The sequence below is a fragment of the Rhizobium sp. BK060 genome (genome assembly GCF_014193145.1).
Classification (GTDB): Bacteria; Pseudomonadota; Alphaproteobacteria; order Rhizobiales; family Rhizobiaceae; genus Rhizobium.
In genome coordinates this window covers 111082-225327 of sequence record NZ_JACHYW010000002.1, presented here as the reverse complement: position 1 = coordinate 225327, position 114246 = coordinate 111082, and the positions used below count along the sequence as shown (strand labels likewise).

Here is a 114246-nt window from a genome sequence, read left to right as displayed (position 1 = left end):
GAGGATTTGACCGTCTGCGATGAGGTGTTGCAGCGCATCACGGAAAAGCACGTGGCGACGTCAAGGAAACGTTTGGCATCGCCCACTGACAGCAAGCTCGGTTCGCCAAGGAACGACACGCCGGACATCATCGTGGAGATCGATCCTGACCCCGAACCGCCGATGATCTGATCGGAGGCAGGCCAGTGCGCTCTAGTCGCAAACGTTCCTGTATCGCACCACCCGATGGCCATAGCGGTATCTGTAGTATTTCTGTGTCCAGCACCGTTGGCCATAGCGATAGTCGTCATCGTCGTCATCGTATGCATAGCGTGGCGAGTAGCGATAGTACCGTGGCGCTGGTGGATCATCGTAGTAGCGAGGTCCTGCGCCATACTCAAAGTAGATCTGAGAGAATGCCGGCGACGCTGACAACGCAGTCGCGAACGCTAGCGCTGCGATAGCGAGCTTTTTCATTTTTCATTCCCATTCCGGTTTACGCATAGTCATTGGCAAGGCTGTGTCTCAAGCCTAGGATCCTTAATACGTCATTAGCGTTGTTCCTGAACATCGGACCTAAGTCCGAGATTGATCGGACTTCGGCTCGGGCGCCTTCAGGACCTTTGTCCGACTGTTCAAGCCGCCCCTGTCCTGCATAATTTGTGCTGTCCCAAAACCCATCGGACACCGGAATGCTCCGGGCGCGCGCCTCGCGTGCCACACCCGGAGCCTTCCGGATCTGATAATGGTCACCGTTCCCAATTGACAGAATCGGGAATATTCTGACTATCTCCCTCTAAAGTTGCGGGAATCATAAAATTTCAACCGTTTTGCAGTTTTGCGGCAGTCCTTGTCGGACTTCTCGTCGCGCAGTCGGTGTTGGCTGAAGAGTGGATGTTACCTGAGCCAACCTGCGTCGATGTAATTGAAGCATACGTCAATACCCGCAAAGGCAGCGAATACCGCGAGTTGATTTACCAACCCATGAAGAGCGGGAAATTAAGAGAATACGATCCGGCGAGCTCGGTCGTGTCTCCGTATCTGAATGGAGATTAAATGCGTGACCAACGTTGAAAAGCTGAAAGCGCGCCGCCTCGAGCTTCAATTCGAGATCGACCGCGCGGAGAGGCATCGATCCGGGGAGCGAATGAGTACCAGGTTGCGAAGAGATTTTAGCAGGACATTCCGGATGTCCGCCTATCTTCGGCGAAGTCGCACGCCTTGACTATAACGGCGACAGCCACAAGCTTTGATTGGCGAGGAGGCTAGTCATGTGCGGGCGCATCTAAATCAAAGCAACGCTCGAGGAGATGCTGCAGAACTTTGCCTTCGCAGGTCGCGGCGACGTGCGAACATCGTTATCATCATCGATGGGTACAACTTCGACGGTTTTGCCGTATCGGGAGGAGAAGAATTAGCGCTCCCGCTCACCACGCCTAATTCCTTGCGAGAAGAACAACGTTCTCGTTCGACAAGGTGACAGCCACAGGAACGCCATTGATCCGAATGGTAACCTCTCCCTTTTCATCATCCACGGCAGTAATCTCGCCAAATAGACTGACGCGGTCTTTTATACTGAAATTCCTGCCTGCTGTGTCGGAACGCCACATCGAGTCGTCCCAATATAGGTCGAGTTCCGATATGCCGACGCTCGTGAGAAAGCTAGCCTTCAGGTTTTGCTCCAACCACTCTGTCGAACAGCCAAGGGCGGTCGCGGCCGCTTCAACGTCAGAATAGTCGTTCTCACCGCCCTCGCCCCAGGTAACCTTGACGGACTCGCCCCTGTCTGGATTTCGATAGATCCGAACGTTCTTCTGTCTCATGCTTCGATCTCCTATTGGCTCTGGGTGACCGTTGTCGTGCGCGCCTTCTTTCGTACTGATTGCTTGTTAATCCACCGGGCAAAGATTGCGGATAAGCGATCTATTGTAAAGGCACTAATCTTCTTGTGCAGGTTGTCGGAGCCATAGTTCGTGACGCTTAGGGAGAAGATCAGTTGCGGGATTTTGATTTCGGGCATGGCGCCGACGATGCCCCTAGGCTTCATCCGGCGTCGCGACGACGGTTGCGGCCATCGGTTCAGGCTCCGCTTCAGTGTCAGCGGTCCCGTTTTGCTCTTCTATCCCGAGCTGCGCTGCCAGAAGGACTGAAACGATTCCATGGAGCGGTTGGAGATGCCGAATGTCGCATATCTAACTGGCCGAAGCAGCCGGACGTGACATTTTAGCTTTGCACAAGAGCGGACATTCCAACTCCTCCGCCACACCGCCTTAAGCGCTCAACGATATCGCGCGACAGTCAAGCCATCTTTTTCCAGCCGGCCCAAGCTGGGTTCACAGCACAGGGACTTCGAGGCCAGCCTTGATACGGTCCATCGCTACAAATGTGCGGAACCGTTTGACGTTGTTGTTTCCAAAGAAGAGCTGCTTGGTCAGGGCCTCGTACGCAGTCATTGAAGGTACGACAATGACCAGGACGAAATCCGCCTCGCCCGTCACGTAGTAGCATTGCTGGATCTCGGGAGTGGTGGCGAACTCGCGCTTCGCATTTTCGATCTGCTCCGCCGTTTCACTGATGACTTCGACCTCGACGAAGATGGTGATCGGATGGCCGAGCGCAGCGGGATCAACGATCGCGACGTTCGCTTGGATCACGCCAGCCTCCGTCATCCTCTTCATCCGGCGCTGGACCGCGGGAGCGGACAGGTTCACCGCCTCCCCGATCGTCCGTTGCGGCGTCATGTTGTCCTTTTGCAGGATGGCGAGGATCTGCCGGTCGAAATCATCCAATGCCACCCGGCGTGCAGTCGCACCCATTTGGACCTCCAAGCGAAACAAACTTGCAAAATTTGCCCCGAGATACAGCGCACTCTGCGTGTGAGATGCAATATATTTCCCCTCGAACTTAGCGAGGTCCATCATGTTTCTCAAAAATTTGAATGTTGCATACAAGACTCCGCTCGATCCGCGTGACTCGGAAACGCTTGGCGTAGAAGCCGTGACAGAGGTTCAGCGGTTCCTATCCTACCGGGAAAACAACGCGGAGACGCCTCTCGTATCCCTGTCCGCGCTCGCTCACGAGCTCGGCGTGTCCAGCATCCACCTGAAGGACGAAGGATTCCGGCTCGGTCTCGGCAGCTTCAAGGCGCTCGGTGGATCGTACGCCGTGATCCGGCTCGTCCTCGAAGAGGCCAGCAGGCGATTGTCCCGGCAGCTCGACGTGTCGGAACTTCACACGCCTGACGTCGCCGCAATCACGCAAACCATGACGGTCGCCTGCGCCACAGACGGCAACCATGGACGGTCCGTCGCGCAGGGCGCTCAGCTTGTCGGCGCGAAGGCAGCCATCTTTGTGCATTCCGGTGTCAGCGACGAACGGGTCGCGGCGATAGCCCGGTTCAGCGCGGACATGATCCGGGTGGAGGGCACTTACGACGACTCCGTGAGAGAAGCATCCAAAGTCGCTGCCGAACGCGGATGGACGATCGTGTCAGACACGTCATGGCCCGGCTATGAGCGTATTCCCGGCCTTGTGATGCAGGGCTACACCGCGATCATCCAGGAGGCGCTCAGGAAGATGCCGGAGCCTCCGACACATGTGTTCGTTCAGTCTGGCGTCGGCGGCATCGCCGCGGCCGCCGCCGGCCATCTCGCTATCGTCCTGGGTGACGAACGACCGGTGTTCACCGTCGTTGATCCGAGCCGAGCCGCTTGCATCGTCGAAACCGCCAAGGCGGGACATCCTGTGATCATCCCCCATGGCGAACCGACGGTCATGGCGATGCTGGAGTGCTACGAACCCTCATTGGTGGCCTGGCGTATCCTCTCGCGCGTGGCCGACGCCTTCATGACTGTGGACGAGGATGACGCCATCACCGTGATGAGGAAACTGGCGTATCCAACCGCGGGCGATCCGGCGGTGGTGGCAGGTGAAAGCGGAGGCGTAGGCCTGGCAGGGTTGATCAAGGCAATCGGCGATCCGGCGAGCAAGGCCGCCTTGCAGCTTGGCCCGTATTCGCGGGTTCTCGTGATCAACACTGAGGGCGCGACCGACCCTGTCAAATACGAGGAAATTGTCGGGGAAGCTCCCGGCGCCGTTTTGTCGAGGAATGCGGAGGCAGTGGCATGACTGGATCATCGGTGAATGCAAAGCGTCTGCTCGGACGTCTCCTCGAACTGGGGTCAATCGGCAGAGACGATAATGGACGTCTGATCAGGCTTGCCGCATCCGACACCGACAAGCTCGGTCGGGATTGCTTAACCTCTTGGATGCGGGAGGCGGGACTTGAGGTCGCAGTGGACCGCATCGGCAACGTCTTCGGCATCTGGACGCCGTCGGGAGCGGCCGGCTCTACGAAGCCCTTGATGCTGGGGTCGCATATCGACACGGTCATCAATGCCGGCATTTTCGACGGATGCTATGGCGTCCTTTCCGGACTTGAAGTGATCGAGACCTTAAAGACAGACGGGTTCGATCCCGTCCGCCCGATCGTGGTCGGCGCATTCACCAATGAGGAAGGCGTTCGCTACGCACCCGACATGATGGGCTCTCTCGTCTATTCGGGGGGACTTGATGTCGATGAAGCACTTGCCACTGTTGGCACAGACGGTTCAGTCCTTGGGGACGAGCTTGCCAGGATCGGTTATGCGGGAACGCATGAGCCGGGCTTCATGCAGCCTCACGCCTATGTAGAACTGCACATCGAACAAGGCCCGCTGCTCGAGCGTGAAGGGGTTCCGGTTGGAGCCGTCGAGAACCTCCAAGGTATTTCCTGGCAGAAGGTGACGATCGAAGGTGACGCCAACCACGCGGGCACTACTCCGATCTCGATGCGCCGGGATGCAGGCCTGGCTGCGGCGCGTGTCATTACCTTCCTGCGCGAACGGGCGAAGGCGTCGAACACGCCGACGGTGGCGACGGTCGGCCGCATGGAGCTCGAACCAAACGCGATCAACGTGATTCCATCGAAGGCGACGTTCACCGTCGACCTCCGCGATCCGGACGAGGATCGTCTTTTGGCCGAGGAATCCGCCCTTGCCGAGTATCTCTACAAGTTGGCCGCCGAAGAGCAGGTCACGATCTCCACGGAACGTCTGGCGAGGTTCAAACCCGTGGCATTCAACAGCAGCATCGTGGCTGCTGTTGAGGTGGCCGCGGCCGCGCGCGGATTGAAATCCAGGCGGATGACATCCGGAGCAGGACACGACGCCCAGATGATCGCGCGGATCGCGCCGTCGGCGATGATCTTCGTGCCAAGCATCGCAGGCATCAGCCATAATCCGAAAGAACACACGCCCGACGCCGATCTGATTGCGGGTGCCAACATCTTGCTTGACGTGGTCCGCAAGCTCACCGCGTCGGAGGATTAAAGCGATGACCGACATCAAGACACTTCACGCGGAAATGACCCGATGGCGCAGGCACCTGCATGCCAATCCCGAATTCGGCTTCGAGGAGAGGGCGACATCCGCATTCGTCGCCGCCAAACTGAGGGAGTTCGGCCTAAATGACGTCACCGAGGGCGTCGGCGGCACAGGCGTGGTGGGAACTCTCAGGCGCGGTACCGGCAATCGCGCAATCGCCCTGCGCGCCGACATCGACGCACTGCGGATCACCGAAGAGGGCGCGCCGGACTACAAATCCCGGAACGACGGTGTCATGCACGCCTGCGGTCACGACGGTCATGCCGCAATGCTATTGGGCGCCGCGAAGCTGCTCGCCGAGGAAGGTGGTTTCAACGGCATCGTCCGGTTCGTTTTCCAGCCTGCCGAGGAATGGGGCAAAGGCGCGCTGTCGATGATGTCGGACGGCCTGTTCGAAAAGCATCCCTTCGATGAAATTTATGGCATCCACAACATGCCGGGGCTTCCGGTCGGCAACTTTGAGACCAAGGCTGGAGCCTTCATGTCGGCCGAAGACAATTTCGAGATCACTTTGAGGGGCGTGGGTGGCCATGCCGCACGTCCGCATTGGGGCAATGAGGTGCTGGTGGCAGCATGCGCTCTGGTGACGAACCTCCAGACGATCGTCGCAAGGCGCATCGACCCCGCCGACATCGGCGTCGTCTCCGTGACCGAGCTGATCACCGACGGCACCAGAAACGCCCTGCCCGGTACGGCGCAAATTCTGGGCGACTGCCGCAGCTTCAGAAGCGAGGTCAGCGAGCGTATCGAAAAACAAATGCGGGTGATCACGGAAGGGACTGCACTCGCCTTCAATATCGAAGCGGACGTCCACTATACCCGGGAATTCGTTCCCCTGCTGAACGACGCCGCCTTGACCGATGAGGCCATGGCCGTTGCGACAGAGCTTTTCGGGGCATCACAGGTGCGGACCGCCTCGAAGCCCATGACCGCATCGGAAGACTTCGCGCAGTTCCTCAGCCGTGTCCCTGGATGCTTCGTCTTCCTCGGTAATGGGAAGGAGTCGGCTCCACTTCATAACCCGAGCTACGACTTCAACGACGAGGGCCTCGTCCACGGCATGCGCTTCCACGTAGGAATCGTGCGTCGACGACTTCCGGCCAATTGAACTCACACCGCGGGTCCGTCAGGGTGGAGAGTGTTCGCGATATTGCACCGTAGCGGAAATAATTGCCGCTCGTCCCCTGTGTTGACTGAGGCCCAAAGCCGGGGCACAAAGCTGGCATCCACGGTCGCTCGCGGCGGAAAAACAGAGGGAATTTCAAGCTTATTTCGCTAAACCTTTGAAATTGTGTTAGAATCAAGACTCCCCTAGCCAATTCTCTCTAATTTCCCTTGGATGCTTGCTCTCTCCGACGGGACAGATCCCGTTTAGGCGTCGATAGCGGCAAGCAAGGGCAGTGTCCCAGGTGGCATCAAAGGATGCGCGCGATAAAGCGAGCATTATAATGACGTAGGGTGTCACCCTCACCCGACGATCAGCAGCGCGACACCGGTGCCAAGCAGCACCAGCGTCCATACGAGATCCACGTTGATCCAGGCACTGCGCAATATCTCGAGCCCGACCCAGCGATAGACCGCCAGGGCAACGAGACCTGTGACCGCCAACATCGCAAGGGTGTGGACACCGACCGCTGCGATCGTCATCGCCGCGGACCCAACGCCGCCGATTTCGCGCAATGGCGACTCCGTGAGGCAGAGGGGCATCAAGGCCGGCAGAACCATGAGCCCCGCACCATGGGCCGTCGCCATCAGGAACGACCAGAAGGCAAGGCCGGCAAGCCCCGTGCGCAAGCCGATGCGAACGCGGCGGGTGTGGCCGAAGACCTGATGCCAGATAGCCCATACAACAAGGGCCCCACCGGTGGCCGTGCATACAGCATCCTGGTTCACGAGCAGGCCGGCGGCGACAACGGTTCCGGCGACCAATGCGATGGAGACAGCATGCCCGAGGGCGATGGCGGGTACCGCCTGGACCACCGCGGCCGAACTCTGCCGGTGAACGCCAAGTGCGACGGCAAACAGCCATCCCATCGCCGGATTGAGACCATGGAAGGCGCCCAGTCCCGCCAGCAGCATCCAGGGCCAGAGCTCGTTCATGGGCGCCTCATCTGGCTGACGTCATTTTCCCTACGGGTAACAGTAAGAATCTGACGAGCAATCTCCACCCTGCAGACGGACCTGGTGCGGGCGATGTGACTTCGGCCATTCGACGAAGAATTTCTCGTCAAAGGCAATGCCGCCGTCCGGTTCCGCGTCAAGTTTCACCATCCAGCCAGAGACGCCGTCGGGATAGAACTGCTCGTCGATCGCCCCATAGAGTGAGTTCGTGAAATAGACGCGGCGACCGTCTCGGCTGATCTCGACCATTTGCGGGCCACCATTCAGCGCGCCGTTATTCGCCCCTGGATGCGAAGCACGCGAAACGATACCGCCGATCCGGACCTTGCCAGTCAGCTTCGGCTTGAACGGATCGGAGACATCGTACTGACGCAGGTCGCCGGTTCCCCAGCAGGACACGTAGAGAAATCTGTCATCCATCGAAAGATCGATGTCGGTGACGAGCGGCGGCACGGCATTGAAACCCTTCAGCACCGGCGGCAACAGGTCCGGATCGGCGGGCTCGGCCGGAATATCTATCACCTTTGTCACCCCCCACTTCGCGCCGTCGCGGTGCCAGACCCAGATCGAGGAGGAGAGGTCCTCGAGGCTGAGCACGCAGTTGACAAATCCATAGGCCTTGGTCGGGTCGTGCGCGGGCCTGAGTTCGAATACAAGCTGATATTTGTCGCCAAAATCGATGCTCTGCAGGTGCTTGCGCTTGTGCAAATCCCAAAAATGCAGACGGCGGCCGTATTTCGCGCCGAGCAGAATTTCCGGGATCAAGCCGTTTTCGAACGTATCCGGCGTGCCCCACTCGCTGGTGACGAGCGTATCGTGGCCAAGGTGCCACCAGACGTCATAGGAAAGCTGTTGCGGCCCCCGATCCATTTCCCACTGGCCGCGGACCTCGAAGGTCTCGTGATCCATTAGAAAAATGCCGCCTGGGGCCTTGCCTTCGGCATTACCAAGTGCGGCAACATAGATGCCCTCCGGGCCGCAATGAATTGTGTGCGGCCGGGAATAACCAGCCCGTTCGGCCACTTCGCCGGGCTCGATCACCTTGACGATGGACGGGCTCCTGCCATCCGGTTTGGTGTCGATGATATGGATGCGGGAGGATTTTAGTCCCGGCACGACCAGATAGCGGCGCTCCGCATGCGGGTGCGGTGCGTTCGGACATAGACAGGACGAGCAGGCGTTCCAGCCGAAATGATGCAATTCGTCGCCGACATTGGGCATCGCGAGGTTATTTACGATCTGCCCGTAAGAAGCCGATTTCGGATCTACATCGACGACCGCCAGCTCGTCGGGAACCGCTCGCGCCGGATCGAAGGCGACGACGTAGGCAAGCGTCTCCGGCGCGGCTTTCATGGCCATTCGCGGTGACGGATAAAAGCTTGGATCGGGTTTCCACGTTACCATGTGAAGTGCTCCTGGCTCGCGTTTGCTGAACAACAAAAAATGTTCGCTAGATGCTTGCCGACAGCCGACTCACCGCTGCGGACGGGGCAGGATCCAAGGACGTTTCGACGAGATATCGATTCGAAACCGGCTGAGCGAGCCGTAGAGGCAATCCTCCCCACGCAATTGTCTCAAATAATGCCGGGTTTGGGCAGTCCCTTTTTCGCCGCTCTCGCGCGGCTTCCACCTCATCAACGGGACTTTGAGATGTCAGAGCAAAAGAAATCGATAGCAACAGGCATTGGCATAGAGGTGTTGCAGCACGGGCCGCCGCAGACGGCAATGTCTCTTAGCCGTAAAGATAGTTCGGAAGCCACAGTGTCATGCCCGGCCATACATACATGATAATCATGCAGAGGATGACGATCAGCATGTAGGGCATCATGCCGGCGAAGATCTGGTTGAGGGTGACGTGCGGTGGCGAGACGCCCTTGAGATAATAGGCTGACATCGCCACCGGCGGCGACAGGAACGCCGCCTGCAGATTGACGAAGACGAGCACGCCCCAGAGGATCGGATCTATATCGAAGTGCCTCAGCATCGGAAGGAAGATCGGCACGAAAATGATGATGATCTCGGTCCATTCGAGCGGCCAGCCGAGAATGAAGATGATCGCCTGCGACAGAATCATGAACTGCACGGGCGTGAGATCGAGCGCCAGCACCCACTCTTCAACCAGTGCCTGGCCGCCGAGGATAGCGAAGACAGCGGAAAAGAGCGCCGAACCGACGAAGAGCCAGCAAACCATGGCCGTGGTCTTCGCTGTCAGGAAGACCGCCTCCTTCGTGCGTTTCCAGTTGAGCGTCCGGGCCTGGAACGCCAGCAGAAAGGCGCCGGCGGCCCCAACCGCGGCGGACTCGGTCGCCGTCGTGATGCCGAACAGAATGACGGCGAGCACGACAACGGTCAGGATCCCGAGCGGCATGACCGACGAAACCAGCAGTTTCACAACCTGCAGCCGCTCCGCACTCATATTCCTGTAGTAGCGCAGGAGTACCGCCGCTGCGATTGCGGCGATGATCCCGAAGGCCACGTAGAAAGTGGTTGCTGGCCCATTCACCGCCACCGGCTCGGCGTCAGATGCGGGTGCGCCGAGTTGTTCCAACCCTTCCGGTGCTTCCGCCACTGCCGATGCCTGAGGATAGATGACGACATACCACCACACGAGCGCCAGAGTGAATGCCGTCAGCGAGAAGGGCACGAGCGCAGCGCAAGCATTCTTGACCAGCTTCCAGTAGCTGAGCCGCCCCTCGCCCGTCTCGAGCGCCATCGCCTTTGATGGCGAGACCAATGCGCGGAGAAGCCCGACGAGCATGTTGTGGGAATAGAGCGCCTGAAAACGCTCCATCCAGCTGGGCACGGGGACTCTCGTCTGTTGCTCGGGCAGGGCGGGCGCGATCTTCGGACTGATGGTCGCCCAGCCGAGGATGTAGGCGAGATAGAGAAGCGCGAGAAAGAAGCCGGGAAACATCGCGGCGGCATAGAGTTTGACGACAGATTGTCCCGCAACCGCAGCATAGACAATGATCATCACGGATGGCGGAATCAGAATGCCCAGCGTGCCGCCGGCGGTGATCACTCCCGAGGCCAGCCTGACGTCATAGCCGGCGCGCAGCATCGGGTTCATTGCAATGACGCCCATCAGCACCACCACCGCTCCGACAAGGCCGCTGGCAATGCCCCAGAAGGTGCAGACGATGAGGGTCGCAACGGCAAGCGAGGCGGGAATCCGCCGGAAGGAAAGCTGGATGCTGTAGAACATCTTGTCCACCAGCGCACCACGCTCCATCACGTAGCCCATCAGCACGAAGAGCGGGATGGAGATCAGGACATCGTTGGTCATCGCCCCATAGGTGCGCTGAACCATCAGGTCGAAGACGCGGTTGTCGATCCAGTGCTCGGCCGGATTGTAGAATGCGTAGAAGCCGAAAATCATGCCGAGCCCCATCAGCGTGAAGGCTGTCGGGAACCCCATGACGATGACGACCACGATGAGAATTAGCATCGTCAGTCCGAGGAACGGATCAGTCACGTCTCGATGTCTCCTCCCCGGCCCCGTTGCCGCGCCGCCCTGTCGATATCCTGGGCGTGCTGGATCGCCGCCTCGCGCGTTTGCGCGTCTATGTGCTCGCTATGCGCAAGCTGTTCGGCGACAACGTCGATGTCCTCCACATCCTTGAGCCGGCGCGGCCATTCTCCGGTCCTCAGGCAGAGGATGCAGCGCGCGATCTCGGCGAGCCCCTGAATGAGGACAAGTACGCCCGCTACCGGAATGACGGTCTTGAAGTAGTAGATCGGCGGGCCTTCCGCCGTGACGGTCGAATGCTCGCCGATCCGCCAGGATAGCCCCGCATAGTGGTAACCGGCATAGATGAGCGCGGCGACGCCCGGCAGGAAGAATAGGATATAAAGAAGGAGATCGAGCGTCGCCTGTATGCGAGGCCTGAGCGAGCTGTAGAGAAAGTCGCCGCGTACATGGGCATTCTGCGCCAGCGCATAGGCTCCGGCGAGCATGAACAGGGTGCCGTAGAACATATTGCTAACATCGAAAATCCACGCTGTCGGCATGTTCATGATGTAGCGCTTGAAGACTTCGATGCAGACGAGCGTCATCAGGCCGATGATCAGCCACGCCGCAGCCTTGCCGACCCACACGCTGATCGCATCGATCCTGATGAGAAACTGCTGAACGTCCACGGGTGCCCCCCGAGATAGCTTATACCTTCGTTAGAAGCACCGTTGTCCGGTGATAACGTTATAGTTCCTTCGCAACTCCGTTCGGGCCGAAGTAGTGATCGAAGGCTAGCCGGCGGTTGACGACGGTATCCTGTTCCCACCGCGTTGCCCGCGCCGCAAAAGCTATTTGCGACTGGATAACCTCCTTGAACAGCGGGTTTTCCGCTGCCTTCTTCTTCACGACCTCGTCGTAGACGTCCAGTTGCCGTTTGAGGATCGCTTCCGGCGTCTTGTAGAACTTGACCTTGTCGGTTGTTTGCATCTCCGCGTAGTCGGTCGAATAGCGGTCGATCGCCTTCCAGTGCATGTCCTGAGAGGCGGCCTCCGCGGCATTGGAGATGATCGCCTTCATCTGGTCAGGCAATGAATCGTATTTCGCTTTGTTGAACAGCACCTCGAACTGCTCGGCATTCTGGTGATAGCTTTGCAGCATGCAAATCTTAGAGACGTCAGGGAAACCCAAAGCCCGGTCGGACGACGCGTTGTTGAACTCGGCCGCGTCGAGCAGGCCGCGGTCCAATGCCGCCACGATCTCGCCGCCAGGCAGCGCATTGACCGCGGCACCAAGGCCGGTGAACACATCAATGGAAATGCCGACGGTGCGGAATTTCAGTCCCTGAAAATCCTCCACCTTGGCGACCGGCTTCTTGAACCAGCCGAGCGGCTGTGTCGGCATCGGCCCGTAGAGGAACGAAACCACATTGGCCCCGATCGATTCATAGAGCTTTACGAGGAGGTCCCTGCCGCCGCCGTATTTGTGCCAGGCGAGCAACATGTTGGCATCCATGGCAAATCCCGGCCCCGAGCCCCACAGAGCCAGCGCCGCCTGTTTGCCGTAGTGATACGCAACCACGCCGTGCCCTCCGTCGAGCGTCCCCTGGGAGACCGCGTCGAGCAAGCCGAAGGCAGGCACCACCGCACCTGCCGGCAGCACTTCAATTTTGAGATCGCCGCCGGTCATGTCAGTGACCTTTTTTGCGAAATCAAGCGCGAATTCGTGAAAGATGTCCTTGGATGGCCAGGTGCTCTGCCAACGCATGTTGACCGGCCCCTGCGCCTTGACGACGCTTGGTGCTGCGATCATCGCCGCACCGGCCATGGCTGCCCCGCTTAGAAATTTACGGCGCGACGGTCTCCCCCTGATCTGCATGTGTTTCATCTTTTCCTCCCGAAGTACGGGCTTCCTCGTCCTTATGGGCCAACTGCGGAAAAGGGTTCTGCAGTTTTCCGCTCGTTCCCGCTCATAATTTCTATTTTAGATTTAGATAATACTCCTCAATGAGCTCCAACTACAACACCTGTGCGTCCGCACCTTTCCCTGACTACCAGCTCCCGAAGCGCCATCTGGCTGGCCCGTTAGAACTGCCCGGCGTCGACCCCGACAGCGGCGGTTAGGGCGTGCATGCACTAACGATGTAGGCGATTGTTGGAGGCGTCGACTGGCGATAGTTGATAAGCATCCCCGGCTGATTTAAGCCACGCTGCTTCCGCTTTGCGCCAGAGGCGATCATCGCTCACGATCGGAAAAACATAGGGAATTCAGAGGAAATATTGTTAGTCTTTGAAATGCGGAAACCCGGAGTCATCAGCCAAATTCCCTCCTGAGCATCACGCTAAGGTCTTTTTCCTCACATCCTCCGCCAGTTCCTGCATGCGGTCGATCGGAATGCGGCCGATCAGCATGAAGGCATGCGTTGGATTTGACCAGTAGACAACGTTCAAGCCGTGTCGGCCTTCGACGTCAGGCTCCTTCGTACCGACAGCCGAGCGGACAATGCACAGCGCCAGCGGCCCCGTCTCGGGGTCTAGATAGGCAATCTGCGCCAGCGGCTTGTCGTCATACTGCAACAGCTGAGCACGCTTGAACTCGATACCCGGCAGCGACACCGTCTGAGGTGAAAGGGAAAGGCCAAGCTTGTCGTCGAGGAGAGCCAGTTGCGCGGCCTGCGCGTCATCGGACGGCGACGGGCCGGCCAGAGTATCCGCGGTATAGAGGGTAATGTATTCGGCAACCACAGTGCGCCATTCGCTGTTTTCATCAGGCGCATGCAAGCGATTGCGAATGCCGATGAAGGCCCGGTCGGCGACAACACCCGCGACGAGGCAGACGGCAATCGCGCTAAGGAAGCCTCGGCGACTGGGGCGCGAAGGAGCCGGCTTTGCATCGCCCGGCACAATGCCGAGCATAGCATCGAGTTCGGTCTTCGGCGCCGCGGTAAGCAGCGGCTCGAAGGCTTGCTTGAACTGGAGGCTGCTACGCGACAGGAACTTCAGCCTTGCGCCCACACGCTCGTTCGAATGGAGAAGCGCCTCGATGCGCGACACTTCCGCATCCGACAGTTCGCCGTCGATATAGGCCGTTAACTCCTCATCGGAAAGGATCGGGTTCTTGTCGTTCATGTCGCCCCCTCTCCCGAGACATTGGCTGCGATCTTGGCGCGCGCCGCGGCAAGGCGGCTCATCACGGTTCCGATCGGGATATCCAATATGCTTGCTACCTCCCTGTAGGAAAGGCCTTCCACATAGGCGAGGAAGACGGCGGCCCGTTGCGCATCCGGCAGCGCATTGACCAATCGTAGAACCTGGTTCGCCATGACATGCGTTTCCGTGTCATGGGCTCCATCGACGACCAAGGCCTCGTTAGCATCGACAAAGCCCTGACCGAGGCGCACCCGCTGCGATCGGATTTCATTCAACCAGATGGAATGCAGAATAGAGAACAACCAGCGGTCCAGCCGCGTTCCGGCCTCGAACTGTTCAAAGCGCTCAAGGGCACGCAGGCAGGTCTGTTGCACGAGATCGTCGGCAATATCGCGGCGATGCGAGAGCACGAGGCCATAGCGCCACAGCCGCACAAGATTATCCGCCAGGCCGCTCCTGATGTCGGCTTCGCTTGCGATGAGAGCCTCCGCCACGGGTTTTCCTTCCAAAGCCGCCGGTTGCACCGACGGCCTCGGTTTTGCGCGACTATAGGCAGGAAATGTGGTGTATGCGACCGGCATTTGGTAGTTCCCGTTCAACCGAAATTGCACATTCCCGCTTTACGTCAGCGTCATAGCTCCTACGGCTTGAGGATCGCTTCGTTGAGATCGCGATACGCCTCGCATTCGGTGCCGCAGATCGTCTTGATCGTTTCGAGCTGCTCCTTGGCGAGATCAAGACGTCCCTTGATGACGTAGGCTTCGCCGAGATATTCGCGAACCTGCGCATAGTTGGGATCAAGCTCGACGGATTTCAGGTAGTAGGAAATTCCCTCGTCCGTGCGGCCAAGCTTGCGGGTGGCGTAGCCGCGATAGTTCAGGGCCTCGGCGGTATTCGGGTTCTTCAACGTATCGAGCATGGCAAGCGCTTCTTCGTAGCGGCCGGCCTTTGCCAGCGAATAGGCATAGTCCGTGCGGTTTTCTTCCGTCACGTTGGCGCTACTCTGCTTGACGCACCGCTTCGTTTTCTTGTCATACAGCTGGCCCTTCTTGCAGGTCGGCATGGTGCCGCTGCTGCCGCCAGAACTACCGGCGCCACTGGAGCCACTTCCGCTGCCGCTGCCACCGCCGCCTATCGCGAAGGCAGGGGCAGAAAGCGCGAAAGCGGCAATGCAGCCGCCGACCAGGATGGAAGCAATACGAACAGTCGCGATCGTCATGGGATATCTCCTAGGAAAATGACGTTAGCGGCGAGTGAACACTGTTGGCTGGCACTTTATTCGATTGCGTGTTCTTCTTTTTTCTGGCGTCGCAGCTCCGGCGCCAGCGAATAAATGCAGGTCTGAGGTGTTAGCCGCTCACGCGCCGGCCACAAGGAGCATTCCGTGAGTGATACCGCAAAATTACTGAGTCTTGCCGTTGCAACGCCGGAACATGTCATCACACAAAAGGAAGCGGCGGCGACTTCCGCCCGTTTGTTTTCATCACGCTTCAAGGATTTCTCCCACCTTGCCAGCGTCTTCGACAATGCCGGCATTAGGAAACGCTATGCCGCTCGTCCACTGGAATGGTTCATCGAGCCGCACGGCTGGCAGGACCGGATGGAAGCCTACGGCGATGTGGCGCGCAGCCTGTTTTTCGAGACAGCCACCAATGCGCTGATGAAGGCGGGCCTGCGAGGGTCCGACGTCGACTGCATCGTCACGATCTCGTCCACCGGCATTGCCACACCGAGCCTTGATGCACAGCTCGCACAGAAAATGGGCTTTCGCTCGGATATCGAACGTGTTCCGGTTTTCGGACTCGGCTGCGCGGCCGGTGTTTCCGGCTTCGCCATCGCCTCGCGGTTCGCCCGGGATCGGCCAGGCGCAACAGTGCTTTTCGTGGCAATCGAACTTTGCACGCTGGCGTTCCGTCTGGACGAACTGACGCGCGCGAACATCATCGCCACGGCGCTTTTCGGCGATGGCGCGGCAGCCTGCATACTCCGGGCAGGACCGGAGGGAAAGGTGGAGGTCGAGTCGACGGGTGAGCATCTCTTCCCCGATACGCTCGGCATCATGGGGTGGAAGATTGACGACACCGGCTTCGGTGTGGTTCTCGCTCAATCGTTGCCGCCCTTTGCCGAAACGGAACTCGGCCCGGCTGTCGACGGAATACTGGCGCGCAACGGTCTTTCTCGGGCCGACATCGATCGCTTCATCTGCCATCCCGGCGGGACGAGGGTGCTGACTGCCCTTGAAAGCGCGCTGTCACTTGAAGCAGGAACCCTGGACCACGAACGCGCGGTGCTTGCCGAATACGGCAACATGTCTTCGCCCACGGTGCTCTTCGTGCTCGAGCGCGCCTTGAAGGCGGGGCTGCCGGAGCGCAGCGCGATGGTCGCGATGGGGCCGGGCTTTACGGCAAGCTGCGTGACCTTAAAGAGGGTCGCATGATGTGGCCCTCAATTGCACTCCTCGTCTTCGTGACGGCACAGCGCCTCGCGGAACTTGCTCTTGCCCGCCACAATACACAGGTGCTTCTGAGCAGCGGCGCGAAGGAGGTCGCGCCGCTGCACTATCCTTACATGGTGGCCCTGCATAGCTGCTGGATCACCGGATTGTGGCTGCTGGCGATCGGCCGCCCGGTCGACCCGCTATGGTTTGCCGTTTTCATGGTCCTGCAGGCGGGTCGGCTCTGGGTCATAGGCACGCTCAAGGGACGATGGACGACACGCATCATCGTGCTGCCGGGCGCTCCGCTCGTCAGCAGTGGACCCTACCGGTTCCTGGCCCACCCCAACTATGTCGTCGTGGTAGGCGAGATCGCCATCCTTCCTCTGGCCTTCGGCATGCCCGTCTACGCAGCGATATTTTCGGTGCTCAACGCCGCAGTGCTTTATGTCCGCATCAAAGCTGAAAACGAGGCACTGAAAACGACAATGTTTTTGAAATGAAACGAAATTTTTCGTTTGCCTGTAGCTTGTCGGAGCGGCATTTTCATTGCTTGCAGTAAGTGGAATGCATGGCAATGACAAAGAACGCAATCGTACTTGGCGCCGGTATCGTCGGCGTATCGACGGCCATTCACCTGCAGCGCCGGGGGCTGCAGGTGACGTTGATCGACCGCAAGGCGCCAGGCAATGAAACCTCGTTCGGCAATGCCGGTCTCATTCAACGCGAAGGCGTCGTACCATACGGGTTTCCACAGCAGCTCGGCCTTCTAATACGCTATGCCTTCAACAACCGGATCGACGCCCACTATCACCTCAAGGCGTTGCCCGGACAATTGGCGTTCCTTGGCCGCTACTGGTGGAATTCGAACGCCAGGCGTCACGAGATGATTTCTCGTGCCTATGCCCCGCTGATCGAGCACTCGATTTCGGAGCACAATGATCTGATCGAAGCGTCGAATGCGCAGCATCTGATCCGGAAGGATGGCTGGATGGAGATCTTCCGCACAGCCGGTCGGCGCGATGCCGAATTCGCCGAGGCTGAGCGGCTACGGGCCGAGTTCGGCGTCATGCACGAGCAGTTGGATGCCGCCGGCGTGGCGCGGCTCGAACCCAATATCAAGGGAGATTTCATCGGCGGCCTGCGGTGGCGCGATCCGTGGTCGGTGCTCGACCCGCACGGATTGACGATGGCCTACCGCTCCTATTTCGAGAGTCTGGGCGGAAGGTGTGTCACTGGTGACGCCAACTCCCTCGGTCGTTCCGGTGCGAGCTGGAGGGTGGTGACCAGCGAAGGCTCGCTGGACGCGGAGGATGTGGTTCTGGCGCTCGGCCCCTGGGCCGCGGTCGCTACACGTCGGCTCGGCTATGCCTTTCCGCTCGGCGTCAAACGCGGCTATCACATGCATTATGCCACGACAGGCAATGCAACCCTCCACAACTGGACGCTGGATGCTGAACGAGGTTACTTCCTTGCACCGATGAGCCGCGGCATACGGTTGACGACAGGCGCTGAATTTGCGGCGCTGGACGCGCCGAAGACGCCGGTGCAGCTCGACCGCGCCGAGAAAGTAGCGCGCACAGTCTTTCCGCTCGGCGAGAGGCTCGATCCGGAGCCCTGGATGGGCGCCCGCCCCTGCACGCCTGATATGATGCCCATCATTGGAAGGGCGCCGCGACACGACGGTCTATGGTTCGCGTTCGGCCACGCCCATCACGGACTGACCTTGGGGCCGGTCACTGGGCGCGCTCTGGCGGAGGCCATTGCAGGCGAAAGGCCATTCATCGATATTTCCGCCTATTCGCCGCAGCGTTTCACCTGAGCAACGTCATCGCGTTTGCCTGCGGTCATACGTCCTCTTCAAGAAGAAGGTCCTGTTGCGGACCGATGGCTAAGCGACGCCCAACGACTTGAGATCGCGGAGCGCCGCCTCCGCGATCCCTTCGATCGTATCGTCGATATCGACGGTCACAACGCCAGGTTCTCCAGTCGGCACTTCCAGCGTTGCGAGTTGGCTCTCCAGCAGCGACATGGGCATGAAGTGGCCCTTGCGCTCGCCCATTCGTTTCGCCAACAGCTCCTTCGAGCCTGACAGATAGACGAAAAGGAGCTTTCCATTTGCCGCCTTGCGCAGTCGGTCGCGATAGGTGCGCTTCAGCGCCGAGCAGGAAACGATGACGCCTTGCTCGCGATCGAGCGATGCCTTCATCGTTTCACCGATGAGATCGAGCCAAGGCATGCGGTCGTCATCCGTCAGCGGAATGCCTTTCGACATCTTCTCGACATTCGATGCCGGATGAAGCTGGTCGCCCTCGACAAATTGCATGCCGAGGGCGTCCGAAATCTTCAGGCCGATGGAGGATTTGCCACAACCACTGACCCCCATAACGATAATGGCGCAAGGGTCCCGATTAGTCTCTGGCATCGTTTATCGCTCCGGCACCGGTGTCGCTAACGCTGGCGAACCCTTCCTACGAAGCAGCCAGGGTGGCATTCTTGCGCGCAATACGCGCCCTGATGGTTTCGACATCGGCGCGCGGCGTCGCCGCAAACAACGTCTTCGTGTAGCTGTGCTGCGGATCATTGAAAACCTGATCCCGCGTGCCGTACTCCACAGCCTCTCCGAAATACATCACCATGACATCGTCGGCCATATAGCGGACGACCGACAGGTCGTGGCTGATGAAGACATAGGTAAGGTTCAACTCGTCCTGCAGGTCAGCGAGCAGATTGAGCACCTGGGCCTGGACCGAGAGATCAAGCGCGGACACCGGCTCGTCGAGAACCAGGAGTCTTGGCTTCAACATCAGAGCGCGAGCGATTGCGATACGCTGACGCTGGCCGCCGGAGAACATATGCGGGTAGCGGTTGAAATGGACCTCCTGGAGGCCGACCTTCTTGAGCATCGCCATTGCCAATTCGCGTCGCTCGGCAGCGGGCGTATCGGTGTTGATGATCAGGGGCTCCATCAGGATGTCACCGATCTTCTTGCGTGGGTTCAGCGAACCGTAGGGGTTCTGGAAGACGATCTGTACCTTGCGGCGAATTTCCGGCGTCAGGTCGCCTGCGGCGATATCGACCTTCTTGCCGTCGATGAACAGATCGCCGCCGCTCGCCGGATCGATCATCGTGACAATGCGGGCAAGCGTCGACTTGCCGCAACCGCTTTCGCCGACGATCGCCAGCGTCTTGCCCTGCTCCACCGTGAAGCTCACACCCTTGACGGCATGTACGGTCCTCTCCTTCTTGAAGAGGCCGCCCGGCAGGTAATAGTTGCGGACAATGTTCTTTGCTTCGAGGACTGGCGTCATTGGGCCGCTCCCTTGAAAATTTCGCCGATGGTCGGCAGCCGGTCACCGGTGGCATTTTCCGGCAGGGCGGCAAGCAGCGCCCTTGTATAATCGCTCTTCGGGGATTCGAAGAGCGACAGGACGTCGGCCTCTTCCATCTTGCGGCCCTTGTATTGAACGATCACCCGATCGGCCGTCTCGGCGACGACGCCCATGTTGTGCGTAATCATAATGAGGCCCATGCGATGCTCCGTCTGCAGCCGCATCAGGAGATCGAGGATCTGCTTCTGAATGGTCACGTCGAGCGCCGTGGTCGGTTCGTCGGCGATCAAAAGCTTCGGATTGCAGGCGATCGCAATGGCGATCATGACGCGCTGGCACTGGCCACCCGACATCTGATGCGGGAAATGGCTGAGCCGCTCGGCGGGGTTGGGAATGCCGACGGCCTCGAACAGCTCGATCGCGCGCTTGCGCCGCGCAGCCTTATCTAGGCCTAGATGGATTCGCAGAACCTCTTCGATCTGAAAACCGACCGTGAAGCAGGGATTGAGGCTGGCGATCGGTTCCTGGAAGATCATCGACATATCCTTGCCAATGATCTTGCGTCGTTCGCTTGCTGACATGCCAAGCAGATTGCGGCCGTCAAAGACCATCTTGTCGGCCGTCACCTTTGCCGTCCATGGTAGAAGCCCCATCGCCGCGAGCATGGACACCGACTTACCGGATCCCGACTCTCCGACGATTGCGAGGACTTCCCCCGCATCTACCTTGAGCGACACACCATCGACGGCGCGAAACGGACCCGTTGACGTCTGGAATTCGACGACGAGATTTTCAATTTCAAGAAGTGCCATCTCAGGACCTCTTCAGTTTGGGATCAAGCGCATCGCGCAGACCATCGCCCATCAGGTTGATAGCGAGAACCGTGATAAGGATGCAGAGACCCGGGAAAGTCACGAGCCAAGGGTTGCTCTGTAGGAACTCACGCGAGTCCGCGAGCATCGTGCCCCATTCTGGCGTCGGCGGCTGGGCGCCTTGGCCGAGGAAGCCAAGGGCTGCAGCGTCGAGGATCGCGGCCGAGAATGCGAGCGTCGCCTGGACGATCAGGGGTGCCAGACAATTCGGCAAAATCGTCTTGAACATGAGGCGGAACGTGCCGGCGCCGGCCACGCGGGAGGCCACGACATACTCCTTCTCGCGCTCGCTGATCACAGCGGCGCGTGTCAGACGAACGAAGTGCGGCTGATTCACGATCGAGATCGCGATCATGGCGTTCACGAGGCCCGGCCCTAGGACGGCGACCAGCACGAGAGCCAGAAGCAATGAAGGGAAGGCCAGGATGATGTCCATGACGCGCATGATGAAGGTATCGACCCTGCCCCGGAAATAACCCGCGACAACGCCGAGCAGCACGCCGGCGACAGCCGATAGCGATGCGACGACGAGGCCGATGAACAGCGAAAAGCGCGTGCCATAAATCAGACGCGACAGCATATCGCGACCGACGGCATCGGTGCCGAGCAGGAACATCGGATTGCCCTTTTCCGACCACGCCGGCGGCAGGCGCTGCATGCCCTCATAGGGCAAGATCGGATTATGCGGAGCAATCAACGGCGCGAAGATCGCCATCAGCAGGACCAGCAGGAAGACGCCGAAACCGACGACAGCGCCCTTGTTGCGAGAGAAATAGTACCAGAACTCAGAGAGCCCTGACGGCTGGGTCGACTTGGTGGTTATCACACTCATAAGCCGCTCCTAGTGACGAATACGTGGATTGATGAGACCGTACATGAGGTCGACGATCAGATTGACGACCATGATGATGCCGGCGATCAACAGCAGCCCGCCCTGAACGACGGTGTAATCGCGCTTGAAGACGGCATCGACCATCCATTTTCCGATACCCGGCCAGGAGAAGATCGTTTCCGTCAGGATTGCGCCGCCGAGCAGCACGCCGACCTGCAGACCGATCGAGGTTACGACCGGGATCATGGCGTTGCGCAACGCATGCAGGCCGACGACGCGCAACGGCGCGAGGCCCTTCGAACGCGCTGTCCGAACATAATCTTCGCCCAGCACCTCGAGCATGGCCGAGCGCGTCTGGCGGGCGATGACCGCAAGCGGAATGGTGCCCAGAACGATTGTCGGGAGTATCAGCGATGAGGCGGCAGACTTGAAGGCACCGGCCTGACCGGACAGCAGGCTATCGATCAACATAAAACCGGTAACCGGCTTGAAGAAATACATCAGCCCGATGCGGCCGGAGACGGGCGTCCAATGCAGTGTGTTCGAGAAGAGAACGATAAGCAGCAGGCCCCACCAGAAGATCGGCATCGAATAGCCAACAAGAGCCACGCCCATGACGCTCTGGTCGAACCATGTTCCCCGTTTGACGGCCGCGAAGATGCCGGCGGGGATGCCGAGCACTATCGCAAAAAGGATGGCGCAGAGCGAAAGCTCCAGCGTCGCCGGGAAAAGCGTGCCGAACTCCTGCAGAACCGGGCGCTTGGTGACGATCGACGCCCCCAGATCGCCCTGCACCACATTGCTGAGGTAATCGAGGTACTGCACGTAGACCGGACGATCGAGGCCGAGATCATGCATGACCTGGGTATGGCGTTCCGGCGCCATCACGCGTTCGCCCGACATCAGCATGACCGGATCGCCGGGCAGCAGACGGATGAACGAAAAGGCGATGAGCGAAACGCCGATGAAGGTTGGGATCAGGATCGCGAGGCGTCCGATGAGAAATCGCAACATTGGCAAGTGTCCATAGTGTTCCGGCGGTCAGGTATTAAACCTGACCGCCGGCCAAGCCCGGGGTTGCCGGGCATCTTTGCATAATTTTGATTACTCGGCGATATCAACGCCGTCGAAGCGGTGAACGCCGACCGGATCCTGCACGAAACCGGAAACCTTGGCGCTCATCGGTACGAATTCTGTGGAGTGATCGATCGTCGCCCACGGAGCTTCCTTCTTGAAGACGACCTGCGCCTGTTCGTAGAGCTTGGTGCGCTCTGCGACGTCAGCGGTCTTCTTGGCCTTCTTCACGAGATCGTCGAATTCCTTGTTGCACCACTGCGCGCGGTTGTTGCCGCCGACGGCTTCGCAGCCGAGCAGAGTGTCAAGGAAGTTGTCCGGGTCGCCGTTGTCACCCGTCCAGCCGAGGATTGCAGCGCCATCGCGGGCCTTGTCCTTGGAGAGCTTCAGGTATTCAGCCCATTCGTGGGTGACGATGTCGACCTTGACGCCAACCTTGGCAAGGTCAGCCTGCATCAGTTCAGCGGCGCGACGTGCGTTCAGCATGTACGGACGCGAAACCGGCATCGCCCAGATCTTCATGCTGAGATCCTTGACGCCAGCCTTTTCGAGCATGGCCTTGGCTTCGGTCGGGTTGTAGGCATCATCCTTGATGGCATCGTTGTACGACCACATCGTCGGCGGGATCGGGTTCTTGGCAACCTGGCCGGCGCCCTGGAAGACGGCCTCGACGATCGCCTGCTTGTTGATCGCCATGTTCAGCGCCTTGCGGACTTCCGCCTTATCGAACGGAGCCTGGAGGGTGTTGTAGGCGAGGTAGGAAACGTTCAGGCCCGGCTGTTCCAGAACCTTCAGGTTCGAGTCCGTCTGCAGGTCCTTGATGTCCGCCGCGTTCGGGTATGGCATGATGTGGCATTCGCCAGCCTTCAGCTTCTGAGCACGGACGGAAGCGTCCGGAGTGATCGCGAAAACGAGATCGTCGATCTTTTCCTTGCCCTTGAAGTAGGTTTCGTTGGCCTTGTAGCGGATGACGGCATCCGGCTGGTAGGCAACGAAGGTGTACGGACCGGTGCCGAGCGGCATCTGGTTCATCTGTTCCATCTTGCCGTCAGCCTGTAGCTTGTCGGCATATTCCTTCGACAGCACAGAGGCGAAGTCCATTGCCAGGTCGGCAAGGAACGGTGCTTCCGGATGGTTCAGCGTGAACTTGACGGTCAGGTCGTCGACCTTCTCGACCGACTTGATGAGATCCGGGAAGCCCATGCCTGCAGCATATTCGTAGGAAACGCCGGCGACATACTTGGCCCACGGGCTGTCAGCCTTCAGCTGGCGCTCGAACGAGAAGACGACGTCATCAGCGTTCAGATCGCGGCTCGGGGTGAAGAACTCTGTCGCCTGGAACTTGACGCCCGGACGGAGCTTGAAGGTGTAGACCGTACCGTCGTCGGAAACCGTCCAGCTTTCAGCTAGGCCCGGCTCGATTTCGGTCTTGCCGTGCTGGAACTCGACGAGACGGCTGTAGACCGTGCGCGAGGAAGCGTCGAAGGTGGTGCCTGCAGTGTAAATGCCGGGATCGAAGCCTTCCGGCGAGCCCTCGGAGCAGTAAACGAGCGTTTTGGACCAGGCTGCGGATGCCATGGCCGAAGCCAGGACCGTCGCGGCCAACAAGACAGACATCTTTTTCATGATATCGTTTTCCCAGGTTTGTTCTTTTATTTGAAATCCCGGAAACCCTCCGGAATGACGGCAGATGGAACGACATTTATTTGCTGAAATCAACGACCGAAGTGGAAAATTTTTCCAGATGGACAACTTTAGTAATTTTCCGCCAAAAATGGGCCGCATTTAGAAATAAACGGACTGGATAAACTCGATTCCTGTCGCATTTGGTATAATTTCGCGTCGGCTAGAGCATTGCCGCACACGCCATGCGCGAATTTTTCGCCCCAAATTCCCCTAAAACAGAACGACCGCGGCGCGAAACGCGGCCACGGTCGCATCAAAATTTCGTCAGCGAGGTTTAGGCTGCCGGAGCGGCAATCGTCGGCTTGCGACGCGATTCCTGATTGCCCGTCAGGCCCAGCAGGAAGTTGATCTGCGGCCGCGCCTTGACGAGATCGTCGATCGAATACTGCGTCAGCACGTCGAAGAAGGCGTTGAGCGCCTTGCGCAAGGCGGAGTTCAAGCCGCAACTATCGACAAGCGGGCACTCGACCATGCCGTCATCCTCGAAGCACTCTGCCATCGCAAAGCTATCTTCCGTGACGCGAACGACGTCGAAGAGGCTAATGTCCTTCGCCGGCTTGCCGAGCCGCACACCGCCGTTGCGGCCACGAACCGTCTCGACCAGGCCTGCCTTGTTCAGAGGCTGCAGAATCTTGAACAGAAAGAGCTCGGAAACGCCATACGCCTTGGCAATCTCCGGAATCCGGCTCAGCTGCCCTTCATTGGCAGCGCAATACATCAACATGCGAACCGCATAGTTGGTCTGCTTGGTCAAACGCATGCCGATCTCCAGAATCGTCTGTTACGAGTCCCCTATATAGGGGCTTTGCTAGTTTTGAACAATTCCAAAATATGAAATTCATATTCACCTTATGTGAGACGGATTGCCACAACAATTTTTCAATCGGAACTCGCCGCGCCCGAGAAGAAGTCACACGCGATTATCGGCAATCAGCAGGAAAGCGCCCAAAAGCACAGACTTCGACACCTCAACGCAAATTGGGGGCCGAAGCCCCCAATTAAAACGTCACTCGTTCGGTCTAACTCATCGTCGGCATGACGAATTCGGCGCCGTCCTTTATGCCCGAAGGCCAGCGGGCGGTGATCGTCTTGGTCTTGGTCCAGAACTTGATCGAGTCCGTGCCGTGCTGGTTGAGGTCGCCGAAGCTCGATGCCTTCCAACCGCCGAAAGAATGATAGGCAAGCGGAACCGGGATCGGCACGTTGATGCCGATCATGCCGATGTTGATGCGCGAAGCAAAGTCACGCGCGGCATCGCCGTCACGGGTGTAGATCGCGACACCGTTGCCGTATTCGTGCTTCATCGGCAGGTCGAGGGCTTCCTCGTAGTTCTTGGCGCGAACGACGGAGAGGACAGGCCCGAAGATTTCGGTCTTATAGATGTCCATGTCGGGCGTGACATGGTCGAACAGCGTACCACCGACGAAATAGCCGTTCTCATAACCCTGCAGCTTGAACCCGCGGCCATCGACGACGAGCTTGGCACCCTCCTCGACGCCACGATCGATCAGGCCACTGACGCGGGTATAGGCTTCCTTGGTAACAAGCGGGCCCATGTCGGCCTTCTCATCGGTGTAGGGACCGATGCGGAGCGACTCGATCTTCGGCGTCAGCTTCTCGACGAGGCGATTGGCGGTTTCCTCACCGACCGGGACGGCAACGGAGATCGCCATGCAGCGCTCGCCGGCGGAACCGTAACCTGCGCCCATCAGGGCGTTGACGGCCTGGTCCATGTCGGCGTCAGGCATGATGATCATATGGTTCTTCGCGCCGCCGAAGCACTGTGCGCGCTTGCCGTTCATGGCAGCCGTTCCATAGACGTAGCGGGCAATCGGGGTGGAGCCGACGAAGGAGACCGCGCCGATATCCGGATCCGTCAGGATGGCGTCGACCGCAGCCTTGTCGCCATTGACGACGTTCAGGATGCCTGCCGGGAGGCCAGCCTCAATCATGAGTTCTGCAAGACGCAGCGGCACGGACGGGTCGCGCTCCGACGGCTTCAGGATGAACGCGTTGCCGCAGGCAATCGCCGGGGCAAACATCCACATCGGGATCATGGCCGGAAAGTTGAACGGGGTGATGCCCGCGCCGATGCCGACCGCCTGGCGCATCGAGTACATGTCGATTGCCGGGCCGGCGCCTTCAGTGAATTCGCCCTTCTGCAGATGCGGAATACCGCAGACGAATTCGCAGACTTCAAGACCACGGACGATATCGCCCCTGGCATCCTCGACCGTCTTGCCGTGCTCGCTGGAGAGGAGGGTCGCGAGTTCGTCCATGTGCTTGTTCAGCAGCTCGACGAACTTGAAGAAGACGCGGGCCCGGCGTTGCGGGTTCGTCGCTGCCCACTTTGGCTGAGCGGCCTTGGCGTTCTCGACAGCTGCACGCAGGTCCTCGACGCTTGCCAGCGCGACAGTCGCCTGAACTTCGCCGGTTGCCGGATTGTAGACGTTGCTGGTGCGGCCGCTGGTGCCGGCGACGTGCTTGCCGCCGATGAAATGACCAATCTCACGCATGGGGTGCTCCTCCTGTTTTTTGGATGGCAAACAATCGCACTTCAATTTGCACAAATCAATGAGCCGAGATAAGCAACCGTTGTGCATGAATTGAAGCTCAGCAATCGAGCTGATCTTCCTCAAGGTCTACACAGGACATGGTTAGACTACCACGGGCGATCCAAACTGAAGAGGAGATAGTGCTTCGATGAGCGGGAAACTCGTTGTCAGAATTGCGGAGCTCGAGATCGATCCCGACAAGCTCGAAACCTATCGCGTAATGTTAACCGAAGAGATCGAAGCGTCCGTCGCACTGGAGGCCGGCGTCCTGTCGCTGAACGCGGTCTCCATCAAGGACAGTCCCCACAAGATACGCATCCTGGAGGTCTATGCGAACCAGGCGGCCTACGAAGCGCATCTTCAGATGCCGCATTTCCTCAAGTACAAGAACGCGACCGCTGGGATGGTGACGTCGCTGACATTGGTCGATGTCGAACCCGTCATCATGCGAGCAAAGCCATGAACTGGGACGACGTCCGCATCTTCCTCGCAGTTGCCCGTACCGGGCAAATCCTTGCCGCGTCGAAACGGCTGGGGCTCAACCACGCCACGCTCTCGCGGCGGCTCACCTCGCTGGAAGAGTCGTTGAAGAGCCGCCTCTTCGTCCGCCGCACAAACGGCTGCGAGCTAACGGCCGGGGGCGAAGTTTTCCTCGCGTCCGCGGAACGAATGGAAACCGAAATGCTGTCCGTGCAGGCCAATCTCGGCCGCACCGATACGGCGATCGCCGGAACGGTGCGTGTGGGAGCGCCTGACGGTTTCGGTGTGTCCTTTCTCGCGCCTCGCATGGGCCGGCTGATCGAGCGCCATCCGGAACTGAAGATCCAGCTCGTGCCGGTGCCACGGTCTTTCTCGCTTTCGCAGCGTGAGGCCGATATCGCCATCACTCTGGAGCGGCCAGAACAGGGCCGCCTCGTCTCGGCCAAGCTCACGGACTACACGCTCGGTCTCTACGCCTCTCGAAGCTATGCCGAGCTCAACGGCCTGCCCGCTGACGCAGAGGGGCTGAAGCCGCACCGGCGGATCGGCTATGTCGAGGATCTGATCTTCTCCCAATCGCTGAACTTCACTGGCGAGGTGATGCGCAACTGGAACGCCGCCTTCGAGATTTCCTCGGCGACCGGCCAGACAGAGGCGGTACTTTCGGGCGCGGGGATCGGCATCCTGCACGACTATATTGCCCGGCAGCATGACGAACTGGTGCGCATACTGCCCGAGATTTCGATCCGTCGAGCCTACTGGACGACGTTTCACGAAAGCGCGCGTGAACTTGTGCGGGTGCGCACGGTCTCCGACTTCCTTCAGGAACTTGTAGCTGCGGAACGTCACATATTTCTGTGATTTTGGCTCAACGTCAGGTCAGTCGCGCTTCTCGGACTCTTCGTTCGTCTGCTGCTTGTCCGAGGCAATCTCGGCTGCCCGCACAGGCATGCTGTCAATAATCGCAAACAGTTCACCGCTCGAGATCGGTTCGCTGACTTTCAGCTTAACCGTTCCATCCTTGCCTACGAGAAAGGCCGCGAACTCTCCGGTCGGGGGATCCCCCAACTCGCCGGCAATCGCCGCAGCATCGAGATTTTTTCCGGCCCCGAAGAGAACCCTCACACTGCCGCCGGCAATCTTGAGAATGACCATATCGCGGTCCTGCAGGGCATCGCGATTGGCAAGTAACTGGTTTTCTTGACGAGCGCCACGCGCGTTTCCCTTGTCGGGAAAGACGACCAGAACGCGGTTGCGCCACTGGAACTGCTCAAGGCTCGCGATGGCGGAGTAGGCGCTGTTGCCTTCGTCCACCTTGGTCGCACCATATAGAAGCATTTTCGACATGCACATTTCTCCTGTTGACGGAACGTCTAGGGAGCAGCGGCGGTTCCATCCGCGGGCATGTGGCTAGCTGCGCCAGGATTTTCGCAATTGCCAAAAGGCGCCGAACAGCACCAGCAGCAAGGGAATGCCGCCGTAGGACAAGGAGACTTGCGCCAATTGTTCCAGCCCCTGCGAAGGTGCATCAACCGCCGCAGCGTCATGCATAAGGCTTGAGCCGAGACTATAAGCGGCACGCGAGACGGCCGCTAAAGCGACAATCAATCCGGCCATGTCGACGAAGCGGGCGTGGCCGCGCATGCGATCAATGATAACGGTCGCGAGACCACAAAGAAATGCAGCGGGCAAAAGATAGGCGGCCCCGCCCAGCAGCTGGAAATCCCCCAGGACGACGTCGTCCGACTCGCTTACGAAACTGACCCTCAGGATCGGCAGCAAGACCGCGAGAACAGAAAGGACGGCAAGCGCGCCGCGCTTGATAAGTTCGCTCAAATCAATCCGCGTGGCGCCAATGCGACGAGCCCGGCTCATTCTGCCTCCCCGATATAGGAATCCGCCGCAGTGCACAGGCGCTCGGCTCATTCGAGGGGACATTTGCTATGAAGTTGCTAACGCACAGCACAATCAGCCACGGTAAAACTACCCTTTGCGGGCAAAAGCGTTCAGTCGGTTCGGAGGAGAAGGTTAAGAAGAGATGAAGGAGGGCAAGGCCAGGCGGGCAATTTGCCTGCCCGGCCCTGAGATCAACATCACATCGGGACAAACGATGAGACCGGCACCTGCAATGCAGAGGCGATCCGCTTGAGCTTGGCGGGATCAGCATCCTCACCACTCTCGATTTCCTCAATCTCATTGACAACCAGGCCGCAGGTTACTGCGAGGTCATCGACGCTATAGCCGACGGCCTCTCGAGCGGCACGTACAGCAGCGGCTACATTCATGGCCGAAACGGCGGTAGCCTTGGATGCATCCAGATTGCTGAGCGAAATGGACATTTACGTCTCCTTCTGAAATCACTCTGAATTAGCCCCCGGCGAGAAAATGGCACTCTCGATCACGATTTGCAATGCAGTATGGTTAATCCGTGATCGGCGAGAGCCCGACGACGGGAGCTCGAACAAGTTGGCAAAATCTGATTGCCCTTTGTAAGCAAAGCAGTTTTGCCGGCCTACCCGATGACGCCGATAGAGGCGTCCACACGCCAAAAAACGTCACGCGCGCGGCGATTTGTCACCTAATTTTAGGCCTTCGCGTCGATTTCGAAACGAATCACTGTGACCGAAATCGGGCGAATGAGACCATCATGCGAACAACGCGGCCTCGGGTAAAAAAACGTTTCAGCAGGGCTGAAAAGTTTGTTCGGACTTGCTTCGAAAGGGGCATGCCATTCCGAAGCAAGTCCAGTAGCGGATATAGGTAGGATCCAACGACACCGCGAGAACAGAGGATCATTCGACAGGCCCGACGGGCACAGATCGAAATGTCGGCGTCACGCAAACTCGGCGGACAGAGCGACGTCTTCTTCGGCTTCCTCTATGTGCCCAGCCGTCATGACGAACAGCAACGCGTGGGCAACCAGGATCGCTGAGCCCAGCAGCGCGGCATAGGCGAGCAGGATTGTACCCATCGGCACTGCGAAGTTCAGCTGCGGCAGGGCGCCGAGCATCATAGGCACGTACCAGGAGACGGCCGAAATCGCACCCGACACGATGAACACACTGCGATGCGACGAAGGCAAGCCTTCCATGATCGAGCGACCGATCTGCTTCTTCACCCGCGGAAGGATGATGGAGTGGATGAAGCCGCCGTTAACGGTCAGGATGAGCACGATGATCATCTTGGCCCAGACCTTCTGATTGCCGAGCTTCGCCGGATCGAAGACGCCGTAGTAAGTGAGAAAACCAAGCCCGGTGGCCCAGAGCAGGATCAGGCCCCAGTTGACGACTTTCGAGCCGAACTTGAAGACCTTCCAATGATCTTGCGTAATCTTACCTCTGATCAAAAACCGCAACACAAGAAGATCAAGCACGGTTGCGGCACCAAGGCCAAGTGCCAAACCAATGAAATGCACTATTCTCAAGGCCGACTTGATTGATATTGCCGGATCTTGGGCGAGAGTCTGAATAAGGAGAGTAAATCCCATACTTATGCACCTTTCATTTCATTGGATCACAGCGTTGGAACGCAGGTAGGTCTGAGTGTCAGGATACGGGAAATCGCACCAAGCGCCGAATTCAATCGGCCTCGACAAGTGAGCGAATTAAACGTTCCGACAGTCTGTGATCCCTTTTTGGTGCCCCGTTCCCCGAGGATCGATTTATTAGTAAAGAATGAACAAAGGGCGGCGAGAACGTGGCCAAACCGCGTCGATATCGCGATATCGTAATTTATCCATGTCTTATTCTTTGATGACGCACGTATAGAGCGAGCAATTCTTCAAACTCAATGCACAAGGCGCGCGCCCAATGTCACAGGAGGTTCATTCTAAAGGAATAGATCGACTAAGGATTAGCCCCAAGAGGAGCCGGAGATGACAATAGTTCAGGTTGAAGAACATCGTCATGATCGCGCCAGCTCTCCACTTAAGGGAACAAGATCAGGAAAGTGGTTCCTGCCTGTATTCTGATCCACTGCTCGCAAGGCTCGGCTGCAGCGCCCTTGCGCCCGGCCGGGACTTGAAGAGCGCAGTCGCCGTTTTGCATCTACCGGTTTGAGGCTGACCGAAAGCCGCACTTCCAATCGTGCCACGAACATATCGAGGGTGAACGTCCATGAACAATGCATCCGACAACAGCTATTCCGACTGGCTTGAGGCCGAACTGGCCGACACGCTGGACGAGGATTACGAGTTGGAACTCTCCGAGCCGGCGCTTTCCGACGCAATCCGCAAGATCTATCGCAACGCGCACCCGGCATCGATTCCGCGGCTCGACTATTTTCGTGCGCTACTGTCGCTGCAGGCAGAGCTGATCAAGCTTCAGGATTGGGTGGTCTATAACAAGGAGAAGGTCGTCGTGATCTTCGAGGGTCGCGATTCTGCAGGAAAGGGCGGCGTGATCAAACGCATCACGCAGCGCCTCAATCCGCGCGTCGTCCGTGCCGTCGCATTGCCCGCCCCTTCCGACCGCGAAAAAACGCAGTGGTACTTCCAGCGCTACGTGCCGCATCTGCCTGCCGGCGGCGAAATCGTTCTCTTCGACCGCTCCTGGTACAATCGCTCGGGTGTCGAGCGGGTCATGGGATTTGCGACCGAGGACCAGGTCGACCAGTTCTTCAACGACGTGCCGGAATTCGAACGCATGCTCGTTCGCTCGGGCATCCGGCTGGTCAAATACTGGTTCTCGATCACCGACGAAGAGCAGCAGATGCGCTTCCTCGTGCGTATCCACGACCCGTTGAAGCAGTGGAAGCTCTCGCCGATGGATCTGCAGTCGCGCGTCCGCTGGGAAGGCTATACCAAGGCGAAAGAAGAGACTTTGGCGCGCACCAACATTCCCGAAGCGCCCTGGCATATCGTCGAAGGCAACGACAAGAAGCGGGCACGGCTGAACTGCATCGACCACCTGCTGCGTCAGATCCCCTATGGCGACGTTCCGCACGAGGAGATCACGCTGCCCGATCGCGTCTTCAATCCGGATTACGAGCGCAAGGTGCTGCCGCCGGAGCTTTACGTTCCATCGAAGTATTGATTGGGAGACCAGTCCGCGGGCACGGTGGAGGCCGCTGTGCTCGCTTCTACTACGCGAATTGAGCAGAGACCACACCAAAAGCTTGGTACGGACCGTTGACCACAGTGAAAGGGATTCTGCTAAAAGGAGAGAATGGTACGGTTGGGGGGTCTCGAACCTCCGACCTCAGGTGCCACAAACCTGCGCTCTAACCAACTGAGCTACAACCGCACAAATCGCGTCCGACGCGACGGGGGTCACATACGAGGACTTGGAAATTAATTCAAGCCCTATCTCTCCCCAATATACAAAAAGGCCGGACAAATGGTCCGGCCCTTCGTGTGTCCTGTCGAATAATCAGGCTGCCTTGAAGGAGGCCATGACCTTTTCAGCTGCTTCTTTCGAAGGCTTGGCAAGCTTTTCGACAACCTGCTTCGAGGTTTCCTGCATGGTCTTGGCCTGCTCGATCGTCAGCTCGACCTGCTTGCGCAGGAAGGTGGTCTGGAGTTCGACGAGTTCGGCGACCGACTTGACGGCAAGCAGCGCTTCCATGTGCGTCAGCGAGTTTTCAGCGTTCGTGCGCAGGGCGTCGATCGCCTTGTGGCCAATCTCAACGGCGCCGGCCTGGGCCGTCTGAACCGTTGCTTCGAGCGTCTTGCTCGCTTCTTCGCCGGCGCTCTTCATCTTCGCGTAGGCTTCGCGCGACTGCTGCGCGCCCTTTTCAGCGAAGTCGCGGAAGGATTCCGTGAACTTGGAAGGATCAAACGACGACATTGAAAAAACGTCGTCCATCTTTATGTTAGCCATTGGTTTGCGCTCCTTTTGCCTCGGCATGCGTGATGGCCTCGTAGGTTAGATGTTCATTATATAGCGCAGATTTTTGTGCATTGCAACATGTTTGTGCGACGCACAACGCGTTAACCTTTCCAGCCGAAAGCCTGGCCCCGTTCTAGACCCCGTTCCGGCCTATCGTTATTAATAGACTATTAATTTCACGGTGACCGAAGCCAAAGGTTCGATCATGCCCGCAGTGCAGTATCCGTTCATCGACATCGCCGTGCATCCCCGGGTGCGGGACCGCTTTTCGCGTGGCGAAGCGATGGTCCTGCTGTCGGCGGATCTCAGCCGCGCGCTCTGGGCAAATGGCGCCGGCGCCGAACTCTTCGGGCAATCGGCGGTTTACGATCTTCTGGACCAAGGCATAGACGGGGCCGACATCACCTTTCGCCAGTTGGAGGCGACGGCGCGACAGCTCGTAAATGCCGGCGACAGCCGCAACTTCTTGATCCGCATTGCCAGGGGCTTCCAACGTGTTCCCGTTCAGGCAACAGTGGAACTGATCCACCTCGCATCCGGGGAGCGCGCCGTTCTTCTGTCACTTCCGGTTTCGACCAATGCCTTGTCGATAAAGGCGTCCGCGGAACAGATGCTCAGAGGCCTCGACGATCCCGACACGCATATGGCCGTTATCGGGGCCGACGGCGAGATCATTGCCTCCTCTCCCGGCTTTGCCTCGCTAGGTGTCACGCAGCAGACCTCCAAGGCAATGATCACACTTGCCGGCGATCATGCCGACCGCCTTGTGAAGCGCCCTGTTGCCACGGGCAAAGGCTACCTTCCGGCGGCCGTCGGGCGACTGAGTGACGAGCCAGTGCTCAACCTCCTTTTCGCCGTTGAAACCGTGATCGGCCACCTCGACCCAATCGACACGCCGGCGGCGGCAGAACACTTATCCACAGCCGCCGTTAACCATAGCGAGCTTGCGCAAGCCGCGACCTTCGTCGATGCTATCGATGCCATTGCCGGCATCGAAGACATGGAAGAACCGCCCGAAGAGGGCATCCATGAGAGCGATACAGCCGAAGCGGTGACTGCGGAAGCTGCAGCAATCGCCGAAGAGGCGTTGGAGGCAGAGCCGGCCGCTGCAGAGATCAGCCAAGAAGGCGAACCGCTGCCGGCCGCGATGGAAGAGGCCGTTGAGCAGTCCTTGCCTATTGAAGAACCTACGGCAATCGAGATGACGGCGGAAGGCTTGACGGATGCACCCGCCGCCGCCCTCGACGATGAAGCCGTGGCAATCGAAGAGACACCGGCGGAAGAACCGGCGCCTGAAAACGTAGATGCATCCGGTCAGTATGCCGACGTCGTCAATGAGGCCGAGCAGTCGGAGCCGGAGACGGCCGCCAAGGCAGGCGCCTTCGTTTTCAATCCGAATAGTCGCGCGACCCGTTTCGTCTGGAAGATCGACGCGGCAGGACGGTTCAGCGAAGTGTCGAGCGAATTTGCAGAAGCGGTCGGGCCGCATGCGGCTCATATCATCGGCACGCCGTTCAGCGATATTTCGGCACTCTTCAACCTCGATCCGGAAGGCAAGATCAGCGAAGCCCTGGCGCGGCGCGACACCTGGTCGGGCAAGACGATCAACTGGCCGATCGAAGGGACGAGCCTCGCCGTGCCGGTCGATCTCGCGGCCCTGCCCACTTACACCCGAAGCCGGGAGTTCGACGGTTTCCGCGGCTTCGGTGTCGTGCGCCTGTCCGATGCCGCCGAAGATCCTTTGGCGCTCGGCCTGACGCTTGGCCCGAATGGCATCATCAATGACGCGGCTGCACTCGACCAACCGATCGAAGCCTCCGAAGAGGCGTCGTTGTCGGCGCTGGCCGATGAAGTGGCGACTAGCGAGCCGACGGCGGCGGGAACGGTGGCCCCCGCTTCCGAGCGGACTGCTGAAGAGGCCGCAACCACCACCGACGCCGACATTGTGACGACGGCCGAGCCGACAAAGCCGCAGCCAGCTACGGAGCCTCCGGCCTTACGAATCGTCGAAAATCCGAGCCGCCGCCTGACGGACAAGATCGTGCAATTGCACGGCGCCGGCCCGCAGCTGACCTCAGCCGAGCAGGCAAATTTCCGCGAGATCGCCAAGCGTCTCGAAGCCTTCGGTGTCCGCGAGTCGGAACCGCGCGACGACGAGCCTGCGGTCAGTGAAAGCGAAGAACGCTACATCCCGGCAGCAGAGACACCGACGATCGGCATGCACGCTGATGAATCGTCCACATTCGAGGACGATAGTGTCGGCACCTCGCCTGAAGAGAAAAAGGCTGACGACGTACAGGCTGCAGCCGACGGACCCGAGGCGGCCGACGAGATCGACGACGACGTGACCGAAGGGCTGGAGGAAACCGTCAGCCAAATGGACATGCTGGCGAGCTTCATTCCGCCGCGCGCAAAGATGGGCGTCGGGCTATCTGCCGCTGCTATCGACCAGTTGCCTGTCGCTGTCCTCGTGCATGCTGGCGACCAATTAATCCATGCCAACCCGGAATTCATGCGACTGACCGGCTACAAGACGCTGGAAGCGCTGAGCGAGGTCGGTGGCATTGATGCGCTGCTGCAGCGCTCGGAGCTCGAAGAGGGTGCCGGCCGCGCCGGCTCGATGATGCTTGTAACGGTCGATGATAGTCTCGTTCCAGTCACGGCACGGCTGCAGTCCATCCGCTGGGAAGAAGCCAGCGCCTTGATGCTCGCCCTGATGCCGGCAGCAAGTGACGCGGCGGTTCCCGCCCGCCCTGCACCGCCGACGGAGCCCCGCTCCTTCGACAGGATGCTGGAGAAGGTCGCCAAGCTGCAGGTGGAAGTAGAAGAGCTGCGGTCGATCCTGGAAACGGCTACCGACGGCGTCGTCGTAATCGGCGCCGAAGGCGACATCCGCTCGATGAACCGCTCGGCGAGTGCACTGTTCAACTACGACGAAGACGAGACCCGCGCGAAACCCTTCGTCATGCTCTTTGCGCATGAAAGCCAGAAGGCTGTGCTCGACTACCTCGGCGGCTTGTCGGATCACGGTGTCGCAAGCGTGCTCAACGATGGCCGGGAAGTCATCGGCCGCGAGGCCGGCGGCGGCTTCGTGCCGCTCTTCATGACGATGGGGCGTCTCACCTCCTCCAGCGGCTATTGCGCGGTCATTCGCGACATCACCCAGTGGAAACGCACGGAGGATGAACTGCGCAGCGCCAAGAGTGCAGCGGAGACCGCCAACGAACACAAGACCGATTTCCTCGCACGGGTCAGCCACGAGATCCGCACGCCGCTCAACGCGATCATTGGTTTCTCCGACATGATGGCAACCGAGCGTTTCGGGCCAATCGGTCATCCGCGCTATGTCGAATATGCCAACGACATCGGCAGGTCCGGCCGCCATGTCCTTGATATCGTCAATGATCTGCTCGACATCTCGAAGATCGAGGCCGGCGAAATGGACCTGGATTTCAGTGCCATTGATCTCAACGAGGCCGTTTCCGAGGCAGTAGCGCTACTCCAGCCGCAGGCCAACAGCCAACGCGTGATCATCCGCACGGCCCTCTCCCAAGCGGTGCCTGATGTCGTTGCCGACCTTCGTTCGATCAAGCAGATCGCGCTCAACATCCTCTCCAACTCGATACGGTTCACGCCGGCGGGCGGACAGATTGTCGTTTCCACGTCCTACGAGGCAAACGGCAGCGTCGTCTTACGGGTGCGCGATACCGGCGTCGGCATGACCCGGAGCGAGCTCGACCAGGCCATGAAGCCGTTCCGCCAGGTTTCCGCGCAATCGCGCCACCGTGGCGACGGCACGGGGCTCGGCCTGCCGCTGACCAAAGCGATGGTCGACGCGAACCGGGCGATTTTCGCGATCAGCTCGGCACCCAACGAAGGCACGCTGGTCGAGATCGCCTTCCCGTCGCAACGGGTCCTGGCAGGCTGAACGAAAAAAGGCAGCCAAAAGGCTGCCTGAGAGTTCGGGTGCTGATCAATAAGGGCTTAGTCAGTCCAACATCATGTTTGGGAGCCAAAAGCTCCGGCTGCTTCGTTCATGCGCAACCCCAAGTTAAATTCACTTTTGACCAACGTTTCTTAACGAAAGATTACCGCGACCTTCAATCTCTCAAAGGTGAAAGCTTGTAATCTGCCCGTTACCGTCCTTGATCAGACACGCAACTCCTCAAGTCCCGCAAACAGATCCAGTGCCTCCGGGTTGGCAAGCGCTTCCTTGTTCTTGACCGGCCGGCCGTGGACCACCTCGCGAACCGCAAGCTCGACAATCTTCCCGGACTTGGTGCGGGGAATATCTCTAACGGCGATGATCTTTGCGGGTACGTGGCGTGGCGAGGCGCCCGTGCGAATGCGGTTCTTGATTGCCTTCACCAACTCGTCAGTCAGGGATGCGCCGGGCGCCAGACGCACGAAGAGGACCACGCGGACATCGTCATCCCATTCCTGGCCGATGCAGAGCGCCTCCGCGACTTCGTCCATCTGTTCGACTTGGTTGTAGATCTCGGCGGTACCGATGCGGACGCCACCAGGATTGAGCGTCGCATCGGACCGCCCGTGAATGATGATACCTTCATGCTCGGTCCATTCTGCGAAGTCGCCGTGGCACCACACATTGTCGAAACGCTCGAAATAGGCTGCCCTGTACTTGGCGCCACCGGGATCGTTCCAGAACATCACAGGCATCGACGGAAAGGCCTTTGTACAGACGAGCTCACCCTTTTCTTGGCGAACCGGCTGGCCCTCATCATCCCAGACATCCATGGCAAGGCCGAGGCCCGACCCCTGGATTTCGCCGCGCCAGACCGGCTGCAAAGGGTTGCCGAGGACGAAGCAGGAGACAATATCGGTACCACCCGAAATGGATGCGAGCTGCACGTCTTCCTTGATGCCTTCGTAGACGAAGGTGAAGCCCTCGGGTGACAGCGGCGACCCGGTCGACGTCATCAGCCGAAGACTGGAGAGGTCGTGGCTCGCGCGCGGCGTCAACCCGCTCTTGCGAACCGCGTCTATATATTTCGCCGACGTGCCGAAGACGGCAAACTTCTCGGCTGCCGCAAAATCGAAGAGTACGTTACCATCGGGTGCAAAAGGCGAACCGTCGAACAGGCAAAGCGTGGCGCCGACCGCCAGTCCGCTCACGAGCCAATTCCACATCATCCAGCCACAAGTGGTGAAATAGAAAAGCTTCTCCCCCGGCTGAATTCCGCAATGCAGCCGGTGTTCCTTAAGATGCTGTAACAATGTGCCGCCGGCGGAATGAACGATACACTTCGGAACGCCGGTCGTTCCCGACGAGAAGAGAATATAAAGAGGGTGCGAGAATGGCAGGCGCACAAACTCGACAGAACGCGCTTCGAACGGCGCGATGAAGTCGTCCAGCGTCTTGGCGCCGGGCGTCTCGCTGACCACCGCAGACGCGTCCCCGGCATAGTGAATGACCAGACATGGCACGCCGAGCCGCTTTGTGACGGTCGCGACCTTGCCCTTCACGTCCTGCAGCTTGTCGCCATACCAATAAGCGTCGCAGGCGATGAAAAGCTTCGGCTCGATCTGGCCAAAACGATCGAGTACGCCCTGCTCGCCGAAATCGGGCGAACAGGACGACCAGATCGCGCCGATCGAAGCGGCCGCCAGCATGCAGGCCACCGTTTCTGGCATGTTGGGCATCATCGCCGCAATGCGATCCCCAGAACCGATACCCATTGCCTTGAATGCCTGCTGCAGCCTGGAAACCAGGCTACGGAGCCGGTCCCAGCTCCAGCGATCGGCAACCTTGTCCTCCCCCCGAAAGATTAGTGCGTCACCGGCGCCTTCCCCGGAAAGCAGGTTCTCGGCAAAATTCAGGGTCGCATCGGGGAAGAAGCGTGCCTCGAGCATGGCATCGCCATTGACGAGCGCCCGAGGTCCACGCTCTCCCTTGACGCCGCAGAATTCCCAGACCGACGTCCAGAACCGCTCCCTGTCGGCGACCGAAAAGGCGTGCAGATCGTGGTAGTTTGCCAGGGACAGATCGAAGTCGCAGTTGCACTGCTGCATGAAGGCGTACATCGGGCTCGCTTCGACCGATGCTCGCGAAGGCATCCAGAGTGGCTTATCGTCGCGCATTCGACACTTCTCCTATTTGCTCGCCTATATACCATGCAATATCAGCTTATAAAGGCAGTGACGAGCACGGCCAGCGGCGTGCATTTGCAAGCAAGCGGCATTTGATATATCCGGCCTTTCAGAGCATTAAGGGCAGTGGCCGAAGAGACTGGCGGATTGTATGGGGACGTCACGACAACCGCGATGGCGGAGAAGAATCAGGCCCGTGACCCGTTGGCTGCCGGGCTTTGCACGGCTTGCCACGATTACCCTGCTTGTCTTCCTGTCGATCTTCGTGGCACTTCGTGTCGCTGCCCCCTATCTGATTTCCACCGGCCTCGTTCGCTCCGGCATTGAGGATGCGCTCTCCAAGTGGGCTGGCTATCGCGCAGAGATTGCCGGCAAGCCGGTGATCGAATTCTGGCCGACGCCTCGCATCACCCTCAGCAAGATCTCGGTTCACCAGCAGGGCGAGGGCAACAAGCTCCTGGGAACGATCGAAAGCCTATCCGCCGAGTTCAGCCTAATTGATGCGATCAGGGGGCGTGCAAGCTTCCACGAGTTCCACCTGCTTCGTCCCAACTTGCAGCTTACTCGCGAAGGCAGCGGCGTGATCGACTGGACCAATGAGGGGCTTCTGGCAAGGGCGATCGCAGGGGCGCGCGAGGAAGATGGGAGAGAGGTTCTCGACCAAAAGCTGGATGCCAAAGTCGGGGCCATTACCGTCGAAGACGGCACGGTGAATGTCACCGACGTATCAAGCGGCCGAACTTATCGTTTCGACGGCGTCACCGCTGATGTCAGCTGGCGCAAATTGTCGAGCCCGATCACAGCGGTGCTTATCGCGAGGACGGGCGGACAGGACCTCAAGCTCGATTTCTCCTCTCCCAGCCCGTTGCTTATCTTTGGTGGCAGGAAGGCCGAAATGGGCGGATCGCTGACCTCGAGCCTGCTCACGGCGCGGTTCCAGGGACTGGCAAACATTTCGCACCTCTTCGACCTTTCCGGGAACATGGCCGTCAGCATCGGCGATCTTCCCGCTCTTCTGGCATGGGCCGACCGCTCGCTGCCCGGTCTTGCAACCCTTAAGACCTTCTCGATCGAGACCGATGTCGCTTCGGTTCCAAACGGGTTTCGCTTCGACAATGTCAGCATGAGCATGAATGGATCGAATGCGAAGGGCGTGATGGACGTTGCCTTTCCGCCAGGCAAACGCGCCAAGCTCGGCGGCACGCTGGCTTTCGACCAGATGAATTTCAGATCGCTCTTCGATGCGTTCATACTTCGCCTGGCGGCCGGTGAAGCAAATGGGCCACCGGATGGCGGTGCACTGCAGAAGCTGGACCTCGACCTCAGGCTCTCCGCAAAGCAGGCCCTGATCGAGCCTTTCATGCTTTCGGATGTCGGCGCGAGCATCATCGTTTCCAGCAACGAGGCGAAGTTCGACATCGGCGACAGCCAGTTTGAAGGTGGCACGCTGTCTGCTCATCTGGAGGCGATGCGCGGGGATTTTGACGGCGGCGGCAAGCTGCAGCTGTCGATCCGGGGGGCTGACTTTGCCGGCCTGATCGAGCGGCTTCAGCTCCGGGGACCACTTCCCCTTGCCACCGGCTCTCTCGACATGTCGCTCAAGACCTCGATGCCGCTCTGGAAGGCGGGCGCTGGCGACGTGACCGGCAGGATCGCTTTCCGCGCGCGCTCGGGCTCTCTGCCGAGCTTCGATGCCGAAGCCGTGCGCGAAAAGGCCGCACGGGCCGACTTCTTCCCCTTGAATGCGGTCTCCCACCAAGCCTTCGCCTTCGACAATTTCGACATCGCCGCCGATCTCGCGGACGGCGCGGCGACGATCCATGGTGGACGGATCGAAGGGCCGCTCGAGACGCTCGTCCTTTCCGGCGTCATCCCATACCGATCGAACGGATTGGCGTTGTCGGGCACGATCGAAGCAACCGATCCGACGGCGTCAACCAGTTTGCCGCCTCTGCCGTTCTTCGTTGGCGGCGCTTGGCCGGAGCCGGTTATCTCCCCTGCTCCCATTACGCAGCAGGGGTCGACCAAATAATCACGGCGCGTTTGCCGCTGCACGCTCGTCGCGCTCGCGCTGCAGTTCGCGGCGTTTCGTGATCATGGAGGCGCAGATGACGCCGATCGCCACAATCCCGATCAGAATGGTGCAGACCGCGTTGATCTCAGGCGTTACCCCGAGGCGGACTTGGCTGTAGATCTTCATCGGCAACGTCGTGGCCCCGGGACCCGAGGTGAAGCTCGTGATCACGAGATCGTCCAACGACAACGTGAAAGCGAGAATCCAACCGGACAAGACGGCGGGCGCAATGATCGGCAGCGTCACTTCGAAGAAGGTCCTTACCGGTGGTGCGCCGAGATCCTGCGCCGCCTCCTCAATCGAGCTGTCGAAGCTCACGAGGCGTGATTGCACGACGACCGCCACGAAGCACATCGTAAACGTCGTATGAGCGAGCGTGATTGTCCAAAAACCGCGGTCGAGGCCGATCGCCACGAACAGCAATAGAAGCGACAGGCCGGTGATCACTTCAGGCATGACCAGCGGCGCATAGACCATGCCGGAAAACAGCATGCGTCCGCGGAATCGCGTGTAGCGTACCAGAGCGATCGCTGCGAGCGTTCCAAGGATCGTCGCAGCGGTGGCCGAGAGGAGGCCAACACGGATCGTCACCCACGCGGCGTCAAGCAAAGCCTGATTGTCCAAGAGCGAGACATACCACTTGGTTGAAAAGCCGCCCCAGACGGTCACGAGCTTTGACTCGTTGAAGGAAAACACGACCAGCAGAACGATCGGCAGATAAAGAAACGCAAAGCCGAGCGCGACGGAAGCGACGTTGAAACGGGTCCATCTCAGCATGTCTATCTCCCCTGCTCTTCGGCCTTGGCCTGGGCGTTCTGGAAGAACACGATCGGGATCACCAGGATCAGCAGCAGGATCGTCGCCACCGCCGAAGAGACCGGCCAATCACGGTTGGCGTTGAACTCGTTCCACAACGTCTTGCCGATCATCAGCGTCTGCGATCCACCAAGCAGATCGGGGATAACAAACTCGCCGACCGCGGGGATGAAGACCAGCATGCAGCCGGCGAGGACGCCCGGCAGCGACAGCGGGAAGGTCACCCGCCAGAATGCGCTGATCGGAGTGCAGCCAAGATCCTGCGCAGCCTCGATCAGAGTGCCATCCATCTTCTCAAGCGACGAGTAGAGCGGCAGTACCATGAACGGCAGATAGGAATAGACGATGCCAATATAGACTGCGACGTTGGTGTTCAGGATAATCAACGGGCTGTCGATGACATGCAGCGACAGCAGCAGCTGGTTGAACAGTCCCTCCGGCTTCAGGATCGCGATCCAGGAGTAGACGCGGATCAGGAAGCTCGTCCAGAACGGCAGGACGACCAGCATCAGCAGCGTCGGACGGATGCTGCGCGGAGCCTGAGCCATGCCATAGGCGATCGGGTAGGCGATCAAAAGCGTAAGGAACGTCGATATCCCAGCGATCACCAGGCTCGATATGTAGGACTTCATGTAGAGCGGATCATCGATCAGATAGCTGTAGTTGTCGAAGGAGAAGGTGCTCACCTTCTCCCAGAATCCGGCCCAGCCGTCACCGAGGGAAAAGACCGGCTCGTAGGGCGGCATGGCGATTGCCGTCGTCGACAGCGAGATACGGAAAACGATGAAGAACGGCGCCAAGAAGAACAGCAGCAGCCAGACATATGGAATGATTATGACCAGGCGATTGTAGAAGGTGGAACCGAGCTTGCCCATGGTTCAATCCTTGAGGAGGACGCCGGCATCCTCGGCGAAGGTGATCCAGACTTCCTGATCGTAGATGAACGGATCGTCGACCGCGCGCTGGGAATTAAGGAGCGAGGCCTTGACCACTTTGCCGTTCTTCAGCTTCACGTGGAAGACCGTCATGTCGCCGAGATAGGCGATGTCCCATAGTTCCCCGGACGCCGCGTTCACCTTTGGATTGGCTGGAGGCTTGCGCGAGACTTTCAGCTTTTCCGGGCGGATCGCAAAACCGACGGACGAGCCCATGGCCGGCTTTTCGGGGGTGATGACGCTAATTGAGAAATCTTCATCGACCGCGATCTCGACGGTGCTGTCATTCGCGCTGGCGACTTTGCCGTCGAAGATGTTGACGTCGCCGATAAAGTCCGCGACGAAGCGGGAATTCGGCGCCTCATAGATCTCGGCGGGCGTCGCGACCTGGATTACCTTTCCGTGGCTCATGACCGCAATGCGGTCGGCCATAGTCATCGCCTCTTCCTGGTCGTGGGTGACAACGACAAAGGTCAGGCCGAGGTTTTGCTGTAGGTCCATGAGCTCGAATTGCGTTTCCTCGCGCAGCTTCTTGTCGAGCGCACCGAGCGGCTCGTCTAGCAGCAGCACCTTCGGCCGCTTGGCAAGGGAACGCGCCAGAGCCACGCGCTGGCGCTGGCCGCCGGAGAGCTGGTTCGGCTTGCGCGTGGCGAACTTCTCGAGCTTCACCATCTTCAGCATCTGCAGAACGCGTTCGGCGATCTCCTCCTTTGGCATGCCATCCTGGCGCAGGCCGAAGGCGACGTTCTTCTCAACCGTCATATGCGGGAAGAGCGCATAGGACTGGAACATCATGTTGACCGGACGCTTGTATGGCGGCGTTCCGGCGAGGTCGGTACCGTCGAGGACGATTTCGCCCGAGGTCGGCTGTTCGAAGCCTGCGAGCATGCGCAGCAGCGTGGATTTTCCGCAGCCGGAAGCCCCCAGCAGGGCAAAGAATTCGCGATGATAGATGTTCAGCGACAGGTCGTCGACCGCCATGAAATCGCCGAACCGCTTCGTGACGTTGTTAAACGAGATGAAGGGCTTCGACGTAGGGTCTGCCCACGGTGCAAAGGAGCGGCGGATATTGCCGAGTGACTTCATATTGTGCCCCGAGTATTATTTTTGGAAGCCGACGTCCCCTGCGATCGGCGTAAGAAAAGGCCCGGACGTTGCCGACCGGGCCTGATTTCAATTACTGGCCGGTGACGACTTTCGTCCAGATCCGGGTCGCGGTGCGTTGCGTTTTCGGATCCCATGGGGTGACGCTATAGAGCTTCTTCATCACGTCCTCGCTCGGATAGACCGACGGGTCTTCGAGGACTGCCTTGTCGATGAACTGCTGCGACGCCTTGTTACCGTTGGCATAGAACACGTAGTTGCTGGCCTTGGCGATGACTTCCGGCTTCATCAGGTAGTTGAGGAATTCATGCGCCTCAGCAACATGCTTGGCATCCGCCGGGATCGCCATCATGTCGAACCACATCTGCGCGCCCTGTGACGGAATGGAATAGCCGATCTCCACGCCGTTCTTGGCTTCGGTCGCACGGTTGGCAGCTTGGAAAATGTCGCCGGAGTAACCGAAGGCGATGCAGATGTCGCCGTTAGCCAAGGCGTTGATATATTCCGAGGAATGGAACTTGCGAACGAAGGGCCGTACCTTTTCCAGCAGTTCGCCGGCCTTTTGCAGATCGGCCGGCTTGCTCGAATTGGGGTCAAGTCCGATATAGGTCAAGGCTGACGGCATGACATCCTTCGGTGCATCGAGAACATAGATGCCGCAATCCTTGAACTTTTCAGCAACCTTCGGATCGAAGATTGCTTCAAGGCCCGGCTCCTTTGCGTCCGGTCCGAGGATTTCGGCGAGCTTCTTCTTGTTGTAGCCAATCCCGTTGGTGCCCCACATGTAGTCCACCGCGTATTCGTTACCGGGGTCGTACATGGCGGTGCGCTGCTGGATCATATCCCACATATTGGAGAGGTTCGGCAGCTTGGATTTGTCGAGTTTCTGGAAGACACCGGCCTGGATCTGGCGCTGCAGGAAGTCACCGCTCGGCACGACCACGTCGTAGCCCGTACCGCCGGCGAGCAGCTTGGTTTCAACCGTCTCGTTGGAATCGAAGGTGTCGTAGACGACCTTGATGCCGGTTTCCTTGGTGAAGTCTTCGAGGATGGAGCTGTCGATATAGTCCGACCAGTTGTAGACGTTGACCACCCGCTCCTGCGCAAAGGACGGCGCAGCGGCGAACGCGAGCACAACGGCGCTTGCTGCAAGTCTTGCGATAGTTGACCTCATGATATCTCCTGTTTTCTTCTTGTTTTGCGGTGCCGCTTGCGGACGCCCACCCTCTGGTTTTAAAGCAGACTAGAAAGGTTTTTGAGAGCCCACAAGCGCAAAAACCTGCAGCCTCACTCATTTCACAGTCATTGGAAATCGAAGCTGCTGAGGCCTGCAACCATCTCATCGAGGCCCAACGGCCGTGTGACAGGCGGCTCGGCGCGCGCAAGGCATCCGCGCCGTTCGCAGAGGCGGCAGGCAGGTCCGATCGCGACCGGCTGTTGGATGGCTGCAACCTGGCCGTAGACCGACGCTTCACCAGCGGCAGTTTCACAACCAATCAGCAAGGCGGTGCGCCTCACCCGCTCGCCAAACGCGGCGTTCGGCCCCTCAAGCGTCCGGGAGACCGTGAGATAGCTGGCGCCATCTGGCATTTCGACCGTTTCGGCAAGAATCTGGCCCGGCTGCAGGAAGGCGGCATGAATGTTCAGCTTGGGACAGCCGCCGCCAAAACGCGAATGCGGGAAACCCTGCGCTCCCGCACGCCGCAACCGGTGACCGGCGGCATCGATCTCCATCATGAAGAACGGAATGCCGGAGGCACCCGGTCGCTGCAGCATGACCAGCCGGGCTGCCGCCTGCGCACAGGAAACGCCGAAGCGGGAACGAAGGATATCGACATCGTATCGGCTGCCCTGGGCCGCAGCCAGAAAGGGCGCATAAGGCATCGCGAGCGCCAGAGCTCCGTAACGACAGAGTTCGAAGCGCGCTATCCGCTTCGCCTCCGGCGTCGACAGCGCCAGACCATCGAGTTCCGCCAGGATCGCATCACGCAATGCAAGCGTGGCAACCTCCATGGCGACTTCATGTGCCTGATCAGCCGGCGACAGACGTTCGGAAACGAAGAGTCGCATAGAGTGCCGATCGAAACGACGCCGCAGATCCGGCATGACGTGAACCGGAAGGACGCGCACGCTTATGCCGCGCTCCGCCCGCAGCCACTCCTTGAACGCGACCGGGAGATCGCGCACCTCGGCAAAGCGCGCTAAAAAGGCCTCGGCGGCATTCTCCAGCTGGGGAAAATATGCCGAGCGCCGCTCAAGGAGATCGCGGACCTCGTCGGCCGGCAGCCGCGCACCGGCGAGCGGCACCTGCCCCGCACCCGCCGTTAGCGACGTCAGGTCCGACAGGCGGCTGGCCTGCTCGCTATAGGCACGGTAAAGTTTGATGATGCCGCTTGCGGCGTTGGGCGCCGCCTCTGCGACCTCCACGAGTTCCTGATCGCCGGGAAGTTCGCCGGCGAGCAGTGGATCCGCGAAAATCTCGCGCAGCTGATTGAGGCTACCGCCGCTCTCGTCCCTCAACTCCTCCAAATCAACCTTGTAGACCGACGATAGCTTCAGGAGCAGCTGTACCGTCAGCGGCCGCTGGTTGCGCTCGATGAGGTTGAGATAGGAGGGGGAGATGCCAAGCTCCTCGGCCATCGCGGACTGAGTCAGACCGAGGCCGTTGCGAATGCGCCGGACTTTTGGCCCCGCAAAAATCTTGCGCTCCGCCATGTGACAATCCTTTACAAGATTCCGACGCATCAGAATTTACAATACTTTACAGATTTACAGAACGCCCCTGTCAAAGGCTTTGCATCCTAACTCGTTTCTGACCGATATTCTACAGATAACTCTGGCCTTTCTCAGCAAATTGTAAATTCTGTCAATCATCCAACCGACCGCATAATCTGCAAGGAGCATGAAATGACAGAATTTGACAAGCTGCACCGAGACCTTCCAGAAGGACGCTTCAACGGGGTTGAGCGTCCCTACTCGATCGACGACGTCAAGCGCCTGCGCGGCTCCGTGGAGTTGCGCCATACGCTCGCGGAAATGGGCGCCAAGCGGCTGTGGCAGCTCCTGGATCAGGATGATTTCGTCAACGCGCTCGGCGCGCTTTCAGGCAATCAGGCAATGCAGATGGTTCGCGCCGGATTGAAGGCAATCTACCTCTCCGGCTGGCAGGTCGCCGCGGATAGCAATACCGCCTCGGCCATGTATCCGGATCAATCGCTCTATCCGGCGAACGCCGGTCCGGAACTCGCCAAGCGGATCAATCGGACCCTGCAGCGCGCCGATCAGATCGAAACATCAGAGCAAAACGGCCTCTCCGTCGAGACCTGGTTTGCGCCGATCGTCGCCGATGCGGAGGCAGGCTTTGGCGGCCCGTTGAATGCCTTCGAGATCATGAAGGCCTATATCGAAGCGGGTGCGGCCGGTGTTCACTTCGAGGACCAGCTGGCATCGGAGAAGAAGTGCGGCCACCTTGGCGGCAAGGTTCTGATCCCGACTGCGGCACATGTCCGCAACCTCGATGCGGCTCGCCTCGCCGCCGATGTCATGGGCGTTCCGACGCTCGTCATCGCACGGACTGACGCGGAGGCAGCCAAACTGCTGACATCAGATATCGACGAGCGCGACCAGCCCTTCGTCGATTACGATGCCGGACGGACGGTTGAAGGCTTCTATCAGGTTCGCAACGGGCTCGAGCCCTGTATCGCTCGCGCCGTCGCCTACGCGCCGCACTGCGATCTCATCTGGTGCGAAACCTCGAAACCGGATCTGGAGCAAGCACGCCGTTTTGCCGAAGGCGTGCACAAGGTGCATCCCGGCAAACTGCTCGCCTACAACTGCTCGCCGTCGTTCAACTGGAAGAAGAACCTAGACGACACGACGATCGCCAAGTTCCAGCGCGAACTCGGCGCGATGGGCTACAAGTTCCAGTTCATCACGCTGGCCGGATTCCATCAGCTGAACTTCGGAATGTACGAGCTCGCCAGAGGCTACAAGGACCGGCAGATGGCCGCCTATTCCGAACTGCAGGAGGCGGAGTTCGCGGCCGAGATCAACGGCTACACCGCAACCAAACATCAGCGCGAAGTCGGCACCGGCTATTTCGATGCCGTTTCGATGGCCATCACCGGCGGACGTTCGTCGACGACGGCGATGAAGGAATCCACCGAGCACGCGCAGTTCAAACCAGCAGCAGAATGATCGCACCAAGGAGGAGAATGCCATGCCTACGCTTGCACGCGTCAAGGAACGCGCTGAAGAACAATCCACCTGCATGACACCGGATCAGCAGACGATGATCCGCATGCTGGCCAATGACCTGCACCGGCTGAACCAGTCGGTCATGAAGGCGGTCGATGCCGGCGTTTCCGTCGAGATCGTTCGCTCGGCGAGACACCATGGCGGCGACGGGAACTGGGGAGACCTTTTGATCCCCGTCATCGTCGCGGGGCGCAACTGAGTAGGATCAGGCGACGCTCTCAGCTTCGGCTGGAGCGCTTGCCCGCGAAGAGATCGACATGGCTCTTCAGCAATCTCGTCATGCGATCGGCAACGGTCCGGATTTCCGGCCGGTGCCGATCTTCGCTGTTCATGACGATCCATTGCCGGTGGCGCAGTTCCGGCAGCTCGCTGCCGAGGCGCTGCAATTCGGGATCGAGGTCGCCGACGAAGCACGGCAAGACCGCCTTACCGGCCCCTGCCCTCACCAGTTCCGGCAGTGAGCGCGGCCGGTTGACGGTCGCAGCGATCGAGCCGGCTGCGTTGCGATGCGGCCAGCGAAGGTAGTTCGATATCGCATCCTCTTCGGCGACGGCCACCCAGCGCTCATCGGTCCCGTCAGCATTCCGTCTGACATAGACAGCATAGGCCACTTCGCCGAGCAGGCGGGCGGCAAGGTTGCCTTCTTCCGGTTCAAAGGCGCGGATACCGATGTCGCTTTCCCTGTAGTTCAGATTGGCGCGTGCTTCGCCGATGGTCAGCGACACCGCGAAGGCATCGCCGGGCTTGCGGACAGCAGCGAAGTTCTCCGTCAGCAGCCATGCGATCCAGGTGCCGGCGGCGATCCTCACCGTTGCGCCGACGCTGCTTGCCTGCCGCCAGGCATCGACCTTGCGCGCCGCCGCCTCCATGTCCTGCAGATGGTCCAGAAGCACCTGGCCATCGACAGTGAGGCTGTAGCCCGTCTGGCTGCGGACAAAGAGAGCCTTGCCGATCTCATGCTCCAGATCGAGCATGCGACGGCCGATCGTGGCGGGGCTCAGCCCGCTTGATGCGCTGGCACCGGTCAGCCCGCCAAACCGGGCAACCTGAAGAAAGAGCTGAAAAGAATCCCATTGCGTATTTTTCATTGACGAAAAACATAGTGGGATAATTCGTGTTTATAAACCAGATTTTGATGAATAACTAAAGCGATGCCCAGACGGAAGGACATCGTCATGATCACTCTCATCGCCATTGCCCAGATTGCAGACCTGCTCAACGACAGCCGTGGCAAATATTCGCCGCGAGCCGAAAGCGAGTTCTACGAAAGCTTCGGCAGCTCCCGGCTAGTCCGCTTCGCGGCCTTGCTCACATCCTTCAGAATATCGGTCAAAGCGTTTCGCGCCAGAGCACCCGGCCGTTGTCGACCTGAGCGCAGCGATCAGGCCGCCTGCCTCGTCCGGCCGTAATCGGGAGCGGCATCGAAGCGGAACTGCTGAACCAGCGCCATCAACGCATCCGCCTCATTCGCAAGCTGGCGGCTCGCCTCGGTCGTTTCCTCAACCATTGCGGCGTTCTGCTGCGTCATCTGGTCCATCGCATTGACGGCGCCGTTGACCTCCTGCAGAGCGGCCGATTGGTCCTGGCTTGCCGTTGCGATCGTTTCGACGTGACTGCTGATCGCGATGATCTCCTGACTGATCGCGGCGAGCACCGAGCCGGTCTTCTGCACGAGACCGGATCCGGTCGTGACCTCCCGCGTCGACTTCTCGATCAGGCCCTTGATTTCGCGCGCGGCGTCTGCAGAGCGCTGCGCGAGCTCGCGCACTCCCTGCGCAACGACGGCGAAACCCTTGCCTGCCTCACCGGCGCGCGCCACCTCGATACCGGCGTTCAACGCCAGCAGGTTCGTTTGAAATGCGATGTCGTCGATGACTTCAATGATCTGTTCGATCTGCTTCGAGGCCTCCTCGATGCGGTCCATCGCCGCGACCGTGTCGCTGACCACGGTGCCCGAGCTATCGGCGTTCTTCTTCGTCACGGATACGGCGTCGTTCGCCTCCCGCGCACGCACCGCAGACGATTTGACCGTTACCGTGATTTCCTCGACGGCGGCCGCCGTTTTCCTCGAGATTGGCAGCCTGCGCTTCCGTACGCTTCGAAAGCTCGTCGGCGGAAGCCAGCATGGCGCGGGAATTGCTCTGGATCGAAGCGGTGTTGTCACGAATGCGGGCCAGCGTTTCCTGCAGGCGGATGAGCGATGCGTTGAAATCGACACGAAGCTGCTCCAGGCAACCGACGAACGCAATCTCGATCGTCGGGGAGACATCGCCCTGCGCCAGACGCGCCAAACCGGCCGCGAGCTGATTGACGGCGAAGTCGATCTGACCGTCGAGCGTGCGCTTCTCGGCATCGTTGCGAGCGCGCTCGTCGTTGCTGAGTTGGCGCTGTTCGGCCGCCTGCGTTTCCAATGTCTGGCGAGCGCGGGCGTTATCCCGGAAGAGCGCGAGGGCGCGTCCGATGGCGCCGAACTCGTTCTGCTTCTCCACACAGGGGATCGATCCATCGAGATTTCCGGCAGAGTTCGTATGGATGGTAGCGGTCAGCGCTTCCAGCGGCCTGACGGACGTCCGGATGGCGAAGTAGGCGACTACGCCGACCGGCAGCAATACCGCGACGCCAGCGCCGGCCACCAGGATCAGCAACTGCTGCAGACTATTGTAGTAAACCTCCATCGGGATGCCGATGAAGAGGATGCCGACATTTGAGCCGGTCGCGTTCTTGACCGGGAAATAACCAGTCATGAACTTCCGACCGAACAGCTCTGCCGGGCCGTAGTAGGCCTGCCCCCTGGCCAATACCACCTGCGCGGGGTGATCCGCTGCGAGCTTCGTGCCGACGGCGCGATCGCCGTTTTCCTTCTTCACGTTCGTCGAGACGCGGACGTAGTCGCTGCCCTGACGTTCAAATGCGGTTGCAACGCCTGCAATCGACTGCGCGGTAAAAGAAAATCTTCAAAAAATTGGCAATTGTCAAAAATTTGAAATCGAGCCCAAGCGCTGAGCCGTCTCCAGGCCGTGGCAGGAGGCAGAAAGCAAAAAGCCCCGGAAAATCCGGAGCCTTTGTGGCGATTGAGTTCGATCGTCTTATGCGGCGCGATAGATCGTGCCCTGCATGTCGCCGTCGATCTTGAACTGCCGGATCAGTTGCAGGAGCAGATCCGCTTCCGTTGCAAGCTCGCGGCTCGCGGCGGTGGTCTCTTCGACCATTGCCGCGTTCTGCTGCGTCATCTGATCCATTTGATTCACCGTCGCATTGACTTCCTGCAGCGCGCCCGACTGGTCATGGCTCGCACGGGCGATCGTCTCGACATGCTGGCTGATCGTGACGATCTGAGCGCTGATCTTCGCAAGCACCGTGCCGGTCTCTTGCACGAACTGCGAGCCGGAGCTGACCTCTGTCGTCGATTTGTTGATGAGGCCCTTGATCTCCTGCGCAGCAGCAGCGGAGCGCTGCGCCAACTCACGCACCTCCATGGCGACGACAGCAAAGCCCTTGCCGGCTTCACCGGCGCGCGCCGCTTCGATGCCGGCGTTCAATGCCAGCAGATTGGTTTGGAACGCGATCTCGTCGATGACGCCGATGATCTGCTCGATCTGGCGGGAAGCATCTTCGATACGGCCCATCGCGTCGATGGCGTTGCTGACGACGACTGCCGAGTCGTCGGCGCTGCGCTTGGCCTGGCGGACGATCTGATCAGCGTCCTTGGCGCGCTCCGCAGAGGAGCGGACCGTCACCGTGATCTGTTCAACCGCGGCGGCGGTCTCTTCAAGCGAAGCTGCCTGCTGCTCGGTGCGCTTGGCAAGATCTTCGGCGGACTGAGCCATCTGGTTGCCGTTGCCCTGGATCATCTCGACGTTGTCGCGGATCTGGCTCATGGTTGCCTGCAGGCGCATCATCGAACCGTTGAAGTCCTGGCGAAGCTGCTCGAGACGCCCGATGAACGGCGTATCGATCGTGGTCGAAATGTCGCCCTGCGACATGCGCTCGAGACCGGAGGCCAGCGCGTTGACCGCAAACTCGATCTGGCGGTCCATCTCCCGTTTCTCGGCATCGTTGCGTTGGCGCTCGTGCTCGGCAGCAGCACGCTCTTCATCGCTCTGCTCCTCAATACGGATCTTGGAGATCGCATTCTCCTTGAAGATGCCGAGTGCGCGGGCCATGTCGCCAATTTCGTCATGCCGCTGATCGCCCGAGATGTTCGTATCGAGCGCGCCATCGGCAATGCGCCGCATGGCCGCGGTGATCTGACCAATCGGACGCTGCAGAGTTAGAACCAGGGCGATACCGCCGATGATCGAGACCAGAATGCCAAGACCGGTCGTCAGCACCGAAATGCCGTTCGCCTGCGTACGCTCGGCACCGGCGCTCTGCTTTTGCAATTCGGCAAAGGTCGTCAGTTGACCCCAGACGGCATCAAGTTGCTGGCGGGCGGATGCGTAGTCAGTAACACGCTGGTTGATCGTATCAACGAGGCTCTGGGCGTCCTTGTCCATCGAGGCAAGGGCTGGAGACATGGCCGCGACGATGTCTTCCGCGAAGTTCATACCCTTCGCGCTGGCGAGCAGCGTGTTGAGATTGGTGCCGAGCGTCGCGATCTCCTGATGCAGGCGGACGCGGTTTTCCTTGCCCGGCTTGGCGGCGAATTCACCGAGGACGAGCTGAAGCGAGTAGATCGCGCTCTCCAGGCGGCGCGTGTCCTCGAGCACGGAATTCGTCTGGGCGATACGGCTGTCGAGCTCGACGAAGGTGGTCGTCGCCGCGCGCATCATCTGCGTCGCCGTCAGCTGCGTATAGGTCGACATCTGACGGAAGCGCGAGACAAGCCGCCCGAGATTGGCTATCGCCTCATCGGTGCCGGCGTCAGCAGCAGTTGCCTGCGCCTTCACGTCACTGATCGTCTGCGACAGCGACTGCGTCATGCTCTTCTGGTTCGCGGGTACCGAAATCTCGATCAGGCGCTGAGCCTTCGTGATGGCAGGAATGGCGTCGGTAACGACCTTCAGCTTGTCGGCGGGCAACTGGGCCTTGTTGAAATCGCCCATGACTGTGGCAAGCGTGTCCCCGCCCTTCAGCAGGCGATCGGCGGCGCGGAGCGTTGCCGTCGCGTTGCCTTCGTCCTTGCGGATATTTTCCTCAAGCTGCTGCGCATCGTAGTTCACGTTGAAGCGGCTTGTGATCATCACCTTCTGCGCGTCGTCGATCGACTTGCGGAGAGCGAGCTCCTGCTCATGAAGAGTCCAGAGCTTGCCCACGGTGTCGGAAATCCCGGAAGTGCCGTCAATCGCAACCCGCAGGTTGTCGCGTCCGCCGTTTTCGCCGATCTGCTTCAGCGTGGCGTTCAAAGTACCTTGCTGTGTCTTGATGTCCCCATAAAGCTTGTCGCGTGCTTCCTGGCTGGTGATCTGCAGGAAGTCGTCCATGGAACCATAAAGATCCTTGAACCCGCTTAGCGACTGCAGGACGCTGTTGGAGATTTCCATACGCCCCTGCAGCAGACCAGAGGCATAGAGACCGGTCAGGCCGACGGCAGAAATGCTTACAACAAAGGGCAATACAAAGATCAGGACCTTGGTCTTGATCCTGAAACGGGAAAGAATCTTATCAATCAACATGGCGGTTCCGGCCTTCCATACACCACTCCTCCCGCCGGCCGCCTGGCGGGCGCCGACCGAGTGCATCGAGCTGCTCTATTGGAACAATTGGAATCCCGGACACGAGGCCTGGGCGGCAGTCATTGCCAGCTCGCTTCACGTCAAAACGGAAAGCGCCCAAAAAATATCGAGCGAGTTTTGCAGAGGATGTCTTAATTTTCGGATAAGCGAAAACTCGGGATAGCCGTGTTCAAATCAATTTATCCGCTAGACGGCCGGCGCGCAAATGCGCGCCATGCCAGGCGTCTAAAGATCGCGCATGTCAGAACCAACGTGCGAGGAGGAGAGCGGCCACGGCGGCCAGTGCACTGGCAGAGATGACGAAATAGCGTACGGCGACGAGCTTGTTGTCGGGCTTGGCTTGAGCGATTGCAATGGCGCGTGCGCGTCGTGTGTTCTTGTTCATCTGCAGAACCTCACTTCATCTCTGGCATAACAATCCAACAAAACGACTTGCTGGTAAAGCTCTATTTAGGAAGCGCTTTTCCAACTGTCATTGAGGCAGGATGGCGCACCCTCCTTAAGAACTCTTGAATCGAGCGGGTTGTTTCGTGCCTACAAAGATTCACCGGCAACGAAGCCGGAAGCCCACGCCCACTGGAAATTATAGCCACCGAGCCAGCCGGTCACGTCGATGCATTCGCCGATGAAGAAGAGGCCTGGGACGCTTTTCGCCGCCATGGTGCGGGAATCAAGCGCGGCCGTATCGATGCCGCCGAGCGTCACTTCGGCGGTCCGATAGCCCTCCGAGCCCGACGGCTTGATCTTCCAGTTCTGCACGGCGTCGACCAGACGCAGCAAAACCTTGTCGGAGAGATCGGCTATGTGACCCGCGATGCCTTCCCGCTCGGTCAGGTATTGCGCCAGCCGTTTCGGCAGAATCTCGGCCAGCGCCGTCTGCGCCGACTGCCGGCCATTTGCCCTTTTCGCGGTCTTCAGATGCTCGTGCAGATCGACATTCGGTTCGATGTCGACGGTGATGTCGTCGCCCTCGCGCCAATAGGAGGAGATCTGCAGGATCGCCGGACCGCTGAGGCCGCGATGCGTGAAGAGCAGGGCTTCGCGGAAGGCGGTATTGCCGTGGCGGATTTCGACCGAGGCTGATATGCCCGAGAGTTCGGAAAGGCTTTCGAGCGTGGCCTGATCCAGGGTCAGCGGCACAAGGCCGGGCCGCGTCTCGACCAGGGGAAGGCCGAACTGCTCGGCGACGCGATAGGCAAAGCCGGTCGCCCCCATCTTCGGAATCGACTTGCCGCCGGTCGCGAGGACCAGCGAGCGGCATTCGTATGCGCCCTCCGACGTCGAGATGCGGAAGCCTTCGCCGCTCTTTTCGACATCCCCGATCTCGGTACGCAGATGCAACGCCGCGCCGGCTGTCTGCATCTCGTCGAGCAGCATGCGGATAATGTCCTTGGCGCTATCGTCGCAGAACAACTGGCCAAGCGTCTTCTCGTGCCAGGCGATCCGGTGGCGATCGACCATGGCGATGAAGTCGGAAGGCGTGAACCGCGCGAGGGCCGATTTGCAAAAATGCGGATTGGCAGAGAGGAAGCTTTTCGGGCCAGTATTTATATTGGTGAAATTGCAGCGGCCGCCGCCGGAGATGCGGATCTTTTCGCCCGGCGTCTTCGCATGGTCCAGGACGATGACCGAGCGACCGCGCTGGGCGGCGCGAATGGCGCACATCATGCCGGCGGCGCCCGCGCCGATGACGATCACATCGCTTTTTCGCAAAACCACTTCCCTTGTCGAAAGGCGTCTTCTTTTTCCATCAAGAGGCGAAAGTCAACGTGCCTCCCCCTCGCCAATTGCCAAACTCCAGCTATGATGCCGTCACGATCAACGCAAACCGGTGTGTCATGTCCCCAAAAAAGACGACGCTGAAGCCTGCCAGAAACGTACCCGCCTCGAAGAAAACACCCCCGGACCCCGGACACCAGCGCGGCGTTGCAAACTGGAAGGAAGCAGCGCAGTTCTTGCGGGCGCGTGGCATCGAAGACATCGAGTGCATCACGCCGGACCTTGCCGGCGTGCCGCGCGGCAAGATGATGCCGAGCTCCAAATTCACGTCAAACACCTCGCTTGCCCTGCCCTCGGCGATCTACCGTCACACAATCTCCGGCGAGTATCCGGATGAGACCGAAAGCTTCCGCTATGAGCCCAGGGACAGCGACCTGAAGCTGGTTCCCGACCTTTCCACGCTCTCCGTGGTCCCTTGGGAAACCGACCCGACGGCGCAGGTGATCTGCGACATCGTCAGCGTAGACGGCGAAGAGGTTCCCTATACGCCACGCAACGTCCTGAAACGTGTACTGAAGCTTTATGGCGACCGCGGCTGGAAGCCGATCGTGGCGCCCGAGATCGAATTCTACCTGGTTGCCAAGAACGACGACCCCGACTATCCGCTGCATCCGCCGAAGGGCCGCTCCGGTCGCTCGATCCTCGGCGGTCAGGGCTATTCGATCGCCGGTATCAACGAGTTCGACGAACTGATCGACGACATCTATCATTTCTCGGAGAAGCAGGGCCTCGAGATCGACACGCTGATCCACGAGGAGGGCCCGGCGCAGCTGGAGATCAACCTGCGCCACGGCAATCCAATCGAGCTTGCCGACCAGGTGTTCCTGTTCAAGCGCACGATCCGCGAAGCGGCAATGAAACACGGCATCTACGCGACCTTCATGGCCAAGCCGATGCAGGGCCAACCGGGTTCGGCCATGCACATCCACCAGTCCGTGGTCAACGTGGAGACAGGCAAGAATATCTTCTCGAACCCGGACGGTTCCGCCTCACGTGAATTCTTCCATTTCATCGGCGGCCTGCAGAAATACGTGCCGAGTTCCATGGTGATGCTGGCGCCCTATGTGAACTCCTACCGCCGGCTGACGCCCGACATGTCGGCGCCCGTCAACAATGCCTGGGGTTACGACAACCGCACGACGGCGTTCCGTGTGCCGGTGTCCGATCCGCAGGCAAGGCGCGTGGAAAACCGCCTGCCGAGTTCGGACGCCAATCCTTATCTCGCGCTTGCCGCCTCGCTGGCCTCCGGCCTGCTCGGCATCATGAAGGGCATCGAGCCGACCGCGCCGACAGAGGACACGGCAAACGAGGGTTCGATCGATCTGCCGCGCGGTCTTCTGGAGGCCGTCGCACTGATGGAGGACGAGGAAGCCTTCGAGGAAGTATTCGGCAAGGAGTTCCTCGGTATCTACGCCGGTGTGAAGCGCGGAGAATTCGAAACCTTCATGCAGGTGATCAGCCCCTGGGAACGCGAATTCCTTCTGCTGAACGTGTAGGGAGGGCTTGGTCATGACATTGCAGGAGAGATGGCAAAGCCCCATTGCGCCCGGCATTTCGTGGTATCAGGCAACGGTCGGCGAACGGCCGACCTATCCCGCACTCGACGGCTCGACGACTTGCGACGTCGCGATCGTCGGCGGCGGTTACACAGGGCTGCAGGCTGCCTACAATCTCGCCAAGTCAGGCGTCTCGGTGGTTCTCATCGAGGCGTGCCGGTTTGGCGACGGCGCCTCCGGGCGCAATGGCGGCCAGCTCGGCACCGGACAGCGCTGGTGGCCGGAAGAGCTTGAGGAAAAAATCGGTTACGAGCGCTCGCGCGCGCTGTTTAACCTTGCCGAGGCCGCCAAGCGGCATCTCATGGATTTTGCCACGGACCATCAGATCGACATGGACTACATGCCGGGGCAGATGAACGTAGCGCACAAGGAAAGCTACAGGCCGGACTATTACGAAAATGCCGAGATCGCGGCTATGCGCTACAACTACCCTCATGTGCGCTTCATGGACAAAGCCGAGACCCAGGAGCGGCTTGGCTCGACGCGCTATTATTGCGGCGTTCGCGATACCGGCACGGGTCATATCCACCCGCTGAAGCTGCTGATCGGTCTGGCCCGTGTTGCGGCCAATGCCGGGGCGCAAGTTTTCGAGATGACGAAGGCGACGGCGATTCGCCAGGGTAGCCGCAAGGTGACGATAGAGACGCCGAGAGGCACGATCACCGCTGACAAGGCGTTGATTGCCTGCGACGGCTACATCGGCAATCTCGAGCCGGTGACTGCAAGCCACGTGATGCCCATTCGCTCCTTCATCGGCGCCACCGCTCCACTCGACCGCTATCCGGAGGTACTTTCTGGTGGCGAAGCCGTGGCCGACTCACGCTTCGTCGTGCGCTACTTCCGCAAGTCCAAGGACGGACGGCTACTCTTCGGCGGTCGAGAAGCCTATACGGCCGACAATCCGCGCGACATTACGCAGCACATCCGCCGGCAGATCGCGGAAATCTACCCGACGCTTCGGGATATCGAGATCACGCATGCCTGGGGCGGTTCGGTCGGCATCACCATGCCGCGGCAGCCCTTCGTGCGCGAGGTCATGCCTGGCGTGACCTCGATCGGCGGCTATTCCGGACACGGCGTCATGCTCGCAAACTATTGTGGAAGGCTCTACGCGCAAACGGTTCTGGGAAAATCGGCGGATCTCGATCTTTTCAGGTCGCTCGATATTCCGGCCTTTCCAGGGGGCGCCGCCATGCGGGCGCCGCTGCTCTTTCTGGCGCTTTCCTGGTTTGCGTTGCGCGACAAATTTTAGTCAGATTGCGGATTTCATCGCGCGGCAATTCGAACTAAAACCTCTTTCCGAGAGATTCATTGCATCGCACACTGGCTTTTTTAAATCGATTAGATTAAAGAGCCAATAACTCGTCTGATTGAGAGACATCCTCATGAGCAGCCAAATCATCCCCGTTGAACCCTTTGATTATGTCGTTTTCGGCGGCAGTGGCGACCTTGCAGAACGCAAGTTGCTTCCGGCCCTTTACCATCGTCAGATCGAAGGTCAATTCACTGAGCCGACCCGTATCATCGGCGCCTCGCGCAGCCCGCTTACGAACGAGGAATATCGAAAGTTTGCCCAGGACGCCCTGAAGGAGCATCTCAAGAAGGGTGAGTACGACGAGACCGAGGTCGCGAAATTCCTGCGGCGCCTGTACTACGTGCCTGTCGATGCGCGTTCGGACGCCGGCTGGGATCAACTGAAGAAGCTTCTGGATGAGGGCAAGGATCGCGTACGCGCCTTTTACCTCGCCGTTGCGCCTGGTATTTTCGGCGACATCTCGCAGAAGATCCACGACCACAAGCTGATCACCAAGTCGACGCGCATCGTTGTCGAGAAGCCGATCGGCCGCGATCTCGCTTCCGCCCTGCAGCTGAACGACACGATCGGCAAGGTCTTCAAGGAAGAACAGATCTTCCGTATCGATCACTATCTCGGCAAGGAAACGGTGCAGAACCTGATGGCGCTGCGCTTTGCCAACGCGCTCTATGAGCCGCTGTGGAATGCCAATCACATCGACCACGTACAGATTACGGTTGCCGAGTCGGTCGGCCTCGAAGGTCGCGCGGGCTACTACGATACCGCCGGCGCTCTGCGCGACATGGTGCAGAACCACATCATGCAGCTCGTCTGCCTGGTTGCAATGGAAGTTCCTTCTTCGATGGACTCCGAAGCCGTCCGCGACGAGAAGCTAAAGGTGCTGCGGGCATTGAAGCCGATCAACGCATCGAACGTCGAGACCAGCACCGTTCGCGGCCAGTATCGCGCAGGCGCTTCCGGCAGTGGTCCAGTCAAGGGCTACCTGGAAGAGCTCGAAGGCGGCGTTTCGAACACCGAAACCTTCGTTGCCATCAAAGCCGAGATCGGCAATTGGCGCTGGGCCGGCGTTCCCTTCTACATCCGCACCGGCAAGCGTCTTGCCGGTCGCATGTCAGAGATCGTCATCACCTTCAAGCCGATCCCGCACTCGGTCTTCGATCAGTCCGCCGGCCGCATCAACCAGAACCAGCTCATCATTCGCCTGCAGCCTGACGAAGGCGTCAAGCAGTCTCTGATGATTAAGGATCCAGGTCCAGGCGGTATGCGTCTGCGCAACGTCTCGCTCGACATGAGCTTCGCCGAGTCCTTCTCGGTGCGGAACCCGGATGCCTACGAGCGCCTGCTGATGGACGTCATCCGTTCCAACCAGACGCTGTTCATGCGCCGCGACGAAGTGGAGGCGGCATGGCAGTGGGTGGATCCGATCCTCAAGGGTTGGGAAACGACCGGACAGAAGGTTCAAGGCTATACCGCCGGCACCTGGGGTCCTAGCCAATCAATCGCGCTCATCGAGCGTGACGGCCGCACCTGGCACGACAACCTGTAGGATCAAAGACGATGGCAGCGACGATGCATGCTTTCGCCAACGGCGCAGAACTGGCTCGCAACCTGGCAGACAAAGTCGTTGCGTCGCTTTCCGCCGCAATCGACGCACGCGGAGCGGCGACGTTCGCCGTCTCCGGCGGTTCGACGCCGAGGCTCTTCTTCCAGGAGCTTTCGGCGCGTGATCTCGACTGGACCAAAGTGACCATCACGCTGGTCGACGAGCGTTTCGTGCCTGCGGACAATCCGCGCTCGAACCATCTGCTGGTGGCCGACAACCTCCTGAAGAACAAAGCGAAAGCCGCGCGCTTCCTGCCACTCTATCAGGCGGCGGCGTCGGTCGAGGACGCGGCGAAGCTTGCGACGACGGCGACCGCTTCGATCAGCAATCCCTTTGACGTGGCGATCCTCGGAATGGGCGGTGACGGCCACACGGCCTCGTTCTTCCCGGATGGCAGCAATCTGAAGGTCGCGCTCGACGCTAAGACGCCACGTGGTATCATTACCATGGAGGCGGACGGCGCGGGCGAGCCGCGGCTCACCTTCACCTTCTCCAGCCTTCAGGATGCAAAGCTGCTCGTGCTTCACATCGAAGGCGAGAGCAAGAAGGACGTCCTGACGAAGGCCGAGAGAGCCGGCGACGAGGCAGAGATGCCGATCCGCGCCATTCTGCGGCGGGCAACGAGCCCGGTCGAAGTCTACTGGGCTCCATAGGCCTTCGGGCAAGCCGCGAACGAAAATTGAAGAGCAACCAAGGCAGGATACCTCCCATGTCCGCTAATGCACGCATTTCTGCGATCACCGCCCGCATTGTCGAACGATCGAAGCCGACGCGCGGACTCTATCTGGAGCGCCTGCGAAACGCCGCTTCCAAAGGTGTAAGCCGCTCGGTTCTCGGTTGCGCCAACCTCGCGCACGGCTTCGCGGTCTGTTCCCCCGCGGAGAAGGAGGCACTGGCGGGGGACCGCGTGCCCAATCTGGGCATCATCACCTCCTACAATGACATGCTCTCCGCGCATCAGCCCTTCGAGCACTATCCGGCGATCATTCGCGAGGCAGCAGCGGAGGCCGGTGGCATCGCCCAGGTGGCGGGTGGCGTCCCAGCCATGTGCGATGGCGTCACGCAGGGCCAACCGGGCATGGAGCTCTCGCTGTTTTCCCGTGATCTGATCGCCATGGCGGCCGGTGTTGGCCTCTCACACAACATGTTCGATGCCGCGCTCTTCCTCGGTGTCTGCGACAAGATCGTGCCGGGCCTCGTCATTGCCGCCCTCTCCTTCGGTCACCTACCGGCAATCTTCGTGCCGGCCGGGCCGATGACGACGGGTCTTCCGAACGACGAGAAGTCGCGCGTGCGACAGCTCTATGCAGAAGGCAAGGTCGGCCGCGCCGAACTTCTGGAAGCGGAATCGAAGTCGTACCACGGTCCGGGCACCTGCACATTCTACGGCACGGCGAACTCAAACCAGATGCTGATGGAGATCATGGGCTTCCATATGCCCGGCTCCTCCTTCATCAATCCGGGCACGCCGCTGCGCGAAGCCTTCACGCGTGAGGCGGCCAAGCGGGCGCTGGCGATCACCGCACAGGGCAACGAGTTCACGCCCGCCGGCGAGATGATCGACGAACGCTCCGTCGTCAACGGCGTCGTCGGTCTGCATGCGACCGGCGGCTCGACGAACCACACCCTGCACCTTGTCGCCATGGCGCGGGCAGCAGGCATCCAGTTGACCTGGCAGGATATCGCCGAGCTTTCCGAAGTGGTGCCGCTACTGGCGCGCGTCTATCCGAACGGCCTTGCAGACGTGAACCACTTCCACGCGGCGGGCGGCATGGGCTTCCTCATCAAGGAACTGCTTAAGCACGGCATGCTACATGACGACGTGCGCACCGTCTTCGGCCAGGGCCTGCAGGCCTACACCATCGATCCCCGCCTCGGCGACGACGGCACGATCGTGCGCGAACCGGCGCCGGAAAAAAGCGTCGACCCGAAGGTGCTTGCCAATATCGAGACGCCTTTCCAGGCCAATGGCGGCCTGAAGATGCTGCGCGGCAATCTCGGCAAGGCCGTTATCAAGATCTCTGCGGTCAAGCAGGACAGGCACGTCATCGAAGCGCCGGCCGTCGTCTTCCACAGCCAGCAGGAATTGCAGGACGCGTTCAAGGACGGGAAACTCAACAAGGACTTCATCGCCGTTGTCCGTTTCCAGGGACCGAAGGCGAACGGTATGCCGGAACTGCACAAGCTGACGCCGCCGCTCGGCGTGCTGCAGGACCGCGGCTTCCGCGTCGCGCTTCTGACGGACGGCCGCATGTCGGGCGCCTCAGGCAAGGTGCCGGCAGCAATCCACGTCACGCCGGAAGCTGTCGACGGCGGTCCGATCGCGCGGATCAAGGACGGCGATATTATCCGCCTCGATGCGATCGCGGGCACACTGGAGGTGCTGGTCGACGCTGCCGATCTGGCTGAACGTGAATCTGTTGTCGCCGATCTTTCCGAGAACGAATTCGGCATGGGCAGGGACCTGTTTGCACCCTTCCGCCGCGCCGTTGGCCCTTCGGATCGTGGTGCAAGCGTGCTGTTCCACTGAGCGGCATTGCGCTGAAAAACAGCAAGCCCGCGAGGAAATGAACTGCCCCCCGAATGTTGGACAACAACCTTCGGGGGTCGGTTCAGAAACTCGCGGGCTTTTGTCTTTCAATGCTTCGAGAAATCAGGCGCGAATGTCGAGCACGCGATCACGGTGCGCCGGGTGTGTGCTGTAGACAAAGATCTTGTTGAGTTCCTTGTCATTCAACATCCGAAGGAACCGGACTTCGATCGTGTTGTTGGTATTCACCCGCATCAGCATGCAGCCGACCTTGGTGATGCGGGCATCCGGGATATCGAGATAGAACTGCTTCGGAAGGGCGTATTGGGTGAGCAGCGCGAGGACCGCAGTGCTCTTCGAAATACGAATGATATCGCATCGCCGGGACGCCATGTGCATGACGCCCTTCTCGGTATATTCGATGCGTGCGGCGTTCATCGTATCCTCCATCTTGAACCGCACCTCACGGTCGTACATGAAGGATTCTTCTTTGTTCAAGAAGTGCCCGGAAGGCATTGAATTGGATGCAGCCACCGCCGTATTCCCCTCGATATGCAACGGGGAAATCTTACCAATCGAATCTTTAACAGAAGGTGAGAAGAGTTCCGATTTGGGCCGTTTTTTGGAACGGCCCAAAAATGGATCGGATGCTATTTACGGTAGGTCCGGCCATCGGCATCGAACAGATGCAGCTTCGTCCGATCGGCGGAGAAATGCATCTTCTGACCCTTCCTGACGTCATAGATGCCGGGCAGCTTGACGATGATCGGTTCGCCTGGAACGAGGCCCTCGATGTAGAGAAGCGTCACTTCGCCGAGCGCCTCGACGATCGAAACTTCGCCCTCGAAGAGGTAGTCATCGCCGGCACCGGCGATACGCAAATCTTCAGGACGAACGCCGAAGCTTGCGGTCTTGCCCTTCTCGGCGGCCGCTGTGGGAATGTCTAGTGTCACGGACTTGCCGCCTGTCAGCGTCACCGTGGTCGTATTGCCAGCCTCGGTGATGGTCGACGGGATGACGTTCATGGCCGGAGAACCGATGAACTTGGCAACGAAGAGGTTTGCCGGACGCTCGTAGAGTTCCAGCGGCGCCCCCACCTGCTCGATATTGCCGGCGGAGAGGACGACGATGCGGTCGGCAAGCGTCATCGCTTCCACCTGGTCGTGGGTGACGTAGATCATCGTCGTGCCGGCCATCTGCTCGCTCAGCCGGGCGATCTCGATGCGGGTTGCGACACGAAGCGCTGCGTCGAGGTTCGACAGCGGCTCATCGAAGAGGAAGACCTTGGGGTTGCGGCAGATGGCGCGGCCGATGGCGACACGCTGCCGCTGACCACCGGAGAGCGCCTTCGGCAGGCGATCGAGGTACCGGGTGAGCTGCAGGCTTTCGGCGGCGGCACGAACGCGGCGATCGATCTCCTGCTTGCTTTCGCCGGCGATCTTCATGCCGAACGCCATATTGTCGTAGACCGTCATATGCGGATAAAGCGCATAGGACTGGAACACCATGGCGATACCGCGCTTGGAGGGCGGAACGTCGTTGACCAGTTGGCCGTCGATATACATGTCACCGCCGGTGATGTTCTCCAGGCCGGCAATCATGCGCAACAGGGTGGATTTTCCGCAGCCCGAAGGACCGACGAACACAACGAACTCGCCCTCCTTGATCTCCAGATCGATGCCGTGGAGAACGTCCACGGAACCGTAGGATTTGCGAATATCCTTGAGCGTCAGTCCAGTCATTAATTCCTCCTCCTCAAATCGTCAGGCGAGACGAGCGAAGTACGCTCCCCACGCCGGAATATCGATCTTCTCACCGTAGTTATTGCTGACGAAGCCGTGGCCCGTCAACGCCTGCCAGTCTCCGGCAGGCAAAACGACGGCGCTTTCGGCAGCGCTCATGTTGAAGACGCAGAGCAGCTTTTCGTTGCCATACTCGCGCACGAAGATCAGCACGTCGTCCTGCGGCTCGATGAACTCGATCTCGCCCTTGGCGAACGCCGGGTGCTGCTTGCGGAAGGCAAGGAAGCGGCGATAGTGCTCGAGCACGGAGGTTTCGTCGCCCTGCTGGACGCTGACGGCGCGCAGGATGTGCTCGACCGGAACCGGCAGCCACGGCTTGACGGTCGAGAAGCCGCCCTGAGCGACCTGACTGTCCCAAACCATCGGCGTGCGGCAGCCGTCACGGCCCTTGAATTCCGGCCAGAACTGGATGCCATAGGGGTCCTGCAGGTCCTGGTAGGCGAGATCTGCCTCTGTCAATCCAAGCTCTTCTCCCTGATAGAGGCAAACGGAGCCGCGCAACGTCATCAACAGCGATGTGTACTGCTTGGCAAAGGCATCGTGATCGGCAACGAGCGATCCCCAGCGGCTGACATGGCGCATGACATCGTGGTTGGAGAATGCCCAGCAGGCCCAGCCATCCGGTGCAGCCGCCGCGAAATCCTCCATCACTTCCTCGACACGTTCCGGCGAGAGCGGATCGGGAGCCAGGAACTCGAAGGCATAGCACATGTGCATCTTGTCGTTGCCGGAAGTGTATTCTCCGACAATCTCAAGACCGCGCTGGCTGTCGCCGACTTCGCCGACCGCTGCAATCGCCGGAAACTCCTCGAGCACGGCGCGGAACCGCTTCAGGAACTCCAGGTTCTCGGGACGGTTCTTGTCGTAGACGTGTTCCTGGAAGTTATACGGATTGACCGCCGGAGCGGTTGAAGCGTTGCGGCGCTCGGGAGGCAGCGCCGGATTGTCACGCAGTTCCTTGTCGTGGAAGTAGAAGTTGATCGTATCGAGACGGAAGCCATCGACACCGCGCTTCAACCAGAAACGGACGACATCCAGCAGCCGGTCCTGAACCTCGGGATTGTGCAGGTTCATATCCGGCTGCGAGGTAAGGAAGTTGTGCATGTAATACTGCATGCGCGTCGGATCCCACGCCCATGCGGACCCGCCGAAGATCGACAGCCAGTTGTTCGGTGGCGTGCCATCCGGCTTGGCATCGGCCCAAACATACCAATCCGCCTTGGCGTTGGTCTTGCTGGCGCGGCTTTCGACGAACCACGGATGCTGGTCGGAGCTGTGCGAGATGACGAGATCAATCATCACGCGAATACCGAGGCGATGAGCCTCAGATATCAGCGTGTCGAAATCCACCAGCGTGCCGAAGATCGGATCGACGTTCTCGTAGTCGGAAACGTCATAGCCGAAATCGCGCATCGGCGAGGTGAAGAAGGGCGAGATCCAGATCGCGTCAGCGCCAAGGGCGGCGACATGCGGCAGGCGAGCGGTGATGCCCTTCAGGTCGCCGATGCCGTCGCCATTGGAGTCCTGGTAGGAGCGCGGATAGATCTGATAGATCACCGCGCCACGCCACCAGTCCTTGTCGGCCGTCAAAATGGATTGAGATGCCATGCTCATGTTTCCTGTTGGATAGTCTTGGGTTGCCTAACCGCCCTTGACCGAGCCCGCGAGCAGACCACGCACCAGATAGCGCTGCAAGCCAAAGAACACGAGCAGCGGTACGACAATGGTGACGAAGGCCGAGGCCGTCAGGATCTCCCAGTTGCCCCCCCGCGAGCCGAGCAGCGCGTTCAAGGCGCCGGTCAACACGAGGTGGTCCCTGTCGGTGCCGAGGAAGACCATGGCGACGAGCAGGTCGTTCCACACCCACAAGAACTGAAAGATCGCGAAGGACGCGAGCGCGGGAAAGGATAGAGGCAGTACGATGCGGGTAAAGATTTCAAAATCGCTCGCGCCATCGACACGGGCGGATTCGATGATCTCCTTCGGGAGACCGGCGATATAGGCACGCAACAGATAGATCGCCAGCGGCATGCCAAAGGCGGTGTGCGCAAACCATATCCCGGGATAGGTCTTCGACGGAGCGTCGAGCAGCGAACCAATGCCGTTATAAAGCCGCAGAAGCGGAATGAGCGACATCTGCAGCGGCACGACGATGAGGCCGACGACAAGCGCGATCAGCAACGCACGGCCCGGGAATTCCATCCAGCTTAGCGCATAGGCTGCAAAAGCCGCAATGAGGATCGGGATAATCGTTGCGGGGATGGTAACCGTCAGCGAGTTGATGAAGGACTGGCCGATCCCCTCACCGGTGAGAACGTTCCGATAGTTCTGCAACGTGAATTCAGGCGGCGTGGCGACTGAAATGTAGACGCGCCGGCCGCCGTCATCCGGGCCAAAGGCGGCGGGCTTCGTGTAACGATAGCTTCCGTCATCGTTGACGGTGAGCGAAAGGCCGTCACCCAAGTCGGCCGTCTCGCCGGCCTTGTAGGCGGCCGGTTGCTGGACACGCGTGCCGAACGCCCTGATGGAGCGGCCCTGCAGTCCCTCGAGAACATTGCCTGAAATGACGTAAACCGCGCCGTCCTGCTTCTGCTGGTCCGGCTGCCCAAGGCGGGCGGCCACGGTTCGGGACGAGCCGGCGAAGGCCGTCCACCAGCCGGAAGAAACGAGCTGATCCTTGTCTCGCAGGGCACTAACGAAAATGCCGAGCGTCGGTATCAACCAGATAATGACGATGACGAGCACCGCGAAGTGAACGAAGAGGCGGGCCGGGCCGATCTTGAAGAAACTTCCTGATAGGGTCATCTCAGTGGCCTCCCAGCTCGCGATTCGCACGGCGGACGTTCCAGACCATGATCGGCGTCACGGCCAGCATGATGATCAGCGCGATGACCGCGCTTCGGCCGGAATCGCCGCCTCCCCGGAAGAGCCAGTTGAACATCAGGTTGGCGAGCACCATCGAATTCCACTGGCCGTTGGTCATGGTCAGCACGATGTCGAACACCTTAAGGACGAGGATGGTGATCGTGGTCCAGACGACGGCGATCGTGCCCCAGACCTGCGGCACCATGATGCGCCAGAAAATCTGCCAGCCATTGGCGCCATCGATGACGGCAGCCTCGATGGTTTCTTCAGGGATACCGCGCAGCGCCGCAGACAGGATCACCATGGCAAAGCCCGTCTGAATCCAGATCAGGATCACCATCAGGAAGAAGTTGTTCCAGAAGGGCACCGAGATCCAAACCTGCGGTGTGCCGCCGAACAATTGGACGATCGCGTTGAGGAGCCCGATTTGAACATCGTTGCCGCCGCGGTACTCGTAGATGAATTTCCAGATCACCGAGGCGCCGACGAAGGAGATCGCCATCGGCATGAAGACGATGCTCTTGGCGATGTTGCCCCACCAGATGCGGTCGGTCATCACGGCGATGACGAGGCCGAAGAAGGTGCAGGCCGCCGGCACGACGGCCAGCCACAGGATATTGTTGAAGATCGATTGGCGGAACTCGCGGTCCGTCAAAGCCCACTGATAGTTCGCGAAGCCGACGAACTGCTCGCCGGAGCGATCATAGAAGGAAAGGATCAGCGTGGCGACCACGGGATAAACGAGGTAGACGATAAGAAGGAAAAGGGCCGGCCCGATGAACAGCCACGGCCGGATCATCGCCCGCCGGTTCAGGTTGCGCGCTGCCGAGTGGATGTCGCCATCCTTCACCGGCAGCGACCAATCCAGAATCTTGTTCGAGAAATAGAAATAGGCCGAGCAGGCGAAGACCGCCACGATCACGACCCCCAAAGCGGAAACTATCTGCGACAGCATTCGTCCCTCCCCCTGCTACCCTGTCTATCCTGACGGGTTTGCGCGCCGATCGTCGTCACGTCACCATCGCTTTCAACGCGACAGGTGACGCTGGCCGGACACTCCCAGTATCCGGCCATGCATTTCAGCCATGCCGCCGTTGCCGACGGCATGGGACTCAGGCGATGTTACTTGATGCCATCCCAGGCGCTCTGGATTTCCTTGCCGGTGTCTTCCGCGGACTTGCCGCCGACGAAATCGACCATGCCGGTCCAGAATGCGCCCGCGCCGATCTTGCCAGGCATCAGGTCAGAGCCGTCGAAGCGGAAGGTAGTCGCGGTCGTCAGGATCTCGCCTTCCCTCTTCATCTGGTCGTTGGCATAGGCTGCCGTGTTGACGCCCTTGTACGGCGTCAGGAAGCTGGACTGTGCCATCCAGACTTCGTGCGCGATCGGAGTCTTCAGGAACTCGATGAAGGCACGAGCCGCCTTGGAGTCCTTGGTGACGGTAACAAGCGTGCCAGCGCCCAGAACTGGCTTGCCGAGGTCGGCATGCGCCGCGTAGGTCGGCAGATAGAAGAAGTCGGCATCCTGACCGAGTTTCGTGCCCTCCGGGAAGAACGACGGGATGAACGACGCCTGATGGTGCAGATAGCACTTCGGCGGCACGCCGAAGAGACCCTTCGGGCTATCCCGGAAGTCGGTCGCCGCGACTGCTGCAACGCCACCGCTTACATACTTCTCGTTCTTGGCGAACGAGCCGAATTCCTCGATCGCAGCAACGACGGCAGGATCGGTGAACTTGACTTCGTTGGTGGTCCACTTGTCGTAAACATCAGGCTTCTGCTGACGCAGCATGATGTCTTCGATCCAGTCCGTTGCCGGCCAGCCGGTTGCACCACCGGAACCAAGACCGATGCACCACGGAACGCCGCCATCCTTGACGATCTGATCCGTCAGGGCGTGCAGTTCTTCCATAGTCGTCGGGACCTTGTAGCCCGCTTCCTTGAAATTCTCAGGCACGTACCAGACGAGCGACTTCACGTCGGCCTTGTATGGGAACGCATAGAAGGCTTCCTTGCCGTCCTTGCCCTTGTAGGTGCCGTAGCCGACCCAGCTATCGCCGGCGCCGTAGTTGTCCTTGATCCACTGGGAATTCTCATCGCCGAGCGGCGTCAAGTAGCCCTTGCTGGCGAGATCGGCCAAAAGGCCCGGCTGCGGCAGGACCGCGATATTCGGCGGCGAACCGGCCTGTGTGTCGATGACGATCTGCTGTTCGTAATTTTCCGAAGACGAGTACTTGGCGTCTACACCGGTTGCTTCGGTGAAGTAGGCCAGAATGCTGCGGAAGAAGGCTTCGTCTTCGCCGCGCCAGGGCCCGAAGATCGTCATCTGCTCGCCCTTGAGATCGGCGTGAGCAGCCTTGAAATCGTCGTAGCTCTTCCAGTTGAATTTCGAATCCTGCCCCGGAGCAAACTTCAGATCGGCAGCAGACGCAGCACCGGCAGCAAGTAGCGCCGCCGCGGCGACGCCCATCAAAAACGTCTTTCTCATGTGATCAACCTCCCATCACAATCCCAACCGCACTTTTGAAACCATTTTGACGCCGTTCCAAAGCGCTTTGACAAAAGCACTCATGTCACTTTCGCCGGAAAAGAGTCAAGCAATTTCGAAAAAAGCGCAAAAGATGCGGCCTTTTACATCAGGGTTTCGACGCCATACCTTGGGAATATGGAGCGATTTTTCTTGAGTCAAGCAGCACAACTGCTACATAATTAAAAGCGCTTTGGATTCCATTGGGAGGTGGCGACCAGTGTAAGCGGAGGAAGAATAGCACGTGAATCTGAAACAGCTATCGGAATTGCTTGGCCTGTCGCAGACGACGGTAAGCCGAGCATTGAACGGCTATCCCGAAGTCAATGAGGCGACGCGCGAGCGGGTCCTGCAAGCCGTGAAGGAGACAGGCTACCGCCCGAACAAGGCGGCGCAACGGCTGGCGACCGGCAAGGCAGGCTCGATCGGGCTGGTGATGCCGACGGCTCCCGATCACTATTCCGATGTGCATTTCGGCGAGTTCCTAACCGGGCTCGGCGAGGAGGCCGTGCGCCACGACTTTCATTTCGTGATCATGCCGGCCGATCCAAACGACGAGGTCGGGGCACTGCGGCGGCTGGCGATCAGCGGCAATGTCGATGCGCTGTTCGTGGCCTATATGCGGGCCCACGATCCGCGGCTGCCAATGCTGAAGTCGCTCTCCATGCCATTCCTGGTGCACGGCCGCTCCATCGGCTCCGAGCCCGACTATCCCTACCTCGACATCGACAACGAGGCCGCTTTCTATGATGCCGCAAGGTTGCTGCTTCAGCTCGGCCATACGCGCTTTGCCCTCCTCAACGGGCCTGGACATCTCGACTTTGCAATCCGCCGCAAGAACGGGCTGGTTGCGGCCCTTGCCGAGCGAGGGCTATCGCTTCCGGAAGACTGCATGAGCCATACGTCGATGACGGACGAGCTTGGCCAGTCCGCCATGGAACGATTTCTACAGATGCCGGAGCGACCGACGGCGATCCTCTGTTCCAGTACGGTGCTGGCGCTCGGCGCCATCCGCGCCGTCAATCAGGCCGGGCTGAAGCTCGGGGAGGACATTTCACTGATCGCGCATGACGACGTTTTGCCGCATCTGAAACCCGAGAACTTTTCCGTGCCGCTGACGACGACGCGGTCGTCGCTGCGCGCCGCGGGTGTGCGCATCGCCCAGCGGCTCATCGGGACGGTCAAGCAGGACGGCCCCTTCCCGGAACAGGAGCTCTGGAAAACCGAACTGATCGTCCGCGCTTCGACAGGCCCCGCCCCGAGGCAGGATCAGAATTTGGGCGGCGTCTGACCGGCGCCGCGATGGGCGGCGATCACAGTATTGGCCATCAGCATCGCAATGGTCATCGGACCCACCCCACCTGGAACCGGCGTGATGACATCGGCGACCCTCGACGCCTCGTCAAAGGCAACATCGCCGACGAGGCGGGTCTTGCCTTCACCCTTTTCGGGAGCCGGAACGCGGTTGATGCCGACGTCAATCACGGTGGCGCCGGGCTTCACCCAATCGCTCTTGACCATCTCCGGGCGACCGACAGCGGCGACCAGAATATCGGCATTACGGCAGACCGACGGCAGGTCCTTGGTACGTGAGTGAGCGATCGTCACCGTGGCATTGGCATTCAGCAGCAGTTGCGCCATCGGCTTGCCGAACAGATTGGAGCGGCCGATCACCACAGCATTCAGGCCGGAGAGATCTTCGCCATGCGTGCGGCGGACGAAAACCATCGCACCGGCGGGCGTGCAGGAAACGAGGCCGGTTTCGAGATCGCCAGTCGCAAGCTTGCCGGCGTTGACGACGTGCAGACCATCGACATCCTTTTCCGGCAGGATCGATTGGATGATCGGTTCGGATTTCAGATGCTTCGGCAACGGCAACTGCACAAGGATCCCGTGGATCGAGGGGTCGTGGTTCAGCGTAGCGACGAGCGCTACCAACTCCTCCTGCGTGGTCTCAACCGGCAACGTGTGCTGGACGGATTTGAATCCGCATTCCTTCGCCATCTTGCTCTTGGAGTTGACATAGGCATGGCTGGCCGGGTCATCCCCGACAATCACGACGGCAAGGCCCGTCTTGACGCCGCTCTGCTTGTCCAGCGCCGATGTCGCTGCCTTCACCGTTTCGATTACCGAAGCGGCGACCTGTTTGCCATCAATCACTGTCGTCAAGACTGTCTCCTGCCCTTGCTTTAGCCCATTGTAGCCGTTGGCGCTCAGCGCGATTTGCCTGTCCACGCCCTATCCTGCCTAAAATGGCAAATGCAAGAACAATCGTGTCGCAGCAGGTCAGGATGCTGCCGACCGGGTACGCAGCCTGTCGCGCATGGCGGCGAGCTCGGCACGGACGATGTCCACCTCCTGCGGCCCTTTGGCGGGGGCGGCCGTCGATGGCGTGCCGACATTTGGCTCGGGTGTGGGGGTGCGTAGCGACGGCTCTTTCCTTGCGGACGCAGCAAGCGTGGAGCGCGCTTTGGCAGAGACAACAGCCAGGCCGAATGCGAGCCCAGCAAGAGCGCCGAGCAGTGGCGACAGCCAACGCTGACCAGCCGGCATGGCGACTGTCTGTACCGGCTTCTGCAGTTGTACACTGCCAGTACCCGGCGCAACGGCTCCTGTGGTAATCGCGTCCTCCAGGCGCAAGCGCGCCGCACTTGCCTTGTCACGCAGCTCGGTCAGCTTCGCGAAATCGACGCCCGTGTCCTTGCTCTGCGCGATCAGCGCGTTGCGGTGATCGCTCAGCTGCCGTTTGTCGACGGTGGCTGACTTCATCTCGTCATTCGCTTCGCGCACCAGCCGAGCGAGGTCGTCGCCAATCGCATCCTTCAAACCGTCGACCTCGGCCTGCTGCGCCTGCAGCCGCGGATGGCGTGGGCCGAGATTGACCGACAGCTGCGAAAGCGACAGGTGTGCGGCCACATATCTGTCACGGTGGTCGATGAGTGTCGGCAACATGAGGTCAGGATCAAGTGTGCCGGCAAGGACATCGCCGACCTTTGCCGTCTTCAGCCGGCGGGCCTGCTCCTGGGCAGCAAGGATGCGCTGCTCGGCTACCTTCAGTTCCCCATCAATGCTTCCGATCTGCTCCTGCAGATCAGTCGCAACCTTCACGTTGCCTTCGCCGCTCTTCTGCGTGAAGGAGGCAAGCTCGAGCTGCGCCGCATCGTCCGCCTTTTTCAACGATCCGTCTTCGGCAACCCCAGTTGCAGCTTCTCGACTCGTCAGGACGGACGCGAGGTAGCCCGCAATGCGCGCGGATTTCTCCGCGCTGCCTGTGGTAACCTTGAAATCGATCGTGCCGGCGTGGGGATCGGTCGCGGTGCGGATCGCGGAAACGAGCGATGCCTCTGCGCGCGAAACAGGGTCGGCCGCTGTGCCATCGGTCGATAGCAGGTCAATAGCGACTGCAAATGCATCGGAGGAACCGCCGGAAAACTCCGGATCGCGGTCGAGCTTCAATGCCGCAACGGTCGCGGCGATCGTATGAGACGCCGAAAGCGTCTTTTCGGCCGCTTTCGTGGCTACAGCGCGACCTTGGCCGGCGCCTTGGATGGCGAGCATTCCTTCCGCGCTATAGCGCGCCGGCTCTGCAGGGATCAGACTACCGCTCGCTCCACCCAGCGCACAGACGAGACCAATCGCAGCGAGACGCTTCAAGCGCCCTGGTTTCGGCGCACTTTCGGAGGTAGAAGATGCAACCTGGGTCAGGTTTGCAGCTGCTGCTGTGGGCGGTGCGATGGGTGCAGGCGTAATCGGCGGCGTCTCGACAATGGCGGCCTCGACATCGTTTGCTGCCTCAAGCCTCTTGCCCAGGATTGTCTCGATGCGACTGACAAGCGGCGGCGCTTCAGGTCCAGTAGCGCGGCTGGCTCGCTGCTGCTCAAGCGCGCGTTCGATCACGCCGAGCAGTTTTGCTTCCGCCGCCGGCATCACAGCGGCTTCGGATGGCATCGCGATATAGTTGCGCCGTGCCGTCGGGGGCCGGAGGATGGCTTGGCTTCTCGGATTGCTGTCGTACATCGCCACATCTCATGCGTATGAACGGAACGGTCGAGCCGCCCGCGACTGCGGATGGTTAAGTAACCCTAAATGTTCATAGCAAAGAAATGGTTAACTGACGCAATTACGTTGATCGACGCAGTAGCCGCCGGCGGCGCGTTACGCCGTATTGGAGCACGTAGTAGAGGAAGGTTGCGGAATCGAGGGCGTACCGCAAACCCCGGCGTGTCGCCTCGTGTATCCCGCAATAGCCGCGGTCGAGCCCGATCATCCGCAGAAATTTTGGCACGTGGTGAACCGTGCCCGCCACGACATCGAACAGGTCGCCAACAGCAAGCACAAGCCGAGCATGATCCGCCCGGATGTTCTTATGGATCCATTTCTCCTTAGATGCCGTGCTCGTTCCGACGATCAGTAAATCGAGCCATTGCCGATCGATGTCTTTGATGATCGCCGATTTGTCTGCCGTCTCGGAAAAGCTGTCGGAAATGATGATGAACTCATGCCACGGGGCGTGCCGCCGGAACGTTGCAGCTGTCGTCCTGACCGCCTCGGGCGTGCTGCCGATCAGGCCGATGCGCCGCGGCACCTCCATGAATGTCAGCAGCGCAGGCACGAAATCGGCGGCCTTCAAGCGGGCGGGGAACAGCGATCCGTGCGCCACTCTCGACGCAATATCGAGACCGAGGCCATCAGGGAGCAACAGATTTTGTGTGAGAACGGCGCGGTATTCGCTGTCGCGCAGCGTCATCAGCATATTGCCCGCGGTGACGAACGAGATGGACGTCTGCCCAACCGGCATCGACAGTAGTTCATTGATGAACACCAGCGCGTCATCCCAGCCAAGATCGCAGACCGGCAGATCGAAGATCGCGCGACGCGACGACAGGACCGCGAAATTCGCGATCAGGCTCATGCCGGCTTCCTGACGATAGTGTTTCATGCTGCATGCATCCCGGAACAGATCACATCGCCGCACCAGACGATTCAGCATCGACCGATAGCGTTCGCCTGGGAGCGCATGAAGAATTCCGAAAACCGGAAAGCTGTGCACAGTCAGCCCATCGCCGCGACTTGTAGCAGCACGATTTCAACTATCCCTTAGGAAAATCGCTTGAATTCCTAGCCTCAAACGAAGGAATTGTTAACTATCGGCAGCCCTGAGATAAATGCAAAACTGCGCCAGTGGTGCCGCTTCAGGGCGATAGCCGTCTTACTCCGTTGCAGCCGGGTCCGACACGGGTGCCGGGGCTACGACATTGACGGGCTTGACCGTTTTCTTCTGCTGCCCGGAGGCATTCGCCTTGACTTCTTCCTTCGAGAGGTAGTCGAGCTGCTCCAGCATCACCTGATCGATATAGTCTCCGCCGAGATGCTGGTTGATGTCCTTCTTGATCATCTCGCGGAAGGCATTCGGATCGAAGGACTTCATGTTGGAGATGTCGACCATCTTGTTGCCGACGAGCAGCGTGAAGAGCTCGTCGGTCGTCATTTCCGTCAGAGGCAAGGTGAGGTTCTTCACCTTGTCCTTGTTCATCATGAAAGACACCTTGCCGAGGAAGTAGCCGGTGACGGCGCCGTCGGCAATGATCGGCACGGTAATCGTCTCGCCCTTTACAAGCTCGAGCTGGCTTTGCTTGGAATCATCGGGAGCCGGCGCAGGAGCCGTTGCCATGTGCACGGAGAAATAGACCGATGCCAGCGTGATCGCGCAAACCCAGACGCCTGTCAGAACGAGCTTAATCATCAAGCGTCACGTGCCACGAATTGCTCTTGGGAATAGGTGCCGTCGGCATCCGCGTCCTGGACCGCATTCTTCAGGAGATCGGCAACCGTGCGAACCGCCTCCAGGTGCGCTTCGACGCGCCGAGCGTTCAGCACCAGCTTCTTCTTCAGCCCATGCAGCTGATCGAGATGCGTCGCCGCCAGTTCCTTCGGATCGGTGTCGCGGAAGAGCATGGAGAGTTCATACAGGCAACGGCTCTTGTGGGCATTCGACACTTTGAGATCGAACTGAGGGTCGCTGCCGATCCTCGTATTCTCATTGTCGATGATCATTTCAAGGCGTCCAAGAACCGATTTGATACGGTAGTCGTTCGAGATTATTTCCATTTTTTTCCTCGATTTTCTCAGGCGTCATTGGCGGACTTGTTGTCCGCAGTTGTTGTACCGAAGGTCTTGCGCTGGAATTCGTCGATCATGCTCATCGCCATATTGCGATCGTCCTGATCGGTGGAAGCGTTGGCGACCTTGCCTTCCTGCTTCTTCAGCGCATCCTGATAGAGCTGCTTGGCAATGCCGATGCCGTCGCCCTTCGAAATCTCGTTGCCGAGCTGCTCCGCCATCATGCCCTTCCAGATGTCACCGGTGGCACCCTTGCCGTACACTTCCTCACTGTCACTCGGCAGCATGTTCTTGATGAAGTTCTGCAGGACCATCGCCTCGAACTTGCGGTAGGTTTCCGGCACCTCTTCCGTCTTGGTGCTGCGGTTCTTGCTGTCGCTCAAACCGGTCTTGCCGACGGCGCGATCGAGAATATCGACGGCCGACGTGAAGCCGTTGCCGGCTTCGGCGAGACTGTTGGCGGCAAAAGCGGCCTGGTTTGCCTTCAGTTTGTCCTGGGCCGCCTGGACCTCCAGCGGGTCGGCAGCTTTGACAACATCAAGGACCAGATCACTCGGAGGTGAAATAGCCAAGTCACAATCCTCTTGCTTTAAAATTGTGACGATTATGATTTTTGAAGCTTGCTGGAGGCTGGCGTACCGAATTTTTGATCGATGAGATCATAGACCGCGTTGTCGTCGGCCTCCCGGCGCTCGGACTCAAGCGCCTCGCGCATGCCGTCTTCCAGCCGATCGCCCTTGGCGCGCTCCTGAACAACGCGCATTTCGTGAATCTGTTGCATGCCGGTCAGCTGCTTGTCTTTGATCCCGAGCCGGTTGAAGCGATCCGCATAGCCCTGCGAAAAAGCATGGTGGACGGGGTCCATGGAGCCAAGTGCCAGAATGACGCTGTCCATCTGATCGTTGACCTCCGCGCGCTGGCGGCTCGTCTCGGCAAGATCGAATTCGGCCATCTGCTCCAGATGACGTTGAACCGCCACGAGGCGTTTCAGTTTCTGGGAGCGTGTCTTGTCCGCCATGCTGCTACCTGCCGATGAAGACGCTGGCGAAGGATTGGCCGAACTGGCTGACCAGCGCTGCCACGGAGAAGTAGAAAAGGAAGAGGCCGCCGAGAAGCAGGTAGGGCGTCGATATGAAGTACACCGGAATCTGCGGCGCCAGCTTGTTGATGAAGCCGATAGCGATGTTGAACATCAGGCCGTAGATCAGGAAGGGGCTCGAGAGCCGCAGCATGATCATGAACGTCGATGACAGCGTGTCCGTGAACGAGATGAGCGTACTGCGCATCTGCATGATGCCGCCGAAGGGCATCGACGTGTAGGAATCGACCAACGCCCGGAACACGATGTGATGAAAGTCCATCATGAACAGGATCATCATGCCGGCAAACGTGATGAAGCCGGAAAGGCTGGTTTCGGGCGTATCTTCGAAGATATCGCCCGCGCTCGGTTGCGTGTATCCGATCATCATTGCGATGACGCTGGCCGCAAACTGCAGGCCGAGCGTATAGAGCCGGGCAAGCATGCCGTACATGACGCCGATCAGCGATTCGCTGAAAATATAACCGATATAGGTGGCGTTCGATGTGTGGACGATCGGATAGACCGTATCCCAAAGCACGGGCAGAATCGCGAGAGACAGTGCAGCGGCAATGAAAACCCGCAATTGCGCCGGCACGCGGGCCGACGAAAAGCCGGGCATCGCCAGGACGCAGCCACCGATCCTACAGAAGATCAGGAACAGCGCCAGGACGGTCCCTTGCGGGTCAGTTATCATGAAATCGAGCCCAGAATCTTTATCTCGATGCCCTTGGCCAGCTCGACATGCGACAGAACCGGGAGCGTTGCGAACAATCGTTCGATGATCATGCGCACATAGGAGCGCGTTTCCGGCGAAGTGACAAGGGCGAATGGCAGGCCGCGATCCATGAATTCACGGATAACCTTCGTCGCCTGCTCGCTGAACTCCTCCAGCATGCGCGGATCGATGTCAAATTCGATGATTTCGCCCTTGTTGTCACGCTTCAGCGCCTGATGGAAGGCAAGGTCCCACTTGCTGCCGAGTCGCAACACGCGAAGTACGCCGTTGTCGGCGAGGTCGCCACATAGCTGCTGCGCCATGCGAACGCGGACGTGTTCGACAATCTGCTCGGTCTTGCGGACATGCGGCGCGAGTTCGGCGACGGCTTCCAAGATGAGGTGCAGGTTGCGGATCGACACGCGCTCGGCAAGGAGCAGCTTCAGCACGGCCTGCAGGCCGGAATAGGACATGTGCGACGAGCAGATCTCGTCTGCCAGCTTCTTGTATTCCGGATCGAGCCTGTCGATCAGCACCTTCACGTCCTTGTACGACAGAAGCGCCGGCAGATTGTTGCGAATGACTTCGCTCATGTGCGTCAGCACGACCGAGACATTGTCGATCGGCTGGAAACCCTCGCGCTTCAAGTCTTCTGCAAAGGCTTCAAGAATGGAAACCGCGGGCATGCCGAAGGCCGGTTCGCGAATCTCGTCGCCTGGAATGCTCGGCTTGCGGCCGGAGCCGGTGACAACAAGAACTTCGCCCACGCGCAGCATGTTGGAGGCAACCGTCGTGCCGTGGATTCGGATCTGATAGGACTTCTCGGCAATGCCGATATCGTCGGTGACCTTGATTTCCGGAACAACGAAACCGTACTGCGTCGCAAACTTCTTGCGCATCTTGCCGACGCGGAAAGCGAGCTCCTGGTGAGCGCCGAGCAGGCGCGTCGACACCATCTTGCCAAGCGCGAGTTCGATTTCCGAGGTACGCAGTACCGACTTGACGGAGTCCTTCTCGAGCTCCTTGTTCTGGACGACCTTCTTCTCTTCTTGTTCGCGCCGAGCCCTATTCTCGGCCTCGACCTGGCGAGGAATGAACCAGGCACCGAAGGCAAGAAGACCGGAAAGGAACATGAAGGGGACAAACGGCAGACCCGGCATGAGGCCGAGGATCGCCATCAGAACCGCGGACACCGAAAGCGCGCGCGGATAGCCGCTCAGCTGGTTGACGACCGCCTGTTCGGTGGAACCGACCGTGCCGCCGCGCGACACGAGAAGGCCGGCTGCGAGCGAAACGATAAGGGCCGGCATCTGCGAGACGAGGCCGTCGCCTACGGACAGCTTGACGAAGACGTCGGCGGCTTCGCCGATCGGCATACCGTGGCGGAAATAGCCGATGATGATGCCGCCGAAAACGTTGATGCAAGTGATCAGCAAACCGGCAATCGCATCGCCACGAACGAACTTCGACGCACCGTCCATCGCACCGAAGAAGGAGCTTTCCTCTTCCAGCTCCTTGCGTCGGCGCTGGGCTTCCTTCTCGTCAATGATGCCGGCAGAAAGGTCTGCGTCGATCGACATCTGCTTGCCGGGGATGGCATCAAGTGTGAAGCGCGCGCCGACTTCCGCGATACGCGTCGCACCCTTGGTGATGACGATGAAGTTGATGGTGATCAGGATCAGGAAGACGATCAGACCGATCACGAAGTCGCCCGACATGACGAGGCTTGCAAAGCCGGCGATGACGCCGCCGGCGGCATCGTGACCCTCGTTGCCGTGCGAAAGGATGACACGTGTGGTCGCGATGTTCAGCGCCAAGCGCGTCATGGTCGCGATCAGAAGGATGGTCGGGAAGGACGAGAAATCGAGCGGCTTCTGGATCCACAGCGCCACCATCAGGATCAATACCGAGAAGGCGATCGAGAAGGCCAGTCCCATGTCGATCAAAAACGGCGGGATCGGCAGGAAAAGCACGCAGATGATAAGGATGATGCCCATGGCAAAACCGATATCACGTACGCTAAGTCCGGCTTTCGGAAGGGGGAGTGCAGGAGGTTGCGCCATTTCGATTCCGTCTCTTCATGAGAGGTGCGGGCATGATGCCCACCAATTCGGATCGAGAATTAAATGGCGAAGCTTGCGCGAAGGTGGCTCAGAAACCTGACTGAATGCGCGAAAACACCAGATTGGTGAAAATCGAAATCTGCGATCCGACGAATGGCGCCGAGATGCCGATGGTGACGAGGACGGCCACGATCTTCGGAACGAAGGTGAGCGTTGCTTCCTGAACCTGCGTCAGCGCCTGGAACAGCGCGATGACCAGACCGACCACCATGGCCGCCGCAACCGCCGGGCCCGCGGAAACTAGGACCGTCCAGATCGCAGCCTGAAAGAGGTCAAGTGCATCAGCTTCATTCATCGTCAGGCAACCTCATATCGCCTTGCGGTTCGCCCGATATGGCCGAACCGCCTCATAATTGCACTTAGCTCGACGTCGTCGGCGCCTTGTCGGCCAGGGTGATTCCCGCCTGCACAAGGATACTCTTGCCGTCGGTCGTCGTCGCGACAATTCCGTCGGAATAGACCTTGACCGAGGCAACCGTGCCTTTGACGGAACCGTCAGCGCTGGTCATGTACTTGCCGATATAGCTGCCGGCCTGCGTCAGGCTGGAGCTGGCAAGCAGCGTGTCCAGCTTGCTGTTCGTCTGGATCGTCTGTTCGACCTGCGAGAAGCTCGCTAGCTGCGACATCTGCTCGCTGGCATCGACCGGATCCGTCGGATCCTGGTTCTTCATCTGTGCGATGAGCAGCTGAAGGAAGTTGTCGTAGTTCAGTGTCGCCTTCTGCTGCGCGCTTGATGTGCTCGACGACGACGAGGTGCTCGACGTGCTCGAAACGCCACTTACCGCCATGGTGCAATCTCCTTACGAATCTGCTCGACCATCGTCGGCGGCATTTCGTGATTGTTGAGGATGCTGTCTTCGATCGGGTAGAGACCGCGGATCGCCTTGAGCGCGTCGAAGGCTCGTCCGGTCGAGACCAGACCATCGATGCGCTTCAGCTCGGCGAGGACTTCCTCGTTCTTGAAGCAGGTCAGCAGCATGGTGATCGACTTGCGGAACATCGCCGTCGACTGCTCCTTGCCCTCAGGATTGATGAGGATCATCTGCGCGATGAAATAGAGCTGGCGCAGTGGCGTGGTCGCGTCTTCCGGCTGGAGGACGTGGTTTTCGAGAAGGAACGTTACATCATTCAGGAATTCCAGCGCGACCTTGCGATCGACGCGCAAGACCGCACCGTTAATAAAGATCTTTTCCCCGGCTTTTAGCGAGATACGAAGTGTGCTTTTCATTTTAGTCCATCCCTGATGATGGTGGTAACGTCGATAATGCCTTGGTAGTTCGTCGATTGCCGGCGCCTGATCCGATCGCACTCCTTCAAGATCCAGATCGCGATGGAGATGAGGTTGGCCCGCAACTGAATCTCAAGCTGGTTATCCGGATGCTTGAGATCCTCGATGAAACTCACCCAGACACGCCGGGTGTAGAACAATGCATCAATGGCTTCCCGGCTGTACTTCTCTTTGTCCCGCGCAATCGACAGTAGCTCGATGGACCGGTCGAGAACTTGACGTTCCCGCTCCTTCGCATCGGCCACCGAGTCCTCCATGATCTCGGAGTAAGAGAACTGATACATTCATGCATCCTTCTTTGTCTTTCATACCCTTGATCATCAAAGGTAATTCACGAGACTCAACTGCTGGATTTTCGATACGATGGTGTAGGCGGTCTCCAGCTGCGTCTGGAGGGTGTTGACGAGTGTCGATGCTTCCGAGGTATCCACGCCCTGGAGATCGACGAGCTTGTTCTGGATGATGCTCGATTGTGCATCGAGGGCGTCGTTGGCCTTCTCGACGCGCTCCTGCGAAAGGCCGAGCTGGCTTGCCTGCGTGACGATGCCCGTGGTCGCCTGGGCGGCATAGCCGATCGCCTTGGAGGTGACCGTGCCCAAGGCATCAGCACTTAGGCCCTGGCCGGCCAATGCCGAAACAGTGATCGAAGCCAGTGCGAAGTAGCGCATGCCTTCCGAGTTCGCATTTGTCGAGGAGGTCACGACTTCCGAGTTGCTGATGCGGCTGGTCATGTTCTGATTGGAAGCGCTCGACCAACCGGTCGTCGGATCGGTCCAGCTCGTCTCCGAGAACATCGGCTCGACCGTGCCGGTGATGAAGGTTTCCATCTCGGAACCAGTGAGCTCGCCAACCGTCTTGCCGAGTCCGGTCGCATAGGTGCCGAGCGCCGCGGTAATATTAGCTGTCACCGTGGCCGACTGGTCCTTCAACGGCTGCACATCGGTGTTGATACCCGAGAACAGGTATTCGCCGTTGAGCATCGAATTACCCGTATCCATCAGCTGCGACAGCGCGTCGCCGGCAGACTGCATGGCCACCGTAATGCTGGTCGTATCTTGGCTACCCTGAAGCGCGGTCAGTTTCGAAACGAGCGCGTCACCAGCAGTCTTCATGCTGTCGAGGCCGAGCTGGGACGCTTCAAGGCGCGCCGAAACGACTGAATTGCTGCCCTTGAGAGCCTTGATGCGGCTGACTTCGGACGTGAAGTTCACGCTCTTGGCCGCGCCGGATCCGAGGGAGGCGCCAATATCGGCGTAAACGCCCGTCGTTGCTTCGAGGGAAGCGCTGACCAATTGCTTCTGCGACTGGCGGATCGTCAATCGCATTGCGTTCTGAATGGCTGAGCTAGAAATAAATGAACTTTTCATGGCTTAACTCGCTATATCCAGCAATGACTTCAACATTTCGTCGACAGCGTTGAGGATCTTCGTGGCCGCCTTGTAGGACTGCTCGATGTCGAGAAGCAGCGTCAGTTCTTCGTCGAGATTGACGCCGGTCTCGTTGGAATAAGCTTCCGTCGAACGCGAGAGTGCCGCGGACGTATTCTCGGACGCTGTCGTCGCATCGCTTCGATACTGCTCAAGCCACCCAACCGAGCTCGAGGCGTAGTCCATGATGTTGACGTTGGACGAGAGGCCGGCGGCGGCCGAGAAGGTCTGTGCGGTGCCCATCGCCGTGTAGAGCGCATCGAGATTGTCGGAGAAGCCGCTGCTGTTCGTTGTGTTGAGGTTGGTGAGGCCGGAGATCGACCCATCGCGCAACTTCATCGGGTCGCCGCCCTGGCTGGTGATGACGGCGGCATTGACCGTGATGGTTCCGGCGATGCCGTCGATCACGCCCGTCGTCGTCGGCGTGCCGCCTGACGTTCCAGCCGCGGTCTTCCAGACGAAGAGGCCTGGCTGCGTCGTGGCGGGCGTCCCGCCGGTTTCCGAAAACATGGTGACGAGCGACTTCGCGATCTCGTCGAGCTGCGACTGGAATGTCGTCGCAACTTCGTCGCGCACTTGCAACAGCGCCTGCAGACTTCCCTGTGCCGTGCTCGTAGACCCTTTGCCGGCCCCGAGCAGCACGCCATCGATATAGACGCCATTGCCTTTCGTCTGCGCGGTATAGGTGTTCTGGGCAACAAACGTAATTGTGCGCGGTATCGTGTCGAAAACGACCGTGCCGTCGGTGGTGTAGAGCGCCATGTCCCCGTTGTCGCGATCGACCGCGTTGACCCCAACGATCGAGGAAATCTGCTTCAGCAGTTTGTCGCGCTCATCCAGTGCATCGGCTGGATTGCCGCCGGTTGCGGTTGCGCTCTTGACGGCATCGTTCGCCGTCTTGAACTGCGCAAGCAGCGTGTTAAGCGTCGAGACCTGGGTCGCGATTTCCTTGTCGGCGCCCTGGCGGACGGCCTGCACGGATTTCGTTGCGTCGTTCAGTGAATTGGCGACGTCCTGTGCGGCCGTGACCGCACTCTGCGCCGCAATCGTGCTGCTCGGCGACGTGCGAAAAGCCTGCAGCTTTTCACGAAACGTCGCCAGGTAGTTCGCCGGTGACGTTTCGTAATCGTTGCCGCCCATGATCGATTTCAGGTCGGTGAGGCCACTGAGCAGGGTTTGCTGGCCACTGTCCTGCGCGCTCGCCTTCAGCCACTGACGCAGCAGCGCATCTTCCTGCGCGCGGCTGATCTTCACGACTTGCGCGCCATTCAGCGACGTGGTGATCATCGCCTGCCGGCGCACGTAATCGCTGTTGCTCGAGTTCGAGATATTGTTCGATACCACACTGCTTTGAGTGCCGGTATTGCTGAATATGCTCTGCGCAGTGTTTAGTGCGGAAGTGAGCGACATGGCTTATCCGAACCCTACTTATCTCTTGAGGTTCACGAGGACGTCCATGATGTCGGACCCCGTCTGGAACACCTTGGAATTGGCGGTGTAGCTGCGCTGCGATTCGATCATTTCGGTCAGTTCGCCGGCGAGGTCGACGTTTGAGCTTTCGAGCGCGCCGGCCTGTATGGTGCCGAAACCGTTGGTCTGCGGGAAGCCGGTGACGGTAACGCCGGACTGGCCGTTGGCGCTATAAACGTTGCCGCTCATCAGCGTCATGTTGTCCGGGCTCGCGACAGTCGCCAGCGGAATGCGGTAGATCGGCTTGGAGGTGCCATCGGAGTACTTGGCATAGACGGTCCCGTCCTTGTCGATCGTCACGTCCTTGACTGGGCTTGCGGCCTGGCCGTTCGGCGTGCCGCTGCCGGCGAAATCGGAGGCGAGCTGCGTAAAGCCGCTGAGATCCATGGCGATCGATCCACCCGTTACCGTATCGGTGATCGCGAGCGCGCCGGCACCGACCATCTTGCCGTTGGCGTCGAAGCTCAACGTCGTGCTTCCGACGACAGCAGATGTTGCCGGGGCCGCAAAGCTGTAAGGGAAGGAGGACGTGCCGCCGGTGGCCGCATCGTCATGACGGAAGACCGCTACCTCCCAGGTGCTTGCGGCACCCGTCGCCGGGGGCGGCGTCGTGGCCGATGTCTTGGTGAAGTAGAAGTCATACTGAACGGTGTTGCCGAGCTTGTCGTAGCCGACCATCGACATCTGCTTGGTGTCACTGGTGATCGGCGCCGTGTTGGAGCTCGGCAGGCCGGTTGTCGTGACATTCGCGTTCGAATTCAGGTTGCCCGAGAACGTGCCGGTCGTCGAGGCGATCGCCGTCAGACCGGACTGGTTGACGTTGACCGGAACGAGACCGGAGAAGCCGTTAACGACGACAGCCGGCGCGCCGGCGTCGTAGGAATAGCCCATCAGCTTGAAGCCGGCGGAGTTGACCAGGTTGCCCTCGTCGTCCTTGGTGAAATCGCCCGCGCGGGTCAGAACCGGAACGCCGTCCGGGCTCTGCACGATGAAGAAGCCGTCGCCCGAGATCGCCAGATCGTAGCTCGACGTCGTGTAGGAGATATCGCCCTGCTCGGAAACGGACTGACGAACGGACGTCTGGACGCCGCCTGAATTGTAGTTACCCGAGGTCGACGGCAGGACCAGCGACGAGAAGGCGCTCGACACGGCCTTGTAGCCCGTCGTGTTTGCGTTCGCGATGTTATCGGCGACGGTGCTGAGGCGGTTTGCCTGGGCGTTCATGCCGGACACGGCCGTCTTCATGCTGCCAAAAATGCTCATCTGAAAACCTCGATTCCCTTAGTAGGCTTGAGAGTATTTGGTGGGCCTTGCGTGAAGCTGTCTGAGGCTGAACCATCATCGACGAGAATGCAGCGACTATGGCCAGGCAACACGGCCCGTTCTGAAAAAATCAGTTCCAGTCAATGCAGTAGCCAAGGAAGCGCTTCGAATCGACCGGATCGAAGCCGAGCTTCTTCCGGAGCTTCTTGCGCAGCTTGGAAATGTGGCTTTCAACGACGTTTTCTTCGACTTCGTCGTCGAATATCCCGTAGATCGCGTTGAAGATCTGCGTCTTGGTGACGCGGCGACCGCGGTTTGCGATCAAATACTCCAGGATGCGACGCTCGCGGCGGGGAAGCGCAAAGACTTCGCCATGAATTTCCGGATCGCGACCATCCGAGAAGACGCGGATCGCGCCGATGTCGGTGTGGCTGGATATCGCTTTCAGTCGGCGCCGGATGGCGGCGGCTCGAGCCAGGATTTCGCGGGGATGCACCGGCTTGCGCACGACGTCGTCGACGCCACAATCAAAAAGTGCAAGGGTGTTTTCCAGCGAGGGCTGGTCGCTGACCGCGATAACCGGCGCCATGGTCCGGTCGCGGATCGCACGCGGCAGCTCGAAATTCTGCTGCCCCTGCCCGATCAGGAAGGCCTCGACAGCTGCGATATCAGAATCCGCCGCCGTCTGAACCCATTCACCGAATTCATTTGGATCAAACCCCGTGGAAGGAATGCCTTCCCGCCCGAAAAGTGAAGTGTAACCATCTTTCACGAGCTCACGCTCATCAACCACTACGATCATTCGTCCGCCTCCGAATCACTTGTGGTACCTCGATGCTCTATGGGTACGAATCGCGCGATTCTGGGACAAGCTGTAGGAACTAATCGACGGGAATTAATAGTTGATTAAGAATTGAGGCGCGATTTGATCTAGATGTAGTAGGAAGTCGAAATCATGCACACAAAAATTTCGTGGAAAAGTTAACGACGCCTAAAATGTGACTTGCCTTGCCATATTGAGACAGATTCTCGCCACAATATGACACATTTCCGCTTTGTTCCGTTTTCTACCCGTTTTGATTGAATCAATTCTGGCAGAAGTTGCTCGCATTGGGAGTCCATTTGCCATAGCCGGTGGCGACCAGATTGGCGATGACCCGGCACACATACTGCTTCTGGGCAGGGTCATTGTTGGGGCCGGCGTGATAGCGGGCCACCGCCATCGTCCATGTTTCGTGCCGGTCGTGGAGATTGCGCAGGAACCTTGCCGCGTATTCCACATTGCGACGCGGGTCGAACATCTCCTCCGCAGACCGGAAATTCTCACCATGGTAGTACTGGTTGATCTGCATGCAGCCGATGTCGATGAGCTTCGCGCCTGACCTGCGTGCGACGACAACCTGCCTCAGTGCGTCCTGCTCGGAGGGCGGAAAGAAGGCCTTGCCTTCGATGTTCAGCGCGTAGGGGTAGAGCGATCCCTTGCGTCCGGTCTCGGTTAGACCAACGGAGTAGAGAATGCCTTCAGGGATGCCGTACTTTAGCGCGGCCGCCTGAATCTCCTGCTCACAGGCGCTGTTCGACGCCCGTGCGCTAGAGATAGACGTCGCCAGTGCGACCGCTGCCAGCGGCGCCAGGAGAAGTGCTTTCAACACCGCTTTCGCCCGAGCCATCGAAGCCTCCGCCAGTTCGCTGTCCTGATTGATTTTGACGTTCACGCGCCTCGCCGCCCTGACCTTGCTGGGCAAAGGCCTGACCCTGCTGCTGGCCCTGTGCGTTCGCCTGATTACCAGCGTCCGAACGGTCGACCGGCGCCATGCTGATCGTGATGTTGTCGATCGCGTAGCCCTGGCTGCGCAATGCCTCGATGATCTTGCCGTGGTCTTCCTTGAGTTGCCGATAGGCCGCGCCGCTCTCGACCTTGAGGTCGACGTTGAGCGCGTCGCCCTGAAGCCGCATCGTCGCGGTAACGAGACCGAGGTCGATCGGGTTCATCTGGATCTTGAGCGTATTCACCACCTTGCCGGTGCTCGTCCACTCGGCGGCATTCGACAGGGCGGAGCTCGCCTGCATGGCATGCGCCCATTCCGGATCACCGGATATCGCCGCCGTCACTGCGGCAGAATTGGTGTTCTGCGCCAAACCAATGTAGCGGCGCGAGTCCAGAACGGAGACGCTCTCGATGTTAGCCTTGCCGCCGGCCTCGGCGGTGGCATCCTTGTCGATGCCAACATGCATATCCATCGACTGACCGCGGCCAACGGCACGGCTCAGCCGGAATGTCGTCGCGTCGGTATCGCCGGCAACCTCTGTGCCGGGCAGCTGAGCGTCCACGGTCATATCGACGCTGGCCAGATCAGCTTCGGCAGATGTCTCATCCTTGGACTTGATACCGGCAACGGGCTTTTCTCTCGGATCGGTCGATACCTTGACATCCGCCTTTTGGTTCACCGCAGCCAGTGCGGCGAACGCTGCTGCTGCAGTTCCGTCAGTCGGCACCTGCTTCAGTAAGCTCAGGACATCGGAGAGCACGCTATTGTCCTCGGCGCCCTTCTTTACCTCGGTGCCGTCAGTCTCCGTCTGCTTGGTACCCTTGGCTGGATGGCTCGCCACGTCATCGCCCAGCGTGTCGGACAGATCCCGCGAGTTGGTGTCATCGGCGTGCTTGCCCTTGGCCTTCGGGTCACGCTCCGTTTTCTTCGTCTCTTTATCCGTCGAGCCCGCCGTCTGTTCTTTCGTCTGCACCTGCGCCGCCAGGGAGGCGCTGCCGAGATCGATCAATGCCTTCGGGCTGGTGTGGCGCGGCGCAGCGGATACGCTACCATCGGTGCCGTCGCCGGCGTGCTGGTCCACCGCGGGCTGCTCGGTTGAGTCATGCTTTCCGCCGCTTGCCTTGTTCAGGACGTCAGAGAACCCGCCTGCATCCGCATCACCACCGTTGCCGGTCTGACGGCCAATGCCCGCGGCAGAGGCAACCCCTGCTCCTGACGCACCCCCCGAAACGCTGATGTCCATCATCTCAATTGCTTTCTTTGTTCAAGATGCCATCGATCTCATCCAGTTGCGATCGACTTGACGTCACGAACGCGCTGAATGACGGGTCGGCGTCCTGCTGTCCCCCAACATTGGATGGCGGCGTCCCTGCCGCTCCTCCCACAACAGGACCTGGGGCCGGGTTGGGTATCTCTCCCTGCTCCGCCTCCGATGAGGCCGCTGCCTGTTTAGAAGTAATTTCTTGGCTATAAGATTTAGGGGTCTTCGCTTGTGTCAGGCTTGCCGGGTCCGGCGGACGAAGCACTTGTTCTGCAATGGCTTTTGCTGCGGCCCTAAGCGCCTGATCGCGCGAAGACAGCTCCTGATCCGGGATGGATGAAATGTTCTTCGCGGCCGTATTAATCTTGTCCGTCGGGATCGCCGCCATGCCGCCGTAGAAATCCGCCAGCGCTCCAAAGGCGTTGTCGGAATCGCCGGCAAGCGTCTGCGCACGCGCTGCGGCCATCCGTGCAAGATCACCCTTGCCGGCGATCGCAGCCGCGCGAGCGATGCGGAGATAGACTTCACGCTGCCTGGCCTCATCCATGAAGGAGAGAATGCCAACAACATCGTCCGGCTTCACCTCGTGATCATGATTGACCAGCAGCTTGACGAAAAGGTCCGCGAACTGGCTCGCATAGGGCGAATGCAGGAAACGGCGCACATAGCGCTGCGAATAATTGAGCCCCTTGTCCACCATCCCGGCTTCGACGCAGATCGACACGGAGCGGCGCAGCGCCGCCTCTTCGACGATCGTCCCCGGCGCATTGAGGCGCGCCTGGTCATACAGCTTCAGCGCCTCCATTGGGCTCTTGGCGATGGTGACATTGCCGCCAACCAGCGCAAGATAGGGGCCGATTTTCTTGTCCCTGTATTCGTTCGCAGTCTCGACGAGGCTCTTGGCGACGAGCAATCCCTTGCCGCTTAGATATTTGCGCAACACGTCGCTGATGCGATTGTCGAAGTGACCATTTACATCGCGGGCAACAAGGTATTCGAGCGTCTCGGGATTGCCGCCACTCATGGCATAGATCAGCGCCGCGTCGACGTTGCGGTCATCGTCGAAAACCGACGGATCGATGGTGCGCAGGCGCTGATCGATCGTGCCGAGCATGAAGCGCTGCATCTCGGCGGCAGAGTGATCGCCAAGCACGACGGAATCCTGCACGAACTGCAGCGACCGCAGCATCTTGTAGGGTGCAATGTCCTCCTGATCTTCCGCATACGCGACGGCAGCATGACTCCCCGCAAGGCCGAGAAGCAAAAGCAGAAGACGTTGGTGGAGACGGACCATGGATTATCCCTGATCCGCTTGCAACAAGATTTCGATGCGCCTGTTGGTCGCATTGAAGGGATCCGCCTGATCCTTCAACTTGCGGTCAGCAAAGCCAGAGACTTGCGAGACCCGCTTTTCGTCGAGTCCGCCTCGAACGATCATGTAGTAGGCAGCCTGGGCGCGATCCATGGACAAGCGCCAGTTCTCGTTCTCGCCCTTATACTGACGGCCGTCCGTGTGGCCGCGAATGACAATAGCGCCTGGCTTGCCCTTTAGGATCTCACCGATCTTTTCCATCGCGAGCACCATTTCCTTGCGCGGAACGGCCGACCCGATGTTGAACATGGAATCATCGCTCTGGTCGGAAATGCTGACCAGAAGGCCACCCTCCGACGGTGTTACCGTGAGACCTTCAGCGAGCTTGCCAGCCACGCCACTGATCTGCTGGGCGATTTCCTTTTGCAGGTCTTCGGCCTGTTTCTGCTCGGTGGCCTTTTGTGCCTCAGTCTGCGGCTTTTCCTTGCCCTCGGCATTTTTGGCAGCCGTTTCCGCGGAGGCTGCACCGTGTTGCGGCATGCTCTCTGCCGTTTCCTGCGCCTGCCCGTCGTGAGCCGCGGCCGTTGTCAGATCCGGCGGATTCTCGGATTCCGCCTTGGCAACTTCGGTAGCATCGGCGGGCGCGTCGCTCGATGCCGGCTGCGTCTTGTCGGCGTGCGTCACTTCGACCTGCTTCGTCCAGAAATCCGGATCGAAGGGGTCGCGGTAGGCCTGACCGCCGTCCGCGCCGGTTGCCGGACCGGAATCGCTGGCACCGCCCTCGCCCTTGGCGCTGACATTTGCCTGCTGGCCGACTTCCTGCGCAATCTCCGCCAGCACCGAATAGGGATTCTCGAAAAAGTCGGCTTCGGAGTAGTTGGTCTGGTCGCCTGACGTCGAGGTCTGGTCGTCGCCGTTTGCTGCCGATGCGCCCTTGGTGGGCTCGTCCTCTTTTTCCTTCGACTTGTCCTGCTTCTGATCGCCGTCCGCCTGGTCGACGGGCTTCTTCAAGCCTTTTTGCGTGGGCTTCTCGTCGGCGAGCTTGATCGGATTGAAATAGGTCGCAACTGAGGCCTTGGTTTCCTCGTTCGCAGCGTTGACCAGCCACATGACGAGAAAGAACGCCATCATCGCCGTCATAAAATCGGCATAGGCAATCTTCCAGGCGCCACCATGCGCACCGTCGTGATCCCCGCCGCCATGCCGCTTGACGATGATGATCTCGTTCTTGCCGTGGTGGTGGTTTTCGCTCTCACTCATTCCAGAACTTTCTTCAAGCTCGTCGCCCAGGCCGACATCCGCGTGACGAGGACAGCGTCGCCAAATTCGACGGTCAGGTCGACATCGCCGGTTTCATGATGGCGCAGAAGACCAGCCTTTTCGCCAAGTGTGCTCTTCAGCACATCGAAAAGCCGCGTCGGCCCCCTGACCGTCACGGTACCGACATCGCCTTCCAGCACCGCATCGCGAAGGATGCCGGCAACATCGACGGCAGCCTTCTGCGACAGAGCATCGGTCATAACAGGTGCAAGCGTCCGTGCGACCGTCGCGCTGACAAGCTCGGCAACCTCATGCGCCATGGCCTCAAGTCGGGAGGAGATCAGTGCCGCCGTCTCAACCTCGTATCGGTCACGGAGCTCTTCGACCTCGCGCTGATGAACGAGCGCGACCGTTTGCGCCTCGAGTTCATACTTCTCCGTCAGCGCTGCGGTTGCTTCGGCATAGCCTTCCGCATGTGCGCTGCGGCGCTCGGCTTCGAGATCCACGACCGGTTCGGATCCGATATCCGCAAAGCCGCCGAAATCATTCGCGAGATCGTCGGCTTCCGCGACGGGAGCGACCACGGCCGGCTCGCCAAAATCCTTCAGGTACCGAGAAAGCAGCGCGCTCACCGAATCCACCCTCTCGCTGCAGAGAACTGCGACATGCCGCGCTCCATCATGAACTGACAACTCATCAGGCACGGTTTCCGCACTGCGCCTTTGTATCGAAACTAGGGAGTCAAACTTGCGCGAGGATGAAGGGGGAAGCCGAACAAGCTCGACTCCACCTTCGCCACTATTGCAGCAGGATCAGCACTTTGCTGGCAGCCGTATTCAGGATCGAAATCGCCTGGACACCCATCTGCTGTTGCGTCAGCAACGCCTTCTGAATGGTCGATGCTTCGTCCATGTCGGTATCGACGAGCGCACCGACGCCCTTGTCGATCAAGTCAGACATGTCTGCGGTGTAGGCGACGCGATCACTGATACGCGCGCTCATGGTGCCAAGGCCGGCCGCTGTCGTTGTCAGTTTCGACAGGATGGAATCGACCACTGCCAGCATGTCCTTCAACTGCGCGGACGTCGTGTTACTATCGAGCTTTATTTCCGTTCCGCTCGCCGGCGTCGTCGAACCGGCGTCCAACAGATAGTAGTTGCGTGCCGTCGCGGTGCCGTCGGGATTGAGCGTGTTTGCATCTACCGTCTTCGTCAGCAGACCGCGATTGGCGTCCGTCGTGTCGATCATGACGGTCTGGTCGGCCGGGTAGCTGATCGTCTGCGCCTGGTACTCACCGTTCGTGCCGCGCACGAAGCCGCCGATCACCGAGCGCGAGGTCGGAAGCGTGGTATCGCGGTTGAGCAGCCAGTTTTCGCCCGCAAAGTTGGTCGTCTGAACGGTCGTCTGCAGCTGCCCTTTCAGCTCGGTCAGCGTTGTATTGAGCTTTGTCTTGTCGACGCCGGCTTCCTGCGCCGTCACCAAAGTCTTGCGGATTTCGCCCAGCTGGTCGATCAGGCTGTCCATGGACGTATAGGCGGTATCGACCTTCGATGCGCCGACACCGAGTGCGTCATGAATGTTCTGCAGCGAGCTGCTGTCCGAGCGCATGACGCTTGCATAGGACCAGTAGGTTGCATCATCCGCAGCCGTTTCGACGCGATAGCCCGACGAAACCTGCTGCTGAACCGTTGCGACGTCCTTGTTGATGATGCGCAGCGCCGCGAGGGCGTTTACCTGTGCCGAGCTGGTAATTTTGTATGTCATTTTCTGGCTCTGAATAGGGAAACGGGACAGGCCGGCGACCGGCAGCGACTGACCTGGCGTCATGCCCCCGGCTGGTCTCCCAGGCCCGGTTTGTCGCTAAAAACAAATCAACTGTTAAGCGAAGTTAACCAAGGCCTTCGACGGGCGCAAGTGCCGCAACTTCAGTGTCGCAAGCCTCGCGCAATCTTGATTATCGCTTCAAAAACAAAGAGAAAGCCGCATCATGGACGCGACTTTCCATCTTCTTCGGATGTTGCTGGGCGGCTTAGTTCTTGAACAGCGTGAGAACGTTCTGCGCGCTCGAATTGGCGATCGACAGCGACTGGATCGCCAGCTGTTGCTGCGTTTGCAGCGCGGTCAGTTTGCTCGATTCCTCTTCCATGTCAGCGTCAACAAGGCGTCCGACACCGGAGTCGATCGAGTCGCTGAGATTGGAAACGAAGCTCTCCTGCAGATCGATGCGGGTCGAGATCGAGCCGAGCTGCGAGGCGGCCTTTGTCAGCGCGCTGAGGCCCGATTCGACGGTCGTCAGAGCCAGGTCGATATCGCTCTGGCTGAAGCTCGTGATGTCCATGCCGTAGATTGAGCCGACGCTGCCGCTCGATGTGCCGATGATACCAGTCGTCGTGTCGATCGATCCTGACGTCGTCATGCCGAAAAGCACGTTGCCGGCGGAGGTGTCATCAAGAACGTACTGAGTCGTCTGCACGGAAACCTGACCATTGGCATTGCGGACGAACGAGGAGACAACGCTTTTCGTGGTATTGCCTGCCACCCAGTTCTCACCGGAGAAGGAAGCGGACTGAGCGACACTCAACAACTGCTGCTGAAGTTGTCCGATCTCGTCCTGAATCTTGGTCTTGTCGACGCCCTTTTCTGTAGCAGCCACGATCTTCGCCTTGATCTCACTGACGATGTCGATAGCGCTGTCCATGGCCGAATAGGCGGTATCGACCTTCGCGGCGCCGAGTCCGAGCGCATCGGACACAGCGGAGAGAGCCTTGTTGTCCGAACGCATGGTCGTTGCAATCGACCAGTAAGCGGCGTTGTCCTTGGCCTCTGCGACACGGTAACCTGACGAAACACGGTTCTGCGTGTCCTCCAGATTGCCATTGATGCTGCGGAGTGTCTGGAGAGCGGACATTGCCGCGACGTTCGTCAAAATGCTGGTCATGAAATTATCGCCCCTTGCTGGCAAAAATTGAAAAGGGACATTCCGGTCCGCCACCGGGAACGGCAATCAGCTTCATGCCCGCTAACCGCTTCTTAAGCTTGGTTAACATACCGTTTCGTTGACGGCAGAAAACATCAGTTTGGTTAACGCGGAGTTAACAAACATTGAAAAAGCCGCGCTCGGGGAGCGCGGCTTTCGATTGGCGATCTTTTATCCGAGCGCCCGGAGGCGCTCCTGCTATTAGCTGCGGAACAGCGAGAGGATGTTCTGCGAAGAGGAGTTCGCGATCGACAGCGACTGTACAGCCAGCTGCTGCTGGGTCTGCAAGGCGCTGAGCTTGGAGGACTCTTCTTCCATGTCGGCGTCGACCAGGCGGCCGATACCGGAGTCGATCGAGTCGCTGAGCGAAGATACGAAGTCGGTCTGGATGTCGACGCGCTGCTGGAGCGAACCGAGCTGCGAACCGAGGGTCGTCATGTTCTTCAGAGCGGTTTCGACGTCCGTCAGCAGGTTGTCGATGTCGGCCTGGGTCGTGCTGGCGCCGATCGTGAAGCCGTAGATGGAGCTGCCCGAGCTGGCGCCGGCGGTGCCGAGGATACCACCCGTCGTCGTGGCGTCGAACAGCGTGTTGGTGGCGCCGAGCGTGTAGTCGGTGGTCTTGATGGAGACCGCGCCGCCCGTGCCGCGAACGAAGGACGAAACGACGCTGACTGTGCCGCCAGCGTTGTTGACCCAGTTTTCGCCGTTGAACGAAGCAGACTGAGCGACGCTGTAAAGCTGGGCCTGCAGCTGCGTGATTTCGTCCTGAAGCTTCAGCTTGTCGACGCCGGCTTCGCTGGCTGCAACGAGCTTTGCCTTGATTTCGCCGACGAGGTCGATGGCACTGTCGACAGCGGTGTAGGCCGTGTCAAGCTTGGCGGCACCCATGCCGAGCGCGTCGGAAACAGCCGAAAGCGCCTTGTTGTCGGACTTCATCGTGGTGGCAATCGACCAGTAGGCGGCGTTGTCGGAAGCCTTGCCGACGCGCAGGCCAGACGAAACGGCGTTCTGCGTGTCACTCAAGCCCTTGTTGACACCACGCAGCGTCTGGAGTGCGGCCATTGCGGAGTTATTGGTCAGAATGCTGGTCATTTTTAATTTGCCCCTTTGGCATAATTGATAGGAAGGGACACTCCGGACTACCGGGAACGGCAATCAGCATCATGCCTGTTGACCGCTCTCTTCGTGCTCAGTCAACTCGCCGTTTCGATAGGCACATAAAACCTTATCATGGTTAAGAAATGCTGAACCAAAAAATTAAAAATCATTAAAAATATCCGTTGGTTAGCTTGACTTCATTAACCGGAAATTAAAACATTTGCGGCCGGGGCAAGCCCCGGCCGCAAGTCTTTTTCTCTGCTGTTGCGCGAGGCTATTATTAGCCGCGGAACAGCGAGAGGATGTTCTGCGAAGAGGAGTTCGCAATCGACAGCGACTGGATTGCCAGCTGCTGCTGGGTCTGCAAGGCGCTGAGCTTGGAGGACTCTTCTTCCATGTCGGCGTCGACCAGGCGGCCGATACCGGAGTCGATCGAGTCGCTGAGCGAGGACACGAAGTCGGTCTGGATGTCGACGCGGGTCTGGAGCGAACCGAGCTGCGAACCAAGGGTCGTCATGCCCTTCAGAGCGGTTTCGACGTCCGTCAGCAGGTTGTCGATGTCGCCCTGGGTCGTGCTGGAGCCGATCGTGAAGCCGTAGATGGAGCTGCCCGAGCTGGCGCCGTTCGCGCCGAGGATACCACCCGTCGTCGTGCCGTCGAACAGCGTGTTGGTGGCGCCGAGCGTGTAGTCGGTGGTCTTGATGGAGACCGCGCCGCCCGTGCCGCGAACGAAGGACGAAACGACGCTGACTGTGCCGCCGGCGTTGTTGACCCAGTTTTCGCCGTTGAACGAAGCAGACTGAGCGACGCTGTAAAGCTGGGCCTGCAGCTGCGTGATTTCGTCCTGAAGCTTGGTCTTGTCGACGCCGGCTTCGCTGGCTGCAACGAGCTTTGCCTTGATTTCGCCGACGACGTCGATGGCACTGTCGACAGCGGTGTAGGCCGTGTCAAGCTTGGCGGCACCCATGCCGAGCGCGTCGGAAACAGCCGAAAGCGCCTTGTTGTCGGACTTCATCGTGGTGGCGATCGACCAGTAGGCGGCGTTGTCGGAAGCCTTGCCGACGCGCAGGCCAGACGAAACGGCGTTCTGCGTGTCACTCAAGCCCTTGTTGACGTTACGCAGCGTCTGGAGTGCCGCCATTGCGGAATTATTGGTGTTAATGCTTGTCATAAGTCTGTCCCCAAAAACAAAATACCAAAGGAGGACATACCGGACTTCAATACCGGCGATGACGGTCCAGCTTCATGCCACTCGGTGCCGTTTTTCTTGAGCAACCAAACCCGTCATGTCGAGAGGCAATCTTGCACCCATTCATTGCCAACTCATTAAAACGGCTGGCGAAACGGCGTCGAATGGAGCCGGTGGTTAACAGTCTCCAAACATCTTCGAACACCTTGCAGCAGGACTGCACACCGGCTTCAAGCAAGCTTGGCGTGCCTAGATGGTGCAAACTGGGGTGTGATGTAGGCCAGCGCACGATTGGCCACGACGCTCGTTGAAGAAGTTCCGGATGGAGTGGGCTCTTGAATACGAATATTTCGTTTGCGGCGGCGTCGAAGGACTATCAGAAGGGACAATATCTCAAGTCGCTTGAAGTCCTGAACAAACTCATCAACACGCAGCAGGACGTCAAAACCTACGTTCTCCTAGCCAAAAACCTTCTCAAGTTGGGCTTCAAATCGGAAGCGGCAAGCGCATATGCGCTTGCCGGCGAACTCGATAGCAACAAGGAATCGCCCTATACCCGCGAAGCCGCGCTTCTGTATTTTGCGTGCGGCAACGAAGAGCAAGCCTTGCTCCAGGCCTTGCGCGTCATGACGCTTGCCCGCTCAGACGCCGATCTCGCCTGCGTTCTTGCCTCTATCCACCTCAAGCAAGGCCGAAAGGACCTCGTGAGCCCCTACCGCAAGGTGATCTCCGAGAGCAGCAATGCCGACCATGCCCGCCTTGCAGTGCGACTCCTCAGCGACGACATTCTGGACGCGACGAACGAGACGCTCGTCTATAATCTGTTCAAGAAGTTTCCCGACATCATGCCGCTCCGACTGCTCAAGCTCGTCTTCGCCCGCGAGGTCTGCGACTTCGAGCTCGTCGCCAAGGAATTCCTGCCGGTGCAGAAAATGCTCGATGGGGGCGACCACAGCGCCTTGGAACGAGACAATCCCTTCTACAATCTTCACTGGTGCAGTGACGAAGCGCTCAATGCCCTCGCTTCTCACAATCCGTCCCTTCCATTGAGAGAAGCGGCAGCGCGACGAAGAGCCGTTCCCCACGCCTGGAGCGAGAAGATCCGCATCGGATATCTTTCGTCTGACTTCTGGGCCGGACACGCAACCATGAAGCTACTGCGCCGTATTCTGGAGCTGCACGACCGGGACAAATTTGAAATAACGCTCTTCTGCCATACCGAGGAGAAGTACCTGGAACATGAGGCCGGCACGGTCGATCGCTCACAATGGGGTGACGTGTGCATCGTGCGAGACATGACGGACGAGGAAGCCGCCAAGGCTATCCGGGAGCGGCAAATCGACATTCTGGTCGACCTCAAGGGACACACATTTGGCGGTCGATCCCGAATACTGAACTATGGCGGCGCTCCGCTGCAGGCAACATGGCTTGGTTTCCCGGGCAGCGTGACTGACGTCGACCTTGATTATGCCATCGGCGATCGGTTCGTGCTGCCGAAAACCAGCGAAGCGAACTATTACGAGAAGCTGGTGCGCATGCCGGATTGCTATCAGCCCAACGACCCCGCCAATCGTCCGAAACCAAGGCCAACGACACGTGCCAAAGTGGGTTTGCCGGAGGGAGCATTTGTCTTTGCTTCGTTCAACGCAAACCGCAAGATCAACACGGCGATACTCGACGTCTGGTGCAACATCCTGAAGCGCGCGCCAAACAGCGTGCTTTGGCTAATGCTCTCGTCGCCACGCACCCAGACCAACCTGCTCAATTACATGAACAAAAGAGGGCTGGAATCGGATCGAGTGATCTTCTGCCCGCGCGTGTCCTACGAAGAGCACATCGATCGCCAACAAGTGGCCGATCTTGGCGTCGACACCTTCCCGGTCAACGGTCACACGACCACCTCCGAGCAGCTCTGGGGTGGCCTGCCGGTTTTGACCGTCAAGGGTACCAATTTTGCCTCTCGCGTCAGCGAAAGCTTGCTCAACGCGATAGGCCTGCCGGAACTGGTAGCCAGCGACATCAAGGCCTATGAAGACATGGCTGTCGAGCTCGCGAACGCCCCCGACCGCATCGCTGAATACAAGCGGCGCATCAGGGACAATGCCGGCATCATGCCACTGTTTGACGCTGAACGTTTCACCCTGCATCTCGAAAGGGCCTACGAAATGATGGTAGAGCGCGCGAAACTCGGGCAGGAACCGGACCATATCGACGTTCCGGCCCTGCCGCCCCGTACCGAACCGTTCTTCAGTTTTGACTAGGGAGCACTCCGAGGCATTTAGAACCCGCCGGCTTTCACCGGCGGTTTTTACGCCATGGTGCGTAGCGCTAAATGGAGGTACTGCTCAATGGAAAGAGCGGACAAGACTTCCGACCAGCAGGTTCCAGCCGTCGATCAGCACGAAGAAGAGAATCTTGAACGGCAAGGAAATCGATGTCGGCGGCAGCATCATCATGCCCATCGCCATAGTGATGGTGGCAACGATCAGGTCGATGACCAAAAACGGAAGAACAACCAGAAAACCGATCTCGAAGCCGCGCCGGATCTCCGAGATCATGAAAGCGGGAATCAGGACACGGTAATCGATCTTTTCTTCGGTCTCGACGCTCTGGCCGCGCTCCCTCGCTAGGTCCACGAAAAGCGCCAGGTCCTTGTCACGCGTATTGGCCGCCATGAACGTCCGGAAGGGCTCGGCGATGCGCGCCACCGCCTGCTGCTCGTCGATCTGGTTCGACAGGAGCGGCTGAACGCCGGTCTGCCATGCCTGATCGAAGGTCGGCTGCATGACGTAGAAGGTCATGAACAGCGCGAGCGACAGGAGGATCATATTCGAGGGCGTGGAAGACAGGCCCATTCCCGACCGCAGGATCGAGAATGCGATGATGAAGCGCGGGAAGCTCGTCACCATGATCAGGATGCCTGGCGCGACCGAAAGAACGGTCAACAGGCCGAATGTTCTGATGATCCATGCCGCGACCGAACCGTCGACCGGCAAGTTCAACAGGTTTGTCGGGAGCTGCTGCGCATGCGCCAGCTCCGGTGCCGCCATCATGGCAGCGAACAGCAATAGGAATCGAATCATTCGACGACGAAGGTCCTGAACATGACCTTCGATACGCGGCCTTGCGCGCGAAGGTCAACACGCTCCTGGATGTCATCCTTAAGATATTCGAAGCCCCGTGGCCCTTCGATCTGCTGCAGCGAAACAGTGCGGACATAGGCGAGAATATCCTGATGGATATCCTCTGCGATTTTTACGTCGGGCGGGCCGCTAAACAACAGGGCTACTTCCAGACGAACCCAGTTTTCCGACGGATAGGCGAGGTTGGACGTGATTGGCTCGAGTTGAACGACATTGTTGGCCTCGGTCGAAATGTGAGGCAGGCCTGCCTCACCCTCCTTCTTCTGCGCCGCCTCGTCCGCCTTGGCCTGCTCCGCCTCCTCGGCGCCCTTGATATTGGGTGCGACCATGCCGCCGACCACCCAGCCGCCGCCGGCGCCGAGCAGCGTCAGGATCGCGAGCCCGGCTATGGTCATTATTGCGGCCGACGTCTTTTTCGGCTGGCCTTCTGCGGCTTCTGTGTCTGCCATGGTGTCCTGCCTCAGAGCGGCGAGAAGAGATCGACGAGCTGCTGGCCGCGCGGCGGCTGCTGCACTTCCATCAGGCGGCCACGACCGCCATAGGAGATGCGCGCTTCAGCAATCTTCTCGTAGGAAATCTGATTGTCTGCGTTGACATCCTGAGGACGAGCGATGCCGGCGACGTTGAGAATGCGGATCTCCTGGTTGACGCGGACTTCCTGGGAGCCGCTGATCACGAGGTTGCCGTTCTCGAGGATGCCGGTGACCACGGCGGCGACCATGAGCTTCAGCGTTTCGGAACGGTCAATCTTGCCCTTGCCGTCGGTGCTCGTGTCGGAACCATAGGTCACATCGGTCTTGGATGTCGGATTCCAGCCCATGACGTTCGCGTCGACGTCCCAATTCAGGCCGCTCGAATTCGTGCGGCTGCGGCTGGTGTCATTCTCGAACTTCGCCTTATCGTTGATCTGGATATCGACGGTCAGGATATCGCCGACGTTGAGAGCGCGGGCATCCTTGAAGAGGGCGGCCTGAGAATCGCTCCAGAGAGAATAGCCCTGCGCGACCTGGCGCGGCTGCTTCGGATAAAGCGCCATCTGCGGCGTCTGGCCGTAAGCGAGACCGCTGCCGATAGGGCTCATGGCCGGCGCACGACCGACCTCATTGACAGCCTGCGGAGATGCGCAGCCTGCAAGGAGGGCGACGGCGGCGATCGCGACCGGGAAACGCTTGTTCATGAGGGGTCCTTCGACGTATTGGGATCGGACGCGCTGGCGATGATGTTGGCGATGACCGCGGCCTTCTGCGGATCCATCTCGTTGAGGATCAGGCTCGATTGCGTGGGGTTCAGCCGCATGATGACGGCCGCCGCCACTTCGATCTTGACCTCTTGCAGCTGCGATGCGGCCGCGTCCGGCTTCATTTTCTTATAGATATCGGTAAGGCCCGCTTCGGCCTGCTTGAGGAAATCGTCGCGGCGCTTCAGCCAGTCCTGATATTCCTCCTTGCGCTTGTTCATCTCAGCGATGCGCGAATCGACGTCGGCGCGGAGCTTCTCGAGCTCCTGCTTCTGCAGCAGGTAACGCTGGTCGCGAGCAGGATCGGCAATGTTCGTGCAGAACTGCTTGATCTCCTCCTGAGAGGTCATTTCCCCCTTCGGCGCCGGCTGCTCCTGCGCGAAGGCGCCGGGAATGGACAGCGCCACGACGGCAATTGCAGGCAGTGCAAGCCGCTGGAGCAAGTCTGACAAAGCCATGGTCTTCATCATTGCAGGACGAGCTCCGCTTGCAGCGCGCCGGCTGATTTGATGCCCTGGAGAATAGCGATGATGCCATCCGGCTTGACGCCGATATTGTTGAGACCGGCCACGAGTGTCCTGAGGTCAGGTCCATTCAGCAGCGCCACCTTGCCGCCGGTCTTCTGCGCAGCGATGTCGGTCTGCGGCTGAACCGCGGTCACGCCGCGCGAGAATGGCTCGGGCTGAATGATCTGCGGTGTCTCGGTCACCTGGACAGTCAAAGTACCATAGCTGACGGCAACAGGCGACACGCGCACATCGGCGCCGATAACGATTGTGCCGGTTCGCTCGTTCACCACCACCTTCGCCGGCGTATCCGTCTCGACGACAAGGTTCTCAAGATCGGCCATCAGGCGCGTGAGGTCTGCCGTTCTCGGCTTCTGGACGATGACTTCTTGCGCGTCCTTCGCCTCTGCCACCGGGCCGCCGAAGCGAGCGGAAGCATAACCGTTAACGACATCGGCGATGCGGATGGCCGTTGAGAAATCGGGGTTTCGTAGCTGCAGAACGAGATTAACGGAATCCTTGAAGCGTGACGGCAGCTCGCGCTCGATAATGGCGCCGCCCGGCACTCGCCCGGCGGTCGTCACACCCTCGGTGACCGTTGCGGCCTGGCCTTGCGCGGTGAAACCCGAGACCACGACGGAGCCCTGCGCGACCGCGTAGATCTGGCCGTCGGCACCCGACAACGATGTCATGATCAGTGTGCCGCCCCGCAGCGATGTCGCGTCGCCGAGCGAACTGACGTTCACGTCGATACGGCTTCCGGGGCTGGCAAAGGGCGGCAGATTGGCCGTGACCATGACGGCCGCCGTATTCTTTGCGTTGGACTGACTGCTCTGCGTGGAGATGCCTAGGTTCTGCAGCATCGCGCGCATCGACTGCTCGGTGAACGGCGAGGCGCGGAAGCCGTCGCCGGTTCCCTGAAGGCCTACGATAAGACCGTAACCGATCAGCTGGTTGTCACGTCCCGCCTGCAGGGAGGCAATGTCCTTGATGCGCGAGTTCATGGCCGCAGCAGGCGCGACGGCCAAGACATTCGGGGACAGAAACGCGAGGGCTACGAATAGGCGGAAAAACATCTTCATTTTGCGGCCACGTGTATGGTGCCGTCGGCGAGCACGGTGCCGCTGACAATCACACCGGAATCCATGTTGCGAACGCGGATGAGCTGGCCCGTCATGCCGTCTTCAAGCGGCGACCCGGCTGCCGAGATCGTCATCGAGCCGAGCGTGAAGATCAGCCGGATCGACGAGCCGCGCGTCACGGTATAGGGCTCTCGCAGGGCCGAGACCGAGATCGTGCGTCCCGGCAGGAGCGTGCGCTTCGAGATCATCCCTTCGACCTGGCGGATCGACTTTGCATAATCGCCCTTTAGGTTGGGATTGGTCACTTCCACTTCCTGGAGCTGGGTGCCGGAAACGGTTTCGCCGGGGTAAATGGTTGTTGTCGGAACAACCGCATAGCCCATGCCGGCAGCGGCTGCTGCCTGTGGCGCGGCAAATGCGGTGATCGCAACGGCGGCAGCTGCCACCCATCCGAGGATACCTTTGACCCGGCAAAACATCATGTTTCGGCCCTTCCCGATTACTTCAGGTTCTTGCTGACGATGGAGGCCATTTCGTCGGCGGTGGTGATGACCTTGGAATTCATTTCATAGGCGCGCTGCGCCGATATCAGCTCGGTGATTTCCTTCACCGGATCGACGTTCGACGATTCGAGGTAGCCCTGCTTCATGTAGCCGAATCCCTCTTCGTCGGGCGTACCGACAACTGGATCGCCGGAGGCCGGCGTCTGCTGAAACAGGTTGTCGCCGAGCGGCTGAAGACCGGCCTCGTTGACGAAGTCGGCGATCTGCAGCTGGCCGAGCACGGTCGGATCGGTGTTGCCCGGCAGCTTCGCAGAAACTTCGCCCGAGCGGCTGATCGTTACCTGCGTCGAGCCCTGCGGGATCGTGATGTTCGGCGCCACGAGATAGCCGTCCACGGTGACGATCTGGCCGGTCTCGTTCTTGTTGAATGCGCCGGCGCGGGTGTAGAGCGTGGTGCCATCCGGCGCCTGGATCTGGAAGAAGCCGCGGCCGATCAGGGCCACATCGAGGTCGTTGCCGGTCTGCGAAAGTTCGCCCTGGATGTGCAGGTTGCGGACGGCAGACGTCTGGACGCCGAGACCGATATTTGCACCTTCCGGTACGATCGACTGGTTCGCGCGGTTGGAAACGCCTTTAGCGCGCTCGGTCTGATACAGCAAGTCGGTGAATTCAGCGCGAGCGCGCTTGAAACCGGTCGTGTTGATGTTCGCGATGTTGTTGGCGATGACTTCAAGATTGGTCTGCTGGGCATCCATACCCGTTGCAGCAATGGCAAGCGCTCTCATGGCTTCGTCCTTAAATCAATTACATCTGCATCCGGGTGACGTCGAGAAAGGCCGAAACAACCTTGTCGCGAATGGCGATCGCGGTCTGAAGGGTCTGCTGCGCCTGCATGACGGCATCGACGACTTCACGTGTCGTGGCGGTGCCCTTGATGCCGGCGAAAGACATACTTTCCGCGTTCTTCAGGGTGCTCACTGCTCCGGTCGCAACATTGCTGAGAACCGCGCCGAAACCGCCGTCGTTTGCCGCGCTTTCTGCAGCGGAGGAGGCCGTGGAGTTGTCTTGGTCGATGGCAGCAAGGCCGCGGGTCATCGACAGGGAGCTGACACTATTGACGTTGTTGATCATTATTGGCTCTTCAGTAGATCGATCGTTGCCGAGATCAGGTCGCGGGATTGCTTGATGGTCTGCAAGTTGGCGTCGTAGGAGCGGTTCGCTTCCCGCATGTCGGCCATCTCGACCAGCACGTTGACGTTCGGTAGCTTGACGACGCCCTTTTCGTCCGCAGCCGGATTGCTGGGGTCGTATTCGGTAATGAACTTCGATTCATCTTCCCCAAGCTTCTTGACGTTGACCGTGGTGACGCCATTGGCGCGATCCACGGCTTCCCCGAAGGTAATCGTCTTGCGGCGATAGGGATCGGCGCCGGGCGTGTCGCCGGTCGAGCGGGCGTTGGCAATGTTTTCGGACACGATGCGCAGGCGCGTCGATTGCGCCTCCAGTCCCGATCCTGCGATTTTGAGTGCTGCTGATAAAGGATCCATGACCTTAGCTCTTCACCGTCATCAGCATCATCCGATTGAACGAGCTCACCAGCGAGGTGTTCAAATCGTATTGACGCTTGATTTCACCGGACTTGGAAAGCTCCTCGGCGAGGCCGACCGTGTTGCCGGATTCCTGGACGCCGATCTCCTGATCGAGAGCCGCATCCTTGACGTCGATGTCACTCTTCGTACCCAGATCGTTGCCGGTCAGGTGCGCAGCATTGGTGCGCGCCATCGTGATATCCGACCTATCGAGGGCAGCCTGGAAGGGCGTGATATCCTTGGCGCGATATTTCGGCGTGTTCGCGTTCGCGATGTTGCCGGCAACAACCTCCTGACGGATCGTCAGCCATTCGGCCTGCCGCGAGGCCAAGTCGAAAAGTTGAATCGGTTGCATGGGAACTCTCCGTTTTTGCTGAGGCGAACCTACGGCGGTAATCTTGCGTCAGACTTACGGAGAATGCGGTGCGAAAATCCGGACCTTGTTGGCCACTGCCTCCAGAATGCGAAGAAGGCTCCGACCGTATCCGGTGGAGCCTTCGGCTGATTCGCTGCGTGGCGGCAGGCACTCAATTGTGCTGGTAGACATCGCCCTTGGAGGTGATGATGACCCATTTGCCATCGCGTTCCTCCAGTGTCGCCAGCCGACTTTCGTCCGGTAGAATGGATCCGACACGCACGACGTACATCCCTGATGTGTCTTCGATCAGGGCACGACCGTTTGCCACATGGAGGAGGCGAAAACCCGATTTGCCGGGAAACGGCTGCTCTTCGGCCGGCGGCCCGTTGTCGTCTTCCTTGCCGATGGTGGAGACCGTCGCCGTCGTCAGCGGATCGACTGGGATCTCGGGCTTCTTTTCGTGTTGGTTCTTGTTGGCCATCGCCAGCGGCGAGACACTGAAGACGTTCCGCGCCGGCCAGTCCGGAAGGTCGCGCGTCCGGTCGCCCTGCGCGACATTGATGCCGAACTTGTCCTCGTTGAAGAAGACGTACCACGGAAAGAACGCGGACGCTCCTGCCAGGACGAGGCCGGCAATTGTCAGGGCACGGTCGAGAAAGATGGTTTTGCGCCGGAGAGGCTTCAGCGGGGCGATCTTCTCATCGTCATCGAAATCGTTCACGTCGCGCCTTTCTATCTGCGGATATTCGGCTGGCCGCCGATGCCGGCCGCCGCCTTCAGGGCGCCGGCCAAATCGGCAAAGGCATCCTGCGAATCGACGTCGCCAGGCGACTGTTTCAAAACATCGTAAATAATCGGTACCTGCTTGACCGCCATGTCGAGATCAGGGTCGGCGCCTGGACGATAGCCGCCGATCAGGCGAAGGTCGCGTGTCTCCTCGAAGCGGTGGATGAGCGTTTTCAGGCGAGACACGAGCTTCTCCTGATCCGGAGTCCAGGCCTTGCGCGCCAAACGCGAGATCGAGGCAAGCGGATCGATCGGTGGATAGCGCCCCTCCTCCGCGAGGCTGCGCTGCAAGACGATGTGGCCGTCCAAGATGCCGCGCGTCGAATCCGCGATCGGGTCGTTGTGATTGTCGCCATCAACCAGGATCGAAATGATCGCCGTGATGGTCCCCGTGCCTTGGGGGCCGGGACCTGCGCGCTCCAGCAGGCGCGGCAGCTCGGTAAAAACCGAAGCTGGATAGCCGCGCGCGATCGGCGGCTCGCCGGATGCGGTCGCGACTTCTCGTATGGCATGGGCAAACCGTGTGACGCTGTCAACGATCAGCAGCACGTTGTCGCCCTGGTCGCGGAAATGCTCGGCGACGGTGACGGCCGTCAGCGGTGCCATCTTGCGCAGCATCGGGCTCTCGTCGCTCGTCGCGACGACGGCGATCGCCTTCCTCATGTTGGCGCCAAGCGTATCCTCGATGAACTCGCGCACTTCGCGGCCACGTTCGCCGACCAGCGCGATCACGACCTTGTCGAAGGCATCGGCGCGCGCCAGCATGGAGAGCAGTGTCGACTTGCCGACGCCCGAGCCGGCGAAAATGCCGAGGCGCTGCCCAAGGCAGAGCGGCGAGAAAATGTCGATGGCGCGAACGCCTGTTTTGAAGCCTTTCTCCACGCGCTTTCGCGTCATGGATGGTGGAGCGGTGTTCGAAATGGAGCGGCGGCCGAGCCCTTCGACGATCGGACCCAGCCCATCGATCGGCTCGCACAGCGAGTTGATCGTGCGGCCGCACCAGCTTTCGGATGGCGAGATGCGGAACGCACCCTTGCGGATCACCGTGTCGTGGATGCCGATCGGCTCGCCCGGCTCAATTGGGCAGACGTAGGTCAGTTCAGGCTCGACGCGGACGACCTCACCGAGGTGGATGCCGGTCGACGATTTGTGCGCCACGAATTCGCCCAGGCGCACCTGACGCGACAGCCCCGTGACCGTGTAGTGGCCGGCGGCTATTGTCTGGACATGGCCGCCGGGCGCGACCAAGAGTTCGGGATTCGAATAGCGCGAGACGAGCCCGGCAAGGTGCGCGAGCTTCGGCGAGAGATCGGCTTCAGTGAGCGGCGTTTGGCTCATGCGTCAGACCTCGGCTAGCGGCTGCCGCCGAGCGTCTTGATCGCTTCGCTGAACGAGGCCTCGCTGTCCTTCGAGAGCGACGTCATGCTCTCGAAGGCGCGATTGACTTCGATCAGCTGCGTGATTTCGCGCATGGCGTTGACGTTGGAATTTTCCAGGTAGCCCTGCTGAACACCGACATTGAAGCGATCGGTGACGGCACGCGGCTGCTCGGTCGTCATGATGCCGCTGTTCTCGTAGCGCAGATAGCCCTTGCTGATATCGGCCTCGAAGAGACCCAGCGAGCCGACCTGTCTGCCGTCCTGATAGATCAATCCGTCAGCGCCGACTTTCGGTTCGCCAGCGGCCGTGTTGAGCGTGATCGGCGCACCACCGGCATCGAGAACCGGATAACCGCGGACCGAAATCAGCTCGCCGTTTTCCTTCATCGTGAAGCGGCCATCCTTGGTCAGAACCTTGCCGGCCGGCGTTTCCACAGAGAACCAGGCATCGCCCTTGATCGCGAAGTCGAGCATGTTTCCGGTGTGCTGGAGCTCACCGCTGTCACCCGAGAGATAGTCGTTGCCCTGTGAAACATAGGCAATCTTGGCGTTGATCTTATTGCCGGTCTCACCGAGCATCTCGTCGAACTTCACCTCCGTCGCGCGGAAGCCTGTCGTGTTCACGTTCGCCATGTTGTCGGCGATGGTGGTGAGGCGACGTTCGAGTGCGATCTGCGACGACAACGAAACATAAAGACCGGATTGCATCCCGATAGGCTCCTGCATTGGCGATGAACGGTACGAAATCCGGGTGTTTGCAGTCGGTTGGACCACGGATCTCGCTGAGGCGGCATCTCAGAAACAGGCACGGATGCCCATTCGTCACCAATAAGCTGACAGCAAATGCTTGCGCGAAGCTGGCATGGAAAGCTCGGGTTTGCAGGGCCAATCATCAGCCTCACGCAAGCCAGCAGCCCTATCCCTTGGGTTGAAAATAACGATCAGGTTTGGACTGACGATGAATATCATTATCGGATTTGTGATTACCTGCGGCTGCATCATCGGCAGCTTCATGGCGATGGGCGGCCATGTGGAGGCGCTTTGGCAGCCTTTCGAGCTCGTCATCATCGGCGGCGCCGGCCTGGGCAGCTTCGTCATGGGCAACCCGATGAAGGTGGTGAAGGATTCCGGCAAGGCGCTTGGTGAAGCGTTCAAGCACACCGTCCCGAAGGAACGGAATTATCTCGATACGCTTGGTGTTCTATATTCCCTGATGCGCGACCTTCGTACGAAGTCCCGCAACGAGATCGAGGCGCATATCGACAATCCGGCCGAATCATCGATCTTCCAGTCCGCTCCGACGATCCTCAAGAACAAGGAACTGACGGCATTCATCTGTGACTACGTTCGCCTGATCATCATCGGCAATGCCCGCTCGCATGAAATCGAGGCTTTGATGGACGAAGAGATCAACACGATCCTTCACGACAAGATGAAGCCCTATCACGCCATCCAGACGATGGGCGACGCCTTCCCCGCCATCGGTATCGTCGCCGCCGTTCTCGGCGTCATCAAGGCGATGGCACACATTAACGATTCGCCTGAGGTTCTCGGCCACCTGATCGGCTCGGCGCTCGTCGGCACCTTCCTCGGCATTCTCTTGTCCTATTGCGTATGTTCACCGATCGTTTCCCAGATCAAAATCGTCCGCAACAAGCAGCATCGCCTTTACGTCATCGTCAAGCAGACGCTGCTTGCCTACATGAACGGCTCCGTGCCGCAGGTTGCTCTCGAGTATGGTCGCAAGACAATCTCGGCCTATGAGCGTCCTTCGATCGACGCGGTCGAGCAGGAAATGATGAACCCCGGCGGCGAGAACAAGGCGGCGTAAAGGATCATGAACGCTACCCTCAAGACCCCCCTTATGGACGAAGCCCTGCTTGCCAAGCTGACCGGCAGGCTCGGCGACAAGGCCACCATCGAGAAGATCTGCGGCGCCTTCGGCGATGTCTACACTGTCTTCCTGCCCGACATCATCAAAAGCGAGACCAATCTCGATGTCGAGGTCGCCTATCTCGGCTGCGACAGCGGACATAAGAACGACCTCGTCGCCGATCTCGGCGGCAACGTGACGCTCGTTAACGCAACACTCCGCAACTGGTCGCAGAATATTACGCTGGCCTGCGGCAACAGCTTCGTCATCACGCTGATGGAGCACCTGCTGGGGGCGGCAGCCGAGACCGTCGAGCAGCCGGCCGACCGCCTGCTGTCCGTGATCGAACTCGAGCTTGCGGTCATGGTTTTCGACAAGATCGCCAATGTTCTTCGCTCGGCGGTGAACGCGCCTGGCGGCTTCGAGCCGGCCCTAGAGCTCCCCTATGCGTTCGAAACGCGTGCCAAGCCGGCCGAAGACAAGCCCGACGAGTTTGCGGCCGCGATCAACATGTCGATCACGCTTTCCGGCATTACCTCGGATTTCTCGCTGATCGTTCCCCAGGCTGCTCTGCTGAAGACGAGCGTGGCGGCTCCAAAGGCCAAGGGGCAGCCTGCCAAGTCGTCCGAATGGACCGATCAGCTCAGCGAGCAGGTGCGCCGTTCGCAGGTAACGCTTAACGCCAAGATCCGTCTGCAGGACCTGACGCTCAGGACCATTTCGAAGCTTGCGGCTGGTGACGTCATTCCCTTCTACGATCGCGGCGACGTCCGTGTCGAAGTCAGTGCCAACAGCAAGGAATTGTACGTCTGCGAGTTTGGGCGCTCGGGCGAGAATTATACCGTCCGGGTAAAGGATACGATTAACTCGGATGACGAGCTCATCCGCCACTTGATGAATTAGCCCATTTTCCAACCGGGCTGCCGCACGGCAGCTTGAGGCAAGTTTCAACTGGAATAGTGATTTCATGGCGACGAAGAAGACACCCAAGACCAGCGACCTTTCAATGGAGCTCCCGGGCAACGAGGCCGAGCTCGATCAGGCCATCGATGACCTGCGCGGCGTCCTGAAGACTGACGCGGAAGGCGGCCTGCCCGACTTCGCCGACGAGAGCGACGCCTTCAGCGGCAGCACTGACCTGTCCACCTTTGGCGGCGATTTCGAAGACGCGGCCGAGGAGCCTGCGTTCGGTGGCAGCGATTTCGGTGCAACGTCCGACTTTGGCGGCTCTGCCGATTTCGGCGACACCTCCTTCGGTGCGGTCGCTTCCGAACCGGCGCCGCTTGGCAGCGCCATGCAGTCGAACCTTGACCTGATCATGGACATCCCGATCGACGTTCAGATCATGCTCGGCAGCAGCCGCATGCAGGTCGCCGGCCTGATGAACCTGAACGAAGGCGCGACCATCGCGCTCGACAAGAAGATCGGCGAGCCGGTCGAAATCATGGTGAACGGCCGCAAGATCGCGCGCGGTGAGATCACCGTTCTGGAAAACGACGACACGCGTTTCGGCGTGAAGCTGATAGAAGTTTTGAGTACGAAAAAAGCCTGATCCCGGTGCAGGGACGGAGAGGTTAGACCATGATGGACTTTGACGATTTCGGCGGCGCTCTTGCCGAGAAACCGTTGACCCAGGCTGAAAAGGCGGCGGCCGTTCTCCTCGCTATGGGGAAAGGGGTCGCCGGCAGGCTGCTGAAGTATTTCACGCAGGCCGAGCTGCAGACGATCATCGGCTCGGCGCAAACGCTACGCGCCATTCCGCCGGATGAACTGCTCGGACTTGTCGCCGAATTCGAGGATCTGTTCACCGAAGGCGCCGGTCTTATGGACAACGCCAAGGCGATCGAAAGCATCCTTGAAGAGGGCCTGACGCCTGACGAAGTCGACAGCCTCCTCGGCCGTCGCACGACCTTCCAGGCCTACGAGACGTCGATCTGGGACCGCCTCGGCGAAGGCGACCCGGCCTTCATCGGCAAGTTCCTCCTGCGCGAGCATCCGCAGACAGTTGCCTACATTCTCTCCATGATGCCCTCCTCGTTCGGCGCCAAGGTCCTGATGCAGATTCCGGACGGGCGCCGCGCGGACATCATGAACCGTACCGTCAATCTCAAGTCCGTCAGCCCCAAGGCCGCACAGATCATCGAGAAGCAGGTCATGACCCTGTTGGCCGAGATCGACGCCGAGAAGAATTCGATCGGCTCGACGAAGGTTGCAGAGTTGATGAACGAGATGGACAAGCCGCAGGTCGATACCCTGCTCACCTCGCTTGAATCGATCAGCCGCGAATCGGTCAACAAGGTCCGGCCGAAGATCTTCCTCTTCGACGACCTCATGCTCATGCCGCAGCGCAGCCGCGTGATGCTGCTGAACGATATCTCGTCCGACATCCTCACGATGGCATTGCGCGGCTCGGCGGCCGAAATGCGCGAGGCGGTGCTCGCCTCAATCAGCCCGCGCCAGCGCCGCATGATCGAATCGGATCTGCAGAGCGGAACAGTCGGCATCAATCCGCGCGAAATCGCGATCGCGCGGCGCGCCATTGCCCAGGAAGCGATTCGCCTGGCAAATTCCGGTCAGATCCAGCTCAAGGAAACCGAGGGCGAAGGTTCGGCTGCAGCCTGAGCCGCTGTTGTTGTGTACGAAGCGCCCTCTCCCTACCGCCGTGGTTGATCGCGGCGGCAAAAGGGAGATACCCTTCCAGAAAGGCCGCGCTCTGGCGCGGCCGTTTCTTTTGATGGAGGGCCTCGGCCTTGGCCGACGACGACAAGGACAGCAAAACAGAAGACCCGACAGCGAAAAAGAAAAGCGACGCTGCCGAGAAAGGCAATGTGCCGTTTTCGCGCGAGGTGCCGCTTTTTGCCACCGTGCTTGCCACGTTCGTCTACATCATCTTCTTCCTGCCGGAGGGACTCAGCAAGGTTGGCGAGGCGCTGAAGGACATTTTCGAACAGCCTGACCAATGGAAGCTCGAAACCGGACCTGACGCGCTTTCCCTGTTCGTTCACCTGGGCTGGGTCTCGGCAGCATTGCTTGCGCCGGCCTTCATCCTGTTCATGGTATTCGGCGTCGCCGCGTCCATCTCGCAAAACCTTCCGACGCCGGTGCTCGAACGTATCCGGCCGCAGTACTCGCGTATTTCGCTCGCCAAGGGATGGTCGCGGCTGTTCAGCCTGCCTGGCCTCGTCGAGTTCGGCAAATCGCTGACGAAGATCGTCATCGTCGGCGTCGTCATGTTCTTCGTGCTGAAGAGCGAATACTTCAACGCAATCGACGCGATGTTCTCCGATCCGCAGACGATCTTCACGCGCATGATGACGTCGATGCAGAAGATTACGATCGTTGTCCTGATCGCTACCGCTGTCGTGGCGATTGCCGATTTCTTTTGGACGCGCTATCACTGGTTCACCGAACTGAAGATGACGCGGCACGAAGTCAAGGAAGAAAACAAGCAGTCGCAGGGCGATCCTTTCGTCAAAAGCCGCCAGCGCTCGGTGATGCGCGACCGCGCCCGCCGCCGCATGATCGCCAACGTCGATCGCGCGACGCTCGTGATTGCCAACCCGACGCACTTTGCCGTCGCCCTACGCTACGTGCGAGAGGAGAACGATGCGCCTGTCGTCGTCGCCAAGGGTCAGGATCTAATTGCGTTGAAAATCAGACAGACCGCGGAAAGGAACGGCATTCCCGTTTTCGAAGACCCGCCTCTGGCGCGCTCCATGTTTGCGCAAGTCTCGGTCGATAGTGTCATACCGTCTGTATTCTATAAGGCAGTCGCGGAACTCATCCATCGGGTTTACGCGACGCAAGCCAAGAACAAACGGGTAAGATAGCCGAATGAAAAAATGCCCCTACTCTACCCAGCGTGAAAAAATCCTGGCTGAAGCAATCAGCCCGGTGGCCACGGAATTGCGGCTTCTGGACGCTTCGGACCTCATCTCTCTTCTGCGCTTCGAGTACTACGGCAATCTTTCCGATCTGGTATCGTCAGCCGCCGAGCTTTTCTTCCATCCCGGCACGGTCAATTTCGGCCATGGCGGCAGCTATACGTTGGAGTGGGGCGGCAAGCCGGAAGTGGTGATCGACCTCGAAATCAAGCCGCGCGACGTCACGATCTATGCGCAGCTGACGCTTGCCGAGGCGCACGCCGGCATTGAGATCAACCATATCGCCTTCCAGAATCCCTCGACGGATCCTGACGAAAACACCGCTTTCCTCGAGCAGAGCCTGCGCGACGCACGCTATAACGTCGAGCCATTGCGGGCATTGGCGGGCTAAAGCACGCTAGGCACCTTCCTGTCAGCTTATGTATCCAAGGCGAATCGCTTTTGCGATCGCCTGGATTCGGTTGACCGAATCCAGCTTGATCGTTGCCGAGCCAAGATAGGCGTTGACGGTATGCACGGAGAGGCCGAGCTTCTCCGCAATCTCTTCGCTGATGCGCCCGTCGCCGGCAAGCTGCAGGCAGGCAATCTCGCGTTCGCTGAGAGCTTCGGCCGCCGCCACACGGCGCTCGTCGAGCGAGAGCAGATCGATCATGACTTGGCAGGACCTCGCATGCAATTCGACAATCATGTCGCTCGCCGGCTCGAGATCATCGCCCGTGAAGACAACGAAGCCATTGCCCACGGCGCCAAGGCGCACCGGAAAGGCCATGCCGGAAAACGGAAGAAGGCCGTCCTTCAGTCGCGTCATGAAGGGAGCAATGCTTGCGGGCCGGGGAGCGGCGCGATCGAGCCCGCCGGCCCACACGACCGGAAGGAGCGACTTCTCGATATGATCAAGCAGCGCTTCGCCATGGGCGTCGATGAATGCCCGGCTGAAGCCACTGTTCGAAGAGCCCCAGTTCTCCAGCTCGCAAACCAGACGTTGCTTCGCCGGAACGCCTGCCCCACTGACACGGTAGACGGCGAAGTTCTGGGCATCGGCAAGCTTCTGCATGCCGATCAGGCGCGGGAACAGATCAGACCGACTCGCAACCTTATTGACCCGCACGCCGCGCATCATTTCCGAATTTCCCATCGACCGACCGGATGGCTGCCCCATAACGCCGTCCCCTTAGACGAGATTGTTCCTGACCGCGAATGCGATGGCCTCTGAACGAGTCTTCGTCGCCGTTTTTCGCATGACACTGGTGATGTAGTTGTTGATGGTATTGCGGGAGATGCCGAGGATCATCGCGATCTCGTCGCTCGTCTTGCCTTCGGCGATCCAGAAAAGGCACTCCAGTTCCCGATCGGTCAATTCGAAGTCCCGGTCAGCCTTGGTAGCGCCGC

At 59.5% G+C, this 114246-nt stretch carries 109 protein-coding genes, 1 tRNA gene and 1 pseudogene (2 of these 111 cut by a window edge); 28 read left to right on the top strand and 83 right to left on the bottom strand.

Annotated features, from left to right (window positions below; translation table 11 throughout):
• Positions 1-171: the 3' portion of a hypothetical protein gene (locus FHT71_RS03250; RefSeq protein ID WP_183718952.1), read on the top strand. 30 nt of this gene lie to the left of the window's left edge; only the last 171 of its 201 coding nucleotides appear in the window; its start codon lies off the left edge, out of view; the stop codon is at positions 169-171.
• 21 nt (positions 172-192) lie between these two features.
• Here FHT71_RS03250 and FHT71_RS03245 read toward each other — a convergent pair whose 3' ends face one another.
• The 3 genes from FHT71_RS03245 to FHT71_RS03235 all read right to left on the bottom strand — a co-directional run bounded on the left by FHT71_RS03245 (position 193) and on the right by FHT71_RS03235 (position 2795).
• On the bottom strand, positions 193-456 hold the full coding sequence (locus tag FHT71_RS03245; protein ID WP_007799367.1) for a hypothetical protein: 264 nt from the start codon (positions 454-456) through the stop codon (positions 193-195).
• Between the two features lie 959 nt (positions 457-1415).
• Entirely contained in the window at positions 1416-1802 is a 387-nt protein-coding gene (locus FHT71_RS03240) for a hypothetical protein (protein WP_132588376.1), read from the bottom strand.
• Positions 1803-2312: 510 nt separating this feature from the next.
• Positions 2313-2795, bottom strand: coding sequence for an Lrp/AsnC family transcriptional regulator (locus FHT71_RS03235; RefSeq protein ID WP_132588375.1), 483 nt, complete (start codon positions 2793-2795; stop codon positions 2313-2315).
• Between the two features lie 103 nt (positions 2796-2898).
• Between FHT71_RS03235 and FHT71_RS03230 the strand changes: the two genes are divergently transcribed.
• From FHT71_RS03230 to FHT71_RS03220, 3 genes are read left to right on the top strand one after another with little or no spacing between them, the layout of a single operon-like run.
• Positions 2899-4107 (top strand): diaminopropionate ammonia-lyase, encoded by a 1209-nt coding sequence (locus tag FHT71_RS03230; RefSeq protein ID WP_132588374.1) that lies wholly within the window; start codon positions 2899-2901, stop codon positions 4105-4107.
• On the top strand, positions 4104-5348 hold the full coding sequence (locus tag FHT71_RS03225; RefSeq protein WP_132588373.1) for a Zn-dependent hydrolase: 1245 nt from the start codon (positions 4104-4106) through the stop codon (positions 5346-5348). Before FHT71_RS03230 ends, FHT71_RS03225 begins: the two co-directional genes overlap by 4 nt.
• A gap of 4 nt (positions 5349-5352) precedes the next feature.
• Positions 5353-6510, top strand: a complete 1158-nt coding sequence (locus FHT71_RS03220) for a M20 aminoacylase family protein (RefSeq protein ID WP_183718877.1) — start codon at positions 5353-5355, stop codon at positions 6508-6510.
• Between the two features lie 359 nt (positions 6511-6869).
• Here the strand turns inward: FHT71_RS03220 and FHT71_RS03215 are convergent, their stop codons facing one another.
• From FHT71_RS03215 to FHT71_RS03180, 8 genes are all read right to left on the bottom strand, one after another.
• Positions 6870-7502 carry a hypothetical protein gene (locus FHT71_RS03215; protein ID WP_183718875.1) on the bottom strand — a complete coding sequence of 211 codons (633 nt, stop codon included), beginning with the start codon at positions 7500-7502 and terminating at the stop codon, positions 6870-6872.
• 30 nt (positions 7503-7532) lie between these two features.
• Positions 7533-8927: a selenium-binding family protein gene (locus FHT71_RS03210; protein ID WP_132588371.1), complete on the bottom strand. Its 1395-nt coding sequence runs from the start codon at positions 8925-8927 to the stop codon at positions 7533-7535.
• 328 nt (positions 8928-9255) lie between these two features.
• Positions 9256-10998, bottom strand: coding sequence for a TRAP transporter large permease subunit (locus tag FHT71_RS03205; protein WP_132588370.1), 1743 nt, complete (start codon positions 10996-10998; stop codon positions 9256-9258).
• Positions 10995-11663: a TRAP transporter small permease subunit gene (locus FHT71_RS03200; protein ID WP_132588369.1), complete on the bottom strand. Its 669-nt coding sequence runs from the start codon at positions 11661-11663 to the stop codon at positions 10995-10997. The genes FHT71_RS03205 and FHT71_RS03200 overlap by 4 nt, the downstream gene beginning before the upstream one ends.
• 58 nt (positions 11664-11721) lie before the next feature.
• Positions 11722-12861 carry a TRAP transporter substrate-binding protein gene (locus tag FHT71_RS03195; RefSeq protein WP_132588368.1) on the bottom strand — a complete coding sequence of 380 codons (1140 nt, stop codon included), beginning with the start codon at positions 12859-12861 and terminating at the stop codon, positions 11722-11724.
• Between the two features lie 449 nt (positions 12862-13310).
• Complete coding sequence (locus tag FHT71_RS03190) at positions 13311-14102, bottom strand: anti-sigma factor (protein ID WP_132588367.1); 792 nt, start codon at positions 14100-14102, stop codon at positions 13311-13313.
• On the bottom strand, positions 14099-14704 hold the full coding sequence (locus FHT71_RS03185) for an RNA polymerase sigma factor (protein WP_132588366.1): 606 nt from the start codon (positions 14702-14704) through the stop codon (positions 14099-14101). The genes FHT71_RS03190 and FHT71_RS03185 overlap by 4 nt, the downstream gene beginning before the upstream one ends.
• A gap of 59 nt (positions 14705-14763) precedes the next feature.
• Positions 14764-15342, bottom strand: coding sequence for a tetratricopeptide repeat protein (locus FHT71_RS03180; protein ID WP_132588365.1), 579 nt, complete (start codon positions 15340-15342; stop codon positions 14764-14766).
• 165 nt (positions 15343-15507) lie between these two features.
• On the opposite strand from FHT71_RS03180, the gene FHT71_RS03175 reads away from it, so the two are divergent.
• The 3 genes from FHT71_RS03175 (at position 15508) to FHT71_RS03165 (ending at position 18379) form a co-directional block, all read left to right on the top strand.
• Complete coding sequence (locus FHT71_RS03175) at positions 15508-16560, top strand: type III polyketide synthase (RefSeq protein ID WP_183718873.1); 1053 nt, start codon at positions 15508-15510, stop codon at positions 16558-16560.
• The gene (locus FHT71_RS03170; RefSeq protein ID WP_132588363.1) at positions 16557-17060 is read left to right on the top strand and encodes an isoprenylcysteine carboxylmethyltransferase family protein; all 504 of its coding nucleotides are present in this window, start codon (positions 16557-16559) and stop codon (positions 17058-17060) included. Before FHT71_RS03175 ends, FHT71_RS03170 begins: the two co-directional genes overlap by 4 nt.
• 74 nt (positions 17061-17134) lie before the next feature.
• Positions 17135-18379: an FAD-binding oxidoreductase gene (locus FHT71_RS03165; RefSeq protein ID WP_007796819.1), complete on the top strand. Its 1245-nt coding sequence runs from the start codon at positions 17135-17137 to the stop codon at positions 18377-18379.
• A 69-nt stretch (positions 18380-18448) separates the two neighbouring features.
• On the opposite strand, the gene FHT71_RS03160 is transcribed toward FHT71_RS03165, so the two are convergent.
• The 8 genes from FHT71_RS03160 to FHT71_RS03125 form a co-directional block, all read right to left on the bottom strand.
• On the bottom strand, positions 18449-18982 hold the full coding sequence (locus FHT71_RS03160; protein ID WP_183718871.1) for a gluconokinase: 534 nt from the start codon (positions 18980-18982) through the stop codon (positions 18449-18451).
• A gap of 46 nt (positions 18983-19028) precedes the next feature.
• On the bottom strand, positions 19029-19868 hold the full coding sequence (locus tag FHT71_RS03155; protein WP_183718870.1) for a dipeptide ABC transporter ATP-binding protein: 840 nt from the start codon (positions 19866-19868) through the stop codon (positions 19029-19031).
• Positions 19865-20701 carry an ABC transporter ATP-binding protein gene (locus FHT71_RS03150; RefSeq protein ID WP_132588360.1) on the bottom strand — a complete coding sequence of 279 codons (837 nt, stop codon included), beginning with the start codon at positions 20699-20701 and terminating at the stop codon, positions 19865-19867. The genes FHT71_RS03155 and FHT71_RS03150 overlap by 4 nt, the downstream gene beginning before the upstream one ends.
• Position 20702: 1 nt before the next feature.
• Positions 20703-21593: an ABC transporter permease subunit gene (locus FHT71_RS03145; RefSeq protein WP_007796811.1), complete on the bottom strand. Its 891-nt coding sequence runs from the start codon at positions 21591-21593 to the stop codon at positions 20703-20705.
• Positions 21594-21602: 9 nt separating this feature from the next.
• Entirely contained in the window at positions 21603-22607 is a 1005-nt protein-coding gene (locus FHT71_RS03140; protein WP_132588359.1) for an ABC transporter permease subunit, read from the bottom strand.
• A 90-nt stretch (positions 22608-22697) separates the two neighbouring features.
• Complete coding sequence (locus FHT71_RS03135) at positions 22698-24293, bottom strand: ABC transporter substrate-binding protein (RefSeq protein ID WP_007796805.1); 1596 nt, start codon at positions 24291-24293, stop codon at positions 22698-22700.
• 334 nt (positions 24294-24627) lie between these two features.
• A complete protein-coding gene (rirA, locus tag FHT71_RS03130; protein WP_007796803.1) occupies positions 24628-25113 on the bottom strand; it encodes an iron-responsive transcriptional regulator RirA in 486 nt (161 codons plus the stop codon).
• Positions 25114-25372: 259 nt separating this feature from the next.
• Positions 25373-26869, bottom strand: coding sequence for a CoA-acylating methylmalonate-semialdehyde dehydrogenase (locus tag FHT71_RS03125; RefSeq protein WP_132588358.1), 1497 nt, complete (start codon positions 26867-26869; stop codon positions 25373-25375).
• Between the two features lie 187 nt (positions 26870-27056).
• Between FHT71_RS03125 and FHT71_RS03120 the strand changes: the two genes are divergently transcribed.
• Together FHT71_RS03120 and FHT71_RS03115 are read left to right on the top strand one after the other, a co-directional pair.
• Positions 27057-27371: a putative quinol monooxygenase gene (locus tag FHT71_RS03120; RefSeq protein WP_132588357.1), complete on the top strand. Its 315-nt coding sequence runs from the start codon at positions 27057-27059 to the stop codon at positions 27369-27371.
• Positions 27368-28249, top strand: a complete 882-nt coding sequence (locus FHT71_RS03115) for a LysR family transcriptional regulator (protein WP_007796796.1) — start codon at positions 27368-27370, stop codon at positions 28247-28249. Before FHT71_RS03120 ends, FHT71_RS03115 begins: the two co-directional genes overlap by 4 nt.
• Positions 28250-28267: 18 nt before the next feature.
• Here the strand turns inward: FHT71_RS03115 and FHT71_RS03110 are convergent, their stop codons facing one another.
• From FHT71_RS03110 to FHT71_RS03095, 4 genes are all read right to left on the bottom strand, one after another.
• Positions 28268-28735, bottom strand: a complete 468-nt coding sequence (locus tag FHT71_RS03110) for a DUF4174 domain-containing protein (RefSeq protein WP_132588356.1) — start codon at positions 28733-28735, stop codon at positions 28268-28270.
• Between the two features lie 63 nt (positions 28736-28798).
• Complete coding sequence (locus FHT71_RS03105; protein WP_183718868.1) at positions 28799-29263, bottom strand: hypothetical protein; 465 nt, start codon at positions 29261-29263, stop codon at positions 28799-28801.
• Between the two features lie 218 nt (positions 29264-29481).
• On the bottom strand, positions 29482-29727 hold the full coding sequence (locus FHT71_RS03100; protein ID WP_007796787.1) for a helix-turn-helix domain-containing protein: 246 nt from the start codon (positions 29725-29727) through the stop codon (positions 29482-29484).
• Between the two features lie 494 nt (positions 29728-30221).
• Positions 30222-30875, bottom strand: coding sequence for a hypothetical protein (locus FHT71_RS03095; protein ID WP_132588354.1), 654 nt, complete (start codon positions 30873-30875; stop codon positions 30222-30224).
• A gap of 628 nt (positions 30876-31503) precedes the next feature.
• Here FHT71_RS03095 and ppk2 point away from each other — a divergent pair.
• Entirely contained in the window at positions 31504-32421 is a 918-nt protein-coding gene (gene ppk2 / locus FHT71_RS03090) for a polyphosphate kinase 2 (protein ID WP_183718866.1), read from the top strand.
• A 133-nt stretch (positions 32422-32554) separates the two neighbouring features.
• Here the strand turns inward: ppk2 and FHT71_RS03085 are convergent.
• A tRNA-His gene (locus tag FHT71_RS03085) sits at positions 32555-32631 on the bottom strand.
• 126 nt (positions 32632-32757) lie between these two features.
• Entirely contained in the window at positions 32758-33207 is a 450-nt protein-coding gene (locus FHT71_RS03080) for a phasin (protein WP_007796777.1), read from the bottom strand.
• A 214-nt stretch (positions 33208-33421) separates the two neighbouring features.
• Here FHT71_RS03080 and FHT71_RS03075 point away from each other — a divergent pair, with 214 nt between their 5' ends.
• Positions 33422-37144, top strand: coding sequence for an ATP-binding protein (locus tag FHT71_RS03075; protein WP_183718940.1), 3723 nt, complete (start codon positions 33422-33424; stop codon positions 37142-37144).
• Positions 37145-37365: 221 nt separating this feature from the next.
• Here the strand turns inward: FHT71_RS03075 and FHT71_RS03070 are convergent, their stop codons facing one another.
• On the bottom strand, positions 37366-39318 hold the full coding sequence (locus FHT71_RS03070) for an acetoacetate--CoA ligase (protein ID WP_132588353.1): 1953 nt from the start codon (positions 39316-39318) through the stop codon (positions 37366-37368).
• A 160-nt stretch (positions 39319-39478) separates the two neighbouring features.
• Here FHT71_RS03070 and FHT71_RS03065 point away from each other — a divergent pair, with 160 nt between their 5' ends.
• Complete coding sequence (locus tag FHT71_RS03065; RefSeq protein WP_132588352.1) at positions 39479-41359, top strand: AsmA-like C-terminal region-containing protein; 1881 nt, start codon at positions 39479-39481, stop codon at positions 41357-41359.
• On the opposite strand, the gene FHT71_RS03060 is transcribed toward FHT71_RS03065, so the two are convergent.
• The 5 genes from FHT71_RS03060 to FHT71_RS03040 all read right to left on the bottom strand — a co-directional run bounded on the left by FHT71_RS03060 (position 41360) and on the right by FHT71_RS03040 (position 46971).
• Positions 41360-42178 (bottom strand): ABC transporter permease, encoded by an 819-nt coding sequence (locus tag FHT71_RS03060; protein WP_183718864.1) that lies wholly within the window; start codon positions 42176-42178, stop codon positions 41360-41362.
• 2 nt (positions 42179-42180) lie between these two features.
• Positions 42181-43092 carry an ABC transporter permease subunit gene (locus FHT71_RS03055; protein WP_007796760.1) on the bottom strand — a complete coding sequence of 304 codons (912 nt, stop codon included), beginning with the start codon at positions 43090-43092 and terminating at the stop codon, positions 42181-42183.
• 3 nt (positions 43093-43095) lie between these two features.
• The gene (locus FHT71_RS03050; protein WP_132588351.1) at positions 43096-44238 is read right to left on the bottom strand and encodes an ABC transporter ATP-binding protein; all 1143 of its coding nucleotides are present in this window, start codon (positions 44236-44238) and stop codon (positions 43096-43098) included.
• A 91-nt stretch (positions 44239-44329) separates the two neighbouring features.
• Complete coding sequence (locus tag FHT71_RS03045) at positions 44330-45430, bottom strand: polyamine ABC transporter substrate-binding protein (RefSeq protein ID WP_007796753.1); 1101 nt, start codon at positions 45428-45430, stop codon at positions 44330-44332.
• 128 nt (positions 45431-45558) lie between these two features.
• Positions 45559-46971, bottom strand: coding sequence for a short-chain fatty acyl-CoA regulator family protein (locus FHT71_RS03040; protein ID WP_132588350.1), 1413 nt, complete (start codon positions 46969-46971; stop codon positions 45559-45561).
• A 192-nt stretch (positions 46972-47163) separates the two neighbouring features.
• Between FHT71_RS03040 and aceA the strand changes: the two genes are divergently transcribed.
• Both aceA and FHT71_RS03030 read left to right on the top strand, forming a co-directional pair.
• On the top strand, positions 47164-48453 hold the full coding sequence (aceA, locus tag FHT71_RS03035) for an isocitrate lyase (RefSeq protein ID WP_132588349.1): 1290 nt from the start codon (positions 47164-47166) through the stop codon (positions 48451-48453).
• A 22-nt stretch (positions 48454-48475) separates the two neighbouring features.
• Positions 48476-48712, top strand: a complete 237-nt coding sequence (locus FHT71_RS03030) for a hypothetical protein (RefSeq protein ID WP_007796744.1) — start codon at positions 48476-48478, stop codon at positions 48710-48712.
• A 19-nt stretch (positions 48713-48731) separates the two neighbouring features.
• On the opposite strand, the gene FHT71_RS03025 is transcribed toward FHT71_RS03030, so the two are convergent.
• Positions 48732-49601 (bottom strand): LysR family transcriptional regulator, encoded by an 870-nt coding sequence (locus FHT71_RS03025; protein ID WP_183718862.1) that lies wholly within the window; start codon positions 49599-49601, stop codon positions 48732-48734.
• 87 nt (positions 49602-49688) lie between these two features.
• Here FHT71_RS03025 and FHT71_RS03020 point away from each other — a divergent pair, with 87 nt between their 5' ends.
• A complete protein-coding gene (locus FHT71_RS03020; RefSeq protein ID WP_132588347.1) occupies positions 49689-49922 on the top strand; it encodes a hypothetical protein in 234 nt (77 codons plus the stop codon).
• Here FHT71_RS03020 and FHT71_RS03015 read toward each other — a convergent pair.
• From FHT71_RS03015 to FHT71_RS03000, 4 genes and pseudogenes are all read right to left on the bottom strand, one after another.
• Positions 49895-51455, bottom strand: a pseudogene (locus FHT71_RS03015) (methyl-accepting chemotaxis protein); the annotation flags it as partial. The gene FHT71_RS03020 and the pseudogene FHT71_RS03015 overlap by 28 nt on opposite strands.
• Positions 51456-51599: 144 nt before the next feature.
• Positions 51600-54128: a HAMP domain-containing methyl-accepting chemotaxis protein gene (locus FHT71_RS03010; protein WP_037083341.1), complete on the bottom strand. Its 2529-nt coding sequence runs from the start codon at positions 54126-54128 to the stop codon at positions 51600-51602.
• A gap of 301 nt (positions 54129-54429) precedes the next feature.
• A complete protein-coding gene (locus FHT71_RS03005; RefSeq protein WP_007796730.1) occupies positions 54430-54573 on the bottom strand; it encodes a hypothetical protein in 144 nt (47 codons plus the stop codon).
• A gap of 149 nt (positions 54574-54722) precedes the next feature.
• Positions 54723-55856, bottom strand: a complete 1134-nt coding sequence (locus tag FHT71_RS03000) for an NAD(P)/FAD-dependent oxidoreductase (protein WP_183718938.1) — start codon at positions 55854-55856, stop codon at positions 54723-54725.
• Between the two features lie 170 nt (positions 55857-56026).
• On the opposite strand from FHT71_RS03000, the gene FHT71_RS02995 reads away from it, so the two are divergent.
• The 5 genes from FHT71_RS02995 (at position 56027) to edd (ending at position 62971) form a co-directional block, all read left to right on the top strand.
• Entirely contained in the window at positions 56027-57463 is a 1437-nt protein-coding gene (locus FHT71_RS02995) for a glutamine synthetase family protein (protein ID WP_037083376.1), read from the top strand.
• 13 nt (positions 57464-57476) lie between these two features.
• Positions 57477-58775: an FAD-binding oxidoreductase gene (locus FHT71_RS02990; RefSeq protein WP_183718860.1), complete on the top strand. Its 1299-nt coding sequence runs from the start codon at positions 57477-57479 to the stop codon at positions 58773-58775.
• A 133-nt stretch (positions 58776-58908) separates the two neighbouring features.
• Positions 58909-60384, top strand: a complete 1476-nt coding sequence (gene zwf, locus FHT71_RS02985; protein ID WP_132588344.1) for a glucose-6-phosphate dehydrogenase — start codon at positions 58909-58911, stop codon at positions 60382-60384.
• A gap of 11 nt (positions 60385-60395) precedes the next feature.
• Positions 60396-61094: a 6-phosphogluconolactonase gene (gene pgl / locus FHT71_RS02980; protein ID WP_183718858.1), complete on the top strand. Its 699-nt coding sequence runs from the start codon at positions 60396-60398 to the stop codon at positions 61092-61094.
• A gap of 56 nt (positions 61095-61150) precedes the next feature.
• Positions 61151-62971 carry a phosphogluconate dehydratase gene (gene edd / locus FHT71_RS02975; protein ID WP_132588342.1) on the top strand — a complete coding sequence of 607 codons (1821 nt, stop codon included), beginning with the start codon at positions 61151-61153 and terminating at the stop codon, positions 62969-62971.
• Between the two features lie 123 nt (positions 62972-63094).
• Here the strand turns inward: edd and FHT71_RS02970 are convergent, their stop codons facing one another.
• From FHT71_RS02970 to FHT71_RS02945, 6 genes are all read right to left on the bottom strand, one after another.
• Positions 63095-63448, bottom strand: coding sequence for a hypothetical protein (locus FHT71_RS02970; protein WP_132588341.1), 354 nt, complete (start codon positions 63446-63448; stop codon positions 63095-63097).
• A gap of 173 nt (positions 63449-63621) precedes the next feature.
• On the bottom strand, positions 63622-64713 hold the full coding sequence (gene ugpC, locus FHT71_RS02965; RefSeq protein WP_007796708.1) for a sn-glycerol-3-phosphate ABC transporter ATP-binding protein UgpC: 1092 nt from the start codon (positions 64711-64713) through the stop codon (positions 63622-63624).
• A gap of 21 nt (positions 64714-64734) precedes the next feature.
• The gene (locus tag FHT71_RS02960; protein ID WP_037083336.1) at positions 64735-66387 is read right to left on the bottom strand and encodes an alpha-glucosidase family protein; all 1653 of its coding nucleotides are present in this window, start codon (positions 66385-66387) and stop codon (positions 64735-64737) included.
• 27 nt (positions 66388-66414) lie between these two features.
• Positions 66415-67578: a carbohydrate ABC transporter permease gene (locus tag FHT71_RS02955; RefSeq protein WP_007796702.1), complete on the bottom strand. Its 1164-nt coding sequence runs from the start codon at positions 67576-67578 to the stop codon at positions 66415-66417.
• Between the two features lies 1 nt (position 67579).
• A complete protein-coding gene (locus tag FHT71_RS02950) occupies positions 67580-68593 on the bottom strand; it encodes a sugar ABC transporter permease (protein WP_007796698.1) in 1014 nt (337 codons plus the stop codon).
• Positions 68594-68760: 167 nt separating this feature from the next.
• Entirely contained in the window at positions 68761-70125 is a 1365-nt protein-coding gene (locus tag FHT71_RS02945; RefSeq protein WP_183718856.1) for an ABC transporter substrate-binding protein, read from the bottom strand.
• A 283-nt stretch (positions 70126-70408) separates the two neighbouring features.
• Between FHT71_RS02945 and FHT71_RS02940 the strand changes: the two genes are divergently transcribed.
• Positions 70409-71455, top strand: a complete 1047-nt coding sequence (locus FHT71_RS02940) for a substrate-binding domain-containing protein (protein WP_007796692.1) — start codon at positions 70409-70411, stop codon at positions 71453-71455.
• On the opposite strand, the gene folD is transcribed toward FHT71_RS02940, so the two are convergent.
• The 26 genes from folD to FHT71_RS02810 all read right to left on the bottom strand — a co-directional run bounded on the left by folD (position 71434) and on the right by FHT71_RS02810 (position 96499).
• Positions 71434-72333, bottom strand: coding sequence for a bifunctional methylenetetrahydrofolate dehydrogenase/methenyltetrahydrofolate cyclohydrolase FolD (gene folD, locus FHT71_RS02935; RefSeq protein ID WP_183718936.1), 900 nt, complete (start codon positions 72331-72333; stop codon positions 71434-71436). The two genes, FHT71_RS02940 and folD, sit on opposite strands and share 22 nt — an antisense overlap.
• Before the next feature lie 117 nt (positions 72334-72450).
• Entirely contained in the window at positions 72451-74181 is a 1731-nt protein-coding gene (locus FHT71_RS02930; protein WP_132588338.1) for a succinoglycan biosynthesis protein, read from the bottom strand.
• 103 nt (positions 74182-74284) lie between these two features.
• The gene (locus FHT71_RS02925; RefSeq protein WP_183718934.1) at positions 74285-75076 is read right to left on the bottom strand and encodes a WecB/TagA/CpsF family glycosyltransferase; all 792 of its coding nucleotides are present in this window, start codon (positions 75074-75076) and stop codon (positions 74285-74287) included.
• A 297-nt stretch (positions 75077-75373) separates the two neighbouring features.
• Positions 75374-75907 carry a hypothetical protein gene (locus tag FHT71_RS02920; protein WP_132588337.1) on the bottom strand — a complete coding sequence of 178 codons (534 nt, stop codon included), beginning with the start codon at positions 75905-75907 and terminating at the stop codon, positions 75374-75376.
• Positions 75907-76272, bottom strand: a complete 366-nt coding sequence (locus tag FHT71_RS02915; protein WP_132588336.1) for a hypothetical protein — start codon at positions 76270-76272, stop codon at positions 75907-75909. Before FHT71_RS02915 ends, FHT71_RS02920 begins: the two co-directional genes overlap by 1 nt.
• Positions 76273-76289: 17 nt before the next feature.
• Entirely contained in the window at positions 76290-76856 is a 567-nt protein-coding gene (locus FHT71_RS02910) for a rod-binding protein (protein WP_132588335.1), read from the bottom strand.
• A gap of 32 nt (positions 76857-76888) precedes the next feature.
• The gene (locus tag FHT71_RS02905; RefSeq protein WP_007796668.1) at positions 76889-77302 is read right to left on the bottom strand and encodes a hypothetical protein; all 414 of its coding nucleotides are present in this window, start codon (positions 77300-77302) and stop codon (positions 76889-76891) included.
• Between the two features lie 4 nt (positions 77303-77306).
• Positions 77307-78059 carry a flagellar biosynthetic protein FliR gene (gene fliR / locus FHT71_RS02900; protein WP_132588334.1) on the bottom strand — a complete coding sequence of 251 codons (753 nt, stop codon included), beginning with the start codon at positions 78057-78059 and terminating at the stop codon, positions 77307-77309.
• Complete coding sequence (gene flhA, locus FHT71_RS02895) at positions 78056-80143, bottom strand: flagellar biosynthesis protein FlhA (protein WP_007796660.1); 2088 nt, start codon at positions 80141-80143, stop codon at positions 78056-78058. Before flhA ends, fliR begins: the two co-directional genes overlap by 4 nt.
• Positions 80144-80231: 88 nt before the next feature.
• Positions 80232-80498, bottom strand: coding sequence for a flagellar biosynthesis protein FliQ (gene fliQ / locus FHT71_RS02890; protein ID WP_007796656.1), 267 nt, complete (start codon positions 80496-80498; stop codon positions 80232-80234).
• Positions 80499-80562: 64 nt separating this feature from the next.
• The gene (gene flgD, locus FHT71_RS02885) at positions 80563-80991 is read right to left on the bottom strand and encodes a flagellar hook assembly protein FlgD (RefSeq protein ID WP_007796653.1); all 429 of its coding nucleotides are present in this window, start codon (positions 80989-80991) and stop codon (positions 80563-80565) included.
• Entirely contained in the window at positions 80982-81431 is a 450-nt protein-coding gene (flbT, locus tag FHT71_RS02880; protein ID WP_007796651.1) for a flagellar biosynthesis repressor FlbT, read from the bottom strand. Before flbT ends, flgD begins: the two co-directional genes overlap by 10 nt.
• On the bottom strand, positions 81428-81775 hold the full coding sequence (gene flaF / locus FHT71_RS02875; protein WP_007530128.1) for a flagellar biosynthesis regulator FlaF: 348 nt from the start codon (positions 81773-81775) through the stop codon (positions 81428-81430). Before flaF ends, flbT begins: the two co-directional genes overlap by 4 nt.
• Positions 81776-81811: 36 nt before the next feature.
• Positions 81812-82858 (bottom strand): flagellar hook-associated family protein, encoded by a 1047-nt coding sequence (locus FHT71_RS02870; RefSeq protein ID WP_007796648.1) that lies wholly within the window; start codon positions 82856-82858, stop codon positions 81812-81814.
• Positions 82859-82861: 3 nt separating this feature from the next.
• On the bottom strand, positions 82862-84328 hold the full coding sequence (gene flgK / locus FHT71_RS02865; RefSeq protein ID WP_007796644.1) for a flagellar hook-associated protein FlgK: 1467 nt from the start codon (positions 84326-84328) through the stop codon (positions 82862-82864).
• Between the two features lie 18 nt (positions 84329-84346).
• Positions 84347-85651: a flagellar hook protein FlgE gene (locus FHT71_RS02860; RefSeq protein WP_007796641.1), complete on the bottom strand. Its 1305-nt coding sequence runs from the start codon at positions 85649-85651 to the stop codon at positions 84347-84349.
• A 130-nt stretch (positions 85652-85781) separates the two neighbouring features.
• The gene (locus tag FHT71_RS02855) at positions 85782-86453 is read right to left on the bottom strand and encodes a response regulator transcription factor (RefSeq protein WP_007796638.1); all 672 of its coding nucleotides are present in this window, start codon (positions 86451-86453) and stop codon (positions 85782-85784) included.
• 283 nt (positions 86454-86736) lie between these two features.
• On the bottom strand, positions 86737-87300 hold the full coding sequence (locus FHT71_RS02850) for a transglycosylase SLT domain-containing protein (protein WP_037083332.1): 564 nt from the start codon (positions 87298-87300) through the stop codon (positions 86737-86739).
• Positions 87242-88666, bottom strand: a complete 1425-nt coding sequence (locus tag FHT71_RS02845) for a flagellar hook-length control protein FliK (RefSeq protein WP_132588332.1) — start codon at positions 88664-88666, stop codon at positions 87242-87244. The genes FHT71_RS02850 and FHT71_RS02845 overlap by 59 nt, the downstream gene beginning before the upstream one ends.
• Position 88667: 1 nt before the next feature.
• Positions 88668-89975: a chemotaxis protein MotC gene (gene motC, locus FHT71_RS02840; protein ID WP_132588331.1), complete on the bottom strand. Its 1308-nt coding sequence runs from the start codon at positions 89973-89975 to the stop codon at positions 88668-88670.
• Between the two features lie 3 nt (positions 89976-89978).
• Entirely contained in the window at positions 89979-91253 is a 1275-nt protein-coding gene (locus FHT71_RS02835; RefSeq protein ID WP_132588330.1) for a MotB family protein, read from the bottom strand.
• Complete coding sequence (locus tag FHT71_RS02830) at positions 91250-91885, bottom strand: hypothetical protein (RefSeq protein ID WP_183718854.1); 636 nt, start codon at positions 91883-91885, stop codon at positions 91250-91252. The genes FHT71_RS02835 and FHT71_RS02830 overlap by 4 nt, the downstream gene beginning before the upstream one ends.
• A 166-nt stretch (positions 91886-92051) precedes the next feature.
• Positions 92052-93017, bottom strand: a complete 966-nt coding sequence (locus FHT71_RS02825) for a flagellin (RefSeq protein ID WP_037083371.1) — start codon at positions 93015-93017, stop codon at positions 92052-92054.
• Between the two features lie 265 nt (positions 93018-93282).
• Entirely contained in the window at positions 93283-94191 is a 909-nt protein-coding gene (locus tag FHT71_RS02820) for a flagellin (RefSeq protein WP_132588328.1), read from the bottom strand.
• Positions 94192-94431: 240 nt separating this feature from the next.
• The gene (locus FHT71_RS02815; protein ID WP_132588327.1) at positions 94432-95322 is read right to left on the bottom strand and encodes a flagellin; all 891 of its coding nucleotides are present in this window, start codon (positions 95320-95322) and stop codon (positions 94432-94434) included.
• A gap of 286 nt (positions 95323-95608) precedes the next feature.
• Complete coding sequence (locus FHT71_RS02810) at positions 95609-96499, bottom strand: flagellin (protein ID WP_132588326.1); 891 nt, start codon at positions 96497-96499, stop codon at positions 95609-95611.
• Positions 96500-96852: 353 nt separating this feature from the next.
• Between FHT71_RS02810 and FHT71_RS02805 the strand changes: the two genes are divergently transcribed.
• Positions 96853-98778 (top strand): glycosyltransferase family 41 protein, encoded by a 1926-nt coding sequence (locus FHT71_RS02805; RefSeq protein ID WP_132588325.1) that lies wholly within the window; start codon positions 96853-96855, stop codon positions 98776-98778.
• A gap of 84 nt (positions 98779-98862) precedes the next feature.
• On the opposite strand, the gene fliP is transcribed toward FHT71_RS02805, so the two are convergent.
• The 13 genes from fliP to flgF all read right to left on the bottom strand — a co-directional run bounded on the left by fliP (position 98863) and on the right by flgF (position 107808).
• Positions 98863-99600: a flagellar type III secretion system pore protein FliP gene (gene fliP / locus FHT71_RS02800; protein WP_007796609.1), complete on the bottom strand. Its 738-nt coding sequence runs from the start codon at positions 99598-99600 to the stop codon at positions 98863-98865.
• Positions 99597-100109, bottom strand: coding sequence for a flagellar basal body-associated FliL family protein (locus FHT71_RS02795; protein ID WP_132588324.1), 513 nt, complete (start codon positions 100107-100109; stop codon positions 99597-99599). Before FHT71_RS02795 ends, fliP begins: the two co-directional genes overlap by 4 nt.
• 11 nt (positions 100110-100120) lie before the next feature.
• The gene (gene flgH, locus FHT71_RS02790) at positions 100121-100837 is read right to left on the bottom strand and encodes a flagellar basal body L-ring protein FlgH (protein WP_007796603.1); all 717 of its coding nucleotides are present in this window, start codon (positions 100835-100837) and stop codon (positions 100121-100123) included.
• Positions 100834-101367, bottom strand: a complete 534-nt coding sequence (locus tag FHT71_RS02785) for a MotE family protein (protein WP_007796601.1) — start codon at positions 101365-101367, stop codon at positions 100834-100836. The genes flgH and FHT71_RS02785 overlap by 4 nt, the downstream gene beginning before the upstream one ends.
• A complete protein-coding gene (locus FHT71_RS02780) occupies positions 101364-102485 on the bottom strand; it encodes a flagellar basal body P-ring protein FlgI (RefSeq protein ID WP_007796598.1) in 1122 nt (373 codons plus the stop codon). Before FHT71_RS02780 ends, FHT71_RS02785 begins: the two co-directional genes overlap by 4 nt.
• Positions 102482-102967, bottom strand: a complete 486-nt coding sequence (flgA, locus tag FHT71_RS02775; RefSeq protein WP_132588323.1) for a flagellar basal body P-ring formation chaperone FlgA — start codon at positions 102965-102967, stop codon at positions 102482-102484. Before flgA ends, FHT71_RS02780 begins: the two co-directional genes overlap by 4 nt.
• Before the next feature lie 17 nt (positions 102968-102984).
• Positions 102985-103773, bottom strand: coding sequence for a flagellar basal-body rod protein FlgG (flgG, locus tag FHT71_RS02770; RefSeq protein ID WP_007796592.1), 789 nt, complete (start codon positions 103771-103773; stop codon positions 102985-102987).
• A 19-nt stretch (positions 103774-103792) separates the two neighbouring features.
• The gene (locus FHT71_RS02765) at positions 103793-104119 is read right to left on the bottom strand and encodes a flagellar hook-basal body complex protein FliE (RefSeq protein WP_007796590.1); all 327 of its coding nucleotides are present in this window, start codon (positions 104117-104119) and stop codon (positions 103793-103795) included.
• The gene (flgC, locus tag FHT71_RS02760) at positions 104119-104535 is read right to left on the bottom strand and encodes a flagellar basal body rod protein FlgC (RefSeq protein ID WP_183718852.1); all 417 of its coding nucleotides are present in this window, start codon (positions 104533-104535) and stop codon (positions 104119-104121) included. The genes FHT71_RS02765 and flgC overlap by 1 nt, the downstream gene beginning before the upstream one ends.
• A 4-nt stretch (positions 104536-104539) precedes the next feature.
• Positions 104540-104932, bottom strand: coding sequence for a flagellar basal body rod protein FlgB (flgB, locus tag FHT71_RS02755; RefSeq protein WP_007796582.1), 393 nt, complete (start codon positions 104930-104932; stop codon positions 104540-104542).
• 172 nt (positions 104933-105104) lie between these two features.
• Complete coding sequence (locus FHT71_RS02750; protein WP_007796578.1) at positions 105105-105656, bottom strand: hypothetical protein; 552 nt, start codon at positions 105654-105656, stop codon at positions 105105-105107.
• Between the two features lie 11 nt (positions 105657-105667).
• The gene (fliI, locus tag FHT71_RS02745) at positions 105668-107059 is read right to left on the bottom strand and encodes a flagellar protein export ATPase FliI (RefSeq protein WP_183718850.1); all 1392 of its coding nucleotides are present in this window, start codon (positions 107057-107059) and stop codon (positions 105668-105670) included.
• Positions 107060-107073: 14 nt separating this feature from the next.
• On the bottom strand, positions 107074-107808 hold the full coding sequence (gene flgF, locus FHT71_RS02740) for a flagellar basal-body rod protein FlgF (RefSeq protein ID WP_007796572.1): 735 nt from the start codon (positions 107806-107808) through the stop codon (positions 107074-107076).
• Between the two features lie 250 nt (positions 107809-108058).
• On the opposite strand from flgF, the gene motA reads away from it, so the two are divergent.
• The 6 genes from motA to FHT71_RS02710 all read left to right on the top strand — a co-directional run bounded on the left by motA (position 108059) and on the right by FHT71_RS02710 (position 113248).
• A complete protein-coding gene (gene motA / locus FHT71_RS02735; RefSeq protein ID WP_007796569.1) occupies positions 108059-108931 on the top strand; it encodes a flagellar motor stator protein MotA in 873 nt (290 codons plus the stop codon).
• A 6-nt stretch (positions 108932-108937) separates the two neighbouring features.
• Positions 108938-109876, top strand: a complete 939-nt coding sequence (locus tag FHT71_RS02730; protein ID WP_132588320.1) for a FliM/FliN family flagellar motor switch protein — start codon at positions 108938-108940, stop codon at positions 109874-109876.
• A 64-nt stretch (positions 109877-109940) separates the two neighbouring features.
• Positions 109941-110525 (top strand): flagellar motor switch protein FliN, encoded by a 585-nt coding sequence (gene fliN, locus FHT71_RS02725; protein ID WP_007796565.1) that lies wholly within the window; start codon positions 109941-109943, stop codon positions 110523-110525.
• A gap of 29 nt (positions 110526-110554) precedes the next feature.
• Positions 110555-111595: a flagellar motor switch protein FliG gene (gene fliG, locus FHT71_RS02720; protein ID WP_007796561.1), complete on the top strand. Its 1041-nt coding sequence runs from the start codon at positions 110555-110557 to the stop codon at positions 111593-111595.
• 128 nt (positions 111596-111723) lie between these two features.
• Complete coding sequence (gene flhB / locus FHT71_RS02715) at positions 111724-112803, top strand: flagellar biosynthesis protein FlhB (protein ID WP_132588319.1); 1080 nt, start codon at positions 111724-111726, stop codon at positions 112801-112803.
• Positions 112804-112807: 4 nt separating this feature from the next.
• Positions 112808-113248 (top strand): hypothetical protein, encoded by a 441-nt coding sequence (locus tag FHT71_RS02710; RefSeq protein ID WP_007796554.1) that lies wholly within the window; start codon positions 112808-112810, stop codon positions 113246-113248.
• Positions 113249-113269: 21 nt separating this feature from the next.
• Here FHT71_RS02710 and FHT71_RS02705 read toward each other — a convergent pair whose 3' ends face one another.
• Together FHT71_RS02705 and FHT71_RS02700 are read right to left on the bottom strand one after the other, a co-directional pair.
• The gene (locus FHT71_RS02705; protein WP_007796551.1) at positions 113270-114016 is read right to left on the bottom strand and encodes a helix-turn-helix transcriptional regulator; all 747 of its coding nucleotides are present in this window, start codon (positions 114014-114016) and stop codon (positions 113270-113272) included.
• A 12-nt stretch (positions 114017-114028) separates the two neighbouring features.
• Positions 114029-114246, bottom strand: partial view of a helix-turn-helix transcriptional regulator gene (locus tag FHT71_RS02700; RefSeq protein WP_132588318.1) — the end only. It continues 529 nt past the right edge of the window; the window shows 218 of its 747 coding nt (coding positions 530-747); the start codon falls outside the window, past its right edge; its stop codon occupies positions 114029-114031.

Excerpts from the sequence above, each read along its gene's own strand:
- FHT71_RS02870 (WP_007796648.1), bottom strand. The coding sequence starts at position 82,858 with ATGAAAAGTTCATTTATTTCTAGCTCAGCCATTCAGAACGCAATGCGA.
- rirA (WP_007796803.1), bottom strand. The coding sequence starts at position 25,113 with ATGCGTTTGACCAAGCAGACCAACTATGCGGTTCGCATGTTGATGTAT.
- FHT71_RS03070 (WP_132588353.1), bottom strand. The coding sequence starts at position 39,318 with ATGCGCGACGATAAGCCACTCTGGATGCCTTCGCGAGCATCGGTCGAA.
- FHT71_RS03045 (WP_007796753.1), bottom strand. The coding sequence starts at position 45,430 with ATGAGGTCAACTATCGCAAGACTTGCAGCAAGCGCCGTTGTGCTCGCG.
- FHT71_RS03050 (WP_132588351.1), bottom strand. The coding sequence starts at position 44,238 with ATGAAGTCACTCGGCAATATCCGCCGCTCCTTTGCACCGTGGGCAGAC.
- FHT71_RS02785 (WP_007796601.1), bottom strand. The coding sequence starts at position 101,367 with ATGATGAAGACCATGGCTTTGTCAGACTTGCTCCAGCGGCTTGCACTG.
- pgl (WP_183718858.1), top strand. The coding sequence starts at position 60,396 with ATGGCAGCGACGATGCATGCTTTCGCCAACGGCGCAGAACTGGCTCGC.
- FHT71_RS02825 (WP_037083371.1), bottom strand. The coding sequence starts at position 93,017 with ATGACATACAAAATTACCAGCTCGGCACAGGTAAACGCCCTCGCGGCG.
- FHT71_RS03185 (WP_132588366.1), bottom strand. The coding sequence starts at position 14,704 with ATGCCGGTCGCATACACCACATTTCCTGCCTATAGTCGCGCAAAACCG.
- FHT71_RS03105 (WP_183718868.1), bottom strand. The coding sequence starts at position 29,263 with ATGAGCCGGGCTCGTCGCATTGGCGCCACGCGGATTGATTTGAGCGAA.
- flgB (WP_007796582.1), bottom strand. The coding sequence starts at position 104,932 with ATGCAACCGATTCAACTTTTCGACTTGGCCTCGCGGCAGGCCGAATGG.
- flgD (WP_007796653.1), bottom strand. The coding sequence starts at position 80,991 with ATGGCGGTAAGTGGCGTTTCGAGCACGTCGAGCACCTCGTCGTCGTCG.
- FHT71_RS03065 (WP_132588352.1), top strand. The coding sequence starts at position 39,479 with ATGGGGACGTCACGACAACCGCGATGGCGGAGAAGAATCAGGCCCGTG.
- FHT71_RS03095 (WP_132588354.1), bottom strand. The coding sequence starts at position 30,875 with ATGGGATTTACTCTCCTTATTCAGACTCTCGCCCAAGATCCGGCAATA.
- FHT71_RS02955 (WP_007796702.1), bottom strand. The coding sequence starts at position 67,578 with ATGACCCTATCAGGAAGTTTCTTCAAGATCGGCCCGGCCCGCCTCTTC.
- fliN (WP_007796565.1), top strand. The coding sequence starts at position 109,941 with ATGGCGACGAAGAAGACACCCAAGACCAGCGACCTTTCAATGGAGCTC.
- FHT71_RS03080 (WP_007796777.1), bottom strand. The coding sequence starts at position 33,207 with ATGGCTAACATAAAGATGGACGACGTTTTTTCAATGTCGTCGTTTGAT.
- FHT71_RS02970 (WP_132588341.1), bottom strand. The coding sequence starts at position 63,448 with ATGTACGACCGTGAGGTGCGGTTCAAGATGGAGGATACGATGAACGCC.
- FHT71_RS02820 (WP_132588328.1), bottom strand. The coding sequence starts at position 94,191 with ATGACCAGCATTTTGACGAACGTCGCGGCAATGTCCGCTCTCCAGACA.
- flgC (WP_183718852.1), bottom strand. The coding sequence starts at position 104,535 with ATGGATCCTTTATCAGCAGCACTCAAAATCGCAGGATCGGGACTGGAG.
- flhA (WP_007796660.1), bottom strand. The coding sequence starts at position 80,143 with ATGGCGCAACCTCCTGCACTCCCCCTTCCGAAAGCCGGACTTAGCGTA.
- FHT71_RS02930 (WP_132588338.1), bottom strand. The coding sequence starts at position 74,181 with ATGTACGACAGCAATCCGAGAAGCCAAGCCATCCTCCGGCCCCCGACG.
- flgH (WP_007796603.1), bottom strand. The coding sequence starts at position 100,837 with ATGAACAAGCGTTTCCCGGTCGCGATCGCCGCCGTCGCCCTCCTTGCA.
- FHT71_RS03180 (WP_132588365.1), bottom strand. The coding sequence starts at position 15,342 with ATGACGATCGCGACTGTTCGTATTGCTTCCATCCTGGTCGGCGGCTGC.
- FHT71_RS02815 (WP_132588327.1), bottom strand. The coding sequence starts at position 95,322 with ATGACCAGCATTCTGACCAATAACTCCGCAATGGCCGCACTCCAGACG.
- FHT71_RS03245 (WP_007799367.1), bottom strand. The coding sequence starts at position 456 with ATGAAAAAGCTCGCTATCGCAGCGCTAGCGTTCGCGACTGCGTTGTCA.
- FHT71_RS03005 (WP_007796730.1), bottom strand. The coding sequence starts at position 54,573 with ATGAACAAGAACACACGACGCGCACGCGCCATTGCAATCGCTCAAGCC.
- FHT71_RS02915 (WP_132588336.1), bottom strand. The coding sequence starts at position 76,272 with ATGGAAATAATCTCGAACGACTACCGTATCAAATCGGTTCTTGGACGC.
- flaF (WP_007530128.1), bottom strand. The coding sequence starts at position 81,775 with ATGTATCAGTTCTCTTACTCCGAGATCATGGAGGACTCGGTGGCCGAT.
- FHT71_RS03125 (WP_132588358.1), bottom strand. The coding sequence starts at position 26,869 with ATGCGTGAGATTGGTCATTTCATCGGCGGCAAGCACGTCGCCGGCACC.
- FHT71_RS03160 (WP_183718871.1), bottom strand. The coding sequence starts at position 18,982 with ATGCCAGAGACTAATCGGGACCCTTGCGCCATTATCGTTATGGGGGTC.
- motA (WP_007796569.1), top strand. The coding sequence starts at position 108,059 with ATGAATATCATTATCGGATTTGTGATTACCTGCGGCTGCATCATCGGC.
- FHT71_RS02995 (WP_037083376.1), top strand. The coding sequence starts at position 56,027 with ATGTCCCCAAAAAAGACGACGCTGAAGCCTGCCAGAAACGTACCCGCC.
- fliG (WP_007796561.1), top strand. The coding sequence starts at position 110,555 with ATGATGGACTTTGACGATTTCGGCGGCGCTCTTGCCGAGAAACCGTTG.
- FHT71_RS03195 (WP_132588368.1), bottom strand. The coding sequence starts at position 12,861 with ATGAAACACATGCAGATCAGGGGGAGACCGTCGCGCCGTAAATTTCTA.
- flgF (WP_007796572.1), bottom strand. The coding sequence starts at position 107,808 with ATGCAATCCGGTCTTTATGTTTCGTTGTCGTCGCAGATCGCACTCGAA.
- FHT71_RS03165 (WP_007796819.1), top strand. The coding sequence starts at position 17,135 with ATGACAAAGAACGCAATCGTACTTGGCGCCGGTATCGTCGGCGTATCG.
- FHT71_RS02855 (WP_007796638.1), bottom strand. The coding sequence starts at position 86,453 with ATGATCGTAGTGGTTGATGAGCGTGAGCTCGTGAAAGATGGTTACACT.
- FHT71_RS03115 (WP_007796796.1), top strand. The coding sequence starts at position 27,368 with ATGAACTGGGACGACGTCCGCATCTTCCTCGCAGTTGCCCGTACCGGG.
- FHT71_RS02835 (WP_132588330.1), bottom strand. The coding sequence starts at position 91,253 with ATGAGTGAGAGCGAAAACCACCACCACGGCAAGAACGAGATCATCATC.
- FHT71_RS03060 (WP_183718864.1), bottom strand. The coding sequence starts at position 42,178 with ATGCTGAGATGGACCCGTTTCAACGTCGCTTCCGTCGCGCTCGGCTTT.
- FHT71_RS03010 (WP_037083341.1), bottom strand. The coding sequence starts at position 54,128 with ATGTTGATTGATAAGATTCTTTCCCGTTTCAGGATCAAGACCAAGGTC.
- FHT71_RS03240 (WP_132588376.1), bottom strand. The coding sequence starts at position 1,802 with ATGAGACAGAAGAACGTTCGGATCTATCGAAATCCAGACAGGGGCGAG.
- FHT71_RS02845 (WP_132588332.1), bottom strand. The coding sequence starts at position 88,666 with ATGATGGACATCAGCGTTTCGGGGGGTGCGTCAGGAGCAGGGGTTGCC.
- FHT71_RS02730 (WP_132588320.1), top strand. The coding sequence starts at position 108,938 with ATGAACGCTACCCTCAAGACCCCCCTTATGGACGAAGCCCTGCTTGCC.
- FHT71_RS03235 (WP_132588375.1), bottom strand. The coding sequence starts at position 2,795 with ATGGGTGCGACTGCACGCCGGGTGGCATTGGATGATTTCGACCGGCAG.
- FHT71_RS02960 (WP_037083336.1), bottom strand. The coding sequence starts at position 66,387 with ATGAGCATGGCATCTCAATCCATTTTGACGGCCGACAAGGACTGGTGG.
- FHT71_RS03230 (WP_132588374.1), top strand. The coding sequence starts at position 2,899 with ATGTTTCTCAAAAATTTGAATGTTGCATACAAGACTCCGCTCGATCCG.
- FHT71_RS03110 (WP_132588356.1), bottom strand. The coding sequence starts at position 28,735 with ATGTCGAAAATGCTTCTATATGGTGCGACCAAGGTGGACGAAGGCAAC.
- FHT71_RS03020 (WP_132588347.1), top strand. The coding sequence starts at position 49,689 with ATGATCACTCTCATCGCCATTGCCCAGATTGCAGACCTGCTCAACGAC.
- FHT71_RS03135 (WP_007796805.1), bottom strand. The coding sequence starts at position 24,293 with ATGAAAAAGATGTCTGTCTTGTTGGCCGCGACGGTCCTGGCTTCGGCC.
- FHT71_RS02780 (WP_007796598.1), bottom strand. The coding sequence starts at position 102,485 with ATGAAGATGTTTTTCCGCCTATTCGTAGCCCTCGCGTTTCTGTCCCCG.
- FHT71_RS03210 (WP_132588371.1), bottom strand. The coding sequence starts at position 8,927 with ATGGTAACGTGGAAACCCGATCCAAGCTTTTATCCGTCACCGCGAATG.
- flbT (WP_007796651.1), bottom strand. The coding sequence starts at position 81,431 with ATGAAAAGCACACTTCGTATCTCGCTAAAAGCCGGGGAAAAGATCTTT.
- FHT71_RS02920 (WP_132588337.1), bottom strand. The coding sequence starts at position 75,907 with ATGATTAAGCTCGTTCTGACAGGCGTCTGGGTTTGCGCGATCACGCTG.
- ppk2 (WP_183718866.1), top strand. The coding sequence starts at position 31,504 with ATGAACAATGCATCCGACAACAGCTATTCCGACTGGCTTGAGGCCGAA.
- FHT71_RS03040 (WP_132588350.1), bottom strand. The coding sequence starts at position 46,971 with ATGGCGGAGCGCAAGATTTTTGCGGGGCCAAAAGTCCGGCGCATTCGC.
- FHT71_RS03150 (WP_132588360.1), bottom strand. The coding sequence starts at position 20,701 with ATGGCACTTCTTGAAATTGAAAATCTCGTCGTCGAATTCCAGACGTCA.
- aceA (WP_132588349.1), top strand. The coding sequence starts at position 47,164 with ATGACAGAATTTGACAAGCTGCACCGAGACCTTCCAGAAGGACGCTTC.
- edd (WP_132588342.1), top strand. The coding sequence starts at position 61,151 with ATGTCCGCTAATGCACGCATTTCTGCGATCACCGCCCGCATTGTCGAA.
- FHT71_RS03145 (WP_007796811.1), bottom strand. The coding sequence starts at position 21,593 with ATGAGTGTGATAACCACCAAGTCGACCCAGCCGTCAGGGCTCTCTGAG.
- FHT71_RS02705 (WP_007796551.1), bottom strand. The coding sequence starts at position 114,016 with ATGGGGCAGCCATCCGGTCGGTCGATGGGAAATTCGGAAATGATGCGC.
- FHT71_RS03030 (WP_007796744.1), top strand. The coding sequence starts at position 48,476 with ATGCCTACGCTTGCACGCGTCAAGGAACGCGCTGAAGAACAATCCACC.
- FHT71_RS02945 (WP_183718856.1), bottom strand. The coding sequence starts at position 70,125 with ATGAGAAAGACGTTTTTGATGGGCGTCGCCGCGGCGGCGCTACTTGCT.
- FHT71_RS02795 (WP_132588324.1), bottom strand. The coding sequence starts at position 100,109 with ATGGCAGACACAGAAGCCGCAGAAGGCCAGCCGAAAAAGACGTCGGCC.
- FHT71_RS02860 (WP_007796641.1), bottom strand. The coding sequence starts at position 85,651 with ATGAGCATTTTTGGCAGCATGAAGACGGCCGTGTCCGGCATGAACGCC.
- FHT71_RS03075 (WP_183718940.1), top strand. The coding sequence starts at position 33,422 with ATGCCCGCAGTGCAGTATCCGTTCATCGACATCGCCGTGCATCCCCGG.
- FHT71_RS03190 (WP_132588367.1), bottom strand. The coding sequence starts at position 14,102 with ATGAACGACAAGAACCCGATCCTTTCCGATGAGGAGTTAACGGCCTAT.
- FHT71_RS03225 (WP_132588373.1), top strand. The coding sequence starts at position 4,104 with ATGACTGGATCATCGGTGAATGCAAAGCGTCTGCTCGGACGTCTCCTC.
- fliI (WP_183718850.1), bottom strand. The coding sequence starts at position 107,059 with ATGAGCCAAACGCCGCTCACTGAAGCCGATCTCTCGCCGAAGCTCGCG.
- FHT71_RS03120 (WP_132588357.1), top strand. The coding sequence starts at position 27,057 with ATGAGCGGGAAACTCGTTGTCAGAATTGCGGAGCTCGAGATCGATCCC.
- FHT71_RS03025 (WP_183718862.1), bottom strand. The coding sequence starts at position 49,601 with ATGAAAAATACGCAATGGGATTCTTTTCAGCTCTTTCTTCAGGTTGCC.
- FHT71_RS02905 (WP_007796668.1), bottom strand. The coding sequence starts at position 77,302 with ATGGCGGACAAGACACGCTCCCAGAAACTGAAACGCCTCGTGGCGGTT.
- FHT71_RS02925 (WP_183718934.1), bottom strand. The coding sequence starts at position 75,076 with ATGAGCCTGATCGCGAATTTCGCGGTCCTGTCGTCGCGTCGCGCGATC.
- FHT71_RS02990 (WP_183718860.1), top strand. The coding sequence starts at position 57,477 with ATGACATTGCAGGAGAGATGGCAAAGCCCCATTGCGCCCGGCATTTCG.
- flgK (WP_007796644.1), bottom strand. The coding sequence starts at position 84,328 with ATGTCGCTCACTTCCGCACTAAACACTGCGCAGAGCATATTCAGCAAT.
- flgA (WP_132588323.1), bottom strand. The coding sequence starts at position 102,967 with ATGATGTTTTGCCGGGTCAAAGGTATCCTCGGATGGGTGGCAGCTGCC.
- FHT71_RS02765 (WP_007796590.1), bottom strand. The coding sequence starts at position 104,119 with ATGATCAACAACGTCAATAGTGTCAGCTCCCTGTCGATGACCCGCGGC.
- FHT71_RS02710 (WP_007796554.1), top strand. The coding sequence starts at position 112,808 with ATGAAAAAATGCCCCTACTCTACCCAGCGTGAAAAAATCCTGGCTGAA.
- FHT71_RS02950 (WP_007796698.1), bottom strand. The coding sequence starts at position 68,593 with ATGCTGTCGCAGATAGTTTCCGCTTTGGGGGTCGTGATCGTGGCGGTC.
- fliR (WP_132588334.1), bottom strand. The coding sequence starts at position 78,059 with ATGATAACTGACCCGCAAGGGACCGTCCTGGCGCTGTTCCTGATCTTC.
- FHT71_RS03000 (WP_183718938.1), bottom strand. The coding sequence starts at position 55,856 with ATGATGTGCGCCATTCGCGCCGCCCAGCGCGGTCGCTCGGTCATCGTC.
- flgG (WP_007796592.1), bottom strand. The coding sequence starts at position 103,773 with ATGAGAGCGCTTGCCATTGCTGCAACGGGTATGGATGCCCAGCAGACC.
- zwf (WP_132588344.1), top strand. The coding sequence starts at position 58,909 with ATGAGCAGCCAAATCATCCCCGTTGAACCCTTTGATTATGTCGTTTTC.
- fliQ (WP_007796656.1), bottom strand. The coding sequence starts at position 80,498 with ATGAATGAAGCTGATGCACTTGACCTCTTTCAGGCTGCGATCTGGACG.
- FHT71_RS02810 (WP_132588326.1), bottom strand. The coding sequence starts at position 96,499 with ATGACAAGCATTAACACCAATAATTCCGCAATGGCGGCACTCCAGACG.
- ugpC (WP_007796708.1), bottom strand. The coding sequence starts at position 64,713 with ATGACTGGACTGACGCTCAAGGATATTCGCAAATCCTACGGTTCCGTG.
- fliP (WP_007796609.1), bottom strand. The coding sequence starts at position 99,600 with ATGATTCGATTCCTATTGCTGTTCGCTGCCATGATGGCGGCACCGGAG.
- motC (WP_132588331.1), bottom strand. The coding sequence starts at position 89,975 with ATGGTCCGTCTCCACCAACGTCTTCTGCTTTTGCTTCTCGGCCTTGCG.
- FHT71_RS03140 (WP_132588359.1), bottom strand. The coding sequence starts at position 22,607 with ATGTTGCGATTTCTCATCGGACGCCTCGCGATCCTGATCCCAACCTTC.
- FHT71_RS03170 (WP_132588363.1), top strand. The coding sequence starts at position 16,557 with ATGATGTGGCCCTCAATTGCACTCCTCGTCTTCGTGACGGCACAGCGC.
- FHT71_RS03215 (WP_183718875.1), bottom strand. The coding sequence starts at position 7,502 with ATGAACGAGCTCTGGCCCTGGATGCTGCTGGCGGGACTGGGCGCCTTC.
- FHT71_RS03100 (WP_007796787.1), bottom strand. The coding sequence starts at position 29,727 with ATGTCCATTTCGCTCAGCAATCTGGATGCATCCAAGGCTACCGCCGTT.
- FHT71_RS03155 (WP_183718870.1), bottom strand. The coding sequence starts at position 19,868 with ATGACGCCAGTCCTCGAAGCAAAGAACATTGTCCGCAACTATTACCTG.
- FHT71_RS03055 (WP_007796760.1), bottom strand. The coding sequence starts at position 43,092 with ATGGGCAAGCTCGGTTCCACCTTCTACAATCGCCTGGTCATAATCATT.
- FHT71_RS03220 (WP_183718877.1), top strand. The coding sequence starts at position 5,353 with ATGACCGACATCAAGACACTTCACGCGGAAATGACCCGATGGCGCAGG.